Annotated in this window: 109 protein-coding genes and 1 other RNA gene (2 of these 110 cut by a window edge); 56 read left to right on the forward strand and 54 right to left on the reverse strand. The window is 30.0% G+C overall.

Annotated features, from left to right (window positions below; all coding sequences use genetic code 11):
* A protein-coding gene (locus BM549_RS07325) for a PAS domain S-box protein (protein WP_290469672.1) crosses the window boundary here: on the forward strand, nucleotides 1-713 show its end. It extends 1,135 nt beyond the left edge of the window; only the last 713 of its 1,848 coding nucleotides appear in the window; its start codon lies off the left edge, out of view; its stop codon occupies nucleotides 711-713.
* An 11-nt stretch (nucleotides 714-724) separates the two neighbouring features.
* Nucleotides 725-1,144 carry a response regulator gene (locus BM549_RS07330; protein WP_290469673.1) on the forward strand — a complete coding sequence of 140 codons (420 nt, stop codon included), beginning with the start codon at nucleotides 725-727 and terminating at the stop codon, nucleotides 1,142-1,144.
* A gap of 10 nt (nucleotides 1,145-1,154) precedes the next feature.
* On the opposite strand, the gene BM549_RS07335 is transcribed toward BM549_RS07330, so the two are convergent.
* From BM549_RS07335 to BM549_RS07355, 5 genes are all read right to left on the reverse strand, one after another.
* The gene (locus BM549_RS07335; RefSeq protein ID WP_290469674.1) at nucleotides 1,155-2,387 is read right to left on the reverse strand and encodes a GAF domain-containing sensor histidine kinase; all 1,233 of its coding nucleotides are present in this window, start codon (nucleotides 2,385-2,387) and stop codon (nucleotides 1,155-1,157) included.
* Nucleotides 2,388-2,453: 66 nt separating this feature from the next.
* Entirely contained in the window at nucleotides 2,454-3,113 is a 660-nt protein-coding gene (locus BM549_RS07340; protein WP_290469675.1) for an HAD-IA family hydrolase, read from the reverse strand.
* Between the two features lie 14 nt (nucleotides 3,114-3,127).
* A complete protein-coding gene (locus BM549_RS07345) occupies nucleotides 3,128-4,936 on the reverse strand; it encodes a YfiR/HmsC family protein (RefSeq protein WP_290469676.1) in 1,809 nt (602 codons plus the stop codon).
* Nucleotides 4,937-7,654, reverse strand: a complete 2,718-nt coding sequence (locus BM549_RS07350; protein WP_290469677.1) for a TonB-dependent receptor — start codon at nucleotides 7,652-7,654, stop codon at nucleotides 4,937-4,939. It lies immediately after the preceding gene.
* Between the two features lie 27 nt (nucleotides 7,655-7,681).
* Nucleotides 7,682-8,107: a response regulator gene (locus BM549_RS07355; RefSeq protein WP_290469678.1), complete on the reverse strand. Its 426-nt coding sequence runs from the start codon at nucleotides 8,105-8,107 to the stop codon at nucleotides 7,682-7,684.
* Nucleotides 8,108-8,491: 384 nt separating this feature from the next.
* On the opposite strand from BM549_RS07355, the gene BM549_RS07360 reads away from it, so the two are divergent.
* The 9 genes from BM549_RS07360 to BM549_RS07400 all read left to right on the forward strand — a co-directional run bounded on the left by BM549_RS07360 (nucleotide 8,492) and on the right by BM549_RS07400 (nucleotide 19,331).
* On the forward strand, nucleotides 8,492-9,907 hold the full coding sequence (locus tag BM549_RS07360; RefSeq protein WP_290469679.1) for an MBL fold metallo-hydrolase: 1,416 nt from the start codon (nucleotides 8,492-8,494) through the stop codon (nucleotides 9,905-9,907).
* A gap of 9 nt (nucleotides 9,908-9,916) precedes the next feature.
* A complete protein-coding gene (locus BM549_RS07365; RefSeq protein WP_290469680.1) occupies nucleotides 9,917-10,471 on the forward strand; it encodes a YeeE/YedE thiosulfate transporter family protein in 555 nt (184 codons plus the stop codon).
* Nucleotides 10,472-10,521: 50 nt separating this feature from the next.
* Nucleotides 10,522-10,938, forward strand: a complete 417-nt coding sequence (locus BM549_RS07370) for a DUF6691 family protein (protein ID WP_290469681.1) — start codon at nucleotides 10,522-10,524, stop codon at nucleotides 10,936-10,938.
* A gap of 120 nt (nucleotides 10,939-11,058) precedes the next feature.
* A complete protein-coding gene (locus BM549_RS07375) occupies nucleotides 11,059-11,397 on the forward strand; it encodes a DUF4870 domain-containing protein (RefSeq protein WP_013871417.1) in 339 nt (112 codons plus the stop codon).
* Between the two features lie 132 nt (nucleotides 11,398-11,529).
* Nucleotides 11,530-14,433 (forward strand): histidine kinase, encoded by a 2,904-nt coding sequence (locus BM549_RS07380; RefSeq protein ID WP_290469682.1) that lies wholly within the window; start codon nucleotides 11,530-11,532, stop codon nucleotides 14,431-14,433.
* A 3-nt stretch (nucleotides 14,434-14,436) separates the two neighbouring features.
* The gene (locus BM549_RS07385; RefSeq protein WP_290469683.1) at nucleotides 14,437-15,189 is read left to right on the forward strand and encodes a LytTR family DNA-binding domain-containing protein; all 753 of its coding nucleotides are present in this window, start codon (nucleotides 14,437-14,439) and stop codon (nucleotides 15,187-15,189) included.
* A gap of 113 nt (nucleotides 15,190-15,302) precedes the next feature.
* Nucleotides 15,303-16,520 carry a hypothetical protein gene (locus BM549_RS07390; RefSeq protein ID WP_290469684.1) on the forward strand — a complete coding sequence of 406 codons (1,218 nt, stop codon included), beginning with the start codon at nucleotides 15,303-15,305 and terminating at the stop codon, nucleotides 16,518-16,520.
* Between the two features lie 187 nt (nucleotides 16,521-16,707).
* Nucleotides 16,708-18,765, forward strand: a complete 2,058-nt coding sequence (locus BM549_RS07395; protein ID WP_290469685.1) for a T9SS type A sorting domain-containing protein — start codon at nucleotides 16,708-16,710, stop codon at nucleotides 18,763-18,765.
* Nucleotides 18,766-18,773: 8 nt separating this feature from the next.
* Nucleotides 18,774-19,331: a hypothetical protein gene (locus tag BM549_RS07400; RefSeq protein WP_290469686.1), complete on the forward strand. Its 558-nt coding sequence runs from the start codon at nucleotides 18,774-18,776 to the stop codon at nucleotides 19,329-19,331.
* A gap of 55 nt (nucleotides 19,332-19,386) precedes the next feature.
* On the opposite strand, the gene BM549_RS07405 is transcribed toward BM549_RS07400, so the two are convergent.
* From BM549_RS07405 to BM549_RS07430, 6 genes are all read right to left on the reverse strand, one after another.
* Nucleotides 19,387-19,773: a hypothetical protein gene (locus tag BM549_RS07405; RefSeq protein WP_290469687.1), complete on the reverse strand. Its 387-nt coding sequence runs from the start codon at nucleotides 19,771-19,773 to the stop codon at nucleotides 19,387-19,389.
* A 151-nt stretch (nucleotides 19,774-19,924) separates the two neighbouring features.
* Entirely contained in the window at nucleotides 19,925-21,043 is a 1,119-nt protein-coding gene (dnaN, locus tag BM549_RS07410) for a DNA polymerase III subunit beta (protein ID WP_290469688.1), read from the reverse strand.
* Between the two features lie 124 nt (nucleotides 21,044-21,167).
* Nucleotides 21,168-23,567 carry a gliding motility-associated ABC transporter substrate-binding protein GldG gene (gldG, locus tag BM549_RS07415; protein ID WP_290469689.1) on the reverse strand — a complete coding sequence of 800 codons (2,400 nt, stop codon included), beginning with the start codon at nucleotides 23,565-23,567 and terminating at the stop codon, nucleotides 21,168-21,170.
* Nucleotides 23,568-23,599: 32 nt separating this feature from the next.
* On the reverse strand, nucleotides 23,600-24,394 hold the full coding sequence (locus tag BM549_RS07420) for an SDR family oxidoreductase (protein WP_290469690.1): 795 nt from the start codon (nucleotides 24,392-24,394) through the stop codon (nucleotides 23,600-23,602).
* A 4-nt stretch (nucleotides 24,395-24,398) separates the two neighbouring features.
* Nucleotides 24,399-24,695, reverse strand: a complete 297-nt coding sequence (locus BM549_RS07425) for a putative quinol monooxygenase (protein ID WP_290469691.1) — start codon at nucleotides 24,693-24,695, stop codon at nucleotides 24,399-24,401.
* A gap of 23 nt (nucleotides 24,696-24,718) precedes the next feature.
* Entirely contained in the window at nucleotides 24,719-25,567 is an 849-nt protein-coding gene (locus tag BM549_RS07430) for an SAM-dependent chlorinase/fluorinase (protein WP_290469692.1), read from the reverse strand.
* Nucleotides 25,568-25,689: 122 nt separating this feature from the next.
* Here BM549_RS07430 and BM549_RS07435 point away from each other — a divergent pair, with 122 nt between their 5' ends.
* Complete coding sequence (locus BM549_RS07435; protein WP_290469693.1) at nucleotides 25,690-26,646, forward strand: PhoH family protein; 957 nt, start codon at nucleotides 25,690-25,692, stop codon at nucleotides 26,644-26,646.
* Nucleotides 26,647-26,723: 77 nt separating this feature from the next.
* Nucleotides 26,724-27,677, forward strand: a complete 954-nt coding sequence (locus BM549_RS07440; RefSeq protein ID WP_290469694.1) for a phosphoribosylaminoimidazolesuccinocarboxamide synthase — start codon at nucleotides 26,724-26,726, stop codon at nucleotides 27,675-27,677.
* A gap of 71 nt (nucleotides 27,678-27,748) precedes the next feature.
* On the opposite strand, the gene BM549_RS07445 is transcribed toward BM549_RS07440, so the two are convergent.
* The 6 genes from BM549_RS07445 to BM549_RS07470 all read right to left on the reverse strand — a co-directional run bounded on the left by BM549_RS07445 (nucleotide 27,749) and on the right by BM549_RS07470 (nucleotide 32,172).
* Nucleotides 27,749-28,294: a DUF4269 domain-containing protein gene (locus tag BM549_RS07445; protein WP_290469695.1), complete on the reverse strand. Its 546-nt coding sequence runs from the start codon at nucleotides 28,292-28,294 to the stop codon at nucleotides 27,749-27,751.
* A gap of 66 nt (nucleotides 28,295-28,360) precedes the next feature.
* Nucleotides 28,361-29,068 carry a haloacid dehalogenase type II gene (locus tag BM549_RS07450; protein ID WP_290469696.1) on the reverse strand — a complete coding sequence of 236 codons (708 nt, stop codon included), beginning with the start codon at nucleotides 29,066-29,068 and terminating at the stop codon, nucleotides 28,361-28,363.
* Nucleotides 29,069-29,097: 29 nt separating this feature from the next.
* Nucleotides 29,098-30,177 (reverse strand): L-dopachrome tautomerase-related protein, encoded by a 1,080-nt coding sequence (locus tag BM549_RS07455; protein ID WP_290469697.1) that lies wholly within the window; start codon nucleotides 30,175-30,177, stop codon nucleotides 29,098-29,100.
* Nucleotides 30,178-30,251: 74 nt separating this feature from the next.
* A complete protein-coding gene (locus tag BM549_RS07460; protein ID WP_290469698.1) occupies nucleotides 30,252-30,896 on the reverse strand; it encodes a DsbA family oxidoreductase in 645 nt (214 codons plus the stop codon).
* A gap of 86 nt (nucleotides 30,897-30,982) precedes the next feature.
* Nucleotides 30,983-31,534 (reverse strand): carboxymuconolactone decarboxylase family protein, encoded by a 552-nt coding sequence (locus BM549_RS07465; RefSeq protein ID WP_290469699.1) that lies wholly within the window; start codon nucleotides 31,532-31,534, stop codon nucleotides 30,983-30,985.
* A 74-nt stretch (nucleotides 31,535-31,608) separates the two neighbouring features.
* On the reverse strand, nucleotides 31,609-32,172 hold the full coding sequence (locus tag BM549_RS07470; protein ID WP_290469700.1) for a TetR/AcrR family transcriptional regulator: 564 nt from the start codon (nucleotides 32,170-32,172) through the stop codon (nucleotides 31,609-31,611).
* Nucleotides 32,173-32,345: 173 nt separating this feature from the next.
* Between BM549_RS07470 and BM549_RS07475 the strand changes: the two genes are divergently transcribed.
* Entirely contained in the window at nucleotides 32,346-33,731 is a 1,386-nt protein-coding gene (locus BM549_RS07475) for a sodium:alanine symporter family protein (RefSeq protein WP_290469701.1), read from the forward strand.
* Here BM549_RS07475 and BM549_RS07480 read toward each other — a convergent pair.
* On the reverse strand, nucleotides 33,721-34,635 hold the full coding sequence (locus BM549_RS07480; protein ID WP_290469702.1) for an AraC family transcriptional regulator: 915 nt from the start codon (nucleotides 34,633-34,635) through the stop codon (nucleotides 33,721-33,723). The genes BM549_RS07475 and BM549_RS07480 overlap by 11 nt on opposite strands.
* 172 nt (nucleotides 34,636-34,807) lie before the next feature.
* Here BM549_RS07480 and BM549_RS07485 point away from each other — a divergent pair, with 172 nt between their 5' ends.
* From BM549_RS07485 to BM549_RS07520, 8 genes are all read left to right on the forward strand, one after another.
* Complete coding sequence (locus tag BM549_RS07485) at nucleotides 34,808-36,307, forward strand: aldehyde dehydrogenase family protein (RefSeq protein WP_290469703.1); 1,500 nt, start codon at nucleotides 34,808-34,810, stop codon at nucleotides 36,305-36,307.
* A 71-nt stretch (nucleotides 36,308-36,378) separates the two neighbouring features.
* Nucleotides 36,379-36,735, forward strand: a complete 357-nt coding sequence (locus tag BM549_RS07490) for a DUF779 domain-containing protein (RefSeq protein WP_290469704.1) — start codon at nucleotides 36,379-36,381, stop codon at nucleotides 36,733-36,735.
* 36 nt (nucleotides 36,736-36,771) lie between these two features.
* Nucleotides 36,772-38,679, forward strand: coding sequence for an acetate--CoA ligase (acs, locus tag BM549_RS07495; RefSeq protein WP_290469705.1), 1,908 nt, complete (start codon nucleotides 36,772-36,774; stop codon nucleotides 38,677-38,679).
* Nucleotides 38,680-38,736: 57 nt separating this feature from the next.
* A complete protein-coding gene (locus BM549_RS07500; RefSeq protein WP_290469706.1) occupies nucleotides 38,737-40,446 on the forward strand; it encodes a serine hydrolase in 1,710 nt (569 codons plus the stop codon).
* Nucleotides 40,447-40,535: 89 nt separating this feature from the next.
* The gene (locus tag BM549_RS07505) at nucleotides 40,536-41,120 is read left to right on the forward strand and encodes a Crp/Fnr family transcriptional regulator (protein WP_290469707.1); all 585 of its coding nucleotides are present in this window, start codon (nucleotides 40,536-40,538) and stop codon (nucleotides 41,118-41,120) included.
* A gap of 96 nt (nucleotides 41,121-41,216) precedes the next feature.
* Entirely contained in the window at nucleotides 41,217-41,777 is a 561-nt protein-coding gene (locus BM549_RS07510) for a YceI family protein (RefSeq protein ID WP_290469708.1), read from the forward strand.
* 108 nt (nucleotides 41,778-41,885) lie between these two features.
* Entirely contained in the window at nucleotides 41,886-42,458 is a 573-nt protein-coding gene (locus BM549_RS07515; RefSeq protein WP_290469709.1) for a Crp/Fnr family transcriptional regulator, read from the forward strand.
* A 60-nt stretch (nucleotides 42,459-42,518) separates the two neighbouring features.
* Nucleotides 42,519-43,253 carry an acyl-CoA desaturase gene (locus BM549_RS07520; RefSeq protein WP_290469710.1) on the forward strand — a complete coding sequence of 245 codons (735 nt, stop codon included), beginning with the start codon at nucleotides 42,519-42,521 and terminating at the stop codon, nucleotides 43,251-43,253.
* On the opposite strand, the gene BM549_RS07525 is transcribed toward BM549_RS07520, so the two are convergent.
* Nucleotides 43,246-44,553 (reverse strand): patatin-like phospholipase family protein, encoded by a 1,308-nt coding sequence (locus BM549_RS07525; protein ID WP_290469711.1) that lies wholly within the window; start codon nucleotides 44,551-44,553, stop codon nucleotides 43,246-43,248. The genes BM549_RS07520 and BM549_RS07525 overlap by 8 nt on opposite strands.
* 202 nt (nucleotides 44,554-44,755) lie before the next feature.
* Here BM549_RS07525 and BM549_RS07530 point away from each other — a divergent pair, with 202 nt between their 5' ends.
* Together BM549_RS07530 and BM549_RS07535 are read left to right on the forward strand one after the other, a co-directional pair.
* Nucleotides 44,756-44,941 (forward strand): CsbD family protein, encoded by a 186-nt coding sequence (locus BM549_RS07530; RefSeq protein ID WP_290469712.1) that lies wholly within the window; start codon nucleotides 44,756-44,758, stop codon nucleotides 44,939-44,941.
* A 102-nt stretch (nucleotides 44,942-45,043) separates the two neighbouring features.
* Nucleotides 45,044-46,111 (forward strand): proline iminopeptidase-family hydrolase, encoded by a 1,068-nt coding sequence (locus BM549_RS07535; RefSeq protein ID WP_290469713.1) that lies wholly within the window; start codon nucleotides 45,044-45,046, stop codon nucleotides 46,109-46,111.
* A 19-nt stretch (nucleotides 46,112-46,130) separates the two neighbouring features.
* Here BM549_RS07535 and BM549_RS07540 read toward each other — a convergent pair whose 3' ends face one another.
* Nucleotides 46,131-47,342: a multidrug effflux MFS transporter gene (locus tag BM549_RS07540; RefSeq protein WP_290469714.1), complete on the reverse strand. Its 1,212-nt coding sequence runs from the start codon at nucleotides 47,340-47,342 to the stop codon at nucleotides 46,131-46,133.
* Nucleotides 47,343-47,462: 120 nt separating this feature from the next.
* Here BM549_RS07540 and BM549_RS07545 point away from each other — a divergent pair, with 120 nt between their 5' ends.
* The 4 genes from BM549_RS07545 to BM549_RS07560 all read left to right on the forward strand — a co-directional run bounded on the left by BM549_RS07545 (nucleotide 47,463) and on the right by BM549_RS07560 (nucleotide 53,319).
* Complete coding sequence (locus BM549_RS07545; protein ID WP_290469715.1) at nucleotides 47,463-49,232, forward strand: ABC transporter ATP-binding protein; 1,770 nt, start codon at nucleotides 47,463-47,465, stop codon at nucleotides 49,230-49,232.
* Nucleotides 49,233-49,367: 135 nt separating this feature from the next.
* Nucleotides 49,368-50,819 (forward strand): alkaline phosphatase PhoX, encoded by a 1,452-nt coding sequence (locus BM549_RS07550; protein ID WP_290469716.1) that lies wholly within the window; start codon nucleotides 49,368-49,370, stop codon nucleotides 50,817-50,819.
* A gap of 1 nt (nucleotide 50,820) precedes the next feature.
* Nucleotides 50,821-52,602 carry a cytochrome c peroxidase gene (locus BM549_RS07555; RefSeq protein WP_290469717.1) on the forward strand — a complete coding sequence of 594 codons (1,782 nt, stop codon included), beginning with the start codon at nucleotides 50,821-50,823 and terminating at the stop codon, nucleotides 52,600-52,602.
* A 93-nt stretch (nucleotides 52,603-52,695) separates the two neighbouring features.
* A complete protein-coding gene (locus tag BM549_RS07560) occupies nucleotides 52,696-53,319 on the forward strand; it encodes a MarC family protein (protein WP_290469718.1) in 624 nt (207 codons plus the stop codon).
* Nucleotides 53,320-53,324: 5 nt separating this feature from the next.
* Here BM549_RS07560 and BM549_RS07565 read toward each other — a convergent pair whose 3' ends face one another.
* The 5 genes from BM549_RS07565 to BM549_RS07585 all read right to left on the reverse strand — a co-directional run bounded on the left by BM549_RS07565 (nucleotide 53,325) and on the right by BM549_RS07585 (nucleotide 57,563).
* Nucleotides 53,325-53,954 carry a hypothetical protein gene (locus BM549_RS07565; RefSeq protein WP_290469719.1) on the reverse strand — a complete coding sequence of 210 codons (630 nt, stop codon included), beginning with the start codon at nucleotides 53,952-53,954 and terminating at the stop codon, nucleotides 53,325-53,327.
* A 33-nt stretch (nucleotides 53,955-53,987) separates the two neighbouring features.
* Nucleotides 53,988-54,671 (reverse strand): PrsW family glutamic-type intramembrane protease, encoded by a 684-nt coding sequence (locus BM549_RS07570; protein ID WP_290469720.1) that lies wholly within the window; start codon nucleotides 54,669-54,671, stop codon nucleotides 53,988-53,990.
* Nucleotides 54,672-54,689: 18 nt separating this feature from the next.
* Nucleotides 54,690-55,238 (reverse strand): NUDIX domain-containing protein, encoded by a 549-nt coding sequence (locus BM549_RS07575; RefSeq protein ID WP_290469721.1) that lies wholly within the window; start codon nucleotides 55,236-55,238, stop codon nucleotides 54,690-54,692.
* Nucleotides 55,239-56,399: an aminotransferase class V-fold PLP-dependent enzyme gene (locus BM549_RS07580; protein ID WP_290469722.1), complete on the reverse strand. Its 1,161-nt coding sequence runs from the start codon at nucleotides 56,397-56,399 to the stop codon at nucleotides 55,239-55,241.
* 75 nt (nucleotides 56,400-56,474) lie between these two features.
* Nucleotides 56,475-57,563 (reverse strand): M42 family metallopeptidase, encoded by a 1,089-nt coding sequence (locus tag BM549_RS07585; RefSeq protein ID WP_290469723.1) that lies wholly within the window; start codon nucleotides 57,561-57,563, stop codon nucleotides 56,475-56,477.
* A gap of 124 nt (nucleotides 57,564-57,687) precedes the next feature.
* Between BM549_RS07585 and BM549_RS07590 the strand changes: the two genes are divergently transcribed.
* Complete coding sequence (locus BM549_RS07590; protein WP_290469724.1) at nucleotides 57,688-58,356, forward strand: DUF4294 domain-containing protein; 669 nt, start codon at nucleotides 57,688-57,690, stop codon at nucleotides 58,354-58,356.
* Between the two features lie 5 nt (nucleotides 58,357-58,361).
* Nucleotides 58,362-58,988 carry a hemolysin III family protein gene (locus tag BM549_RS07595; RefSeq protein WP_290469725.1) on the forward strand — a complete coding sequence of 209 codons (627 nt, stop codon included), beginning with the start codon at nucleotides 58,362-58,364 and terminating at the stop codon, nucleotides 58,986-58,988.
* A gap of 17 nt (nucleotides 58,989-59,005) precedes the next feature.
* On the opposite strand, the gene BM549_RS07600 is transcribed toward BM549_RS07595, so the two are convergent.
* The 3 genes from BM549_RS07600 to BM549_RS07610 are packed head-to-tail and all read right to left on the reverse strand — an operon-like array spanning nucleotide 59,006 to nucleotide 60,850.
* The gene (locus tag BM549_RS07600) at nucleotides 59,006-59,434 is read right to left on the reverse strand and encodes a DUF4268 domain-containing protein (RefSeq protein WP_013871372.1); all 429 of its coding nucleotides are present in this window, start codon (nucleotides 59,432-59,434) and stop codon (nucleotides 59,006-59,008) included.
* A 10-nt stretch (nucleotides 59,435-59,444) separates the two neighbouring features.
* Nucleotides 59,445-60,119 (reverse strand): ZIP family metal transporter, encoded by a 675-nt coding sequence (locus tag BM549_RS07605; protein ID WP_290469726.1) that lies wholly within the window; start codon nucleotides 60,117-60,119, stop codon nucleotides 59,445-59,447.
* Nucleotides 60,119-60,850 carry a class I SAM-dependent methyltransferase gene (locus BM549_RS07610; RefSeq protein WP_290469783.1) on the reverse strand — a complete coding sequence of 244 codons (732 nt, stop codon included), beginning with the start codon at nucleotides 60,848-60,850 and terminating at the stop codon, nucleotides 60,119-60,121. Before BM549_RS07610 ends, BM549_RS07605 begins: the two co-directional genes overlap by 1 nt.
* Nucleotides 60,851-60,983: 133 nt before the next feature.
* Between BM549_RS07610 and BM549_RS07615 the strand changes: the two genes are divergently transcribed.
* From BM549_RS07615 to BM549_RS07625, 3 genes are read left to right on the forward strand one after another with little or no spacing between them, the layout of a single operon-like run.
* Nucleotides 60,984-62,156, forward strand: coding sequence for a THUMP domain-containing protein (locus tag BM549_RS07615; protein WP_290469727.1), 1,173 nt, complete (start codon nucleotides 60,984-60,986; stop codon nucleotides 62,154-62,156).
* Nucleotides 62,107-63,768 (forward strand): sulfatase-like hydrolase/transferase, encoded by a 1,662-nt coding sequence (locus tag BM549_RS07620; RefSeq protein WP_290469728.1) that lies wholly within the window; start codon nucleotides 62,107-62,109, stop codon nucleotides 63,766-63,768. The genes BM549_RS07615 and BM549_RS07620 overlap by 50 nt, the downstream gene beginning before the upstream one ends.
* Entirely contained in the window at nucleotides 63,755-64,510 is a 756-nt protein-coding gene (locus BM549_RS07625) for a hypothetical protein (RefSeq protein WP_290469729.1), read from the forward strand. Before BM549_RS07620 ends, BM549_RS07625 begins: the two co-directional genes overlap by 14 nt.
* A 111-nt stretch (nucleotides 64,511-64,621) precedes the next feature.
* Here the strand turns inward: BM549_RS07625 and BM549_RS07630 are convergent, their stop codons facing one another.
* Genes BM549_RS07630 through rlmD form a run of 3 tightly spaced genes read right to left on the reverse strand, consistent with a single transcriptional unit; the run spans nucleotide 64,622 to nucleotide 67,258 of the window.
* Nucleotides 64,622-65,359: a DUF6048 family protein gene (locus tag BM549_RS07630; RefSeq protein WP_290469730.1), complete on the reverse strand. Its 738-nt coding sequence runs from the start codon at nucleotides 65,357-65,359 to the stop codon at nucleotides 64,622-64,624.
* The gene (locus tag BM549_RS07635) at nucleotides 65,325-65,843 is read right to left on the reverse strand and encodes a DUF6452 family protein (protein ID WP_290469731.1); all 519 of its coding nucleotides are present in this window, start codon (nucleotides 65,841-65,843) and stop codon (nucleotides 65,325-65,327) included. Before BM549_RS07635 ends, BM549_RS07630 begins: the two co-directional genes overlap by 35 nt.
* A gap of 2 nt (nucleotides 65,844-65,845) precedes the next feature.
* Nucleotides 65,846-67,258, reverse strand: coding sequence for a 23S rRNA (uracil(1939)-C(5))-methyltransferase RlmD (rlmD, locus tag BM549_RS07640; RefSeq protein ID WP_290469732.1), 1,413 nt, complete (start codon nucleotides 67,256-67,258; stop codon nucleotides 65,846-65,848).
* A 172-nt stretch (nucleotides 67,259-67,430) separates the two neighbouring features.
* On the opposite strand from rlmD, the gene rocD reads away from it, so the two are divergent.
* A complete protein-coding gene (rocD, locus tag BM549_RS07645; protein WP_290469733.1) occupies nucleotides 67,431-68,711 on the forward strand; it encodes an ornithine--oxo-acid transaminase in 1,281 nt (426 codons plus the stop codon).
* Between the two features lie 75 nt (nucleotides 68,712-68,786).
* On the opposite strand, the gene BM549_RS07650 is transcribed toward rocD, so the two are convergent.
* From BM549_RS07650 to BM549_RS07660, 3 genes are all read right to left on the reverse strand, one after another.
* The gene (locus tag BM549_RS07650) at nucleotides 68,787-69,116 is read right to left on the reverse strand and encodes a CCC motif membrane protein (RefSeq protein ID WP_290469734.1); all 330 of its coding nucleotides are present in this window, start codon (nucleotides 69,114-69,116) and stop codon (nucleotides 68,787-68,789) included.
* 12 nt (nucleotides 69,117-69,128) lie between these two features.
* Nucleotides 69,129-69,413 (reverse strand): DUF2752 domain-containing protein, encoded by a 285-nt coding sequence (locus BM549_RS07655; protein WP_290469735.1) that lies wholly within the window; start codon nucleotides 69,411-69,413, stop codon nucleotides 69,129-69,131.
* A 92-nt stretch (nucleotides 69,414-69,505) separates the two neighbouring features.
* Nucleotides 69,506-71,299, reverse strand: a complete 1,794-nt coding sequence (locus BM549_RS07660) for a T9SS type A sorting domain-containing protein (protein WP_290469736.1) — start codon at nucleotides 71,297-71,299, stop codon at nucleotides 69,506-69,508.
* Nucleotides 71,300-71,480: 181 nt separating this feature from the next.
* Here BM549_RS07660 and BM549_RS07665 point away from each other — a divergent pair, with 181 nt between their 5' ends.
* Both BM549_RS07665 and BM549_RS07670 read left to right on the forward strand, forming a co-directional pair.
* The gene (locus BM549_RS07665) at nucleotides 71,481-71,690 is read left to right on the forward strand and encodes a hypothetical protein (RefSeq protein ID WP_290469737.1); all 210 of its coding nucleotides are present in this window, start codon (nucleotides 71,481-71,483) and stop codon (nucleotides 71,688-71,690) included.
* Nucleotides 71,687-72,250, forward strand: a complete 564-nt coding sequence (locus BM549_RS07670) for a Smr/MutS family protein (protein ID WP_290469738.1) — start codon at nucleotides 71,687-71,689, stop codon at nucleotides 72,248-72,250. Before BM549_RS07665 ends, BM549_RS07670 begins: the two co-directional genes overlap by 4 nt.
* On the opposite strand, the gene BM549_RS07675 is transcribed toward BM549_RS07670, so the two are convergent.
* The gene (locus BM549_RS07675) at nucleotides 72,247-73,209 is read right to left on the reverse strand and encodes a hypothetical protein (protein WP_290469739.1); all 963 of its coding nucleotides are present in this window, start codon (nucleotides 73,207-73,209) and stop codon (nucleotides 72,247-72,249) included. The two genes, BM549_RS07670 and BM549_RS07675, sit on opposite strands and share 4 nt — an antisense overlap.
* A gap of 132 nt (nucleotides 73,210-73,341) precedes the next feature.
* Here BM549_RS07675 and BM549_RS07680 point away from each other — a divergent pair, with 132 nt between their 5' ends.
* Together BM549_RS07680 and BM549_RS07685 are read left to right on the forward strand one after the other, a co-directional pair.
* Entirely contained in the window at nucleotides 73,342-74,484 is a 1,143-nt protein-coding gene (locus BM549_RS07680; protein WP_290469740.1) for a cysteine desulfurase family protein, read from the forward strand.
* Nucleotides 74,484-75,266, forward strand: coding sequence for an alpha/beta hydrolase (locus BM549_RS07685; protein ID WP_290469741.1), 783 nt, complete (start codon nucleotides 74,484-74,486; stop codon nucleotides 75,264-75,266). Before BM549_RS07680 ends, BM549_RS07685 begins: the two co-directional genes overlap by 1 nt.
* On the opposite strand, the gene BM549_RS07690 is transcribed toward BM549_RS07685, so the two are convergent.
* Nucleotides 75,263-75,433 carry a Lacal_2735 family protein gene (locus BM549_RS07690; protein ID WP_290469742.1) on the reverse strand — a complete coding sequence of 57 codons (171 nt, stop codon included), beginning with the start codon at nucleotides 75,431-75,433 and terminating at the stop codon, nucleotides 75,263-75,265. The genes BM549_RS07685 and BM549_RS07690 overlap by 4 nt on opposite strands.
* A 219-nt stretch (nucleotides 75,434-75,652) precedes the next feature.
* On the opposite strand from BM549_RS07690, the gene BM549_RS07695 reads away from it, so the two are divergent.
* Entirely contained in the window at nucleotides 75,653-78,031 is a 2,379-nt protein-coding gene (locus BM549_RS07695) for a TonB-dependent receptor (RefSeq protein WP_290469743.1), read from the forward strand.
* Nucleotides 78,032-78,105: 74 nt separating this feature from the next.
* Here the strand turns inward: BM549_RS07695 and BM549_RS07700 are convergent, their stop codons facing one another.
* Nucleotides 78,106-78,741, reverse strand: a complete 636-nt coding sequence (locus tag BM549_RS07700; RefSeq protein WP_290469744.1) for a transglutaminase family protein — start codon at nucleotides 78,739-78,741, stop codon at nucleotides 78,106-78,108.
* Nucleotides 78,742-78,848: 107 nt separating this feature from the next.
* Nucleotides 78,849-79,361: a VOC family protein gene (locus tag BM549_RS07705; RefSeq protein WP_013871350.1), complete on the reverse strand. Its 513-nt coding sequence runs from the start codon at nucleotides 79,359-79,361 to the stop codon at nucleotides 78,849-78,851.
* 120 nt (nucleotides 79,362-79,481) lie between these two features.
* On the opposite strand from BM549_RS07705, the gene BM549_RS07710 reads away from it, so the two are divergent.
* Nucleotides 79,482-79,793 carry a helix-turn-helix domain-containing protein gene (locus BM549_RS07710; RefSeq protein ID WP_290469745.1) on the forward strand — a complete coding sequence of 104 codons (312 nt, stop codon included), beginning with the start codon at nucleotides 79,482-79,484 and terminating at the stop codon, nucleotides 79,791-79,793.
* 67 nt (nucleotides 79,794-79,860) lie between these two features.
* Here BM549_RS07710 and BM549_RS07715 read toward each other — a convergent pair whose 3' ends face one another.
* The 7 genes from BM549_RS07715 to BM549_RS07745 all read right to left on the reverse strand — a co-directional run bounded on the left by BM549_RS07715 (nucleotide 79,861) and on the right by BM549_RS07745 (nucleotide 87,362).
* Nucleotides 79,861-81,708, reverse strand: a complete 1,848-nt coding sequence (locus tag BM549_RS07715; RefSeq protein ID WP_290469746.1) for a PLP-dependent transferase — start codon at nucleotides 81,706-81,708, stop codon at nucleotides 79,861-79,863.
* 102 nt (nucleotides 81,709-81,810) lie between these two features.
* Entirely contained in the window at nucleotides 81,811-82,857 is a 1,047-nt protein-coding gene (gene arsB / locus BM549_RS07720) for an ACR3 family arsenite efflux transporter (protein WP_290469747.1), read from the reverse strand.
* A gap of 116 nt (nucleotides 82,858-82,973) precedes the next feature.
* Entirely contained in the window at nucleotides 82,974-83,528 is a 555-nt protein-coding gene (locus BM549_RS07725) for a porin family protein (protein ID WP_290469748.1), read from the reverse strand.
* A 449-nt stretch (nucleotides 83,529-83,977) separates the two neighbouring features.
* Entirely contained in the window at nucleotides 83,978-84,481 is a 504-nt protein-coding gene (locus tag BM549_RS07730; RefSeq protein ID WP_290469749.1) for a hypothetical protein, read from the reverse strand.
* Between the two features lie 175 nt (nucleotides 84,482-84,656).
* Nucleotides 84,657-85,070, reverse strand: coding sequence for a hypothetical protein (locus BM549_RS07735; protein ID WP_290469750.1), 414 nt, complete (start codon nucleotides 85,068-85,070; stop codon nucleotides 84,657-84,659).
* A gap of 168 nt (nucleotides 85,071-85,238) precedes the next feature.
* Entirely contained in the window at nucleotides 85,239-85,706 is a 468-nt protein-coding gene (locus BM549_RS07740; protein WP_290469751.1) for a hypothetical protein, read from the reverse strand.
* 231 nt (nucleotides 85,707-85,937) lie between these two features.
* Complete coding sequence (locus BM549_RS07745) at nucleotides 85,938-87,362, reverse strand: DUF6602 domain-containing protein (RefSeq protein ID WP_290469752.1); 1,425 nt, start codon at nucleotides 87,360-87,362, stop codon at nucleotides 85,938-85,940.
* A 145-nt stretch (nucleotides 87,363-87,507) separates the two neighbouring features.
* Here BM549_RS07745 and BM549_RS07750 point away from each other — a divergent pair, with 145 nt between their 5' ends.
* Nucleotides 87,508-88,347, forward strand: coding sequence for a tyrosine-type recombinase/integrase (locus BM549_RS07750; RefSeq protein ID WP_290469753.1), 840 nt, complete (start codon nucleotides 87,508-87,510; stop codon nucleotides 88,345-88,347).
* Here the strand turns inward: BM549_RS07750 and BM549_RS07755 are convergent.
* Nucleotides 88,344-90,767 carry a carboxypeptidase-like regulatory domain-containing protein gene (locus tag BM549_RS07755; RefSeq protein ID WP_290469754.1) on the reverse strand — a complete coding sequence of 808 codons (2,424 nt, stop codon included), beginning with the start codon at nucleotides 90,765-90,767 and terminating at the stop codon, nucleotides 88,344-88,346. The genes BM549_RS07750 and BM549_RS07755 overlap by 4 nt on opposite strands.
* Before the next feature lie 47 nt (nucleotides 90,768-90,814).
* Entirely contained in the window at nucleotides 90,815-92,500 is a 1,686-nt protein-coding gene (locus BM549_RS07760) for a M23 family metallopeptidase (RefSeq protein ID WP_290469755.1), read from the reverse strand.
* Nucleotides 92,501-92,734: 234 nt separating this feature from the next.
* On the opposite strand from BM549_RS07760, the gene BM549_RS07765 reads away from it, so the two are divergent.
* The 4 genes from BM549_RS07765 (at nucleotide 92,735) to rny (ending at nucleotide 95,175) form a co-directional block, all read left to right on the forward strand.
* Complete coding sequence (locus BM549_RS07765; RefSeq protein ID WP_290469756.1) at nucleotides 92,735-93,025, forward strand: hypothetical protein; 291 nt, start codon at nucleotides 92,735-92,737, stop codon at nucleotides 93,023-93,025.
* 15 nt (nucleotides 93,026-93,040) lie between these two features.
* The gene (locus tag BM549_RS07770; RefSeq protein WP_290469757.1) at nucleotides 93,041-93,334 is read left to right on the forward strand and encodes a cell division protein ZapA; all 294 of its coding nucleotides are present in this window, start codon (nucleotides 93,041-93,043) and stop codon (nucleotides 93,332-93,334) included.
* A 57-nt stretch (nucleotides 93,335-93,391) separates the two neighbouring features.
* Nucleotides 93,392-93,533, forward strand: a non-coding RNA gene (gene ssrS / locus BM549_RS07775) — 6S RNA.
* A 70-nt stretch (nucleotides 93,534-93,603) separates the two neighbouring features.
* On the forward strand, nucleotides 93,604-95,175 hold the full coding sequence (gene rny, locus BM549_RS07780) for a ribonuclease Y (RefSeq protein WP_290469758.1): 1,572 nt from the start codon (nucleotides 93,604-93,606) through the stop codon (nucleotides 95,173-95,175).
* 36 nt (nucleotides 95,176-95,211) lie between these two features.
* On the opposite strand, the gene BM549_RS07785 is transcribed toward rny, so the two are convergent.
* On the reverse strand, nucleotides 95,212-96,330 hold the full coding sequence (locus BM549_RS07785) for a PAS domain-containing sensor histidine kinase (protein WP_290469759.1): 1,119 nt from the start codon (nucleotides 96,328-96,330) through the stop codon (nucleotides 95,212-95,214).
* Nucleotides 96,331-96,468: 138 nt separating this feature from the next.
* A complete protein-coding gene (xerD, locus tag BM549_RS07790) occupies nucleotides 96,469-97,365 on the reverse strand; it encodes a site-specific tyrosine recombinase XerD (protein ID WP_290469760.1) in 897 nt (298 codons plus the stop codon).
* Nucleotides 97,366-97,548: 183 nt separating this feature from the next.
* Between xerD and BM549_RS07795 the strand changes: the two genes are divergently transcribed.
* The 3 genes from BM549_RS07795 to BM549_RS07805 all read left to right on the forward strand — a co-directional run bounded on the left by BM549_RS07795 (nucleotide 97,549) and on the right by BM549_RS07805 (nucleotide 99,529).
* Nucleotides 97,549-98,199, forward strand: coding sequence for a porin family protein (locus BM549_RS07795; RefSeq protein ID WP_290469761.1), 651 nt, complete (start codon nucleotides 97,549-97,551; stop codon nucleotides 98,197-98,199).
* Nucleotides 98,200-98,277: 78 nt separating this feature from the next.
* On the forward strand, nucleotides 98,278-98,694 hold the full coding sequence (gene aroQ, locus BM549_RS07800; RefSeq protein WP_013871309.1) for a type II 3-dehydroquinate dehydratase: 417 nt from the start codon (nucleotides 98,278-98,280) through the stop codon (nucleotides 98,692-98,694).
* A gap of 196 nt (nucleotides 98,695-98,890) precedes the next feature.
* Complete coding sequence (locus BM549_RS07805) at nucleotides 98,891-99,529, forward strand: porin family protein (RefSeq protein WP_290469762.1); 639 nt, start codon at nucleotides 98,891-98,893, stop codon at nucleotides 99,527-99,529.
* A 79-nt stretch (nucleotides 99,530-99,608) separates the two neighbouring features.
* Here the strand turns inward: BM549_RS07805 and lpdA are convergent, their stop codons facing one another.
* Entirely contained in the window at nucleotides 99,609-100,985 is a 1,377-nt protein-coding gene (lpdA, locus tag BM549_RS07810) for a dihydrolipoyl dehydrogenase (protein ID WP_290469763.1), read from the reverse strand.
* A gap of 118 nt (nucleotides 100,986-101,103) precedes the next feature.
* Between lpdA and BM549_RS07815 the strand changes: the two genes are divergently transcribed.
* Nucleotides 101,104-102,387, forward strand: coding sequence for an NAD(P)/FAD-dependent oxidoreductase (locus BM549_RS07815; RefSeq protein WP_290469764.1), 1,284 nt, complete (start codon nucleotides 101,104-101,106; stop codon nucleotides 102,385-102,387).
* Between the two features lie 3 nt (nucleotides 102,388-102,390).
* Here the strand turns inward: BM549_RS07815 and BM549_RS07820 are convergent, their stop codons facing one another.
* From BM549_RS07820 to msrB (BM549_RS07830), 3 genes are read right to left on the reverse strand one after another with little or no spacing between them, the layout of a single operon-like run.
* Nucleotides 102,391-102,921, reverse strand: a complete 531-nt coding sequence (locus BM549_RS07820; protein ID WP_013871305.1) for a DUF1572 family protein — start codon at nucleotides 102,919-102,921, stop codon at nucleotides 102,391-102,393.
* Nucleotides 102,914-103,309, reverse strand: coding sequence for a peptide-methionine (R)-S-oxide reductase MsrB (msrB, locus tag BM549_RS07825; RefSeq protein WP_290469765.1), 396 nt, complete (start codon nucleotides 103,307-103,309; stop codon nucleotides 102,914-102,916). Before msrB (BM549_RS07825) ends, BM549_RS07820 begins: the two co-directional genes overlap by 8 nt.
* The gene (gene msrB / locus BM549_RS07830) at nucleotides 103,309-103,788 is read right to left on the reverse strand and encodes a peptide-methionine (R)-S-oxide reductase MsrB (RefSeq protein ID WP_290469766.1); all 480 of its coding nucleotides are present in this window, start codon (nucleotides 103,786-103,788) and stop codon (nucleotides 103,309-103,311) included. The genes msrB (BM549_RS07825) and msrB (BM549_RS07830) overlap by 1 nt, the downstream gene beginning before the upstream one ends.
* Before the next feature lie 165 nt (nucleotides 103,789-103,953).
* Between msrB (BM549_RS07830) and BM549_RS07835 the strand changes: the two genes are divergently transcribed.
* The 7 genes from BM549_RS07835 (at nucleotide 103,954) to BM549_RS07865 (ending at nucleotide 114,552) form a co-directional block, all read left to right on the forward strand.
* Nucleotides 103,954-105,357: a glycogen synthase gene (locus BM549_RS07835; protein ID WP_290469767.1), complete on the forward strand. Its 1,404-nt coding sequence runs from the start codon at nucleotides 103,954-103,956 to the stop codon at nucleotides 105,355-105,357.
* Between the two features lie 6 nt (nucleotides 105,358-105,363).
* Entirely contained in the window at nucleotides 105,364-106,629 is a 1,266-nt protein-coding gene (locus tag BM549_RS07840; RefSeq protein WP_013871301.1) for a glucose-1-phosphate adenylyltransferase, read from the forward strand.
* Between the two features lie 4 nt (nucleotides 106,630-106,633).
* Nucleotides 106,634-108,541 carry a 1,4-alpha-glucan branching protein GlgB gene (gene glgB, locus BM549_RS07845; protein ID WP_290469768.1) on the forward strand — a complete coding sequence of 636 codons (1,908 nt, stop codon included), beginning with the start codon at nucleotides 106,634-106,636 and terminating at the stop codon, nucleotides 108,539-108,541.
* A gap of 119 nt (nucleotides 108,542-108,660) precedes the next feature.
* Complete coding sequence (locus tag BM549_RS07850) at nucleotides 108,661-111,066, forward strand: glycoside hydrolase family 31 protein (RefSeq protein ID WP_290469769.1); 2,406 nt, start codon at nucleotides 108,661-108,663, stop codon at nucleotides 111,064-111,066.
* A gap of 102 nt (nucleotides 111,067-111,168) precedes the next feature.
* On the forward strand, nucleotides 111,169-111,999 hold the full coding sequence (locus tag BM549_RS07855) for a M48 family metallopeptidase (RefSeq protein ID WP_290469770.1): 831 nt from the start codon (nucleotides 111,169-111,171) through the stop codon (nucleotides 111,997-111,999).
* A gap of 63 nt (nucleotides 112,000-112,062) precedes the next feature.
* Complete coding sequence (locus BM549_RS07860; RefSeq protein ID WP_290469771.1) at nucleotides 112,063-113,364, forward strand: MFS transporter; 1,302 nt, start codon at nucleotides 112,063-112,065, stop codon at nucleotides 113,362-113,364.
* A 36-nt stretch (nucleotides 113,365-113,400) separates the two neighbouring features.
* A complete protein-coding gene (locus tag BM549_RS07865) occupies nucleotides 113,401-114,552 on the forward strand; it encodes a hypothetical protein (RefSeq protein WP_290469772.1) in 1,152 nt (383 codons plus the stop codon).
* Between the two features lie 73 nt (nucleotides 114,553-114,625).
* Here the strand turns inward: BM549_RS07865 and BM549_RS07870 are convergent, their stop codons facing one another.
* Nucleotides 114,626-115,343, reverse strand: partial view of a head GIN domain-containing protein gene (locus BM549_RS07870; protein WP_290469773.1) — the 3' portion only. Its footprint extends 14 nt past the window's final position; only the last 718 of its 732 coding nucleotides appear in the window; its start codon lies off the right edge, out of view; its stop codon occupies nucleotides 114,626-114,628.

A 115,343-nucleotide genomic window follows, 5' to 3' on the forward strand; every position in this document is an offset into this window, starting at 1 on the left:
CCTTAGAAAATAAACTTCAAGAAAAAACAGAAGATTTAGAATCTTTTTTATACCGTTCTGCACATGATTTGAGAGCTCCTTTTGCCTCGGCACAAGGATTATTAAACTTATTAAAAGAAGAAAAAGATATAAATAAAGCTCAAGAAATTGTAAAAATGTTAGATACTACTATTAATAATGGTAAACTTCTTTCTAATAAACTACTTGAAGCCTCTGTAATTTCTGCAAAAAAACACGAATACAGAAGAATAGATTTTTCTAAAATAATTAGAAACGTTTTAATAAAATTAAGAAACGCATCAAACATTGAAAATATAGATTTTAGTATTGATGTAGATGTGCCTAAAAACTATAAAACAAAACCAGAATTAATAATTTCACTATTTAGAAGTTTAATTCAAAATGCTATACAATTTTCCAGACCTATAGAAAATGGGTATGTACCTAAAATTGAAGTAGTAGTAAAAAAAGTAAAAAAACATATTGTTATCGAAATTAATGATAATGGTATTGGAATTGAAAAGAAAAATATTTCAAAAATTTTTAATCTTTATTATAAGTCAAATAATGATAATTGTTCAGGAAGTGGTTTAGGCCTTTACATTGTTAAAAGTATAGTTGAAGGTTTAGAAGGAGATATAAAAGTAAAAAGTAGTGTTGCCGAGAATAGTGGTACTAGCTTTAAAATAAAATTACCATATTCAAACAAATAATTTTTTTAGTTATGACTTTAAATTTCATGCTTATAGATGATAATAAAATAGATTTATTTATTAATCAAAAAATAATAGAAAAGGAGGCAGCACAATCTAGTATTAAAAGTTTTTCTAGTGGAAGTTCTGCATTAAATTATTTAAAAGAATTTGAGCAAAGTAATAGTATTACAAACTTAAACAAGCCAGATGTTATATTGTTAGATATAAATATGCCAGAAATGGATGGGTTTCAGTTTTTGTTAAAGTACAATATGCTTAAAATTAAAAACAAAAGCTCGATCAAAATCTATATGGTTTCATCATCTGTAAATTTTAATGATGTAGAACGTGTAGAAAATAATAAAAACTGTGCTGGTTTTATAAGTAAACCACTTACAAAAGAAACTATTAAAAATGTTTTAGAGCAGTTTCAGGTTTATGAAAAATAATTGAATATTATTACTTTTCTATAGAAAAACTAAATACACTACCTTGGTTTAATGTTGAGGTTACATTAATTTTTCCGTTTTGGCTTTTTATTAATTTTTTTACAGAAGCTAAACCAATACCTGTGCCTAATTCGCCTTTTTTATCTTTGTTTCCAAGTGTAGTAAATAAATCGAAAATAGTTTCTAGTTTATCTTCTGGGATACCGCGACCATTATCTTTTACTTCAAAATAATAATAGTTATAATCTTCTTTTAAGCTTATAGAAATTTCAATATTATCTTTATCATTATACTTAACAGCATTAGTAATTAAATTTACGAATATTTGTTGTAACGCAGATTTATTAACTTTTATAAGCTTTATGTGATGTGTAAATGAAAAGTTTATATTGTTATTTGGTATAGCAATGCGTTTAGTATCTAAAATAAAATGTTCAAAATCAATAATTTCTTTGTCAAGTTTTATTAATTCATCGTTTTTATAATATTTTAAAATGCCATCTATATAATTTCTTAATGAGGTTGATGAGTTTTTTAGGTATGATAAATAGGTTAAAGATTCTTCGTTTAACTTATCTTTATTTTCTTCTTCTAATAACTCGGTTAACGATACAATATTTGCAAGTGGTGATTTTAAATCATGAGAAACAATACTAGCAAACTTATTAAGTTCCTTATTTCTCCTTTCTAAATTAGTTTTAATTTCTTCTAACTTTTTATTGTGCAAACGTTGTTCTAACAAGTTTACAACTTGTTTAGACAGTGTAATAAGTGCTTTTTTTTGCGCTTCGTTTAATGTTCTTGGTTTATGATCGTAAACACATAAGGTACCAAGTTTATAGCCATCTGGATTAATTAACGGCACTCCAGCATAAAAAATTGCTTGATATTTTTCTATTAATGGATTGTTACAAAAACGCTCATCTTTTCTAGCGTCTTCAACAATCATAATATCGTCTTCGCAGTGTATTGCATGCCCGCAGTACGAAATATCTCGTGAGGTTTCTTTATAAGGAAAGCCACAATTAGATTTTATAAAATTTCTGTTTTTATCTAAAAAAGTAATTAAAGATATGGGTGCTTTTGTAATGTAGCATGTAAGCTCAGTTATACTATCGTAACTATCTTCGGCTAGTGTATCAACTATAGAGTAGCTATCTACAGCTTTTTGCCTATCAACTTCATTGTTTGGTAATCTCGCTTCAATCATATAATGTAGGTCATTAATGTAAAATTTTAACATTAATAGTCGTTTAAATACTCATTTACTGGACTAAATACGTAAAATTTTTTCGCAAGGTTTTATTTTTCATTCAAATTTTATCCCAATTTTTTCATAAAATATATCTGAAAAGGTATTTATTTTTTGATCTGCAAGTGAATAGTCTTGGTTTTTGGAGTTTTTACTATCATAGCCAACGCAATAAATTCCAGCTGCTTTAGCTGCTTTAATACCGTTTGTAGAGTCTTCTATTACTAAGCACTCGTGTTTATCACTTTCTGCCAATTTAGCTGCTTTTTCAAAGATTTCTGGATGCGGTTTTGATGCTTTTAAATCTGCGCCACTAATTTTTGCTTTAAAATATTGATTTAAATTAAACCGATTAAATACATTATTTATAGTAAACATGGAAGCTGATGAGGCTAAAACTAATGTTAAACCATTAGTGTGGTAGTTTTTAATTAACTCTAAAACTCCATCTAATAATTGTAAACTAGGGTCGTTGTGAAATAAACTTGTAAAGCTTTCTCTTTTATTTTGTACAAGCTCTTCTGGTTGTGCTTTTAAATTAAAATGTGTGCATAATTTTTTACATACATTTATTGTGGATTGTCCTGTTAGTGAATTATAATGCTCTGTTGTAACGTTGATGTTGTAATTTTCAAACATCATGTAATAGGCTTTTTTATGAAGTGGCTCTGTATCTACAATTACGCCATCCATATCAAATAAAACTGCTTTTAACATTTATTTTAATTTTTCTAAACTGGTATAGTAAAATAAAAATTAGTCCCAAAGCCTTCTTTAGATTCTAACCAAATTTTACCTCCATGAGATTCTACAATTTTTTTACAATGTGCTAATCCAATACCTGTGCCTTCATATTTTTCGCGAGAATGTAAGCGTTGAAATATTGAAAAAACACGTTCTTTATGTTTTTCTGGTATACCAATGCCATTATCTGCTACACAAAATGCCCAATATTGTTTATCTTCAATAGTTACTTTATTGGCATTTATATTAATAATAGGAGCAACGTTTGGTTTGGTAAATTTAATACCATTATTAATAAGATTTTGAAATAATAATCGTATTTCTATTGGTACAGCATTTATAACAGGAAGCGTATCTATTACTATTGTTGCATTTGTACGTTTAAATACATTTTGTAAATCACTTTTTAAAATATTTATAATACTGTTACAATCTACTTTACTGTATGTTTTGCTTTTTCCTAGTTTAGAGTATGCTAAAATTGCATCTATTAATTTTGTCATTCTATCACTAGTTTGTTTTACAAATTGTAAACTTAACTGCCCATCTTTATCAAATTGAGTACCATAATCTTCTACCAGAATATCTATTAAGCTTGAAATTGTAATTAAAGGTTCTTTTAAATCATGACTTGCAATGTATGCAAACTGTTCTAACTCATCGTTTTTGGCTTCTAGTAATAATGATTGTTTAATAATGGCTTGATTTTTTTCTTCTAGAGCTATAGCACTTTTTTGTTTTATTTTATATGTTCTAAATAATAAAAAGGCACCAAGTGCAGCTAGTAATAATAGACCAATTAATAAGTAATTTATTTTTTTTTGGTTATAAATTTTAGTGTTTTTATTTTCTATTATTTCTCTGTTTTTTTCTATTTCTAAGGCTTGATTTTTTAAATCTTTTTTTTGAGCATTTAATTTTTGCTCACTAATTTTAATTTCTTTTTCTTGTTGTTTTAAAACTTCAATTTGCGATAATATAGTCTCTTCTAATTCTTTTTCAAGATTTAGTTTATCTTTTAATTCTTGTTGTTGTAAATTATTTTGTTGTGATAATTTATCTAATAACTTTTTTCTTTTATTTGATTCTAGAGCTGCTAAGTTTAATGAGTCTCGCTGTGCGTTTATTGTTTTTTTGTTACTTTCTAAAGATTTTTTTGAAGCTATAATTACATCTTCTTTTGCAGCTTCATTTTTTTTGCTTTCTTCTAAAGATTTTTCTGTTGTCTTGTAGAGCTTCTTCCATTTTTCAGAAGAACTTATGCTGTATTTTTTTAATGATGGCTTTGCTAATAAATTTTCTTTATTAATGTTGTTGGTATTAATTTCATATTCAAAAGTATTGCCAACATTTACCATATTAATCATTGTAGATTTATATTTAAAATCTTCACTTATTAATAATATATTTTTATTTTTAATTTTGTTTAAAATATAATTGGCATCAAAATTACTTTTGTTGTTTACGTATAATAAATCTATTCCTTTAATATCTTTAACAGATTTAAAATTAACAACTTTAACGATTTTATTTTTAATTTTTCTTTTTAATGATAACGACTTTAAATCTATTAAAGCTCTATCTGTGCCTAATACACCAATATTAAATTCAGATTTAGCACTTTGATTAGGCCATGTTACTTGCTCTGCAAAATTGAATATAAAAATTGCTCTTTGTACACGTTTTACTTGTTCGCTATTAGAACTTTGAGTATTTCCTAAAAAAGGAATAAAAAGTAAGAATACACTAAGGCATAAAAAGTATAATGGATTGTGTTTTTTATTTAAGCCTATCATTTATAATTTTATAAGAGCGCGTAAAAAATAATTTGCTCCATTTACTCCAAATTGTTGTACACGTCTACTATAAACAAAATTACCGTTACCTATGTTTGCAGAGTGTGTGTGTTTATCTGGATATATGTTAAAGATATTATTACCGCCTAAAGTTAATTTTACATTTTTGTTTATCTGGTAAGATAAATGTAGGTCTGTAATTAGTTTAGATGAAAAGGTTTGATCTCTACTTTCTACTTGACCAGTTATATTATTTACAACCCAGTTATTTTGGTCTCCATCATTTGGGTGTATAAATTCTACTTCTCCAAAATATGTGTTGTTAAGTTGAATTTTAAATTTATTGATTTTGTATGCTAACAAGGAGCTTAATTTAAAATTTGGTTGTGCTTTTTCAACTCTAGCAATCTCTTCTCTATTAAATAAAATATCTTCTTGTCCGTTTAAAGATTCTGGAACATTAATAGGTCCAACAACTTTAGTTCGTGTAAAATTAGCTTGAAAAGAAGCATCTAATGTACCGTTAGAAATTGGTGTTCTATAATTTAACGCAGTATCAAAACCGTTTGTTTCAGAATCTATTGCATTGGTAAAAAATTGTGCAGCACCAACATTAAATGGTTGTAAAATAGTTTCGTATCCTTCTGCAAAGCGTCCAGATAGTACAATACGGTTTTTTATTTTTATATGGTAAAAATCAAAAGTATAGGTGAAGTTTTTATTTATTTTTCCGCTAACACCAGCATTAAAGTGTTTAGATAATTCTGGTTTTAATTTTTCAATTTTAAAAGCTTCAAGCGCAACTGCACTTTCGTTATTAAATGTACCAACTTGAACAATTTCACCATTTATAAATTGTGAACTTATATTTTGAAAATATACTTGGTGTAATGATGGTGCTCTAAATCCAGTAGAATATCCTGCTCTAAAACTCATATTATCATTTAATGCATATCTAGATGATAGTTTATAAATTAACTGATCTCCAAAATCGTTATAAGACTCGTATCTGGCAGCTGTTTTAATTAATAATTTTTTGGTTACACTTGTTTCAATATCTACATAAGCAGATGAATTGGTTCTAAATCTACTTAATTCGTTTTCTGGTTGTATTCCTGGAAAAACTTGTGCTGCAGGAATTCTAGGTTGCTCATTACCATCTCCGTCTATATATGTGCTTTCTCCATTTATATATGATGCTTCTTCACCGGCAATTATTTCGTAATTCTCTACTCTAAGTTCTGCACCTAAAGCAATATTTAAGCCTTTTAACCAATCGTAACTTCTAGAAATATCTAAATTAGAAGTACTTTGCTTATATTTAAAACCTCCAGAATAAAATGTTTTTGGTGATGCAATACCTAGTGAAGCATTGTTAGAATTGTTTACTGTATAATCTAAGCTATTTTTACCAATAGAATGGCTAAAATCTAAATTCCATAAATTTTTCACACCTTTAAATCCCATTACAACTGCATCATCCTGGATGTCTGTTAAAATTTCTGGTGAAAAACCATTTGGAAATAACTCTAAAACCACACGGTCTTCATCTTTTGGTAATCTAAAAAAGCCTTTAGCTTTTCCTTCTCTATAATTTCTTCCTCCATGAAAATAAAAACTAGCATTATTAGAAATTGGTAATTCACTATTAATAAAAACCGAAAGGTTTTCGGTTTCTGCACTTCCTATTTCCATTATACGTTTGCCATCGTATCCAGTGGTGTTAAAAAAGTTATTTTCGTTTATTAATTGTTGGTCTTCTTCGGGATCATTAGAATACACAGCGCCAGTGTAATTTCCTGCTCTATTTACAGCGCCTCTATTTCTATATTCTCCACTAACATTTATAAAACCTTCGTTACCAACTTTAAAACCAAAGTTGGTACCCATATATACTGTTTTTCCGTCACCTTCGGTATTAATACCAAATCGACCGTCTATATTAATAATTTCAGTTTGTTGTTTTAGTATTATATTTATTACACCAGCAATGGCATCAGACCCGTATTGAGATGTTGCTCCATCTCTTAAAATTTCAATTCTTTCAATAGCTGCAACAGGTATAGCATTAAAATCTGTACCAACAGTTCCTCGGCCAACAGTTCCGTTTACATTTAATAAAGCACTATTGTGGCGTCTTTTTCCATTAATTAATACTAATAATTGATCTGGGCCTAAACCTCTAAGCGTAGCAGGATCTATATGGTCTGTTCCATCTGCTATAGTTTGATTTGTACTGTGAAAAGATGGTACTAAATAGTGTAATAAATGACTTAATTCTATTTGAGTAGAATTAGTGATTTCTTGAGGAGATATAATATCTACTGCAGCAGTATTTTTTAAGGTTGATTGAGGCTTAACTCTTGAACCTAAAGATATTGGTTCATCTAAAGAAAAACCTGTTTTTAAAATAAAATTTTGCACTAAAGTATCTCCAACTTTAAGATTTATAGCATTAGCCTGAGGCTCATACATAATAAACTCTGCAGATAAAACATAATCACCTTCTTCTAAATTAAACGAATAATCTCCATCTAAATTAGTTGTTGTTTTAATATTTGTGCCTTCTATAGATACATTTGCACCAGGTAACGGACCATACTCATCTGATACATTACCAATAATACTTGCTCTATCTTGAGCTAGAATTGTAAAGGGTAGTAATAAAAGTAAAAGTGCTAAATATAAGTTTTCTATTAATTTTTTATAGGGAGTCAATTGCTATTATCTATTTATTAAATGTCTTTATTCATATTCAATTTTAAAATCAAATTTTGTATTAATTAAATTTAAGAGTATGTCTTGAGATAAAGGTTTGTTTATAAATCCATTTACTCTTTCTATTTTTAGAGAGCGATTGTAATCATCTGGACTATTAGAGGTTGTAAGTATTACAACTTTAATAGATTTTGTAAATTTACAATCTAACTTTATAAATTCGTCTAAAAATTCCCACCCATTCATAGCAGGCATATTTAAATCTAAAAATATAATGTCTGGTTTTTTGTAAATCCCTTTTTTTACATCTTCTAAAAAATCTAAAGCCATTTTGCCACTTGTAACAGTGGTAATCTCTTTAAAATAATCAATTTTACTAACAACTCTTTTATTAAAGAAATTAGTCACTTTATCATCATCAACTAATAACACATTTTTTGTGATAATTTCCATTAGGAGTATAAGAGTTATTATAGTGTATAAATATATTAACAGGCACTAACTTTCTTAATACTAGTTAGTTAAACATTAATTATATCGACAAAATGCATTTTAAAGCGTTTAAAAGCAAAAAATTAAACGTTTTAACGTTTTGTTAATATTTTAAAATTTGTCTAATATAATTTTATTATCAATAGCATTACCCAATAAAGGGTGAAAAAATTAGCAAATATGTGTTTTTTTAATAAAAGGCTTAGTTTATTTTTAAATTCTGTATAATTATGTTTAAAGTGTTTTTATATTAAAATTCTTAAAGCTTCAGGTTTGTATAATGGGTCACTTTCTATTAATAATAAATGACTTAGTTTTGTAGAATACTATTAAAAATTTATATCTATGAAAATTGAACAAATATATACAGGTTGTTTAGCACAAGGAGCATATTATATAGAAAGTGAAGGAGAAGTTGCTATTATAGATCCTTTACGTGAGATTAAAGATTATATAGCAACCGCAAATAAAAATAATGCTAAAATTAAATATATTTTTGAAACACATTTTCATGCAGATTTCGTTTCAGGTCACTTAACATTATCTAAAGCAACAGGAGCACCAATAGTTTATGGTCCAACAGCAAACCCTTCTTTTGATGCTATTATTGCTCAAGATGAACAGGTTTTTAAAATAGGAAATATTACAATTACTGCTTTACATACACCTGGTCATACATTAGAAAGTACAACGTATTTATTAAAAGATGAAAACGGAAAAGACCACGCTATTTTTAGTGGTGATACTTTGTTTTTAGGAGATGTTGGTCGTCCAGATTTAGCACAAAAAGCTGCAGATATGACAATGGAAGATCTTGCAGGAATGTCTTTTGAAAGTCTTCGTAATAAAATTATGCCATTAGCAGACGATGTAACGGTTTATCCAGGTCATGGCGCTGGTTCTGCATGCGGAAAAAATATGATGAAAGAAACCGTAGATACTTTAGGAAACCAAAAGAAAATGAATTATGCTTTGCGTCAAGACATGACTAAAGAAGAGTTTATAAGCGAAGTAACCGATGGTTTAGCACCACCACCAAAATATTTTCCTTTAAACGTAAAACTTAATAAAGAAGGTTATCAAGATATAGATACCATTATAGAAAAAGGAAGCAAAGCATTAACACCAAACGAATTTGAAACTACAGCAAACGAAACCGAAGCTTTAATTCTAGATGTAAGACATCAATCAGATTATGTTAAAGGTCATATACCACGTTCTATATTTATTGGTTTAAAAGGAGGTTTTGCTCCTTGGGTTGGAGCGTTAATAGCAGATATTAATCAACCAATACTTTTAGTTGTAGACGAAGGCAGTGAAGAAGAAGCCATAACAAGGTTATCTCGTGTAGGTTTCGATAATACTTTAGGGTATTTAAAAGGTGGTTTTCAAGCTTGGGAAACTTCAGGAAAAGAAACCGATAGTTTAATCTCTATTTCTGCAGATGAGTTTAAATCTAGATTAGAAAAAAATAATATTCCTGTATTTGATGTTAGAAAAGAAGGTGAATTTATTGCAGGTCATATAGAAAATGCAAATTTCACACCATTAGATAATTTAAATGCTCACTTAGTAGAGTTTCCAGATAATGAACCTTTTTATGTGCATTGTGCTGGTGGTTACCGTTCAGTTATTGCCGCTTCAATACTAAAAAGTAGAGGTATACATAACTTGGTAGATGTTGCTGGAGGTATGGGAGCAATTAAAAAAGCAGGGATTCCAGTTTCAGATTTTGTTTGTCCAACAACATTAAAAAAATAAAATTTTAAAATGAATTTAATTTACAATACTTGGCCATGGTATGTCGCAGGTCCATTAATAGCACTAACTATGTTTTTACTTTTAAAAACAGGAAAGAAATTTGGTATGTCTTCTAATTTAAGAACCATGTGTTCTATTGGTGGTGCAGGTAAGTTAGTTGACTTTTTTAAATTCGATTGGAAAAAACAAACTTGGAATTTGTATGTAGTTTTAGGAGTTATTGTTGGTGGCTTTATAGCATTACAGTTTTTATCTCCTACTGCACCTCAAATTAATAATGATGTTGTTTTACAATTACAAGAATTAGGAATTAGCAGTACAAATACTGCGTTTTTACCTACCGAAATTTTTAGCACAGAGCATTTGTTAACAGTCAAAGGTTTCTCTATTTTGTTAGTTGGAGGTTTTTTAGTTGGCTTTGGTGCACGTTACGCTGGTGGTTGTACATCTGGTCATGCCATTTCGGGATTAAGTAATTTACAATTACCATCGCTAATAGCTGTTATAGGCTTTTTTATTGGAGGCTTAGTAATGGTTCACTTATTATTTCCATTAATTTTTTAAAGTGTATTGTTTTAAAAATTAATAGTTGATTAAAATTAAAAATATAATAGATGAAAAGTTTTTTATCGTTTTTTAGTATAGGTTTATTCTTAGGAATATTATTTATAAAATCGGAAGTTGCTTCTTGGTTTCGTATTTATGAAATGTTTCAATTTAAAAGCTTTCATATGTATGGTATTATTGGTACAGCTATAGTTTTAGGTATTATTCTAACTAAGTATATAAAAATAACTCAAGCGAAAGATTTTAATGGAGACGAAATACTTATTTCACCCAAAGAAAAAGGAATTACTAGATATCTTACCGGTGGAATTATATTTGGGTTAGGTTGGGCATTAGCAGGAGCTTGTCCTGGACCAATGTTTGTGCTTTTAGGAAGTTTATTACCTAGTATATTGGTACTTATTTTAGGAGCGCTTTTAGGAACATTTGTATATGGTATGTTAAGAAGTAAACTACCACATTAGTACTATTGTTTTCTTGTTTTTTATTAAATTATTTGTAAAACCTGTAACTTTTTTCAAGTTTACACGTCATATATACACCAATCAATCATACTGAAGCTTTTCAGTATTAAATCAAAAAACATGCAAAACGATAGACAATTAGTTGTTATAACCCATTTAAGCCAATTACTTACAGTAATTACTGGCTTTGGAGGTTTAATAGTTCCTCTAATTATTTGGGCAACAAAAAAAGACGAAAATTACGAGATAGACAGTCATGGCAAGAAAATTATTAATTTTCAATTAAGCTTAATTGTAAACTGTATTATCTGTATACCTTTAATTTTATTATTTGGATTAGGCATACTTGGCTTTATAATATTAGGACTTTTTTCTATAATATTCCCAATAATAAATGCAATAAAAGCTAGTAATGGAGAAAATCCATCTTATCCCTTATCTTATAATTTTGTTAGTTGAAAAAGTGATTATTAGATAAAGAAAAACGCAACCTCTATAGGTTGCGTTTTTTGTTTAGAAAAAAAAGACAGACCTACAGAAAAAAATAAAACAGAATATGTGATTAAATATTAATTTTGTTTATCAGTCACTATGTCTCGTTTTATTATTTACATATTATTTTTAATAAACATTTGTTTGGTACAAGCGCAAAATCCTGTTTTTGTGCCTATGTCTAATGTTTCTAAACTTCCAGATGTTGAATTTTATGATGTAATAGAAGACCAGAAACATTACATTTGGTTAGCAGCAAATAAAGGTTTATACCGTTACAACGGAAAAAACTACAAACACTTTAGTCATCCTAAACAAAGAGGAAATTCTCTTTTTCAGTTAAAATTTGATGCTAAAAACCGACTTTGGTGCAACAATATTTACGGGCAATTATTTTATGTTGAAAACAGTAGCTTAAAGCTATTTTATGATGCTAGTAAATTGGTAAATGGACAATTAGCAAATTTTGAAATACTAGAAAACAGCATACGTTTATTTACCGTTATTGGCATTTTTGATATTGATAAAAGCACCAAAAAAGTTACCGAAGTGTTTAAAGGCATGTGTATTACTAATGCTAAAGATGGTAACAATAACTACACATTTGTAATCAATTTTGAAGGCGATTTAGAGCGTCATCGATTATACAAATTTGATAGTAATACAGATACAAAAATACTTGAAATCACAAGTAGTAATCGTATACAATCACCAAGAATTTTTGCCTTTAAAAACATTGTTTTTTTTACATATAAGAGTTCTAGTGGAAATCTTATTTATAGAATAGATAAAACCAAAAACACATCAAAAAAAGTAATAACACCTGCTAGATTAAAAAACGAAATTTTTTATAATGTTTTAAATATTGAAAATGAGTATTGGTTTTTAACCAGTTCTGGTGTGTTTGTTTATCGTTTTGAAAATGAAATTTTCACGTTTAAAGAACAACTTTTTAAAACAGAATCTATTACCGATGTTCAAGTAGATTTTAATAATAATTATTGGTTTACAACCTTAGATAATGGTGTATTTGTATCACCAAACTTAAATATTCGTCGTGTTGAATTATCAAATTTAGACTCTAAAATCACAGCGTCTGTTGCGTTACAAAGCAATCAATTTGTTTTAGGAACCAATGATGGTAAATTACTGTTTTACAATCACAATCAGCTAACAAAAACACTGCAATTACCAGGGAAAAAAATCATCGGAAAACTTTTTTTTGATGCGCAAAGCGAAAAACTTATAGTAAGTATTAATGCTTCAGAATCGTTTGTAGTTAATCTAAAAAATGATGAAATTTTAGATGTAAGTAACCAGTTTTCAGTTGCTAAAACATTTTCTAAAATAGATGGTAACACCTTGTTTTATGGTAATTATCGTCAAGGAATTGTATATAAAAATCCGTTTAATTACCCTAAACAACAAATCTTAAAGGAAAGTCGTGTAAAAGCTTCGGTAGTTTCTAATAATCATTTATTTGTATCGTACATCGACGGACTTTACAAATACAATACCCAAACATTTAATGCAGAAGAAATTACCTTCAATTCTAAAAGTTTACTGGTTAATACCCTAACTAAAACTAACGGAACAGTTTGGGTTGCAACCCAACACAACGGATTATTAAAATACGAAAACAATACGCTAAAACCTTCAGGAATAAAGCTTCCTGAAAATCTTCAAATTAATGCCATTAATGCTGATGGTTTAGTGTTATGGATTTCAACTGATGCTGGGTTATTTCAATATCATACAAAAACACATCAGCTTAAATCGTTAAGTGCTCAAGATGGCTTAAATACAGCTGTTAATGATTTTTTAATTCTTCAAAATCAAATTATTGTAAACTTGCCTAAAGCATTTTATACGTTGCCAAAATCGGGTACCTTGTTCAAAGATTTAAAAACTGCCAAGGTTAGGGTAGAAGCTATAAAAATTAACGATCGTGATACTGTAGTTAAAAACAACTATAAATTACCTCATAATTATAATAAAATAGGACTAGCTTTTAATTCTAACGGATTTCAATCTAACCAGCATGTTAATTACCAATATCGTGTAAAAGAAATTGATACAAGCTGGCAAAATGTACCTGTAAACACTCATTTTGTAAACTTTAATAGTTTGTCTAGTGGCACATATACTTTTGAGTTAAAAGCCCAAAATTTAAGTGCTAAACAAGCTGTTTTTGCTACACCAATAACCTTTGTAATTGCTAAACCATTTTGGGAAACCTATTGGTTTTATGGTTTAGTTATAGCAACAATAATAGGTTTAGTTTGGTTATATTTTAGATGGCGATTACAACAAAAAGAAGTACAACGCATTGCCGAAGTTGATAAAATTTTAATAGATAAAAAAATAACCAATTTAAGGTTAGAAAATTTACGTTCGCAAATGAATCCGCATTTTATTTTTAATGCTTTAAATTCCATTCAAGATTATATCATTTCTAATGAAAAGGAATTGGCAAGCTCTTATTTAGTGAAGTTTAGCCGCTTAATTCGCATGTACTTAGACTATAGTCAGCAAAACGAAATTACTTTAGAAGAAGAATTAAATGCGTTAAAACTGTATTTAGAATTAGAAAAAGTGCGTTATGAAGACGAATTGGAATATAAGATTACTATCGATAATCAGTTAAAAACAAAACAGATAAAAGTACCATCGTTATTCATTCAACCGTATGTTGAAAATGCTTTAAAACACGGATTACTACACAAATTAAACGACCGAAAATTACATATTGAAGCGAAAATTATTCAGCAAAACAAACTAGAAATTACGGTTGAAGACAACGGCATTGGTCGAGAACAATCAGAAAAATTAAAACGACCAAACCAACAGCACAAACCGTTTGCTACTAAAGCTAACGAAGAACGTGTGCATCTTTATAAAAACAAATTAAAACGTGATATAGCCATAACAACCAACGATTTGTATGACGAAAACGACGTAGCTACAGGTACAAAAGTGGTCATCACCATGCCAATACATTAAGATATGAAAGCGATAATTATAGACGACGAAAAACGCGCCAGACATTTACTATCCAACTTGCTAACCGAACATTGTGCAAGTATTACTAGCATTGAAGAATCGCAAGATTTAGCATCAGGTGTAGATTTAATTAAAACCAGTAAACCAAACGTTGTATTTTTAGATATTGAAATGCCAAATCAGTCTGGATTAGATATTTTAGAATACTTTCCAAACCAAATCGATTTTAAAATCATTTTCGTTACAGCGTACAACCAATATGCGATTGAAGCTTTCAAACTGTCGGCTGTAGATTATTTGTTAAAACCAGTGGACACAACCGAGTTAAAAGAAGCAGTAGCAAAAGCTGAAGAAGCCATAAGAGCCAACAATTTAAACGACCAACTAAACAAGTTACGCGATTCGTTAAAGCAGCTTTCAATGGACAAAATTGCTTTAGAAATACCTAAAGGTATCCTATTCGCGTCGCACAACGATATTGTGTATTTTGAAGCTGATGGCATGTATACCAACGTACAACTTATGGATGGCAAACAAAAAACCATTTGCAAACCGTTAAAGCATTTTGTTGAGCAATTACAATGCAACGCGATGTTTTTCAAGTGTCATCGTTCGTATTTAATCAACTTAAAATATGTTGATGAATTGGTTAAAGATGATGGCGATTATTTATTAATGAACAATCAAAAACGCATCCCAATTTCAAAATCTAAACGCGATCAGTTTTTAGAAGTAATTAAGGAAACGTTTATGTGATTTATTTGAAATTTCTGAAATTCCTTCAGAAAAAAAATCATCATTTTCAGAAAAAACCAAATTAAGAATAGTGCTTAAGTGCTTTATTTTGAAGTCTATTAAACACAAGTCTTATGAAAAAAATAGTTCTATTATTCGTTTTGGCATTATGCTATAACGTCTCTCATGCTCAATTTGGTAAAATGCTTAAAAAGAAAGCCAAAGCAGCAATAGAGAAGAAGTTAGATAAAAAAGAAAATAGCAATTCATCTTCAAAATCTGAAAACGCTTCAAGTATGGTTGGCAGTTCTTCAACTGAAAATTCATCTAAGACAGAATACACCGATCAAGAATTTAAAGCAGAATTAGCCAAAAAATATCCAAACGACCAGACAAAGCAAGATTTATACTATCAAAAGTATCTTGAAAAAAAGCAACAAGAAGCCAAAGCTAATAAACCAAAACAAGCTAATGCAGTAAGTGATGAGTTTTTATACATGTCGTATCCATTTGCAATGACAAAAGGCATGAGCGCAGTTGGTGTAGATCGTGTAAAGTTAAGACGCCAAATGACAGACATGGGTGATAATGTAGATTTATTACCTGCACAAGATCCAGATTATGCATGGTTACGCTTTTTAACAACACCAGAACTGGTAGCTATGTCACCAGAAGGATATATTGGTTACGAGTTGGTTTCAGGAATGTTTACAACCAAAGTTGGCGCAGACCGATCGCAAACTTTAGAGCTTGGTACAGGTATGCCAATTTTAGTAAGAGGAATGTTAATTGCAGACGATGTGTTCGTCATTTATGCAGCATCGCACCAAGGTGGACACGCATTTAATGTACCATCATATATGCACGAAAACGATATTACTATTTTAAACGTTATTGGTAAAGGCGATCAACAATTTCATGTAGAGTGGTTAGAAAAAGCAAAACCAATTGTAAAAGAGTTTGAAGCCACGTTAAAAGCAAATTATGATGCAGCTGCAAAATCAACCATGGATGCTATAAAAATGCCAAAAGCAGGTAGTATGAATAGTAATACATCATTAGTGAGTTTTGCTAAAGAAAATGTATCTAAAACCATTGCAAAAGATGGTGCAAAACTTCTAAAGTTAAACATAGAATCTAACGATTGGAGTATTGTAAAAAACAAATATACAGGTCGTATTTTATACCGTTGGATTAAAGGTGCATTCACAGAAAAAAATAAAAATAACGACTGCTATTTACAAGGTTTTTTAATCAAGCAACAGTACAATGGTAGCGGTTATGGTAGCTCACAATTTGGTGGTGTTATTCACGGACAAATGCCATACGGACAAAAAATGAATTGCGAATAATTAAAAACGCGCTATTAACCTAAAATTTTTAAAGTCTGCTTATTTAAGCAGGCTTTTTTTATAATATTTAGTGTAAAAATAATCTTTATAAATCATTCAGAAAGAAATTAGAGCTATTCAGAAAAAAGCAAATTGAAAACCTTCAAAAGTGTAGTTATTTTGTTGTTGAATATTAATCTCAATTACAATGAAAAAAACTTTACTCTTATTTTCTTTTTTAATAGCGACTGCATGGTGTAGCATACATGCACAAATAAACATTCCCGATGCTAATTTTAAAGCGTATCTTGTTGGAGATCCAGCTATTAATACAAATGGTGATAGCGAAATTTCTGTTGCAGAAGCGCAAGCCTTTACAGGAACAATATCGGCTACAAGTTTAGGAATTACAGATTTAACAGGAATTGAAGCTTTTGTAAATATAACTACATTAGAAGTATATTCAAATATCCTAACATCGTTAGATGTTAGTAACAATACTAATTTAACCCGATTGCATTGTGCAAACAACCAAATAACAACCATAGATGTTAGTGGTATTCCAACATTAAATCAGATTCATTGTCAAAATAATCAGTTAGTAGAATTAAATTTAGCTAATGGGAATAATGCTAATTTTTCGTACATGAAATCATACGGAAATCCTAATTTAACATGTATTCAGCATGATGCAAGTTTTACGCCACCTTATACTAATGCAGGCCAATATGCTAATGGATGGACAAGAGATGCAAACTCTAGCTATTCTTCTAACTGTAATTATGGACCTGTTTATGTAGATGCCAACGCTTCTGGAGCAAATAACGGAAGTTCTTGGGCTGATGCTTACACAACGATTGATGCTGCATTAGTTGGTGCTACGCCAAATAGTAAAATATGGGTAGCTAAAGGTGTTTATAAGCCAACAACTAAAAACACGCCATTAGAAATAAATGATACAAGTGTTGCTATTTATGGTGGTTTTGATGGTACTGAAACTCAACTGTCAGATAGGGATTTATCTTTAATAAATACAGCTAATGCAACTGTTATTACAGGTGATATGAACGGTGATGATATTGATGGTGATTTTACATCTAATAAATCTGATAATGCCGATAGATTAATATTAGTAGATGCTACTAATATTATTATTGACGGTTTTATTTTAGAAAATATTTACGATACCTCAAGTAATGCTAACAATCAAGATAATGGAGTTATTTATTCAAGATATAGTGGTGCTTCAACTTGGATTGAAAACCTGAGTATAAAAAACTGTAGTTTTAAAAATAACTATAGTAATGACTTTTTAATTAAAGGTTTTGGTTTAAAAGATAACTTCAAACTTTACAACGTTAGTTTTACAAATAATATAAGTACAGGACAAAGTATTATTTTATTACTTACAGATCGTTTTAACAATATTTTTGCAGACTTTTCTAACGTACTATTTGCTGACAACCAAACCAAGTTTTCTGTTATCAATGCATATAGAATTCCTGATGGTTCATTTACAAACTTCAGTGACTTAGATTTAATAATAACTAATTCATCTTTTATTAATAATAATGTAGTAAACGTCAATAATACATCTTTTGGACAGGCTATTATCATGGGATCTGATAATACTAGAGGACACTTAGAGATAAATAACTCTATCTTTTTTGGCAATACGTTAAACGGAGCTTATGCAGATAGAGATATTTCTTATGGTACACAAGGTAATCATTATGAATTAGTAATTAATAATTCTATAACTCAAATAACAAACAATGGAGGCGCATCTGGAGCTTTTGCAGCACCATTATTTACTAATGTTCAAGATTTAGATCCAAATACAGTATCACTTAATTTAAGTGCAGATTATAAACCAACAACAAGTTCCTCTTACGTTTTAGATAATGGAGAAAACACATTTTATAATACTGCTTTATTTGGTGATTTTGATTTATCGGGTAACAATAGAATTTTCAACTCTACAATAGATTTAGGTGCTCATGAATACGTTTCTACATTAAGTGTTGCTGCTGTTTCTTTAAGTAAAAATTCAATAAAATTATATCCTAATCCAGCAATAGACGTTGTAAATATTAAGACTAATCAAACTATTGAAAACGTTTCAGTATTTAATGTAAATGGTCAAAAAGTACTTGAAATAGCTAATCAATCTCAAATTAATATTTCTAATTTACCAACAGGAATGTACTTTTTAAATATAAACACTAACCAATCAAACCAAACAATAAAAATCTTAAAACAGTAATTTTTAAAATGAAAAAATTAAACAAAGTTGTAATCTTATTGTGTCTTGCTTTAGCTGTATTAAATTGTTCTTCAGACGATGATAATAATTCAATTGTAGACAATGCAGTAACAAATAAAATAACTGTAGGCGATTCAGATTTTGAAATGAATACAGCTATTGTTGAACCTACATTAAATAATTCGGTGTTTTTGAGTTTAACAAATAAAACACAAGCACAAATTGAAGCATCTTATAGCGGTACTACACTTAACAATGTAGATTACTTTACGGCTAGAATAAACCATTCAGATTTGACATCTAATGTCACTTATGATTTAACTGAAATATCAAATTTAGAATTTATTGTAGATGGTGACGTTATAAATTCTGAATACGAAAATGGTTTTAGTCAATTTTATAAAAGTGGTAGTGATGAGAATTTAGAGGTTACCCAAGGTAGTATTATGGTAACTAATTATTCTGTAGATAATTTAACTTTAAGCTTTACCTTTTTAAGACATGATGGTACCCAAATTTCTGGAAGTTATAATGGTACGTTTTTGCCTTTAGACGATCTAGAATAAAAATTATAAAAAAAGTGCAACCATTTGGTTGCCCTTTTTTTATAATAATTTGTAATTATTGTTTTATAAAATGATGGTTTGATATGTTAGCTAGAATAACAGTACCATTATCTATAAACTCAACAGAACTTGTAATTTCTGTATCATCACTTAAAGTAATGTATAGCATATTGTTATTAACATGCCACGTTAATTCATTAGCACTAGAAATTATACCTTCATCTGTAATACGTAAATCTGTAATAAGACCACTACCATTATCGTTAGATAATGTTATTTTATATTCAACATTAGGATCAATAAGGTGATCTGCTCTTAGCCATTCTCCAACCAACGCAGTTTCTGTTGCAGATTTAGCTTCTGTTAAATCATCATCACTATTACATGACCATTGTGTCAAGCAAATAAGAACAATTAGTGTTAGTTTAGCTATAAATTTCATATCTGTTTCTAAAATAATTTTATTAAAATGTAAAATTATCTATTTAATAAATGGTAATTATATTATAAATGTACAGTTTTATTTTTTTTTGATTAAAAAAAAAGCAATTCACGGATGAATTGCTTTTTTTATAGTTAAAAAGGTGTTTTTTTTAACTGTTTAACATTACTGGCATTACTAACATAGTAACATGTTCTCCTTCATCAAGACCATCAATTGGTGTTAAAATTCCTGCTCTATTAGGCATGCTCATTTCTAATTGTACATCTGTAGCATTTAAGTTGTTAAGCATCTCTGTTAAAAAACGAGAGTTAAAACCTATTTGCATATCGTCTCCTTGATAATCACAAGTTAAACGTTCTTCAGCTTTGTTAGAGTAATCTATATCTTCTGCAGAAATATTTAATTCTGCACCAGCAATTTTTAAGCGTATTTGGTGTGTAGTTTTATTAGAAAAAATACTAACACGTTTTACAGAGTTTAAAAATTGTGTTCTGTCTATACTTAATTTATTAGGGTTTTCTTTTGGTATTACCGCTTCATAATTAGGGTATTTACCATCAATTAAACGACAAATTAAAATTGTGTTTTCAAAAGTAAATTTAGCATTAGAGTCATTATACTCTATAGTTACATCTTGGTCACTAGAAGATAAAATACCTTTTAATAACGTTAATGGTTTTTTAGGCATAATAAATTCTGCAACTTGAGAAGCAGAAACATCTTCACGAGTGTATTTTACTAGTTTGTGTGCATCTGTAGCTACAAAAGTTAAGTTATCTGTAGAGAATTGAAAAAACACACCACTCATTACTGGTCTTAAATCATCGTTACCAGCAGCAAAAATTGTTTTACTAATTGCTGTTGCTAATATATCTCCAGAAATTGTTGTAGCACTTGGATCTTCAAGAGATACAGCTTTTGGAAACTCAGCACCATCTGCATAAGCTAAAGCATATTTACCATGGTTTGAGCTAATTTCTACCGTATTGTTTTCTTCTACTGTAAAAGTTAATGGCTGCTCTGGAAATGTTTTTAAAGTATCTAATAATAATCTAGCAGGAATTGCTACACTACCTTTACTATCACTTTCTATATCTAATGTTGAAGACATAGTGGTTTCTAAATCACTTGCCGAAACTGTAAGCGCATTGTTATCAATATCGAAAAGAAAATTATCTAAAATAGGTAAGGTGTTTGAGTTGTTTATTACACCTCCTAAAACTTGTAGTTGCTTAAGTAAATAAGTACTTGATACTATAAACTTCATATATGAAATGGTCGTTAAATTCTATAAAATTGATTATTACAAATATATTGCTTAACTGTTTAAAACTGAAACAAACTTATTAACAAGTTTTTTCTTAAGAAACGGCATATTTCATCATTATTTTTTAATGTTTTTTAGCGTATTTACGTTTTCTTATAAAATTAAATATTATACCAAACAGTGCTAATATCAATAATGGCAATAGAATGTTAACCAGTTGCCATTTGGTTTTTTGTTTTGCAATTTTTGCATAATCTAAAAAGGCAACTTCAACTTCTTTACTTCGAATGTTTATAAGTCCATCGTCATCTAAAAGATAATTAACAGCATTGAGTAAAAATTCTTTGTTTCCGTAGGTTTCTTTTGTCCATTTATCGAAACCTAAAGTTGTTGGTCTTCCTTTGTCTAAATCGTTTTTAATAACGTCTCCATCTGCAATAACAATCATTTTTGTATTGCTACTTTTTGTTTTGTCGTTTTCAAGTGTAATTGGTTTAACACGATTGTTGTAAACCGAAGTAAATTCACCTTCTAATAACACAGCAAGGTTTTGCCTGTCTTTAGTAAATAACTCTTGAGCAGGTTCTTTAAGTGCAAAACCTAAACTAATTTCTTTAGGCGTACCTTCTAAACGGCTTGGTTTGTCACTTTTTAAAAGAATAGTCTTTTTAATAGCGTTTTTAAGCGTATCTATTTGGTTTGCAAAATCAAACTTTACAAAGTTTATATTATTTACAATTGGGTGATTAACGTCACTAAGTGCTAATGGAGAATATGGCCAACGAAAATGCTGTAATTTTAAGCTTTCATCTTGTCCTGTTTCTAGCGTAATACGACCAATGTTTTGACTTTTTACACTAGTAAGTAAAGGGTTTACCCTAACACCATATTTAAAAAAGAAATCGGTTAAATTTAAATCTCTTGGTACCGCTATATTTTTTCCTTCAGGATTAAATAAACTGTCTTTTTCCATGATAATTTTATCTACTAACCAAAGGCTTTTACCGCCATTCATGGTATATTGGTCTAGTACATATTTTTCGGCTTCTGTAAACGCTTCAGTTGGTTTAGCAGCTATAATTAAATCGTAACTATTTAAAGATTTTGATGTTTTTTGTGCATTAGTATCAACACTATCTAAAGTAAATGGTGCGATGTAATAATACTGCCCTAATGTTTTTAAAAAATCGGCAATTTTAAGATCTGGCAATTCATTATTTCCTTTTAAAATGGCAATTTTTCTACGTTTTGGGTTTACCAATTTGCTTAAACCATCTGCAAAGGCGTATTCTAAATGTTGTACAGAGTTAGTAACTAATTCTTGCTGGTTGGCATTTACTTTATATTTTACTAACGGGATGTCTATGGTTTGATTATCGTAACTAGCTAATGCCCAAGGAATAATAACACGTTGTGATTGCTGCCCGTTTTCTTGTACGCTAAGTTGCATTGGTTTTAAACCACGTTCACTTAATTGTGCTATATTTTGGTCACGAGTAGCTTCATCTTCAATTGGATTTATAAAACTAAATTTTATATTACTGTTATAAGCCGAAAATTCTTCAAGTAACTGTCTTGTTTCAGTTTGAAGTCTTCTAAATTCCGAAGGAAAATCGTCACCTTCTAAAAACACATCAATAACAATTGGTCTGTTTACATCTTTTATAACATTTAATGATGCTTCGTTTAAAGTATAACGTTTATCAGATGTTAAATCGAATCTGCCATAAAATCTTGAACTAATAAATATGTTTATTAGCAGAAGTGCTAGTGGTAATAATAAAAGGTTGAATTTGTTAATGGTTTTTGCACCTTCTAGATTAATTCGTTTTACCGTTAAAAACACAAAAAAGATTGTAATACTTAAAAAATATAATATATCTCGCGTATCTAAAACACCGCGACTCATGCTTTTAAAGTGCGAGGCCATGCCTAATTGTTCAATAAATGTACTGTTTAAAAACTCTGAAAGGCCTTCAAAACCAACATAAAATAAAAAGCATAGAAATACAGCAATAATAAATGCTACAATTTGATTGTCGCTTAATGTTGAAGAAAAAACACCAATGGCGGTATATGCAGCAACTAAAAAAAGTAATCCAAAATACGAGCCTAATGTACTACCAACATCTAGATTGCCAACAGGTTTCCCTAATTGGTTAACGGTATAAACATAGAGTAGAGTAGGAATAAGCGCTAAAATAATTAGTAAAAATGCGCCAAAGTATTTACCTAGTACAATTTGTAAATGTGAAATAGGTTTGGTTAACAAAAGCTCTAAAGTTCCTTGTTTTTTCTCATCGCTAAAACTTCGCATAGTAACCGCCGGAATAAGAAAAATTAAAATCCATGGTGCTAATAAAAAGAATGATGATAAATCTGCAAAACCGTAATCTAACACATTAAATTCGCCTTTAAACAGCCATAAAAACAAGCCGTTTAGTAATAGAAAAATGGCTATTACCAAATAACCAATTGGAGAAGCGAAAAATGAGTTTATTTCTTTTTTTAAAAGTGCGAACATTATTTACTTTATGTTATAATTTGGGTAACCTTTTAGATTACGCTTAATTTTCTAATCATTAGAGAGAGCAATTTAGGAAAAAATCGTTTGGTGTAAACACCAAGTTTTTCCTTAAAACCAGCAATATAAACTTCTTGTTTTTTATTATAAATAGCTTTAGCCATTACTTTTGCAAATTGCTCTGGTTTTATACCATTTTTAGTGGCTTTATCCATGGTATTTTGAGCAGTACCATTTCCTGTTAATGCATTTATAGAAACATTAGTTTTAACAAATCCTGGACAAATTAGTGTAACCTTAATATTATCATTAAACACTTCTGCTCTTAAACTATCAAAAAAGCCATGTAACGCATGTTTACTTGCTGCATAACTAGAGCGAAAAGGAGTACCAATTTTACCAACAATACTTGTAGTTACTACAAACTGTCCTGCTTGTCTTACAATAAAATGTGGTAATAAAGCTTTAGTAAGTGCAACTGTGCCTAAATAGTTAATATTTAAAATGCGTTTATCAACTTCAAAAGCTGTGTTTTTAGCTAGTGATCTTTGGCTTATTCCTCCATTGTTAACCAAAATATCTATATGACCAAAACTAGTAATTGCAGCTTCTGTTTTTTGCTTAAAAGTTACTGTGTTTTCTAAGTCTAGCGGTATTATTTTAACTAAGTCTGGATTTTTGCATTGCGCTTTAACAAGTTTTAAATCGTTTTCGTTTCTTGAAGATAAAATAAGTTTGGCATTATATTGAGATAAGACCATAGCAAGGTGTTTTCCAATACCAGAAGATGCTCCTGTAATCCAAATAATTTTATCTTTAAAAGTCATTCAATTACTTTAAACTGGTTAATTTATCTACACTCCAGGCTTCGGGTTTAGCATTAAACATTGGTTTTGTTTGCGCCCAAACGCCTTTAAATAATTTAGAGTGGCGATAGTTGTTTAAATCGGTTTCTGTATTCCAATAAGAATACGTAAAAAAAATATTTGTATTGTGTTTGTCTCTATAAAGTTCTAAAAACTGGCAACCTTCAAAATTGCGAATTTTCTGTTTTACAGTTTCAAAATTACTTAGAAATTGTTCTATATGTTCTTCAGCAAAACTCATTTTTACAATTCTTACAAACATTATATAATTTTTATTTTTAAAGTTTAAAAGGCTCTATTCTCTTTAAAGAAATTTATTGTTACAGTATCTCTAAGTTTTAATCCCATTAAAGAACTTGCTCCACCAACATTACCAGTGTTACCTTTGTAGATAGCAATTTCTAAATAATTTGAGGAGTTGAAAACTACTAAACCACGACCTTCATCGTTTCTTAATTCTTCAGGTGTATTAAAATTTACAATATCACTGTATTTTGTATGTATTTTTTTAAACTTATGGTTTCTTGCAGAGATTTCGTAGGTTCTACTTTTACAAAGTGTATCAAAAAACGATTTTTTAATATTGGTAACTACATTACCGTAATTATCAATATAAATAATACTACCAATTATTTGCGTTTTTTCTTCATTAACGTAAGGTTCTAAGTTTTTTATAGGTTTTATTTTATCTATACTTTTACCTATAACGCCTAATGTGCCACCACGAGCAATATGGCAAGCCACTTTTACAAAAACATCTAATACAGGGAAACTGGTTTCTATTTTATCGTGAATATTAATTTCTACAATTTGCTTAGGTGAAATTTCGGCGCAAATCATACTCATAATACCATTGTTTGCACAAACAAAATAATGTCCATTTAATTCTATGGCAATATGTTTGTTCTCTTGGTTGATTTCAGAGTCTATTCCAATAATATGTATGGTTCCTTCGGGAAAACTACTATATGCATTTTGAATTACATAAGCAGCCTCAGGTATATTAAAAGGAGAAATAGAATGAGAGATATCAACAATCCTTACATCGGGCATTTCAGTATAAATAGCGCCTTTTATCGCACCAGCAAAGTGATCTTTCTCACCAAAGTCTGTAGTTAATGTGATAATTGCCATTTAGTAATTGTTGATATTTATTTTGATTAAAGTGAATAAAAGTTGTGTAACTTCCTTAAGTTTATAAAACAAAACAAAACTAAGAAATTAGAATAGAAATTCTTAATTAAATCTATGCGCTTTTGAACGAAATAATTATTCAACTTGAAGAAATCAATCCAAAAGAATTTTTTGGAGCTGGAAACGAAAACATTAAGCTTTTAAAAAAGCACTTTCCAAAATTAAAAATTGTTGCCAGAGGTAACGAAATTAAAGCTTACGGTGAAGAAGATCTTTTAGAAGAGTTTGATAGAAGGCTCACCATGTTATTTAAACATTTTGCTAAATATAATAAGCTTGATGAAAATGCTATAGAACGTGTATTAACTAGCCAAAGTAGTGATGATTATACTACAAGTGCTAAAAGTGGTGAAACTATTGTACATGGCGTTAATGGTAAATTAATAAAAGCACAAACAGCAAACCAACGTAAATTAGTAGAGTTAATGCGTAAAAATGATATGGTTTTTGCCATTGGTCCTGCGGGAACTGGAAAAACCTATACAGGTGTTGCTTTAGCTGTACAAGCTTTAAAAAACAAAGAAGTAAAACGTATTATATTAACACGTCCGGCAGTAGAAGCAGGAGAGAATTTAGGTTTTTTACCAGGAGATTTAAAAGAAAAATTAGATCCTTATATGCAGCCTTTATACGATGCGTTACGCGATATGATTGCTCCCGAAAAACTTGCACAATATATAGAAAATGGTACTATACAAATTGCACCTTTAGCTTTTATGCGTGGTAGAACATTAGATAATGCATTTGTAATTTTAGACGAAGGTCAAAATACCACACACGCACAAATGAAAATGTTTTTAACACGTATGGGAAAAAACGCAAAGTTTTTACTAACAGGAGATCCAGGACAAATAGATTTACCACGCCGTACAATTTCTGGGTTAAAAGAAGCACTATTAGTACTAAAAGATATTGATGGTATTGGTATGGTTTTTCTGGATGATAAAGATGTTATTAGACATAAACTGGTTAAAAAAGTTATTGCAGCCTATAAAAAAATTGAAAATATTGATGCTTAAACTATAAGCGATATTAGTAAGTAATTTATAATTTTGTCAATTATACAAACAACACAACTAAAACCAACTATAAAAAAGTGGCGAAAAGCAATACAATTACAGATACAAATTACAATTTTCCAGGACAAAAAAACGTGTATAAAGGAAAAGTAAGAGCAGTTTATAATATAAATGATGAAGAATTAGTAATGATTGCAACCGATAGGCTTAGTGCTTTTGATGTTGTGATGCCTAAAGGAATTCCTTACAAAGGACAAATTCTTAATCAAATTGCTACAAGCATGATGAAAGCCACAGAAGATTTGGTGCCAAATTGGTTAACAGCAACACCAGATCCAAATGTAGCAGTAGGTCATTTATGTGAGCCTTTTAAAGTAGAAATGGTTATTCGTGGTTACCTTTCTGGTCATGCAGCACGTGAATATAAAGCAGGAAAACGTATGCTTTGCGGTGTACCCATGCCAGATGGTATGAAGGAAAATGATAAATTTCCAGAGCCTATTATTACTCCTGCAACTAAAGCAGAAATGGGAGATCATGACGAAGATATATCGAGAGAAGATATACTTAAAAAAGGCATAGTCTCTAAAGAAGATTATGTTATTTTAGAAGATTATACGCGTAAATTATTTCAACGAGGAACTGAAATAGCAGCTTCTAGAGGTTTAATTTTAGTAGATACCAAGTACGAATTTGGAAAAACTAAAGAAGGAAAAATTGTTTTAATAGACGAAATACATACACCAGATTCTTCACGTTATTTTTATACTGAAGGTTATCAAGAACGTCAAGATAATAACGAAACCCAAAAACAATTGTCTAAAGAGTTTGTAAGACAATGGTTAATTTCAAATAATTTTCAAGGTTTAGAAGGACAAACTGTACCAGAAATGAGTGATGAATATATTGAAACAGTTTCTGAACGTTATATAGAATTATACGAAAACATTATGGGAGAACCTTTTATAAAAGCCGATGTGTCTAACATACAAGAGCGTATTGAAACTAATGTTTTAGCGTATTTAAAATAGAAACTTATAATTACACACACAAAAAAGGGCTTGCATTTGCAAGCTCTTTTTTTTTACAAATTTAGGATTTATTAATTAAAAGAAATGTTACTATTTTCTAAAGCTAATAATGCTTTGTAGGGATCACCTTTTAAATCTAATAATTTAGCAAACGCAGGTTCCGTTTTGAAGCCTTTTAATTTTAATGTAATAATATCTTTTTTAAACTGAAGTCCTTTTTCTTTTAAAATTTTATTTTCAAGAAGCATGTGTCTATATGCATTTTGATTTTTAGTAGGAATGTCTTGGCCAAAAATTTCATATAGAAAATTTTCCGTTTTAAAAGTCGCAATGGTAGATGGTATAGTGTTTTGAATGGTTTGGTAAATATTAAAATCTTTATACCCTGAAAACTTCTGTTTTAAAAATGTTGAAAAATCATCGTGATTTTTGCATTCGCAAATTATATCTAAATCACTTTCTGGTATATCAATACCAATAGGAATTGTACCTGTTAATATTGGATTAAAAGGAGCTAACAACTCTAGTACCTTATTACTTTTTAAGTCTAGATACGCTTCTTTTTGTTTCTTATTTCCATTTTTTAAATATTTAATAGTGGTAAAATTTTCAATCAAAATTGTAATTTTCAGTTGGTTAAAAAACAAGTTTAAAATTAATTCTTTTTAATTAGAAATAAATACTTACTCATAAGTTATTAAAACCTCTACCACCTTTTGTAAATCACTTTCATTAATTTCAGTTTTTGGCGCTAAAGGAAACGTTTGTTGTCCAGGTCTGCTTATAAAAGCAGCACGCCAGCCAGCCCAAAGCGCACCAGCAACATCCCAACCATGTGCAGCAATAAGCATACAATCTTCTGGTTTTACGCTCATTTTATTAGCAGCCCAATTATAAACATCTGTAAAAGGTTTAAATTTTCCAACCGACTCTATACTTAATAAATTGTCAAAATATTGGGTTAAACCTGCATTTTCAATTTTAGTTTTTAAACTTTCATTGTTAGAATTGGTTAAAGCCACAAGTGTAAAACCTTCGTTTTTTAAATTATTTAAAGCATTTTTTACTTCAGGATGTGGTGGCAAATTTTGTAAACCTTTAAGCACAATATTTCTTGCTTTTTCTTCAGAAATAAAAACATTATTGTTTGCAGCAACCATTTGTAAAGCTGCAGCACCAATGTGTCCAAAAGGTTTATATTGTTTACTTGCAGAAACTACTAATGAATATTGTAAAAGTGTAGTAAACCATAAAGACAACAAATGGTCTTGATTATTTAAAACGGCTTTAACTTCCTTTTTTAATGGCTTTAAATCTAAAAGTGTTTCGTTTACATCAAAGAATACTACTTTAGGTTTTATAAAATTTATAGTTTTAATAGTAGTACTCATGCGTTTAAAATTTTACTTAAAATTTATAATTATTTTTTTGCTAAAGCAATTTTGTTAACGGTAAACTCCATATTAGAAATATCTTCACCAGCTTCATTAATTCTAGCATTGGTAAAGTATAAATAGCCATTATAAATGCTAAATGTATCTGGCCATTTTATAACATCACCTTCAACTAAAGTATGTATGCTACCATCTGGTTTACGGTACATAATTTTACTGTTTTCTAAATCACCAAAATATAGGTTGCCGTTTTCATCCATTATCATACCGTCTGGTGCAGCTGTTTTAGTTTCAAATGTTACTGCATTTTCAATGGCTTCAGTGTTATTTTGAGTTAAAGCTTCAGTAGATATACTGTGTAAATTATAACCTGTAAGTGCGTGATAATATAATTTATCATTTTTAGTGTCTAAAGCAATTCCATCGGAGTGTATTTGCTTTTCAAATTTGTTAGTTCCAAAGGTTAAAAACTCAGCATCAGCTTCAGTTGAAGGATGATTATCTAAAACACGTGTAAATTTTTCAGATTTTAAATCTAAAATTACTAATCCAGAATTTCCAGAATCTGTAAAGTATATTTTGTTATTCTTTTTATCTAAACGTAAATCATTTATATATGAATTTGGATGATATGCACCTTCATTTAAAATATATGTGTGCTCTAAATTTTTAGTATTTATATTAAATACAAAAACTCTTGGAGCATCTAAAACCTCTTGAAACAATGCGCTTCTAGTATCTAAAATGTAAATTAAATCATTATATACAACTACAGATTGTACACCAACAAATTTATCAGTTTCTACTTGGTCTCCAATTTCCCACGAGTTCCATGCTTTGTTGGGAAAAGGTAAAACAGTGTCGTTTTTTACTTCTACTACAGCATTATTTACACCTTTTCGCCATCTTGGAAAATTCACAAAAATGCGTCCGTCGTTACTAACAGAAATACCGGTAACTTGTTGACCTTTAAACGCCGTTATTTGGGTAACTTTTGGTGTTTTGGTTTGCTCTGTAACAGGAATAGATTCTGTATTATTTTCTTGTTTTTCTTTACATGAAATAAATAAAATAGAAAGAAATAAAATATAGTGTAACGGTTTCATTTTTAAGTATTAAGATTGAAATTATATAGTTTTAAATATACCAATTTAGTATAAATGGGTTATGCTATTTATGCTTAATTTGTTGTTAATTCTGAAAGTACTTGTTTAAAAGTATCTACAGGTTGTGCACCAGTTACGGCACTTTTACGATTAAAAACTATGGTTGGTACAGAGTTAACTCCCATGTTTTTCCAGAAGTCTTGCTTGTTTCTAACCTCTATTCGTGCGTTATCACTATCTAACTTTGCTAAAGCTTCTTCTGCATTTAAACCAACTTCTAAAAGAGCTTCTTTTAAAACCTCTCTTTTAGATACATCTTTTCTATCACTAAAAAAAGCCTTAGTTAAGGTCATTTTTAACTCGGTTTGTTTGCCAAAATCTTTTGCATATTCTAATAAAATATGTGCATCAAAAGTATTTGCCATTCGCATATCGTCATAATAATCAAATTTAAAACCTAGTGCTTCACCAGCTTCTGTCATGTGTTTTTGCGATGCTCTTTGTTGTTCTAGAGTAGAGCCATATTTCTCGGTTATATGCTCTATAACATTTTGACCTTCTGCCGGCATGTTTGGGTTTAACTCAAAAGGTTGCCACTCTATTTCTATTTTATCTTCAATACCTAATTCTTGTATTGCTTTTTCTAAACGTTTGTAACCAATGGTACACCAAGGACACACAACATCTGATACGATATCTATTTTTAATTTATCTGCCATTATCTTAATTTTATGTATTACTTAAAATAGTAAACCTTCTGTAAAATTTAGAAGGTTTACTATTATTAAATGAATTTAAGGGATTATTATTTTTTTGACCAAGCAAATTTTTCGAAAGCCTCATCTACAGGTGTATTTGCTATATGGTTAGTATAGTTACTAATTGTTTTTTGAGACAAACCTAAAATGATATCTAAAATATGCTTTTCCTCATATCCAGCGGCATAAAATGCATCTAAATCTGCTTGAGATACATTACCACGATTTCTTACAATAGATAATGTCATTGTACGTAATGCTTCTAATTTTTCATTATCTAATGGTGTTTCGTTACGTAAAGACTCAGTTATATTTTCATCTACTTTCATCATGTTTGCAATTCCTGTATGTGCAGGAACACAGTAATGGCATGCGTGCTCAACATTTATTGCTTGCCAAACTACAGTTAATTCTTCTTCGTTAAATGAAGATTGTGTAAATAATTCGTGTAAAGTTTGATAAGCTTCAAATATTTGAGGCGACGCTGCTAATACACCGTGTAAACCAGGAACCATACCGTAAGCTTTTTTAGATTTTTCTAGTAATGGTTTACTAGCTTCTGGTGCAGTTTCGATGTTGTGAATTTTTAATGTTGTCATAATTTTTCTTTTTTATTTGTTGATATGTTAATATTATCTAAACGTTCGTTTAGTTATTGTTTAAAAAAAATGATTTATAAATTTTTAAAAATCATTTCAATGTAATCTTCAATTTCTTTTTTTGTATTTACTCTAGATGCAGCAGCTAAACCATGTTTTGCTAATAATAAATAATTAGCCTGTTTTAATATTGTAGCTTCATCTTTATTAGAATCAATTTTTAATTTTTCAATTATAATTTCTTTTAAATTATTCATGAAATCATTCATTTGATTCTTAATTATCTCGTCTTCATTATTAGAAAACTCATTATAGGTATTAGTTACAAAACATCCATTTTTATTGCCGCTTTTTAAGTTTGAATTAATAGAATCATAAAAAAAATCTTTAATATCCTCAACGCCTTTGGTTCCTTTTTTTAGTTTATTTAAAGTAATATTAACTCTAGATTTATAAAGTTTTAAACTTTCTAAAAACAAACCATGTTTGTTACCAAAACTAGAATATATAGAAAACTTATTAATGCCCATTTCTTTTTCAAGCATTAACATAGAAGTTGTTTCGTACCCTTTTTTCCAAAAAAGATTCATTGCTTTTTCTACAACTTCAGCTTCGTTATATTGTTTTTTTCTAGCCATTTATTATTTCCGCGAAAGCGATAATATTTAATTACTCAACAAAACTAACCAATTGTTTAGAAACAAAAAAGGGATTAACAAATATTTGGGTTTTTAGACTGTAAATGCATTAAAATAATACTAAGTAATGTATAGATTATAGCTATATTTAAGGTTTTAAAATATAATTGTAGATGTACAAGATTATTAATGATTTTATTGCAGATTTTGCTTCATTTGTTTGGGGTTTACCATTATTGGTTTTACTAATTGGTGGTGGATTGTATTTACTTATTTTATCTAAGTTTTTACCATTTAGATATTTAGGTCACGCTATACAAGTGCTTCGTGGTAAATATGATAATAAAGAAGATGAAGGAGAAATCACCCATTTTCAAGCATTAACCACTGCTTTATCGTCTACTATTGGTATGGGCAATATTGCTGGAGTAGCTGTTGCTATTTCAATTGGTGGTCCAGGTGCTGTTTTCTGGATGTGGGTTAGTGCCATTGTTGGTATGTCTACAAAGTTTTTTACCTCAAGTTTAGCTATAATGTACAGAGGTAAAGATAGCGCAGGAAAAACTCAAGGCGGACCAATGTATTTTATTATGGAAGGTTTAGGTAAGCATTGGAAACCTTTAGCCATTTTATTTAGTTTTTGTGGTTTAATAGGTGCTTTACCTGTTTTTAACGTTAATCAATTAACACAGGCCATTAATGATATTGTTTTAAAACCTAATGGATTTACCGTAGATTTTAGTTCTAATCTAATTATTGGTTTAGTATTAGTAACCATTACATCTATTGTTATTTTAGGTGGTTTAAACCGAATAAGTAAAGTAGCATCTAAGTTAGTACCAAGTATGGTTTTATTATATTTTGTACTTATTCTAATTGTTTTATTTGTTAATGCTGAAGTTGTACCACATTATTTTAAACTTATTTTTACTGATGCTTTTGCTGCAGAAAATTATAAAGGTGATGCCTTTTTAGGTGGTTTATTGGGTGGACTAATTGTTTTAGGAATTCGTCGTGGTGCATTCTCTAACGAAGCAGGTATTGGTACTGCGCCTTTAGCACATGGTGCAGCAAAAACTAACGAACCTATTCGCGAAGGTTTAGTAGCCATGTTAGGTCCTGCAATAGACACTTTAATTGTGTGTACACTTACAGCTTTAGCAATTTTAGTAACAGGTGTTTGGCAAACTACCGAAGCTAATGGTGTTAGTTTAACAGCTAATGCATTTGGTGCTGCAATGCCAACGTTTGGTAAATATTTATTATTGTTATGTATTGTGGTCTTTAGTGTGTCTTCATTATTTTCTTATGCTTATTATGGCGGTAAATGTTTGTCTTTTTTAATAGGAGATAAGTACAAACATTATTACAACTACTTCTACATATTAAGTATTATTTTAGGAGCAACAACATCGTTGGCTTTAATGATAAATCTTATTGATGGTGTTTTTGCTTTAATGGCAATACCAACAATGACAGCGACATTAATATTAGCACCAAGGGTTATAAAAGAAGCAAAAGCGTATTTTAAAAGAATGAAAAATAACGCTATTGAATAGAATTTTTAAATTGCTGTGGTGTCATTAATTCCATTTTTTTAAACTGCCTATTAAAGTAACTTGTGTTATTAAAACCAGATTTAAAAGCAATTTCAGACATTCTAAAATCTTTAGATTCCTTAATTAGTTTTTTTGAAAACTTTATCTTTTCAGAGTTTATATAGTCTATAGGTGAAATACCTAACGTATTTTTAAATTGCTTATGAAAATGAGAAGTACTCATGTATGCTTTCTTAGCTAAAATATCCACACTAATATCTTTATTTGTTAAATTCTCTTTAATATACTTAATAACGGTTCCAATTCTGGTGTCATTAAACACTTGATGAGGATCGTTTATTATTAATGATTTTGCCTTTGTTTGCAGTAATCTTACAATTAATTCTTGTATCATTAAATCTAATAATACGTCTTTAGATTTATTGTTGTTAGTAAAAGTGTAGGTTAATCTTTCAATTAAATGGTTTACATCTGTATTATTAATTAAATGTGAAGCTGTTTCATCTAAATTCCAAGTATTATTTTCATTTTCAATAGCAACTTGCTGATTAAATTTTTCAACAACTTCATTAATTTTAAAGGCATCAATGCCTAAAGCCAAACATTGTGTTGGCTTTTCTTTCGTTGCTAATGGAAAATCTATAACCATTTCTTTTTTCGTTGGCATTACTACAGATTCACCAGGAAAAAAATCGAAAGCTTCAAAACCATCAATATGCATTACTTTTTTACCTGTAAGCATACTTGCTATAATAGGAAAATTAAAAGTTAAAGATACTTTTTCTGCAAAAGCATGAGTTTCGTAAATATTTAGTTCTGCATAATCAGCATTATAGGTTGTTCTGTTTTCCACTAAAGTGGTCAGTTTTCTATTTCTTTTATGTCTTTTAAGCAAAGGCTCCATACTCAATATTACAAAAAATTATAGAACAATTCTATTAATAATAGATATGTTCAAAACAATGATAAGATTGTTCAATAAAATTAGAATTTGATAAAATAACTTTATCAAAAATAAATATAATACATTTTTTGAGTGTTTAAAATATATAATTAATAAATAAATAATAAAAAGTATGAGTTATTCAAAACCAAAGTTTAAAGAGAAATATGGCAATTTTATTAATGGAAAATTTGTAGATCCAATAGGTGGTCAATATTTTGAAAATACCTCTCCAATAGATAATAGTTTAATAGCAAAATACCCAAGGTCACAAAAAGAAGATGTTGAGCTAGCATTAGATGCAGCAAATAAAGCCAAAGAAGCTTGGGGAAATACATCTGCTACAGAACGTTCTAATTTGCTAAATAAAGTAGCAGATATTATTGAAGAAAACCTTGAAGAATTTGCATTAGTAGAAACCTGCGATAATGGAAAACCTATTCGTGAAACCCTAAATGCAGATATTCCATTAGCTATAGACCATTGGCGTTATTTTGCTGCTTGTATACGTTCTGAAGAAGGTAGCGCAACAGAGCTAGACCAGCATACATTGTCTATGAATATTAAAGAACCATTAGGTGTTGTTGGACAAATAATTCCGTGGAACTTTCCACTTTTAATGTTATCGTGGAAACTGCCTCCAGCTTTAGTAACAGGAAATTGTGTTGTGTTAAAGCCAGCTGAGCAAACACCATCATCTGCAACCTTATTAATGGAAAAAATAGCCAATGTATTTCCTCCAGGTGTAATAAATATTGTACACGGTTTTGGGCCAGAAGCAGGTAAACCATTGGCCTCAAGTCCTAAAGTAGATAAAGTTGCATTTACAGGCGAAACAACTACAGGACAACTAATAATGCAATACGCCTCTAAAAACTTAAATCCTGTTACAATGGAGTTAGGTGGTAAATCGCCTAATGTGTTCTTTAATTCTGTAATGGATCATGATGATGAATATTTGGATAAAGCTATTGAAGGCGCAGTTTTATTTGCTTTTAATCAAGGCGAAGTATGTACATGTCCTTCCCGAATTTTAGTACAAGAAGATATTTATGATGCTTTTATGGAGCGAGTAATTAAACGTACAAATGCAATTATACAAGACAATCCATACGATGTAAATACAATGGTAGGAGCTCAAGCATCTAATGATCAATACGAAAAAATACAGTCTTATTTTAAAATAGGTAAAGATGAAGGCGCAAAAGTTTTAACGGGTGGCGCTGCTAAAAAACTAGAAGGTGATTTAGCTAATGGCTTTTATATTCAACCAACCATTTTAGAAGGACATAATAAAATGAGAGTTTTTCAAGAAGAAATTTTTGGACCAGTTGCTTGCGTAACAAAATTTAAAGATGAAGCTGAAGCAATAGAGATTGCTAACGATACGCTTTACGGTTTGGGAGCAGGCGTTTGGACGCGTGATGCACATCAATTATACCAAATACCAAGAGCGATTAAAGCTGGTAGAGTTTGGGTAAATTGTTACCATGCATACCCAGCGCATGCACCATTTGGAGGTTATAAAAAATCTGGATTTGGTAGAGAAAACCATGTGATGATGCTTAATTATTACCGTCAAACTAAAAACATGCTAATCTCTTACGATAAAAATAAATTAGGTTTCTTTTAATAGCGACGAACTTAAAAGCATTAAAGGCTGAGTTTTTTAATAATTCAGCCTTTTTTTAATAACTTTAAAATATGAAAAGAGTAGAAATTACAGAAGAAGCTTCCAAAGTATTAGAACAATTAAAACAGAAACACGACACATTAATATTTCATCAAAGCGGTGGGTGTTGTGATGGTTCAGCACCTATGATTCTTGAAAAAGAAGATATGTATTTAGATGAAAGTGATATACTTTTAGGAACCTTAAATGATGTTAATTTTTATATGAGTCAAGATCAATTTGAATATTGGAAACATACACATTTAACAGTAGATGTAACTGAAGGTCGAGGCGCAAGTTTTTCGTTAGAAATCCCTTTGGGACTTCGTTTTTTAATTAAATCTAGGCTATTAACACCAGAAGAAGAAGCATTTTTTAATGCCAGTTAGAAAACTTAAATTGCTAAAGCTAATAATTAATAAAATATGAGTAATTACCACATAAAACACTTAGAAGAATACTACCAGGTATATCGAAAATCAGTTAGAGAACCAGAAAACTTTTGGGAAGAAATCGCCGAAGAGCATTTTCTATGGCGAAAAAAATGGGATAATGTTTTAAGTTGGGACTTTACTAAACCAGAGGTAAAATGGTTTGAAGGAGCAAAGTTAAATATTACCGAAAACTGTATAGACAGACACCTTGCAACAAGAGGAGATAAAACAGCCATAATATTTGAACCTAATAACCCTAAAGAAGCAGCGGTACACATATCTTATAAAGCGCTTTACCATCGTGTAAATAAATTTGCAAATGTTTTAAAAAGTCAAGGTGTACAAAAAGGCGATCGTGTGTGTATTTATTTACCAATGATACCAGAATTAGCAGTTTCAGTTTTGGCTTGTGCAAGAATAGGAGCAATACACTCTGTGGTTTTTGCAGGATTTTCAGCTTCAGCATTAGCAACGCGAATAAATAATAGTGATTGTAAGCTTGTTATTACAAGTGATGGTTCTTATCGTGGTGCAAAAACTATAGATTTAAAAGGGATTGTGGACGATGCTTTAAATGAATGTGAAAATGTTTCTACAGTATTAGTTGCAAAACGTATCGACTCTAACGTAAAAATGAAAGCTGGTCGTGACCAATGGTTACAACCACTTTTAGACGAAGCTTCAAACCAATTAAAAGCTGAAGTAATGGATGCAGAAGATCCATTATTTATTTTATATACATCAGGCTCTACAGGAACACCAAAAGGTATGGTACATACTACTGCTGGTTATATGGTATATGCTGCTTATACATTTAAAAATGTATTTCAATATCGTGAAAAAGATGTGTATTGGTGTACGGCAGATATAGGATGGATTACTGGACACAGTTATATTATTTATGGACCATTATGTAATGGCGCTACTACTATAATGTTTGAAGGTGTACCAAGTTATCCAGATTTTGGTCGTTTTTGGGAGATTATAGAAAAGCATAAAGTGAATCAGTTTTATACAGCACCAACGGCTATTCGTGCATTAGCAAAAGAAGGTGTAGAACATTTAGAAAAATACGATTTATCTTCAATAAAAGTATTAGGTACAGTTGGAGAACCTATTAATGAAGAAGCTTGGCATTGGTATGATGATAATGTAGGTAAACGTAAATCTCCAATTGTAGACACGTGGTGGCAAACCGAAACTGGAGGCATTATGATTACGCCAATAGCTTATGCAACACCAACAAAACCAACTTATGCAACATTACCATTTATTGGTATTCAACCAGCATTAATGGATGAGCACGGTAAAGAAATAAAAGGTAATCAAGTTGATGGTCGTTTATGTATAAAATATCCGTGGCCAAGTATGGCTAGAACCATTTGGGGAAACCACCAGCGTTATAAGGATACTTATTTTTCGGCTTTTGAAAACAAATACTTTACAGGCGATGGTGCATTACGTGACGAAGTTGGATATTATAGAATTACTGGTAGAGTAGACGATGTAATAATTGTATCTGGTCACAATTTAGGTACTGCACCAATTGAAGATGCCATAAATGAGCATCCAGCTGTTGCCGAAAGTGCAATAGTAGGTTTTCCACATGATATTAAAGGAAGTGCATTGTACGGTTATGTAACTTTAAAAGAAACTGGAGAAAGTAGAGATCAAAATAATTTACGTAAAGAAATTAACCAGTTAATTACAGATCAAATTGGACCTATTGCTAAATTAGATAAAATTCAGTTTACTAATGGATTACCAAAAACCCGAAGCGGAAAAATTATGCGTCGTATTTTGCGTAAAATAGCTAGTAATGAATCAAATAATTTAGGAGATATTAGTACCTTATTAAATCCAGAATGTGTTCAAGAAATTATAGATAATGTGTTGTAGTGTAACATTTTAAATAAATCTGCGTCTAAATTGTATTGTTAGTTTAAATATAAAGTCATGAGGAAAATAGTATTATTTGTTAGTCTTTTTATATTAAGTTTTGTTGGTTTTTCTCAGCAAGACAATATACCAAAAGAGGTAAAAGAAAATATTCAATCTAGGATTGATAATCAAATTAATGCTAGTATTGTTGTTGGCTTTATTAATGGTGATAATGTAACATATTATAGTTTTGGAAAAACAGCAATAGAAAATGGAAAAGAAGTAGATGAAAATACAGTTTTCGAAATTGGTTCTATTTCTAAAACCTTCACCACAACACTTTTAGCTTTAAAAGTGAATAGTGGAGAAATGAATTTAAACGATCCTGTTTCAAAATATTTACCTAAAACAGTAAACATTCCAACACGAAACGGACAAGAGATTACTTTAAAGCATTTGGCAACACATACATCTGCATTGCCAAGAATGCCAGATAATTTTTCACCTTCAAATCCTTTAAACCCATTTGCAGATTATACTAAAGAGCAGTTATATACTTTTTTATCTAAGCACACTTTAACTAGAGATATTGGTTCACTTTACGAATATTCCAATCTAGGAATGGGTTTACTTGGGCATGTTTTAGAGTTGCAAAGCGGAAAATCTTACGAGAAATTAGTGATAGAACATATAGCAAATCCTTTACAAATGAATGACACCAGATTAGCATTTACACCAGCAATGAAAAACAGATTAGCTAAAGGTCATTCTGGACTAACTGAAACATCAAACTGGGATATTATTACTCTTGGTGGAGCAGGAGGAATTCGTTCTACAGCTAGCGATATGGTTAAATATTTACAAGCAAATTTAAATAGTGATATTATAGATTCAAAATTACATAATGCAATGGCTTTGGCTCATCAATCTTCATTTAAAAGTGAGGAGCAAAAAACCGAAATGGCATTAGCATGGCATATCGAGAATGGCAAATTTTTAATGCATAATGGTGCTACTGGTGGTTATTGTGCAATGTCTGCAATAGACAAAGGCAGTAAAAAAGGTGTTGTAGTTTTAACCAATACAAACGAAAATGTAGATGCTATTGCAATTAAATTAATGGTGCCATCATACCAATTAAAACCTATAAAACCATCAATAGCTAAACTTATAATTAAAGAAATAGAAACTAACGGTATTGAAAAAGCTTTAGCTTTATATAGGTCTACAAAATCATCAAATCCAAACGCATATAATTTTGATGAAAACCAACTAAATACATTAGGCTATCAACTTATAGAACAAAATAAAAATGATATTGCTTTAGAAATTTTTAAATTAAATGTGGCAGAATTTCCTGAAGCTTCAAATCCTTACGACTCGTTAGCAGAGTTATATTTAAAAATGGGAGAACAAGATTTGGCAATTCAAAATTATAAAAAATCTTTAGAGCTAAATCCTGCAAATACTAATGCAAAAGATGTTTTAAAAAGCTTAAATGTTACTATAGAAGACGTAACCGTAAGTAAAGAGATGTTGCAAAATTATACAGGTAAATACCAATTGGCACCAACCTTTTTTATAACAGTAACCACAAATAATGGACGTCTTTTTTTACAAGCAACAGGTCAGCCTAAATTTGAAATTTTCCCATCAGACTATAATAAATTTTATTTAAAAGTTGTTGAAGCACGTGTAGAGTTTAATATTAATAATAAAGGAAAAGTAGATAGTATGACGCTATATCAAAACGGGCAAATTATGCCAGGAAAAAGAGTTGAATAACTTATTACACTTATTTAAACGCAAAAATATATTAAAGCCATTTCTTAAAATGGCTTTTTTTATATTTGTTAAGTAACTAAATTTTAAAAATGAATGTAGAGCCACTTTTGGTTTATATTAGTGAATATGTAACCTTAACAGAAGATGAAAAAACTTTTTTAAAGAGTCATTTAACTTCAAGGAAATATTTAAAAGGACAGTATATTTTACAGCAAGGAGATGTAAGTAAAACCGAATGTTTTATAATTTCTGGTTGTACAAAAATGTTTTTTGTTGATGATGATGGACAGGAGCATATTATTAATTTTTCAATAAAAAACTGGTGGACATCAGATCTTGGTAGTTTTATTTCTCAAACACCTTCAAACTTTAATGTGCAATGTCTTGAAGATACAGAAATCATTCAATTTCATTTTAATACAATTGAAATGTTATTTGAAAAAATTCCAAAGTTAGAACGGGTTTTTCGAAAAATAATTGAAAAAGCACTTGTAGCTTCACAAAATAGAATTGTTAGAAATTTTAGTATGTCTGCTAAAGAAAGATACTTAGTTTTTAAGCAAAGTTATCCAGAAATAGAACAACGTATTCCACAATATATGGTAGCATCTTATTTGGGTATAACTAAAGAGTTTTTAAGTAAAATTAAAAGTCAAATTTCTTTAGAACATTAAATGTTAATCTAGTTTAACTTTATTTAATAAACCAGTTTATTTTTTGTGTTTTGTTGTTGTTAGATCTTTGCTGTATTAATATTAATACTAAAAAAAATGAAGAAAATTTTAACAGCAATACTAACATTTGCAGCATTTACAACAACAATTATGGCACAAAACAAAACAATTAATACAGCAGAGAGTAAGGTTGTATGGAAAGGTTACAAAATAGCAGGATCTCATGAAGGTACAATTAATTTACAATCGGGTAGTCTAGATTTTAAAGATGAGGTTTTAACTGGAGGAACATTTGTTATGGATATGGCCACTATTAGTACTACAGATTTAAAAGGAGATTATAAAAATCAATTAGATGGGCACTTAAAGTCTGACGATTTTTTTGGTGTAAATAATTATAAAACAGCAAAACTTGTTTTTAATAATGTTAAGGTAACAGGAAAGAACTCTTATAGTGTTACAGGAGATTTAACTATTAAAGATAAAACAAATCCCGTAACAGTAATAATATCTGTTTATGGAAGTAAAGCAACAGCAACGTTAAAAGTAGACAGAACAAAATTTGACGTAAAGTATGGCTCTGCAAGCTTTTTCGATGGTTTAAAAGATAAAGCTATATACGACGAATTTGATTTAGTAGCAGATTTACAATTTTAATTTATATTAATTAATTTTTAAAAGCGTCCTTGAAAAGGGACGTTTTTTTATATAAAAAATGGAAAGGATAGTGTAAAAAATAACGTTATTTGTATGGAATAATTTACAATGGAAAACATTAGAGAGTATATAGAAAAAACGGTAGCAATTTCAGATGAAGATTGGCAACTATTTTCATCAAAGTTAAAGAATAGAGTCTTTAAGAAAAAAAGTACTATTCTAGATGTTGGCGAGACAGAAAACTATATATCTTTTATAGAAAGTGGTATTGCAAGATTTTTAATTCCTAAAGAAGATAAAGATAAAGACATCACTTTTGGTTTCTGTTTTAAAAATGAATTTGTAAGTGCTTACGATTCTTTTTTAACGCAAAAACCTTCATTATATAAGTTACAAGCATTGTCTGATATTTCTATGTGGAGTATTTCGTATAACGATTTGCAAGAGGTTTACGAGAAAAGTTTTGCAGGAAATGTTATTGGTCGCCTATCTTCAGAGCGTTTATTTCTTATAAAATCTAAACGAGAACAATCCCTTTTAAATCACACAGCAGAAGAACGTTACCTTAAATTATTTACAGAACGACCTAACTTAATTAAAGAAATACCTTTAAAGTATGTAGCCTCGTATATTGGCGTTACAGCGCAAGCTTTAAGTAGAATTAGAAAACGTATTTCTTAACTTAGGTTCATTTTAATTAGCCTTAAGTATATAGAACTTTGCAAAATTAAAGCAAAGACTATGACTATTTTAATATTTATAATAATACTGTGGTACACAGGTTTATTTTTTCAAACATTTTTTTTACACCGTTACGCAGCACATCAAACCTTTACTATGTCTAAAATTACAGAGCGTGTTTGCTTTGTATTAACATGGGTTTTTCAAGGAAGTAACTATTTAAGTGCATATGGTTATGGTGTAATGCATAGAATGCATCATGCTTATGCCGATACAGAAAACGATCCACATTCGCCAAAATACGATCCTAATTTATTTTCTATGATGTGGCGAACAAAAAATATTTATCAAGACATAAATAAAAAACGAATTGCGGTTGCAGATAAGTTTACCAAAAACGTACCACAATGGAAACGTTTTGACCAATTTGCAAGCTCACGAGCATCACGCTTAACATGGGCTGCGTTATATATTACTTTTTTTGCACTATTTGCTACGGCATGGTGGCAATGGTTATTATTGCCAGTAGCATTTTTTATGGCGCCAATTCATGGTGTTATAATTAATTGGTTTGCACATATTTATGGTTACACAAATTTTAAAGTAAAAGATACTTCTAAAAACCTATTACCGTTCGATTTTTTAATGATGGGAGAAAGTTACCATAACAATCACCACACACATAGTGGTCGTGCTAATTTTGGAGTAAAGTGGCACGAAATAGATTTTACATACTGTATAATGGTAGTTTTAGATAAGCTTAAAATTATTAAGCTTAAAAAAGCTGCTATTTAAATAAACTAACACAATACAATTTTACTTGTATTTCGGTTAAAACAGATGCATGTTTTACAAGAGCATCAATTTGGTTGTCTTTTAAAGGTGTTAAGTTGGTGCTTACTTTTCTTGCTACCTCTAGTGCTTCGGTAGTATTAATATCTTTTATAATTGAGTTATAATCTATACTCAATTTTAATTTTTGTTTAATTAGTTTCCAGTTTTTACTAGTAATATCATCTTCAGTAATATTGTGGTGGTTTAAAACGTGAGGCATAATAGTGCCTTCTTTAACGCCATCAATAAATTTTTTTATAGAATCTTCAATATTCCAACCAAGCGATTGATAAGCAATTTCGCGCTTGCCAGTTTTGTGGTTTTCATATAAATATTGAACCATTTGCAGGTTTTTAATTCTATTCATAAAAACATCACTCGTTCTTATAAGTAAAGTAAGTGTGTTTTTATAAGTGTTTTTAAAAGGCATTATGTTACCAGCATCGCTAATAATTACAGTATTACAACCATAAGCACTTTTTGTTTGAGTAAGTTTATGTGCGCCTTGATTATCGTAAACGCCACCATCTACTAATCGAGGTTTTACACGATTAAAATCTTCGGGATTACTAAAAAACTGCTTGTCTATTTTTACAGGTGTAAAAACAAATGGTACAGCGGTAGAAGCCGCGACAGCACGAGCTATTGGAAAATTTTTTGCGTTAAAATGAATAGGTTCTGTTTTATCCTCATCATCTGGATAATTATAAACCGAATCGCCCATATAGGCATTAGAAAAAGTAAATAAACGACCAGTTTCTAAATTTGTAGCATTTATACCAAACCGTATATTTGAAGATAAAGCAGACAAGGTTTTTCCTTTAAAAAAAATACGATTGTACATGCGCTCGTTTAATTTACTAATAGGTAACAACTGAAACTGAAATAAAAGCATCATAACTACTACAAAAATTAATAAGCTTAATGCATACCAGTTATGGTTTGTGTAAAGCAAATAGAATACAGCAACCATACTTGCAAAAAAAGCAAAAAGCGTAAGTAAAATACGCCATGATGTTAATACACCTTTTATAACACTTTGTTTTACTCCATTTCTAATTACACGTTCAAAAGTCTCAAAATCGTGCTCGTATAATCCATAAGTAGCACCAGTAATAGAGCCTCCAGAATTAGTAGAAATAACATCAATCTTATCTAAAAGGTTTAATTCTTTTAACTTTTTAAAAGTTCCTAAATGATATATAGTAGCCCGATAACCACCACCAGAAAGACTTAATCCTATTTTTTGTTTGTTTTTCATATATGTTTATGCATGTGTAAATGCATATTGAAATTGAGTAAATTATGAGTAAGCAATGTAACTGTGTATAAAAATACTATTCTATTTGTAAATTAATCTTTAAGAAAGAATGAAATTTGAAATGAGCCAATTTTTACATTAAATGCATTAACCAGTAATTTATTAAATACTTAATTTTAAAGTAAATAAAAAACAAAATATTATGAACGAAGAACAATTTAAAGGAAAGTGGAAACAGATAAAAGGTGATTTTAAACAAAAATATGGTAAAGTCACAGACGATGAATACAAAGAAGCCGAAGGAAATTTAGATAAATTGGCTGGTAAAATTCAAGAGAAATACGGCAAAACCAAGGAAGAAATAAAAGAAGAAATCAACAACTGGTAAGTTAGTTTGATTACATAGCAGCCGCGCTTTTAAATTTATATTTAAAAGCGTTTTTTTTTGAAAAAAACTTTTTCTTAACTTACTATCCTAATATTCTATAAAATGAAAACGAAAGCCATTTATTTGAGTTTATTATTAGTTATTTTATTTAGCTGTAAAACTGAAAATAAGACTCTAAAAACTGAAGTACAAACTAATGATGCTGCACTTTACTTAGAGCCAAAAGAAAGCGATCAATATTTAGGAGGAATAAAAATGATTCCTATTAACACACCAAAAGGAACTTTTAATGTATGGACTAAACGTGTAGGTAACAACCCAACAATGAAAGTTTTACTTTTACATGGAGGACCAGGAATGACACATGAAATTTACGAATGTTTTGATGGCTACTTTCCACAAGAAAATATAGAGTATTATTATTACGACCAATTAGGCTCTTACTATAGTGACCAACCTAAAGACTTGTCACTTTGGGATTTAGACCGTTTTGTAGAAGAAGTAGAACAAGTTCGCATTGCATTAGGTCTAAATAAAGATAATTTTTATCTCTATGGTCAAAGTTGGGGAGGCATTTTAGGAATGCAATATGCTTTAAAATATCAAATAAACTTAAAGGGATTAATAATTTCTAATATGGTTGCATCAATTCCAGAATATCAAAAATATAGTGATGAAGTTTTAGCACCAAAAATGGATCCTGAAGTTTTAAAAGAAATTTTAAAATATGAAAATGCCGAAGATTATACTAACCCAAGATATATGGACCTTATAGTTAATAATTACTATACAGAACACGTAATTAGAATGCCCGTAGATAAATGGCCAGAACCTATAAATAGAGCTTTTAAACATTTAAATCCTGAAGTTTATGTCACCATGCAAGGTCCAAGTGAATTTGGAATAAAAGGAAATGCAACACTAAAAAATTGGGATATAAAAAACAGATTGAAAGAAATTACTGTACCAACATTAACTATAGGTGCAACTCATGATACAATGGACCCAAAACATATGGAGTGGATTAGTACAGAAGTTAAAAATGGTGATTTTTTACTATGTCCAAACGGTAGTCATTTGTCTCAATTCGACGATCAAAAAGTATTTTTTAAAGGATTAATAAACTTTATTAAAAGTGTAGATAATGGTAGCTTTAAAAACACAATTTAGTACGTATAAGTTTTTAGTTTTAAACAGTTTTTGCAACACCATTTATACGCCTAACATAAGCAAATACAAGTACAGTTAATAAACCAAAAACCATAAAGCCAAGAAACAAAGGTAATACCGAAGTTTTTACATAACTACCAATAAAATTAGCAATTGGTACAGCCATAACTGTAGAAACAAAACCATTTATTGCAGCACCAATTCCTGCAATATGTCCTAAAGGTTCCATGGCTAGAGAACGTAAGTTTCCAAATAATAAACCTACAGCAAAAAATTGTACTAATAAAAAGCCTAGCAATACTGCAACAGGCGGATTTATACCTTGCCCAAATAAAATCACATATAGTACAGAAATTACAAAAAAGGCAAATGCAGCCACAGATGCAAGTTTAAAAGATCCAAACCTAACAACCAGTCTACTGTTTAAAAATGTAGATAAACCAACAGAAATAGCTGTGCTTGCAAAAAAGTAAGGGAATAATTCACCTAAGCCATATTGTTCTTGAAAAATTTGTTGAGAGGTACTTAAATAAACCATAAAAGAACCAGTAATAAATCCAGATGCTAAAGTAAAAGCAATTGCAGGCTTAAATTTTAAAAATTCTTTTGTGCCTGTAATAAATATTCTTGGAGAAAATTTAATAGTATTATGTTTAGCTAAGGTTTCTGGTTGGCGTTTCCAAAACCAAAAAATAATTAAAACACCAATTATTAAATTAACATTAAAAATAGCTTTCCAATTAGAGAAATTTAATAAAAACTGACCAAAAGTAGGAGCAATTACAGGAACCAAAATAAAAAACATAACAACTATAGATAGTACTTTTGCCATATAATCGCCACTGTAAGTATCTCTAATCATTGCAATAGATATAGTTCGTGGTGATGATAAGCCAACACCTTGCAGTATGCGTCCTAAAATCATCATTTCAAAACTCTCTGTAGTTACACAAATAAAACTAGCAATAGCAAAAATTACAAAACCAATGTAAACCATTGGTTTTCTCCCAAAACTGTCAGACAATGGACCAAAAACTAATTGACCGCAACCAATACCAAGAAAAATCATGGTAATTAAAAGTTGGTTGTTTTCAGGATTTGTAACTCCTAGACTATTACCAATCTCTGGTAAAGCAGGAAGTAAGGCATCAATAGTTAGAGCAACTAAAGACATTAATGCAGCCATTAATGCTATAAATTCGGTTTTTATTGGCGCTTGTTTTTGCATCATGCAAAAGTAAGGTAATTGTAAGGAGCTTTTCAAACTAAAAAATGAATTAACAAAACATTAATTTTTCAATGTAAAACGTATAATGTTTACAAGCGTATCTTTGCAAGATAAATTGTAGATATGCGATCATATAAAACTTCAGAAAATAAAAATAAAACCAAACCAAAAGTTACAATGGCTCAAGCTTTTAAAACTATAATTTGGCCAAGACGTAAGTTGGTGTTTATTGGTTTAATTTTAATAGTAATAAAAAGTTTATCTGGTTTAATATTACCATGGCAAAGTAAAGTACTGCTTGATGAGGTTGTACCAAGTGGCGATACTAGTAAACTATGGATTTTAATAGCAATTGTAATAGGAGCAATAACAGTACAGGCGGTAACTTCGTTTTTATTAACAAAAATATTAAGTGTTCAAGCACAATACCTAATTAGTGAGTTACGCGCTCAAGTACAAAAAAAGGTATTATCGTTACCCATTAGTTTTTTCGATAATACTAAATCTGGTGCGTTAGTATCTAGAATTATGACAGATGTTGAAGGCGTTAGAAATTTAATAGGTACAGGTTTAGTACAATTAGTTGGTGGTACATTTACCGCTGTTATATCATTAATAATATTAATAAAACTAAATCCATGGATGACGCTTTTTGTGTTTATTCCATTATCAATTTTTGGAGTTATTGCTTTAAAAGCATTTAAATATATAAGACCAATTTTTAGATCAAGAGGAAAAATTAACGCCGAAGTAACAGGACGTTTAACCGAAACCCTAGCAGGTGTTCGTGTTATAAAAGCCTTTAATGCCGAAGAACAAGAAAATTCTGCTTTTGAAAAAGGTGTTGAGCGACTATATAAAAACGTAAAAAAGAGTTTAACAGCAACGGCTTTAATGACGAGTTCTTCAACCTTTTTAATAGGTGTTGCTACTACAGGTATTATGGGCATTGGTGGTTATTATATGATTCAAAATGAAATGACCACAGGTGATTTTCTATTTTTTACTCTAGTTTTAGGCTTCATGATTGCACCAATAATACAAATGAGTAACATAGGAAGTCAATTAACCGAAGCTTTAGCAGGTTTAGATAGAACTGAAGAGCTAATGAATATGGCAGCCGAAGAAGACGATAAAAACCGAACCATAGAATTACAAGAATTTAAAGGCGAAATAGAATTTAGTAACGTCTCGTTTGAATATGAAGATAATAAACCTGTATTGCATAATATAGATTTTAAAGCACCATCAGGATCTGTAATTGCATTAGTAGGAAGTTCTGGTTCAGGAAAATCTACAATAGCAGGATTATCGGCTACATTTTTAAATCCTAAATCTGGAAAAATTACTATAGACGGTAGGGATTTATCTAAAGTAAAATTAAATAGTTTTAGGCAACATTTAGGTGTAGTATTACAAGACGAATTTTTGTTTGAAGGTACTATTAAAGAAAACATTATGTTTCCTAGGCCAAACGCTACAGAAGCTCAATTACAAGCAGCAGTAAAAGCGGCTTATGTAAATGAGTTTACAGACCGTTTTGAAAATGGTTTAGAAACTTTAATAGGAGAAAGAGGCGTAAAGCTTTCTGGAGGACAAAGACAGCGTATAGCCATTGCTAGAGCTATTTTAGCAGATCCTAAAATTATTATTTTAGACGAGGCAACCTCAAATTTAGATACAGAAAGTGAAGCTTTAATTCAAAAAAGTTTAGCACAGTTAACAAAAAACAGAACTACAATTGTTATTGCACATAGATTAAGTACAATTCGCAAAGCAGATCAAATTTTAGTTATTGAAAACGGAAAAATCGCAGAGCGTGGAAATCATGATGAGTTAATAGCATCACAAGGACGTTATTTTGATTTGTATACCTATCAAGCAAAGATTTAGAAACATTATTTTTACTTTAGTTTTACATTTAACATTCACATAAACTTACCTTAATAATTACATATTTTTTAATAAACATTGTGTTAATGTTTAATTGGTTGCTTTACGAAATCAATTTAACAAACCAAAAACACAATGAAAAATTACTTAAAAGTAACCGCAATTGGATTAAGTTTTTTAGCCTTAGCAGCATGTAAAAATGATGATGACAATGCAGCTATAGTAGAGAACTCGAATCCTGTAGAATTAAAAGCACATTCTACAACACCTACTTTATTAAAAGTAAGCCCAGAATTTAGTAACATTAATGTATATCCATTAATGACATCTGAAGATCAATTAGAACAAACACCAAATTTCGTTTACGGTTCTATGGCAGATGGTGCTGGATTAATAAAAAATGATAATGGTACATTTACTTTAATTAATAATATAGAAGCAGATTTTTCTATTGCTAGAATTGAATTAGATGAAACTTTCAAGCCAGTTGCAGGAGAATATATATTAAACGCTACAGCAACAGCTGCAACAGCACAATGTTCAGGTTCTTTAGTAACACAAGAAGAGCACGGTTTTGGACCACTATATTTATCTGGTGGTGAATGGGGTGGAGCAAGTAAAGGTGTTTTTGCAACAGATCCTTTTAGAAGTTCTGGAAACGCATCTTATGCTCAATTATTACCAGCATTAGGACAATGGTCTACAGAAAATGCTGTAGTTATTGGTAAAGATGCTTACCAAGACAAAACTGTTGTTTTTATTGGCGATGACCATTCAGATAACGAAACACCATCAGGACAATTAGGAATGTATGTTGGTAATCGTGGTGATTTATATGGCGGTCAATTATATGCTTTACGTGTAACAGATACAGCAATAGATTTTGAAGTAGATATGCAAGAAGGACAAACGTATAATATAGATTTTGTGCCTTTAGAAGAAACTGAAATTACAATGTTAGATACCGAAGCTAAAACAAAAGGCGCAATGGGCTTTTCTCGTTTAGAAGATATCGATTGGAGAAGAGGTTCTGCAGCAAATAACAGAGAGATTTATTTTTGTGTTACAGGAAGAAAAAAACCAGGATTAGTTGGAAAAGGAACAACCTATGGTCGTATTTATAAAGTTACATTAAATGAAAATGATCCATCTGGAGCTGGAACAATTACTTGTGTATTAGATGGTGATTTAGAAAGTGGTAAAGCAAAAGCTTTCCACAGTCCAGATAACATTTTAGTTACAGAAAATTATGCTTACATTCAAGAAGACCCAAATGGTTATTTTGATAATGCAGATAAAATGCATTACGCACGTTTATACCAATATAATTTAAACGATGGTACATTTAAAACCGTTTTAGAAGCAGATCAAGATTTAGCAGAAACTCAAGGCTATGGTACAACTAGTAGTACTTGGGAATTAACAGGTATGATTGATATCTCTGAAACTGTAGGAATAGATGACACGTTTTTATTAATAACACAAAACCATGGTTGGCAAGGTAACTTTACAGATCCTGCAGCAAATCCATCACCAACAACAGGAGAAGGAAGTATGATTTTTACTATAAACGGTTTAGAAAGATAAAATGTTTTCAATTTATTTAAATTTAAACATAACACGCACTTTAAGTGCGTGTTTGTTTTTAGTTTTACTTTTAGGCTGTAAACAAAAACAAGAAACTTACGAAAGCGATCCTGTTTTAATATTACAATCTAATTACAAGTCTGGTTTACAAACATGTATTAAGCACTTAGAGGCTTTAGAAGTTGCTAAAAATAAAACTCAGGGAATAAAAGCCTATAAATTAGCGCGTTCTGCATTTAAAAGCTTAGAACCTATTTTAGCATTCGTAGATAAGGCTAACTACAAGTTTTTAAATGCACCAAATATTCTAAAAATAGAAGAAGAAGACGCTACAGATATTAAAATAAATAATCCAAAAGGATTTCAAGTGTTAGAAGAAATGCTTTTTGATGATGACGTAGATTTAGAAACAATTAAAACCACTGCAAAAGCAACTAAAAATCGCTTAAATTTAGTACTTAAAAACACAAGTTTAAAGCTTAAAAACCACCATGTAATTTGGTTAATTAGAGATGAAATTGCCCGTGTAGCTTTAACAGGTATTACAGGTTTTGATTCACCTGTTCTTGAAAACTCTTTATTTGAAGCACAAATAGCCTATAAAACAATACAAGATATTCTTAATGTATTTAAAAGTAATTTTAAAAACCAAAACCTAGTAAAAAATTGGAATACAGAAATTGCTGAAACTATAGCGATTTTAAATGCAGATTTTAATACGTTTGATAGGTACAATTTTATTAAAAACCATACAAACAAACAGCTTCGCTTATTAGTAGAAACACAAAACGATTGGAGTGTTAACTTTCCTTTTGAACTGGCTTTTATAAATAATATGACATCTTTGTTTTCTAATGAAACATTTAATTTAAATTATTTTTCAGACAGTAATAAACAAGATCATAAAGTAGTAGAAAAGGCCGCGTTAGGACAACTGCTTTTTAATGATAAAAATTTATCTACTTCCCAAGAGATAAGTTGTGCAACATGCCATGTAAAAGAAAAAGCATTTACAGATGGTTTTAAAACTTTTAAAAAACAAACCAGAAACACACCAACTGTTGCTTATGCGGCACTTCAAAAGAGTTTTTTTTACGATGGTCGTGCGGGAAGTTTAGAAGGTCAAATTGTAAGTGTAATTGATAATAAAGACGAGTTTCATTCAGATTTAAAAACGATTACTAATGCCGTTTTAAAAAATCCTAAATATGTGTCGGCTTTTAATGAGTATTATGGTAAAATTTCCGATAGAGAAATAAGACATGCGATAGCAACTTACATTCGTAGTTTAAATACATTCAATTCTAAATTCGATAGAAATATAAATAACCTAGAACAATCATTAACCAAAAGCGAGATTAACGGATTTAATATTTTTAACGGTAAAGGTAAATGTGCAACCTGCCATTTTGCACCAGTTTTTAATGGTACAGTTCCTCCAAATTTTACCGAGAGTGAAATGGAATTAATTGGTGTGCCAAATTCAACTAAAATGAAACCAAAAGTTAGTCCAGATTTAGGACGTTACAATGTTTTTAATACTAAAGAGCGTAAATTCTTTTTTAAAACACCAACAATTAGAAATATTGAAAAAACTGCACCATACATGCATAATGGCGTTTATAATACTTTAGATGAGGTTGTTGTTTTTTATAATAATGGTGGAGGAAGTGGCTTAGGTTTAGATTTAGAATATCAAACTTTACCTAGCGATAGTTTAAACTTATCTAACTCTGAAATTAAAGACGTTGTAAACTTTATGAAAACGTTAAATGATGAATAGAAAATGTAAATTTTATTGATGTTTTACTAAGTATTTATTCAATTTAAATTAACCTTTTTTAATGATAAAAATAATCTCTTTGTCGAAAAAACAATGGAGTTATATTTAATTGCTTTTGGCGCTTTATTTTCAATAATGAACCCGTTAGGAACCGTACCTGTATTTGTAGGCTTAACGCTTGAACATACTAAAAAAGAACGTGCAGTTACGGCTTTCTGGACTGCTGTAGATGTGCTTGTTATTCTATTACTATCCTTTTTTGCTGGTAAGTATATTTTATCTTTTTTTGGCATAAGTTTAAACGCATTAAAAATTGCTGGAGGTTTAATTATTGCATCATCTGGATTTGCTTTACTTACTGGTAAATTTCGTGAACATAAAGGTATGAAACGCCAAAAAGTACAAGAAGATATACATAGTCGTGAAGCAATAAGCTTAACACCTTTAGCAATACCTATGCTTGCTGGTCCTGGAACTATTTCTTTACTAATTACGTATAATCAAGAGTTTCAATTAACACAAGATATTTGTATAATAGTTGGTGCTTTATTTACTGCAGCGCTAACTATTTATTTGGTATTAAAAAGTGCACATTTTATAGTGAAGTTTTTAGGTGCTTCTGGTATAAATGCCTTATCAAGAATTATAGGTTTTATTGTAATTGCTATTGGTGTAGAATATATTATAGCCTCTGTAGTTTCTGTACTTGGGTTGTAAAAGGTTTAAAAATACGTAATATCTCTTGTTATTATTTTTTTACTATTTGTGTTAGTAAAGCTTTTTTGTAAAGTTATGCAATTACCATTTGCATCCATTTTTAAGCATTGTAATTGTACAGTATTTATAGTATCCTTAGCTTTATTTAAAACAATAATAGTTTCTAAAAGGTTGGTTTTAGCATTGTAATTGTATAATCTGGTATTAAAGTCTGTAAAATTGTCTTCGGTTTTATTTAAAGTTCCATCTGGGTTGTAATAAGCTATATATTCGTTTACTTTATATTGCTTTTGGGTATAACAACTTATACGTTCTCTTTGTTTAGGTTTCCATCTGGTTTTACAGTAATAAGCTTCTTTATTTGGGAATGAGCGTTTGTTAAAAAAAAGTTTCTTTTCTATGGTTTCAATACGTGTATTTTCTGCATTGTAAACTTCAGCATAATTTATGCGTCCGTTATTAGTTAATTGCATTTTGGTAGTTTCAACCAATTTTTTGTTACCATTAGTTTCAAGGTAAGTTGTTTTTGTTATGCTTTTTATAGCGCCTGTAAGTTGCTTTTTGTTTACATATTTTTTTGTAGCACAAGACTGTACCAAAGCGAGTAGAAGTATATATTTTAAAACAGTTTTCAAAATTATAGAATTGCTTGTTTTAAAGATACAAATTTATTTGTTTTCAATATTAAAGTATGAAATATCCTGATGCTTTTTAATTGCTTTTCTAGACAATAAAATAGCTACTATTAAAGAGACTATTGCACCAATCCAAATACCTGGTACAAAATCTATAAATAAGAAAAAGTCGTAAGCACCATGAAATAAAATTGCTAAGCCTAAACCAGCCATATTAAGTATAAATCTATTATTAGAAAACTTTGCTTTACCCATAAAATATCCCATAAGAATACCAAAGGTTGCATGAGCAGGAATGGCAGTAAAAGCTCTTAAAACTGCTGTAGAAATACCACTTTCCATTACGTACATAATATTTTCTGTTGCAGCAAAACCCATTGATACCATTACGGCGTAAACAATACCATCAAAAGGTTCGTTAAACTCTTTATTGCGTTGTGCAAAAAAGAATACAATAAGATATTTACTTAATTCTTCTGTAAAACCAACAACAAAAAAAGCTTGTACAAACTGTTGCCCAATGCTTAAACTATTAGTTAGCGGTAAGACAATATCAAAAACACCATATAAAATTAAAGCTAGTATAACACTAACAATAGCTCCTAAAATAAAAGATAGTATTAAAAGTTTTTTTGGCTCTTTTTCATATTTATCTTTAAAATAAATATAGAATATTACTGCGGCAACAGGAGCAAGTGCATAAAGAATTAAATCCATAAAACGAATGTAGATAAATTATAGCACTTTTTTTATGCTGTTTAAAACAATCTCATAATACGCTTTATTTGATGCTACAAAATGACCATTTGTTTGCGAGTGGTTTAATAGGTTTTGAAAAGTTTCAGTTGAAACTAATTTTAAAGCTTCAACCTCTTCTTTTTGAGGTGTAAGTTTATTTATATCTACTTTTAATTGGGCTATATAAGTATGATGAAATTCATTATCTATAATACCATTATCATATTTTTTAAAGCATTTAAAAGTGCCAATTTTTGTTAAATCATCTTCGCAAATAGATAATCCAATTTCTTCTTCTATTTCTCTAGTAGCTCCTTTTTTTAAAGTTTCTCCTGCATCTATATGTCCTGCAACACTAACATCCCAAAGTAATGGACAAATAGCTTTTGTTGCAGCACGTTGTTGTAATAAAATTTGTCCTGTAGTTGTATAAAACCAAATGTGAACGGTGTTATGGTATAAACCTTTACTATGTATAACGCTTTTTAGAGCAGTTTTTCCTGTTGTTTCTCCTGTATTGGAAACAATGTCTATAAGTTCGTCCATTTAATTGTTATTAATAACAGATTTTATGCAATTAACTAATTTTTTAAAATGTCTTTCTGTATTAAAATAATGGCAAGACAAACGTATGTATTTTCCTCTAAAGGAAACATAAATTTTTTGTTTAGTTAATTTTGTTTTTAAAAGGTCTATGTCTATTGTTTTTGGTAATTCTACACCAAATAAGTGATGCGATCTATAGTGATCATCATCAATAAAACAACCAAGATCTTTTAAAGTGTTTACAGCTTCTTTAGTAATTAGTTTACAATAATTTTGTATGTCTAGTGGCGACCAATTTAATACTTGTTCTAGCGCTTTAATTTGCATGTTTACGTAAATAAAACTTGCATGTTCTCCAGCGCAATATCTATTTGCTAATGGTTTATATTGGTTTTGATATTGTGTTAATTGCGATAAGTTTTCGCTATTTAATCTATTAGACCAATTTTCTTCTATAGGTTCTCCATTATCAAAATAAGCACCAAAATAAGCGTAAGCACAACCATAAGGTCCAAATAACCATTTGTATCCTGCACAAATAACGGCATCTGGATTTATTTCTTTTACCGAAAAAGGCAAAGCACCAATAGATTGGCTACCATCTATAATAAGTAGGCTATTATTCGCTTTTGCTTTTTTACTAATTGCTTTTAAATTAAAAAGTGAACCGTTAGACCAATGTATATTTCCCATAGCAATTACAGCAGTATTACTAGAAATACTATTTAGTATTAAGGTGTTCCAGTCTCTTGCACGGTTTTGTTGTGCTTGAGGCATTGTAACTGTTTTAATTGTTGCATTATTTTGGTCTGCAAGTTTTTGCCAAGCATAATAGTTACTAGGAAATTGCTCACCAATAATTAATATTTCGTCTTCAGGATTTAATGTAATGTTTTTAGTAACAGTTGCTATACCATAAGAAACCGAAGGAATTGTTGCTATACGGTTATAATTATCAACATCAATAACTTTAGCAAACAGTTGTTTTAATTTGGTAACAGGCTCAAAATAATTTGACGTTGGTATAGTAAACGGTCTTGATTTTTGTAAAACAGATTCTAATCCTGCAATTTCACTAGTTTTTAAAGATGGTGATAAGCTTGCTGTATTTAAGTAGCTAACATCTTCTGGAATATCAAATAAATGTTGTTGGTGCATCATGAGATTAAAAGTATAAAAAAAGCCTCTAAAAAAGAGGCTTAAAAATAATTTGTTTTATTAAACGTAACCGTGTTTTTATTTAAAATAAGAAAATGTTTCACCATCTTCAATTTTTAAAAGTGTTTCGTAAATTAATTTAATTACATTTTCTACATCATCTTTATGTACAGTTTCTACTGTAGTATGCATATAGCGTAGCGGTAAAGAGATTAAAGCAGAAGCAACACCACCATTACTGTAAGCAAAAGCATCTGTATCTGTTCCTGTTGCACGAGAACATGCTGCACGCTGAAATGGTATTTTTTTCTCCTCGGCAGTATCTGTAATTAAATCTCTTAATTTTTGTTGTACGGCAGGAGCATAAGCCACTACAGGACCTTTACCATTTTCTACATGGCCTTGTACTTTTTGGTTAATCATTGGAGTAGTAGTATCATGTGTAACATCTGTAACAATAGCTACGTTAGGCTTAATACGATCTGTAATCATTTGTGCGCCACGTAATCCTATTTCTTCTTGTACAGAGTTTGTTATGTATAATCCAAAAGGTAATTCCTTTTTATTTTCTTTTAGTAAACGTGCTACTTCGGCAATCATAAAACCACCCATTCTATTATCTAAAGCACGACATACAAAGTTGTTTTTATTTAAAATGTGAAACTCATCTGGATATGTTATTACACATCCTACATGTACACCAAGTTTTTCTACTTCTTCTTTAGTAGTACAACCACAATCTATAAAAATATTGTCTTGTTTTGGCGCTTCTTCTTTAGACTTGTTTCTGGTGTGTATAGCTGGCCAGCCAAAAACACCTTTTACAATACCATTTTTTGTGTGGATATTTACAATTTTACTAGGTGCAATTTGGTGATCACTACCACCGTTTCTAATAACAGAAATTAATCCATTATCACTTATGTAATTAACATACCACGAAATCTCATCGGCGTGACCTTCAATAACAACTTTATACTTAGCATCTGGATTTATAACACCAACGGCAGTACCGTAAGTATCTGTAATAAATGTATCTACATAAGGTTTTAGGTAATCCATCCATATTTTTTGTCCTTCCCACTCGTAACCTGTTGGAGCTGCGTTATTTAAATATTTTTCTAAAAAGTCCATAGACTTTTTGTTTAGTATGCTTTGTTTTGCCATCTGTTTTTAATTTTGCACTAAAATAACAATATTCGAGTATAATTAATAGTTAGCATAAAGTTAATTAGTAATTTTATGCTACTAATAAATTAAATTTTGGAATGATTTTAGCATTTAAGTAATTATGAAAAAGCGATTTTATTTTATTTTATTTTTTCCGTTGGTTTTTTGGGCACAACAAGATGAAGTGGTTCAAGATTCTACAATGATAGAATATATGATAATTGACGGTGATTCTATTCCGCGTGAAGCGATAGATTTACAAGAAGTCATGATTTTACATAAGCTGAAATTTTCTAGTAAAGAAGATAGACGAACGTATTTAATTTTAAGGCGAAAAACTAAAAAAGTCTATCCGTATGCCAAGTTAGCAGCCGAACGTTTAGAGAGTTTGACTGAAAGATTAGAGTCTTTAGAAAATAAAAGGCAAAAACGACGTTACTCGAGGAAAATTCAAAAATATATTGAAGGAGAATTTTCTGATGAACTTAAAAAGCTTACAAAAACCGAAGGACAAATACTTATTAAATTAGTACACAGGCAAACTGGCGAAACTACTTTTGATTTGGTAAAAAACCTAAGAAATGGTTGGCGTGCCTTTTGGTTTAATAACACCGCTAAACTTTTTAATATAGATTTAAAGCGTGAATATGACCCAGAAAATGTTAAAGAAGATTATTTAATTGAAGATATTTTACAACGCAATTTTCAAAATGGCTCATTAAAACGACAGAAATCTGTAATTGATTACGATTTTTATGCGCTTACTAATAAATGGATTAATAAAAAGTAGAGCAGATGCGTATACAAACACCATTTGAAGAAAAATGGAATACCATTACTCATGCCTTTGGTGCTGTGTTTGGTATTGTTGGTTTAATACTTTTAATATTAAAAGATACGAATAAAACCGAATGGAGTTTTTTTAGCGTTACCACTTACGGTATTACTTTTATCGTTTTATTTTTAGCTTCTGCTTTGTACCATTACGTGAGTCATGAAAAGTACAAACACTATTTTAGAATTGCCGATCATATAAATATTTATTTTTTAATTGCAGGTACCTATTCGCCAATAACACTTATTACTTTAGAGCAAAGTTTAGGCTGGACTTTATTTACAATAGTTTGGTCTATTGCAGCTTTTGGTATCGTTTTAAAATTGTTTTTTACTGGTAGGTTTGAAATTTTATCTTTGGCTTTATACTTAATTATGGGCTGGCTTATAGTGTTTGATTATAGTGCTTTACAAGCAGCAATGCCACAAGAAGGCGTTTGGCTTTTAATGGCTGGCGGTTTATTTTATACGCTTGGTGTGGTTTTTTATGCTATTGAAAAAATACCTTATAACCATGTTATTTGGCACATTTTTGTTTTGGCTGGTGCTGTTAGCCACTTTTTTATGGTGTACTTTTTTGTGGTTTAGTGTAAGTGATTTTTTTACTAAGCTTTTATAAAATCTTCATATTCAAAATAAAATGCTTCAAAAGCGGCCATTTTTTCATTAAAAAAGGTCATGACTTGTTGCCAGTGATTTTTGTTGTGTATATTCACTTTCTCGTCTAATTGCACATAAATTCTAGAAATTTCTTTACCATTTTCTAAAAAATATTCTTCTTCAAAAATAGCATCTGGTAAAAAATCGTCTAATAATATACTTTTTAGCTGTCCAAGTTTTTCCCAGTAATTAATACGGTTTTCTAAATCATCTTCAAGATCTAAAGCAACTAATGCTTTTTTATTATCAAAATGAAATTTAAAACTAAAGCCTTTTATTTTGGTATCGTATTTAATCCATTTTCTAGGAAACGATTTTCCAAAACTAGTCCAGAATAACTGCTTTATTTTTTTAGATTCTTCTCTGCTAAACACTTGATAGTTTTTATATAAAATATGCTAATATTATAGCTGCTACAATAGTTAATAACTTAGTTATATTAAATTTATGACCTTCGTTACTTTCAAATAAAATAGTAGTAGATATGTGTAAGAAAATACCAATTACTACTGCCGAAATTTCTTGAAAATATGTTTCTAATATAGGAATATTTGTAGATAAAAACACGCCTAAAGGCGTCATTAAAGCAAATAAAAGTAAAAATAGAAACGTTTTACTTTTACTCATTTTTGAAGCTACAAAAAATGTTGCTAGAATAATCGCTACTGGTAATTTATGTATAATTATGCCGTAAATTAAGCTATGGTGTCCATGAATTGGGATACCTTCTAAAACACTATGAATACTTAAACTTATAAATAATAACCACGGGAATGTAACGGTGTTTTTATCTAAATGTACGTGTCCATGTTCTGCTCCTTTAGAGAAAAACTCTAAAATTATTTGCAGTAAAATACCAACCATAATAAACAAACCAATATTGCTATTGTTAGTTTTATATACTTCTGGTAAAAAATTAAATACTGTTATAGACAGTAAAAAAGCACCACTAAAAGCTAGTAATAGTTTAAGGTTTCTATTTTGCTTAGGTTTAAATAATAAAACTATGGCAAAACCAATTACTACAGATATAATTGGAAGAATTATATTTAAAATCATTATTTAAAAATCAAGATTAAACGCTCACTCTGTTTTCTCATGTATTTACTTAATTTATAGTCTCCAAAAACATCTAGTAAATACACACCAGCTTTTTCAAACAGTGCTTCAAAATCTTCTAAAGTAAATGCTCGTACACGTTCTTGAAATTCATAATCCTTACCATCTACAGTAAAAGAAATGTCTTTAATTATAAAACCATCTTCTACACGACGTTTTTGGTAAAAATCTATACCATCAACAGTTTTTACATTTTCTGGTACTAAATTTTCAATAACATACTCACTGTTCATAAAATCTATAACTCCAAAACCAGTTTCGTTTAAATCTGCTTTTATGGCTTCAATTGTCTTTAGGTTATCTTCTAGATTATCAAAATAACCAAAGCTTGTAAATAAATTAAAAACGGCATCAAAAGTATCACTATAAGGTTTACACATGTCGTGCACCTCAAAATTTAGTGTTTCGTTTTCAAATTGTTTTGCATGTGCAATACTATTTGCAGATAAATCTACACCGGTAACGTTATAGCCTAAAGTATTTAAATAAACCGAATGGCGACCTTTACCACAAGCTAAATCTAAAATTTTTCCGTGTTCAGGAATGTTTAAATAGTTGGTAAGATTACACATAAACGTTTCAGCTTCAGCATAATCTCTGTCTTTATATAAAATGTGATAAAATGGTGTATCAAACCATGATGCAAACCAAGTAGTCTCTTCTTTTGTCATATTCATTTCCTATTAAAAAAGGAATGTAATTTTAGTTTATTAGATTTATATCACTTTCTTTAATAGTAATTACTAGTAGTAAATGATTTTAGCGCAAAAATAGATTATTTTTGTAACCTATTTGTCGAAAAGTATGGAAGATAATTTCAAAATGGTAGCCAAAACCTTATTTGGATTTGAAGATTTATTAGCACGAGAGCTTACTCAATTGGGAGCAATGCAGGTTAAAACTGGTGTGCGTAATGTTAGTTTTGTTGGCGATAAAGGTTTTATGTACAAAGCAAATCTTGCAATACGTACTGCAATTAAAATTTTAAAGCCTATAAGAACTTTTAAAGTAAGTAGTGAAAAAGATTTGTATTCTCAAGTCTATAAAATGAATTGGTCTAAATACTTAAAATCTTCTGGTTCTTTAGCAATAGATGCTACTGTACACTCTAAAGTGTTTACACATTCGCAATACACTGCATTAAAAGTAAAAGATGCGATTGTAGATAAGTTTAGAGATGAAACTGGTGAGCGCCCAAATGTAGATTTACGTTTTCCAGATTTAAAAATTAATGTTCATATAGACCGTTCTATATGTACTATTTCTTTAGATACTTCTGGAGAATCTTTACACAAGCGTGGTTATAAAACGGCTACAAATATAGCTCCTATAAACGAAGTGCTTGCAGCAGGAATGATTATGCTTTCTGGTTGGGATGGACAATCTGATTTTATGGATCCCATGTGTGGTAGTGGTACTGTTTTAGCAGAAGCTGCTATGATTGCTTGTAATATTCCACCAAATTTAATGCGTAAAGAGTTTGCTTTTGAGCGTTGGAATGATTGGGATGTTGAGTTATTTGAAAAAATTGAAGAATCGCTTCTTAAAAAAACCAGAGATTTTCATTATAAAATTTTAGGTTACGATAAATCGCCAAGTGCTGTAGCAAAAGCAAAGGATAATGTTAAAAATGCACATTTAGATGAGTTTATTACTATAAAGCACGAAGACTTCTTTAAAACTCAAAAAGCAGGAGACAATAAACTACATATGGTTTTTAATCCGCCATACGGTGAGCGTTTAGATATAGAAATGGAAAGTTTTTATAAAAACATTGGCGATACTTTAAAACAAGGATATCCAAATACAAATGCTTGGTTTATTACCTCTAATTTAGATGCCATAAAACATGTTGGTTTACGTCCGTCACGAAAAATAAAATTAATGAATGCGAAATTAGAATCTCGTTTAGTAAAATACGAGATGTATGCAGGAAGTAAAAAAGCAAAGTATAAGAATAATAACACTCTTGATTAAACACTTATTTAAACAAATACAATCTATATTAAGCTTAGTATGTTTACTAAGTTTACCATTGCTTGTCATTATTGTTTTGGGCTGGTTTGTAATGCCTTTTACTTACGTTTATTTAAAAGAAGTTATTGCATTTGGTTTTTTAACAGCGATATTTAGTAGTATTTTCCTTTTTTTTAAATCTGAAAAATTACGTAAATGGTATTTGCTATTTTCAGTTATTTTATTAAGCGTTTTAGCAGTAATAAAATTAAGTTTTTATATTAATTATGGTGTTAAAATTAGTTCTTCAATTTTGTTTGTAATTTTTGAAACAAATAGGAGTGAAGCATCAGATTTTCTTTCTAATTATTTTAATGTAAAAATTATAGGTTTAATTCTGTTTTTTATAGCATTAGTAGGCTTTTCTGTTGTATTTTTAAAACAAAAAAAACTAAAAAATTTACAGTTTTCATTTCCTATTAAGGCTTTAGGGTTAGTAAGTATTTTAATAGCATTATTTTTTATTTTTACACGTTTTAATAATGAAAACTTACTGTATACAACTATTACTTCTTATGAAGATTATACAATAGCAAAAGCAAATTTAAAGGCGGCTTTAGCTAAAGAAAACACAAAAACAATTACTGTAACTAACACTTTAAATATACCACAAACGTATGTTGTAGTTATTGGCGAGTCTACCTCAAGCTGGCACATGCAGTTGTATGGTTATGATAGAGAAACAAACCCAAAATTAAAAGCCATAGAGAAAGAATTAGTAGTGTTTGATAGTGTTATTACGCCTAATGTACATACTATAGTTGCTTTAGAAAAAATATTAACCTTAGCAGATTATAATGCTCCAAAACTAAAAGACAATGCATCAATTGTGCAATTAGCAAACAATGCAGGATTTGAAACGTTTTGGATATCAAATCAAAAACCAGTGGGTTTGCATGAAAGTATTCCTACACTTATAGGTAATGCTGCAAAAAATAAAAATTTTGTAACAACCGAGCATAGTGCTTATAATATTTATGACGAAGCATTGCTGCCTTACTTAAAAAAAGCGTTAGATGATAAAGCAAAAAAGAAGATGATTTTTTTACATTTAATAGGAAATCATAGTGCTTACAAAAGGCGTTATCCAGAGCAATTTAATAAGTTTAAGAATAATAAAAAGAATACAAAAGCCAATAATATTGACGCTTTAGAAAGTATTAATTTTTATGATAATGCTACTTTATACAACGATTATATTATAAGAGAAGTTATTGAAGCGGTAAGAGCCAAAAATACCAATAGTTTTGTTTTATACTTATCAGATCATGGAGATGAAGTTTTTGATACTATAAGTTTAGTTGGACATAACGAGTTTCATGCCACAAGACCAATGTACGAGGTGCCATTTATAGTATGGTTTTCTAAGGCATATAAAAGCTCAAACAAAGATCTTTTTACTATTAAGGGTTTAAAAAACAGGCCTTATATGTTAGATGATTTTTTTCATAGTTTTTCAGATTTAAGTCGTATTAATTTTGAAGGCTTTAATCCTGAAAAAAGTATTTTTAATAAAAGGTTTAAAAAGAAAGAAAGATTGATTAAAAAAGGAATTAATTATGACAAAAGGTAAAAAAAGAAACCTTTTTATTTTTGCAATACTTTTAATAATACTTGCAGCACTTTTATATAGCTATCAATATACTGTAAAGCGATTAGAGTTTTTAGGTTATTACAATAAAGTCTATGCACATAGAGTGAATAGTATAGAAAAATTAAACCAAGCTTTAAAACATTTTAAAGGTGTTGAGTTAGATTTAGTATACAATGTAAACACCGATAAGTTTGATGTAAACCATCCGCCAGCAGAATCAATAAATTTATCTTTTGAAAGTTATTTATCTGCTATAAAAACAGATACTTTACCTTTTTTATGGTTAGATATTAAAAATTTAGAGTCTAAAAACAGTTATAAAATACTATCAAAACTAGAATTTTTAGTAAATAAATTTAATTATCCAAAAGATAAATTATTAGTAGAATCGTTAGTTCCTGTGGCGTTACGGCCTTTTAATGGTTCTGGTTTTAAAACAAGTTACTACTTGAAACCAAAACTATATTTACATGATAGTTTAAATTTAAAAACAGAAATAAAAAATATAAGAACGGTTTTAAAAAATCAACCGTATTTAGCAATTTCTGCTAGTTATGAGAATTATGATTTAATAAATAAATATTTCCCTAAAGAAACTAAATATATGTGGGCAATAACACCTGCATATCATTTTAAACAATTAAAAATACGTGAGGTATTAAAAGATAGTACAGTTGCCATACTATTAAGTAATTTTAAAGCAAAAAAAGGAAATCGCTAATAGTTTTTAAAGTATATTTTAATGATGATTTTTAAGTTATGAGGTTTAAATTATAACTTTATAAACTGGCCTTTTACCCACAACATGCTTTGGTGGAAAAAAGTTTTTTAATTACTTAGCTTTTTTAAATATAGGAATTAGATAAGAAATAGTATAACCATATCCAACTCCAATTCTGCCACTATCAAACGTTTTATTAAATCCAGGAATAAAAAGATTTTCAAAATTATTAGGTTGATCTTGAGTAATGTTACCTTTTAATTGAAAATTAAGTCCTAAAAACAAATTGTTTAATACTTCGGTTTTAATACCAAATTGTAGTTCAATCCATACTGCAGAAAGGCCTTTAACTTCAAGTGCTTCGGTAGAAGTAAACTGCGGTGTAAAAAATTGATCTTGTGCATAAACAGTAAAACTATTTCTAGTTTGAGAAAAGGTACTTGTTCCTAATCTAAATCCGCTATAAATCATATTTTCCATACCTAACCAGTTGGAATATAGGTTGTAATCTGCTCCGGCTTTAAGGTAGCTACCTTTGGCAGTAACACTTAAAAAATCGTTAGTAGTCGTTTTTTCTTCGTTACCAAGTTCTGCAGCTAAGTACCAATTTTTAGTAATTCTATAATCTCCGCTAACTTCAAAACCTTTATAATCATCATCTATCGCGGTGCGTACAAGTTTACTTATATCTGCCCCAAAACGAATACCATATTTTTGTTTAATTTTTATAGAATCAGTTATAGTTGTTGTTTCTTCTTCTATTTCATTTTGTGCATAGATAGTGCTGTAACACAAAAACAAACAAAAAAGAAGACTAGTGTAAAAGGTTAAAGTGTGTTGTTGATTCATCTTCAATAGATTGATTTACGTTAACAGGTTCTATTAGGTTTATCCAATTATCAGTGTCATTCTCCACTGCAATGGTTACATTTTTAAAAATAGTTTTATAACCACAGGCTCTAGAAACATATATTTCTTCGGTTTCATAAGTTATTATAACACTATCAGGATTTCCATTAATAACAGTTCCATCTGTATCTTCTTCATAATCTTTATAAAAAACAAAACTAGTTTCGTTTTCAGAAGTTTTTAATGGTAAAATTATATTAGAAACTGTTGTGTCTCCTTGGTAATCTTCAATAACCATTTCTGGATTATCTGTTACTTCAACTCGAAAATTAGCAGCACTTTTTACAATATCTTCATTCTGTAAATCTAAAAAGTCTATAATTAACCTTGGTGTTGTTGGTGTACTTTCTGGACAAATATCATCACGTTCGCAACTAAAAGCAATACATGATAATACTAGGAGTATAGTAATATATTTATTCATAATTAACGTTTCTCTAAAAGTACAATATTTTCTACATGAAATGTTTGCGGAAACATATCTACAGCTTGTACTTTTGTTACTTTATACATGGCATCCATAAGTTGTAAATCTCTTGCTTGAGTTGCACTATTACAACTTACATATACCACTTTTTGTGGTGCAATATTTAATATTTGCTGTACAACATCCTTGTGCATACCATCTCTTGGAGGATCTGTAATAATAACATCTGGTTGACCATGAGTATTTATAAACTCTTGATTAAATACATTTTTCATGTCACCCACAAAAAAAGAAACGTTATCTATACCATTTAATTGTGCATTTTCTTTAGCAGCAGTTATAGCGTCTGGTACAGCTTCTACACCTACAACTTTTTTGGCTTGTTTTGCTACAAATTGCGCAATGGTTCCTGTTCCTGTATATAAATCGTAAACTAGTTCGTCTCCTTTTAAACCTGCAAAAGTTCTTGTTAATTTATATAACTCGTAGGCTTGTTTTGAGTTGGTTTGATAAAAAGATTTGGCATTAATTTTAAATTTTAAGCCTTCCATTTCTTCAAATATATGGTCGTTTCCTTTGTAGCAAATAACCTCTTGATCGTAAATAGTGTCGTTAGCTTTACCATTAATTACATATTGTAATGAGGTAACTTGTGGAAATTCTTCAGCAATAAAATCTAATAGTAATTCTCTTTTTGCCTTATCTTCTTTAAAAAACTGAACCAATACCATAATATCTCCTGTTGTAGAGGTTCTAATCATTAAGGTTCTAAGTAATCCAGTTTGATTTCTGGTATTAAAAAACTCTAAATTATTTTTAACAGCAAACGCTTTAATACTATTTCTTATAGCGTTTGAAGGATCTGCTTGTAAGTGACATGTATTAAGGTCTAAAATTTTATCCCACATTCCCGGAATATGGAAACCTAAAGCGTTTCTATCTCCTAAATCTTTATCGCTTTGTATTTCTTCTAGCGTTAACCAACGTGAGTCGCTAAAAGAAAATTCCATTTTATTACGGTAGTAATATTGCTCGGCAGCGCCTAAAATAGGTGTAACTTCAGGCAGTTCTATATGCCCAATCCTTACTAGATTATTTGTAACTTCTTTTTGTTTATAAAACAATTGATGCTCGTAGGCCATACTTTGCCATTTACAACCACCACAAACACCAAAATGCTCGCAAAGCGGTTGCGTACGTTTATCGCTTAATGTATGAAAAACGGTAGCTTTACCTTCGTAGTAAGCTTTACGTTTTTTAAAAGTTTGCACATCTACAACATCTCCAGGTACAGCATTAGGCAAAAAAATCACTTTTCCGTCTGGTGCTTTTGCAACAGTTTTTCCTTTTGCTGCAGCATCTATAACTTCAACATTAGTGAAAACCTTCTTTCTATTTTTACTTCTTCCCATAGCTGCAAAAGTAGTTTGTTTTTTTGCATGATAAAAATTTTAATTAGCACTTTATATTTAGTAATTTGCAAGCCTTAGGGATGATTTCTTTCCCACGCTGAATTTTCGACACTTCGAAAGGAAAAAGGTAGATAAGGAATGGCTTTTTTATTCACTAATAAACATTATTAAAATGGCTGTTTTAGAACATTTAACATCGCAACAAGCGATAGATTTAGAAAACAAATACGGAGCACACAACTATCATCCGTTACCAGTAGTATTAAGTAAAGGCGAAGGCGTTCATGTTTGGGACGTAGAAGGAAAAAAGTATTACGATTTCCTATCGGCTTATTCTGCTGTAAACCAAGGACATTGTCACCCAAAAATTGTTGGAGCAATGACGAGTCAAGCACAAACACTTACATTAACATCTCGAGCTTTTTATAACGATATGTTAGGAAAGTTTGAAAAGTATGCAAGCGAAACTTTTAATTACGATAAGTTATTACCAATGAATACTGGTGCAGAAGCTGTAGAAACAGCTTTAAAACTTTGTAGAAAATGGGCTTATGAAGTAAAAGGAATAGATGAAAATGAAGCAGAGATTATTGTTTGCGAAAACAATTTTCATGGTAGAACAACAACAATTATTTCTTTTTCTAATGATCCTGTAGCACGTAAAAACTTTGGTCCTTATACAAAAGGATTTATTAAAATTGAATACGATAATTTGCAAGCTTTAGAAGAAGCTTTAAAAAACAACAAAAATGTTGCAGGATTTTTAGTAGAACCTATTCAAGGTGAAGCTGGAGTTTATGTACCTAGCGAAGGATATTTAGCAGCAGCAAAAGCTTTATGTGAAAAACATAATGTACTATTTATTGCAGACGAAGTACAAACAGGTATTGCAAGAACAGGCCGTTTATTAGCTACTTGCGGAAATTGCTCTTGTGATAATAAACATTGCTCTGGTACACCAGAAGTAAAAGCAGATATTTTAATTTTAGGTAAAGCCTTATCTGGTGGAGCATATCCTGTATCTGCAGTTTTAGCTAACGATGCTATAATGAATGTTATAAAACCTGGTAATCATGGTAGTACTTTTGGTGGAAATCCTGTAGCAGCAGCAATTGGTATTGCGGCTTTAGAGGTTATTAAAGATGAAAAATTGGCCAATAATGCTCAAGAATTAGGAGAGGTTTTTAGAACTGAACTTTCAAAATATATAGAAAACTCTACTATTGTTAATGGGGTTAGAGGTAAAGGTTTATTAAACGCTATATTAATTAACGATACTGAAGACAGTGATACGGCATGGAACATTTGTATAGCTTTAAGAGATAATGGTTTATTGGCTAAACCTACTCATGGAAACATTATACGTTTTGCGCCACCTTTAGTAATGACTAAAGAGCAATTGCTAGACTGTGTATCTATAATAACTAAAACATTAAAACAATTTGAAAAGTAAAATTGTTTAATTTATTTTATAAAAAAAGCCTTTCAAGAAATTGAAAGGCTTTTTTAATTTTAATAATTTATAAACTTACTCAGCAGTTTGAGTTTGGTATTGCTCCATCATTTGTCTAGATTGCTCCATCATCTCATCCCAACCAACAGTTGAAATTTGGTAAATAGTCCAGGCTAAGTATAAAACATTAATAATCATGATTACTAAGGCAACAGTTTTTGCCGTTTGCATTGCTTTTGTATCTCCTTCATAAGCATCTGGATTTAACTGCGCTGCTTTAATTTGGTTAGCAGCAATAAAATATGCTGGTGCAGATAATAATACTCCTGAGCCACCTATACAGCAGCAAAATAAGCCAATAATTGATAATACATAAACTAAAGTTGGGTTCAGTTTTTTCTTCATAAGTTGGTTGGTTTAAATTAATTGTTTGACTATAAAACTAATAATTATTATTAATACTGAAGCTATTGCTAAGCCATTAATAATTTTATTGATGTTTTTAAATTTATAAAAAAAAGAAGTAACTATTAATAAACCTAAAGGTATTAGGGTGAAAATAGCAGGATACATTTTAAATGCTTCAATTATTTCGCCATGAAATAAAAAACTCAAACTACGTTGTAAACCACAGCCCATACAATCAAAACCAAAAAGTTTTTTGTTTAAACAAGGCAACATGTATTCTTGTAAGTTTTGCATAAAAATGTTTAAAACAAATGTATATAAAAAAGTAGGCAAAAAAAAAGTTGATACTTATTGTATCAACTTTTCTTTTAAATTACATAGTACAATTAATTATTTACAATAATTTTTTTGGTTTGTACTGTGTTATCTTTAAATGTTACATTAACTATGTAAACACCAGTACTTAAAGATTTAGTAGAAAACTCATATTGAGGTTTTGTATTTAAGTCTGTCTTATTTAAAATTTGTTTGCCAGAAACATCTGTAATTGTTACAGTGTTTATTTGTTTTGCATTTGGATTATAAATTTCTAGTTGAGAGCGCTTGTTATTTTGAAAAATATTAAAATTAGAATCTTCAAAGGCTTCAGTAGTTAAAGTATTAGTGTTATTAAATACAATTTCAAAGCGATTATCGTAAATACCTGCTTCTAAATTTGTTTCAAAGTTTAATACTGTTAAATCGTAATAAACATCTGTTTCTTTATCATGTAAGTATATAGGTTGATTATCTAAATTTTGAATATCGTACACTTTAACAGCAACAGGCATATTTTGTTCTATTTTTAATACTAAAGGTATTTTTAAATCTATATCAAAGTTATGTGCTTGAGTAACATAAGGTACATCTTGTAATATAAAGTAAGCATCTGTAGGAGCTGTTTCATTATTGGCAGATTCTAATCCAAAATCAAAACCATTTGTAGCTGTTGGATGAAAATTATGTAATAAAGGTCTTGTAAACGCATTGTTAAAATTTACATTTAACCTAAAACGTTTATAAGGGTTTGGTAAAATTTGACCATGATCATTATAATTGTAAATATCCTGCTCTTCGTTAGTAAATTTTTGAGTTTGAGATGCTGTTTTATAAAACTCACTATTAGGATCGGTTTGTTTGTAATAAGCTCTATGCTCATTTTTAAATTGCAAATTCCCGTCTGCCGTAGCTTCTACCATGAATCCTTGACCTACTGCAATGTACCTATATATTCTTTTGCCCGAAGTTGATGCAGAACCAATACCACTTGGAAATCCATTTGCATCTGGTGAAGAGAAAATTGGTGCATTCCATGATTGCATTAAACCATCAGCAGAAATTGTGTACATACCATAACCACCAATATAGTCTGCTGTTTGATGAGAGCTAACACTTAAATCATGTTCCCAAAATAAAAGTGTTCCATCAAAAAGAGCATTATTATTTGGGTCGTGAATAAAAGCAGCAGTATCTAAAGCACTTGGGTATGGGTTTCCTGCAAGTGTACTTTGGCCATTTAAAACAGCTACATTAATAGTACCTGTGTTAGGTTTCCCTCTAAAGTCATATAATTGTCCTGTAGATCCAGTAATACCTTTCATTGTAAAACCATAACCACTAGCTAAGTTGCCAGATTCACCAATGTGATCCCAATCTGAATATTGTGTACCAGGATTATAACTGTATAACCAATAGCTAGATATTGTTAATGGAGTACTTGTACCATCAAGACTTCCTGTAAAAGAAACAGGTATACTTGTAATTTCATTTAATAGTGGATCTACGTTTCCAATCCACTCATAAAAATTAGTATTTGGCCTAAAATCACTATTTCCAGCAAAATCTGTATCTACATTACCAACTGGTGATGCCCAAAAATTATAAGCGTAATTGTGTACTGTTCCCGATTGAAATATACTTAATTTACCTAATCCAGAATTTCCAGTCACTCCAGTACCTTGTACAAGTTGTGCATCGTTTCGTAAATATAGAGATGAAGCAGATTCTTTTAAATTAACATCGTCTTCAACAAATAAAACTTGATCATTAGCGTAAAGAAAAGCGTTATTTCTAACTGTTAATTGGGCAAAACTAGTTGTAACTAGTAATGAAAATAGAAAAAATGATAGGATTTTTTTCATAATTAAGTGGTTTATAAAAGTAAATTCGGGTGTACAAATATACTGATTTTAAGAGAGTTGCAAAACAATTAATTTTAATTTTATGAACTGTAAACGTTTTTTTTGTTCTTTATTAAAATACCATAGGCAATAATTTAGAGATAATATAATATTCAAGTTATGTTTTATTAGTTTTGTAATAATGAATAAGAGTAATATTATTAGTTATTTATCTATACTAATTGGAGGTGTTGTAGCTATCTACGCAAATGCCAATAGCCAACAAAATGTGTACTTACTTATACTAGGTATTTTTATGCTTATGTTTGGTGGCTTTAGGTTAAATTCTAAGCTTAGTAGTAAAGTAAAAAATAAAAAGGAAAAAAATTATTTTACAGGAGAAGAGGAGTGAGTTTTAAAGTAGGAGATAAGGTTTTTGTTTTAGATGAAGCACTTTCAGGACAGGTAATAAAAGTTCTAAAAGATAGTGTTGTAATTGAAGATACCAATGGGTTTGAACTAACTTTTGGCTTTACCGAAGTTGTAAAACAAGAAGATTCTACATTAAAAAATGAAGCTTTTTCTAAAAAAAGCGCACATCAAGTTGCTTTAGAAAAAGCATCTAAAAAAAGAAAACAAACACCTAAAGTTAAGCCTAAAGAACGTTTTCAGCCTACAATGGAAGTCGATTTGCATATTCACCAATTAGTAAAATCTGAACGTGGTATGACTAGCCACGAAAAAAAGTTACTTCAATTAGACACAGCAAAACATAAATTAGAGTTTGCTATGAAAAAGAAAATACAAAAAGTAGTATTTATACATGGTGTAGGTGAAGGTACTTTAAAAATTGAATTACAATACTTATTTGGCAGATATAATAATGTTAAATACTACGATGCCGACTATAGAAAATATGGGCAAGGAGCTACAGAGGTTTATATATATCAAAATGTAAAACCAGAGTATTAAAACTCTGGAGTTACTTGTCGAGAGGTTATATTAACGTTTGCATCATCTGTTAAGGTACCAAATTCTAATACATCTTGATTAATTGTTGGTAATGCCAAATCAAATATTGTTAAAGATAATGTGAATGTTTGGTTTATATTATGCTCACTGTATTCTGTAGTATCAACACTATTTACAATTAATGGATTTCGGTAATCTGGTAATGCGCCACCATCTGTAAAGTCATCTGTAGGATCTAGATTTTCATTTTCAGTATCTTCATTAATTGTTAAAATACCATCATTGTCATCATCATTATCTAAATAATCAGGAATTAAGTTATCTGGATCTTCACTTTCTTCATCTGTATTTCTAGCAGTTAAAGTTTCAGTGTCAGCATCATAAACAATACCTTCATCTATTGTTTTAACGTTATCACCATCATCATCATCATCAAGATAGTTTGGTAAACCATCGCCATCTGTATCATCATCATCAAGAATTCCGTTGTTATTTATATCTTCCAATTCAGCAGGAATACCATCGTTATCATCTTCAATTAAACCTACGGTAAAAACTGCAGTTCCACCAGTAGCAATAGCATCGTTAGTTATACTAACACTTGATTGTGGTATTGCAGTACAAAAAACATTACTAGGGTCTGCATTATAAGTTCTATAATTAAAAGCGTTAGAACTATTTATAGCAATACTAACATTTTCATCGTTTACTAAATTAACAAGCAAATCATTATCAGGATCAATAGTAGTTGCAAATAATTCTGCTAAAGTTCTGTCACCAATAAAAGAAAGCGATTCAAAAGGATCTGTTTTAGTTTTATATACAGTAAAATTATCGTTAGAGTTTAAATCGCAAGCATTAAAAGTATCATCAAATTCTAAAGATTCAGTAATAATATCACCATCGTTACAAGAGTAAAAAAGAAAAGATATGGCTAAAAGAGATAAAATGTTTTTCATATAAATTATAGAATTTCAAACAAAAATAATGGAAATGTATAAATGATAACGCAGCTTTATACAATTAATTTTATTTGGGTTATTTTTGAAGTTTGAAAGCGACTATAAAAAATAGTCTAGAATTTTTAATAAATGAATAAACCGGTATATTTTGATAATGCTGCAACAACACAAATTCGTGATGAAGTTGTAAAACAGATAACCAAAATAATGCAAGAAAATTATGGGAATGCTTCGTCTTCTCATAGTTTTGGGCGTGCATCTAAGGCTTTAGTAGAGAATGCAAGAAAATCTATAGCAAAGCATTTAAATGTATCTGCTGGTGAAATAGTATTTACTGCAGGAGGAACTGAAGCAGATAATTTAGTATTAAGAAGTGCTGTTAAAGATTTAGGTGTAACCGAAATTATTACAAGTAAAATAGAACACCATGCGGTGTTACATACTGTAGAAGCATTACAAAAAGAATTTAATTTAAAAGTTAAGTACGTTAACTTAAATGCATCGGGTGATATAGATTATTCTCATTTAGAGACACTTTTACAATCTACCAATAAGCAACTTGTAAGCTTAATGCATATTAATAATGAAATTGGTAATATTTTAGATATTAAAAGAGTAGGTGAGTTATGTTTAGCAAATAATGCTCTATTTCATAGTGATACAGTACAATCTGTTGGGCATTATAAATTAGATTTAAAAAATATATCTATTGATTTCATGGCAGTGAGTGCACATAAGTTTCATGGTCCAAAAGGTGTTGGTTTTGCTTATATAAAAAAGAATTCTGGATTAAAACCTTTAATAATTGGTGGCGAACAAGAACGCGGATTAAGAGCAGGAACAGAATCTATACACAATATAGTTGGTATGGCAGAAGCTTTAAATTGTGCGTATAAAAATTTAGAAGCAGAAAGTAATTATATAAAACACTTAAAACACTATTTTATTAATAGTATTAAATCTCATTTGCCTAATGCTAGTTTTAATGGAAATTCTGGAAACCTTGAAAAAAGCACCTACACAATAATTAATGTTTGTTTACCTTTCTCTGTAGCCTTAACATCTACAATATTATTTCAATTAGACTTAAAAGGTATTGCGTGCTCTAGAGGTAGCGCATGCCAAAGCGGAAGCATTAAACCATCACACGTTTTAGCACAAATTTTAAATGCTGAAGATCAAAAAAAACCATCTTTGCGCTTTTCATTAAGTAAGTTTAACACAAAAGATGAAATAGACTATGTTGTTAATGTTTTAAAAGAATTTGCATAATGCTTAATTATACTACATACAAGCATAAATCAGCTAAACAATGGGTAACTTTTGTTCATGGAGCAGGAGGAAGTTCTTCAATTTGGTACAAACAAATTCGCAGTTTTAGCTCACAATTTAATATACTAGTTTTAGATTTACGTGGTCATGGAGCTAGCAAGCCAGGTTTAAAAGATACTTTTAATAAAAAATATACATTTAACTCTATAACTAATGATATTGTTGAAGTTATTGATTTTTTAGAAATTAAAAAATCTCATTTTGTTGGCATATCTTTAGGTACAATTTTAATTAGAAACCTAGCTGAAAAATATCCAGAGAGAGTACTAAGTATGATTATGGGAGGCGCAATAATGAAATTAAACTTTAGGTCTCAAGTACTTATAAAATTAGGTGTTATATTTAAATCTGTAGTGCCGTATATGTTATTATATAAGTTTTTTGCATTTGTTATAATGCCTAAAAAAAACCATAAAAACTCAAGACTACTTTTTGTAAATGAAGCTAAAAAATTATATCAAAAAGAGTTTGTACGTTGGTTTAAATTAACATCAGAAATTAATCCATTATTAAAATTCTTTAGGACAAAAGATATTAAAATACCTACATTATATGTAATGGGTGAAGAAGATCATTTATTTTTACCATCTATAAAACAAGTAACAGCAAGACATGCATTATCTAAGTTGTTTATAATAGAAAAATGTGGTCATGTGGTTAATGTAGATCAACCAGAGGTGTTTAATAATCAATCAATAAGTTTTATAAAAAATATTATTTAATTAGATTTTAAACTTTCAATTTGTTGTAATACTATATCAGCTTCTGCTTGTTTTTTATCACTTTCTCTTCTGCTTGTAAATGAGAGTTTGTAAGACTCTTCTAATAAACGTCTATACTCGTCTTGTAACTTATCAATTTTACTTTTCTTTTTAAATAATTTGAACATAACTTTTTTATGCAAATGTAGCGTGTAACTCAAGTTTAAATTTTTAATAATTTGTTAATTATAACTTATTTAACTTTAAAAGCTATTTTTTTCATTCTCTACTTTATTAATAATCAATTTGATACATTTTTCTATTTAGATTTAGTCTAAATAAAGTTTGTAGATTTAGTTCTGGCTACTATATTTGCATCTTATTTAAAACAAATCTAAATAACAATCATGTTAAGAAATATAACTTTTATAGTATTATTAGCTATTCAATTTTCGTTTTCACAATCTAAAATAAGTGGAACGGTAACAAACAATTTAAATGATATTATACCTTTTGCTTCGGTTATGTTAGAAGGCACTAATAAAGGTGTATCTGCAAACGAAAACGGGTATTTTGAATTTACTAATTTACCAGAAGGTTCTTATAATATTAAAGTATCTTCTGTGGGATATAAATCACAAACAAACACAATTAAATTAAACAATAACGAGAGTGTAACTGTCACATTTAAGCTTCAAAGTGATGCCGATTTAGAAGAGGTTGAAGTATTTGGAAATCGTTTTAAACATCCAGATAAAATTGAAGCCTTAACACGTTTACCGTTGGCGCCTTACGAGCAAATTCAAAGTATCTCTATAATTTCAGATAAATTAATAGAGCAACAAGGTAATTTAACAATATCAGACGCTACAAAAAATGTTCCTGGTGTTTATACATTTGCTACTTATGGTAATAGAAGAGAAAGCCTATCATCTCGTGGGTTTAGAGGAATTCCTATTTTAAAAAATGGTGTTCGTGTGCATTCAGATTTTAGAGGTCAAGGTATATTAACAGACATGCAAGGTGTAGACAATATACAAGTACTTAAAGGTGCTGCTTCTATAACACAAGGTGTTGCAACAGATTTAGGTAGTCCAGGTGGTGTTATTAACTTAGTTACAAAAACACCTAAGTATATTTTTGGTGGTAATGTGTCTATACGTGGTGGTAGTTACGGGCAAGCTAGAACAACTTTTGATGTTTATGGGCCTTTAACTAAAACAAATAATACAGCCTTTAGAATTAACGGTGCTTTAGAGCGAGCAGATAGTTATAGAAGCGGAATTGATTCTGACCGTTTTTATATTAATCCTTCATTCGAGTGGAAAGCAGATGAGAAAACTACATTTACTTTTGAATTAGATTATTTTGAAGATAGCCGTACTACAGATCTTGGTACCGTAAATCTTGGAGAAAATGATGAAAATTTAATTTACGATTTGCCTTATGATCAGTTTTTAGGGTTTAAAGATGATAAGTCTTTAACAACAAACACAACCTATGCTATAAGAGTAGATAGAGAATTAACAAATAAACTAAGTCTTAAAGGTGCTTTATATAAATCAGATTTAGAGTTAGATGGTAAAAGTGCTAGTTTAGGTGGTGTTGTAAACAATGATTTAGGAGAACCAATATATAATCAAAGAAAAAGAGGTTACTCTGTAACTACTAGAGAAGATAATAATAGTGTTATACAATTCGATTTAGTTGGAGATGATATTAAAACAGGAAAAATTTCTCACACATTTCAAGTAGGTTTCGATTACCGTACTAATAACTATAATACAACGTCACAACGTGCTGCAACTGTAGATACTATTAATGTATTTACTAACAACACAAATAGCTTACCAGACGATGTGAATTTTGCAGCAAAAACAAGATTAGCAGCAAAAACTAAAGCATTAGGTTTTGTGGCACAAGATGTAATTACATTTAATAAATATTTAAAAACGTTTATTGGCTTACGTTATAGCAAAACAAGAACTATTACAGAAGATGAAACTACCGAGAGTGATGCGTTTAATCCATTAGGAGGAATAATTATATCTCCTTTTAAAAATATTAATGTTTTCGCATCATATACAAATAGTTCGTACCCAAGAACAGGAACACGTTTAGATGTTAATGGAGATGAATTAGGAAACGAACGTTTTGATCAATTTGAAACAGGTATAAAAACCAATTGGTTAAATAGTAGATTACGTTTTAATTTCACTTATTTTAAAATAAACAACAAAGATATTAATTTACCAGTATACGATGAAAACTGGGAACAAACAGGCTATTACCAAAAAGGAGGTAACGATGAGCGTAAAGGTATAGAAGTAGAGCTTAGTGGCCGTATTTTAGAGAACCTTGAAGTTATTACAGGATATTCTTATATAGATGCCCAATATAAAGAGCATACAGCTTATGTCTATGGATCTGCACCATTAAACACACCAAAACATACTTTTAATGCTTATGCTAATTATAGCTTTAAACAGCAACTAGAAGGTTTATCAATTGGAGCAGGTGTTTACTATACTGGCGAAAGACCAATTAACGACTGGAGTGCTGGAGCAGTAACTCATGAAGGTATTGTACCAAATCAAGAACCATTTAATGTAGACTCATACACACAAGTTAACGCACAAGCCGCATATAGGTTTAATAAACACTTTAACTTTAGAGTACTTGTTAATAATGTATTTAATAATATAGGTTATAATGCTTACAGAACAAGCTATATTAACCAAACAGACCCAAGAAACTTTGCGGGAGTATTAACCTACAGATTTTAATAATCCCATTTTATATTAGTCTAAATTTAAAAAAAGTACAACCTGTTTAGGTTGTACTTTTTTATTTATAGTAATTATATTTTAAACTCTGTAGTATTATCTTTAGTATCAAAAATATGCGGATAATGTGTTTTTAAATTTTGCTTCATAAAATCTAAAGGCACATCTTCAAAAAAACCATAATCTTGAGTGTATTCCATAAACAAATTACCATCGCTATTATATGCTTGTAAATAAGAGCTGGTTTTACCATCAAATTCTAATGGAGCGACTTTAAATTTCTCACATAAACTAGCATTAAATGCGGGAGACATTTTTAACCAAGTATTATCTAAATATACATCTACCATACCGTGAGGTGTAAGCTCGTTAGAACCAAATTTTTCAATTAATCTATCTACAGCGATATGGTTTTTTACTTTACCAAGATGCAATCGTGCAGGAATATTTAAACCACGCAAACAAGAAATTAAAAGTATAGACTTATCTACACAATTACCAGTTTGTTTTTTTGCAATGACACTAGAACGATAATTGTTTTCTTGTAAACTAATATGGTAAGGGTCGTATTTATAACCATCACGAACTTTGGTGTAAATACCAATAGCTTTTTGGTTAGGTGTTAAATTTTCATTTTTAAATTCTGAAATTAAATTTTGAATGATTTTAGATTCAAAATCAAGAAAATATGAAGATTCTAAATACGTCATAAAGGGCTTTTAAAATTAAAAAAACAAGATAATAAATATGAAGCAACCTTATTATTAATTCATTTTAATTAACATAAATGTTACTTCATAATTATTGTGCTTTTAGGCTATTTTTGATAAGCTCCAGAGGAGTATGTTAACTCATAACTGTGTGTGTAAATTTCAAATACAATACCAAAAGGATCTTCTACATAACACATTTTAAATGGTTTATCTTCTGGATAGTATTCACGAATAGGCATGCGTTGTTTACCACCATAAGAAACTATTTTTTCAATTAAATCTTCAATGTTTGGATCTTGAATACAAAAATGAAATAGGCCAGTATTAAAAGGGTTGAATTCTGGAGCTTCTTTTTTGCCTTGCGGAAAAGAAAATAATTCTACACCAATGCCATCTGAAGTTGCTAAGTGTGCAATTTCAAACGTTGTCCAGTCATCACCAAAAACATCAATACACATTTGGCCAATTGCTGTTTCGCTTTCTTTTTTTATTGTTGAAGGTTCCATGATTATATACCAACCCATAACTTCAGAATAAAACTTGACAGCTTCGTTTATATCTGGTACTGTTAAACCAATATGTGAAAATGATTTTGGATAATTTTTATTTGTTTTCATAACATTTTATTTAGAAGACAAAAATAATCTATATTTGCCTAGTAGGCAATAACTTACTAAAAAGTAGTATAGTTACTTAAAGGAGTAAAATACTGATTATTAATATAATATATTTTAATTTTGAATAAAGAAAACGCTTGCCCTTTAAATTACACAATGAATTTAATAGGTACTAAATGGAAACCGTTAATTTTATTTCATTTGTTAGATGGTGCTTTACGTTCTGGTGTTTTACAAAAGCACATACCAGGAATTTCTAATAAAATGTTTACGCAAACGGTAAGGGAATTAGAAAAAGATAAATTAATTTCTAGAAAAGTCTATCCTGTTGTTCCTCCAAAAGTAGAATACATGTTAACCAAAAGAGGACAATCTCTTGAGGATATTTTAAAAAGCTTAGATGCATGGGGAATTGAAGATGCTAAACAGTAATTACAATAAAAAAGCGTTTTAAAATACTACTATTCTAAAACGCTTTATTATATTTATTTAAACTGTATTATAACGTTTCTACAAATTTTAAAAATACAGCTTTATGCTGCTCTAAATCTAAATTTGCAGATAGTGATGCTCTTACAATATAATCTTTATCACCTTCTTTTGTAGTACCTTGTGTTGAGGTTGCAGGAATGGTCCAGTAACATCCTTTTAATTGTCCGTAGCTCACACAAAATTTACTTTCGTTAGGAATTTCGGTAATCATTAAATTAATTAATCTAAGGTTTAATTCGCGTTTATATGCTTCTTTTTCGTCTTCAGTATTTCCTTTTGTTGGAAGATCTAACGAAAAAACCGATGGTGTAAAACCTTGTGAGGCTAATTCTCTTGAAACAAAATTTATTTTAGCTTCTGGTAACGCTTCATTAATAAACGTTACAAACTCACGTGTGTTTGTATAAGCATCTGCAATACGTTGATTCATAGATGGCAATTGTAATGCTAATATGTTATACTGTAATGCTGTTGCTTCGTTATCGCAAATTGTTAAGTGTGTTTCTATGTTATTAATTAAGTCTTTAGCTTTTTCATTAGCAACACAATATCCGGCAGTACATTTTCCTCCGCTAGGAAATTTAGAGCCACTTACATAAGAAATGGTTCGTACTGTAGATAAAATATCATTTTCGCCTAAAAACTGAACATTTGGACAAAATGTTTGGTCTAAAATAAAAACAGGATCAATGGCAACTGTACCGTTTGGTGTTTTACGAGGTTTGCTTAGCGCTTCTTTTAATTTAATAAGATCTGGCACTTCAACTCTTGGATTTGTAGGTATTTCTGCAATAATATATGGTACTGCATCTTGGCTAGCAATGGTGTTTAAAACACTATCTATACTAGTGACCATATCGTTATCTCCATCAACCGGTAAATCTACAATATCTACATTATCTAAACATGCAGCAACTCGTCTAGCTTGGTCGTTGGTACCACCATAACAGTTTGGCGGTACTACAATTTTTATTGCTTTTCCTTTATGGTTTATTTGAGCATCATGTATTAATCCCATCATGATTGCGTATTGCATAGATAAACCACTTGATGCTACAATAGCTTTTGAGCTTGAGTTTGTAATTTTTTTAATTGATGCTAAAACTGAAGCTTTATCTTCTACAATAGTATTTGTCTTAAATTTAAAAGGCTTCATAGCAGCCAATGCTTGTAAGGCAACTAAGGCATTAGCAGGCGTCATTGCAATAGTTTCTCTTCGTCTTACGTGTTGAATATGAGAAATATAATTATTGTTTTTTTCTCCATTTATTATAATAACACTTCCTAAATCACTATGTAAATTAACTAAAAAATCTATGTTAGTATTTTTAGAAGCTATAGTATTAATAGTGTTTTGTGAGCTTATATAAATTGTAGAACCATTAAAAGTTTCAATAGCTTCTGGAGTGTCAACTTGTTTTAAATCAAAATTATAACCGTAAACTTGTTTTATAATTTCAGGATTAAAGTTACTTGGTAATGCTCCTGTATAATTTATTTGAGTGTTTTTATTTTCTAATAAATTTTGTCTTAAAACAGCTAAAACTGGTGTGGTTTTAGACCCAAAACTAATTACATTTTGTGCGTCTATAGTATTAAGCTTTGCAATAGCCCATTCTAAAACACAAGATAGTGGGTGACCTAATCTAATATAGTCGTAAGCCGTTGGTAAATTTTCTAAAGCAGCTGGCGTCGCATTATCATTTTCAAATAAATTTTCAAACTGCTCTAAAAACTGAACTTTTGCTAATTCTTCATTATAAATATCTAAACGGTGAGTTGTTATATTTAACCAGCCAATTGGCATATTATCAATAACATTTTTTATATAGTTTATTACTTTAGTCTCTTGCATAATTAATTTTTCGAAATAAGAACGCAATTTACGTTAATTTGAGAGATTTTAAATGCAAATACACTAGGTTTAGCTATCTATTAACTAAGATTTAAGATTGTTTTATACCTTAGCTTTAGTAAAGTATTTTTTTCTAAACCAAAAAGAAACTTTTACTAATAAAATTAAAGCAGGCACTTCTACTAATGGTCCAATAACACCTGTAAAAGCTTGGCCAGAATTTAAACCAAATACAGCAATAGCTACAGCGATTGCTAACTCAAAATTATTACCTGCAGCAGTAAATGCTACAGCTGTAGTTTTATCGTAATCTGCACCAGTAGCTTTTGTAAAAAAGAAACCAATTATAAACATTAATGTAAAGTATATAAGTAATGGTATGGCAATAATTACAACATCCATTGGTATTTCTACAATTAATTCTCCTTTTAAAGAAAACATTATTACAATTGTAAATAGTAATGCGATTAAAGTTATTGGAGAAATAGTAGGAATAAACTTTTTTGTATACCACGTTTCTCCTTTTATTTTTACTAAAATTAAACGACTTAAAATACCCATTGCAAACGGTATACCTAGATAAATAGCTACGCTTTCTGCAATTGTACCAATAGAAATATCTACAATAGCACCTTCAAAACCAAAATAGGGTGGAAGTACTGTAATAAATAACCAAGCGTAAAAACTATAAGCAAATACTTGAAAAATACTATTTAATGCTACTAAACCTGCACCATATTCGCTACTGCCTTCGGCTAAATCATTCCAAACTAGAACCATAGCAATACATCTTGCTAAACCTATTAATATAAGACCAACCATATATTCTGGATAATCACTTAAAAATATAATGGCTAGTATAAACATTAAAACAGGACCAATTATCCAATTTAAAATTAAAGAGATTGAAAGTATTTTGGTGTTTTTAAATACTTTTGGTAGCAATGCATAATTAACTTTTGCAAGTGGTGGATACATCATTAAAATTAAACCAATAGCAATAGGTATATTGGTTGTGCCACTATTAAATGAGTTTATAAAGTTTGGAAAATTAGGAGCAAAATAACCTATTGAAACACCAATTGCCATAGCAACAAAAATCCACAGTGTTAGATTTTTATCTAGAAAACTTAATTTTTTCTTACTCATTGTAAACTAATTTAAAATTATTGTTTAATTATTACATTGCAATATTACGATTAATATGGTTTTAAAACAAATTTATACCAAATAGCTTTTAAGTATTTTAGCTACTATAAATTTGTTTAAAATTTATAGCCTAAAGCAATTTGAAAAACGCTGTTTTTTACGTCTGGATTTTCAGATATGGTTGTAATGCCATAATTGTAACGTGTCTGTACAAACATATGTGTAGTCACATCGTATTCAAACCCAAAATTTAAACCAAAATCAAAACTAGAGGCATCGGTTTCTGCATCTGGAGTAGTGTTGTCGCTAAATTCTATTTTATCATTAACTAAAAACGAAAATTGTGGTCCTGCTTCAACGCTAAATTTATCAAACAAATAATATTTTGCTAAAACAGGAATAGCCAAATAATCTATTTTAACTTTTAATGTATTTTCTACTTCACTACCTTGTTTTGTGTACAATAGTTCTGGTTGAATTGAAAGTTTTTCATTTAGTGTAAATTCCGCAAAGCCACCAATATGAAAATTAAATAAGTTGTTTCTATCGACATCTCCACCAGTTATATTAGAAATATTTAGACCTCCTTTTATTCCAAAATTTGGATCTTGTGCTTGCATAATGTTTATAATGCTAGAGAAAGTAATAATTAAAACGATTAGTTTTTTCATTTTTAAATTGTTTTAAATTTTAAATAAAGACAGTTAACATATAACTAAATTAATAAAAACTTTAACTCTGTTATAGATTGAGATTTGTAAATAACAGTGAAAGCGCTCCAATTAATACCGATATTATGGTTATTATAATAACAAAGGTCCATCTTTTCTTGTCTGTCATATTTTTTGTTTTTAATATTTGACAAATGTTTCGCTTATAATTTTATTTAGTATTTAAGCAACTAATTTAGCAAATATAAATAGGAAATACGATAGAATTTTAATGATTAGCGACTTTAAAAAATAATAAAAAGATAATAGTTGGTAATGTCTTTTAATATTGCTTAAACAAGACTTTGCTATTACAAAAAGTGGGTTGTCTTATGATGAAAAATTTGTTTCAAAATTAGCTTAAAATTGCTTTTTTTTTAACTCAGTTCTTTGTTGTAAACAGGTTTTTCTTATTTTATTATTCCACTAAAACTTTTCGATTCGCTGTATACATTAATTCCGAAAAGATTCCATTTTAAAATTCCGTTCACCGTATATTCCGCTTGCTTGTTTGGATTCAGATTACCGGTTTGAATTGAATTAAATTCCCAAACATAACTGCCAGCAAATCCAGTTAAAACGCTATGACTTGCAGTTGGCATAAATGAATCTCCATCAGCTGTGTATTTTATTAGTAAAACAATGTCCATTGTTAGATTATCTTCAAGTGTTATTGTTTTCGACATGGAATTATAATTCCCGTTAGTCTTTTCATTTATTACAATCATATTGTTTTTCTCTTCTTTATTAGAGGCAGAAATAATTTGAATAATTCCAATAAACATAATTGTAATAGAAACTATTTTAAATTGTGGTCGAAATATTCGTTTTCCAATTGCAATAAAACCAAATATTAAATACAAGAAATAGAAAAAAACAATTCCATTAAGTACTGTCCAAATTAAATATATCATAAGTTTTTGTGTTTCAAACCTTGTTTATAACGGTCTTGTATATGAAAAGTAGCGGATTTTAAACACTAATTTTTTAGATTATAACTGACCTTTAAATTATTCATTTTCTTTTGTTTAAGCGATTAAATCGCTATTTTTCATATATGTTGTTGCCAGTAGTTTTTATTCGAATTTATTAATCAAATGGAACCAAATCAGGTTCTAAAAATTTCGTTTTGGCTTTATCAGAATTGTAAATGTCAAATCCATAATGATAAGACATTAAATCCTTAAAATTATTTTTCAGTCGTGGGAATTCCGCTATAAAATTCTTAAAATTATCAGATTTTGATTTGCGCATAAAATGATAAACTGCTTTTATTGCTGCCAAAGTTAAAGTCACATTGTATTTGTCTTTCGCTCCCACAAATTCCACAAAGTTTTTCAATCCGATTTGAATATTTTTTTCAGCTTGTTTGATTCCGTATTTTTTGATGTTAATCCACGCCAATCTCAAGTGAGCTTCGTGAGTAAAGTGAGATGGGTTTAATTTGCAATTAATAAACTCTTTTTCAAAGACAGAATCAGAAAGTTCAAAATGTTTTTCCATAAAATATATTTTTCAGGTTTGATTTTGTTCAAATTACTGCCAACGTGTTTGTGTAAGATTAGTTGCGTGTTTAAGTATTAAAGTTAGCAAATAAATCATAACTAGAAAATCCGCAAGGATTTTAAGAAGTAGACGAGAACAAGCAATTACTTATAGCCATTGTTGTGGTTAGTTTTTTATTCGTTCAAATTCATAATTGCTAATTCCTCCATAATCTCCTGCCATAAAAATAAACCAAGCTCCATTTTTATATCCACGAGTTAAGTTCAGATTTCCGTTTTTATTATTTCCCAAAATTGTTTTCCTTTCACGATGAAAAAATAGAGCAGGAATGGGAACTAAAATCATTTTTTTCTTAATTGAGAAATAATTATCTACAATTTCCCCATCAAATAACATGCTTTTTGTAATCGAATCATTTTCGATTAAACTTGCTTTTAATTCCGTATTACTTATCAGTTCAACTTTTACAAATGAGTTTTTAGTGGCTGCTGTTGTGTCTCCTTTAAAAGTTTTATTATCAGCAAGAATATTCCAAAGCCCAGTTTTACCATTATCTCCAATTTTGTTGCGGTAAACTCCATTTATATTTTCAGCCGAAAACTCAGTTGATTTATTTTCACTTTCGGCAATCAATTTCTTTGTTGAAAAGCAACTCGTCAGAGTCAGTGAAATAATTAGCAATATTAATTTTAATGTTTTCAGAATGTTCTTTTTTTTTAATTAACCACAACGTGTTTGTGTATGATTTCGTTGCGTGTTTGAGCAACTAATTTAGCAAATACAGACCGAATAGAAAATCCGCGAGGATTTTCGTAAGTAGGCGAGTACTAGCCATTAATTTTATACGTTGTTGTACGTAGTTTTTTAATAATCGAAATTATATTCTTTAATTAATTCTTCCCGTGATTTGGCTCCTGCAATCCATTTTCTAATGCTAATTACGTGCTTTTTCGCATTTTTTATATTAATGTCTACAATTTCATCATATTGCGTATCTAAATCTAAATGTTTTATTGAATTTAGTTCACTTGGAAATGTATAGAAAGGCATCCAGTCTTCTTCAGTCAAAACTTTAATTGGATTAATTTTTGACATTGAATTTAATTCATTAAAGTATTTTCCATTTATTTTTTTTGCGGTTACATCAACATCAAGGAATGAAAATAGTTTATGAAAGAAAAAAGATTCACCTATAAATAATTCTTTTAAATCTTCTATTTCATATAATGTAGGACAAGAGTTTTTTTCATTTCCTAAATTATTATAATCAATAAATTGTGTGCTGAATTTTGGTATGCAAATAACATCTAAATGTTCATAAATGGCTTCAATTGGATTATTCCCATAAAAGGTGGAAATATGTTTTGATATGAGTTTTTTTGACAAGGTACTTTTAAATGCAAAAATACCTTTAAAGAAAGGTGTTGAGCTCATACCTTTTTCTGTAATCATTTCAATACCTTCAAGTGATTCTTTTAGTGTTTTAGCATTGAGTGTAGATTTTATTTCAATAACAGCAATAACTGATTCTTTTTTCACAACTACTAAATCATCATCTCTGAAAGTTGGTATATAGTTATGTTGGTCATAAATAATTATATCAATTTGCTTACTGATTCCTTCTATGAAACCAGTAGCTATGTGGAATTTTTTAGGAATATATTTTGATAAAACAGAAGTAAACAATTTTTCTCTGTAATTACCTACTGTTTGACCGTGACCAATTACATAATCAATACGATTACTTTGGCTTCTAATTTCATCTGAAATTGATGATAAATATCGTTTTTTGTTTTCGAATTCTTCAAGTTCTTTAGATAGTGTAATATACTCTCCTGATTTTAATTTTTCAAATTTGAATTTATCAGACCCAACTATATTTATTTTGATAAAAGCTTCTGCAATATCTTTTGTAACGTTTAATTTTTTTTGAATGACTTTAATACAGTCTTTAATTTTTAATCGGCGTTTGTCTGATTCATAAATATGATTTATAACTAAATGCCAATTATTTAATTTTTTTTGGATTTCTAAATGTTCTTTTTTTTGGTAAGTCTTATATGTGTTGAATAATAGAAATGGCTTAACTTCTATCTCGAAATCTTCAATCTTATATTTTTTAAGTCCATTTTCATTTGTTGAATTTTCATTTGAAATCCATAAAATTTCGACGTCATCTTTGTAAATTTTTATTACTTGACCAAATGCTGTTTCTATGTAATCGTCATTTAGATTAACGAATAAATGTCTATTGTTAAATGCGTAATTTAAAAACTTTTTGACTTCCATTTTTGAAATTTCAATTTTTATATATGATTTGCTCTAAATTACGTACAACTATTATATATACCAAACATAATCATTTTGTACCGGTTAGCAAACTAATTTGTAGGAATATACCAACTTTTGTTAAAGTTTGTATATATTTGATTTTATGGCAGATATCGCAACTTTTTTAGACTTTCAGAAGCTTTTAAAAATTAAAAGATATAGTGAAAATAGTATAAACACTTATTTGGGTTTAATAAAATCGTTTCATAAATATGTTGGTTTTCAAATAGATTTAGAAAGCCTTGAAAACAAACAATTACTTGCTATTATTATACAAGTTGTTCAAGATAAAAACCTCGCTTATACTACTCACAAACAATTATGTGCAGCATTAAAACTTTTTTATAAAGAAATGTACGGTAGAGATATAGATTTTTCACCGGTTTATCCCACAAGGCGTCCAAGTCCCTTACCAAATATTATTTCTACTAAAGAGGTTAAGACTATTTTAGAAAGTCATAATAATATTAAACATAAAACTATGCTTACAGCCATTTATGCGTTGGGTTTAAGAAGCGGCGAATTAATTAATATTAAAATTGAAGATATAAATAGTGATAGAAATCAAATTTTTATTCGCTCTGGTAAAGGTAGAAAGGATCGCGTTTTACCATTGCCTAATTCTCTAAGATTTTTATTTAGAGAGTATTACTTACAATATAGACCTAAAAACTATTTGTTTTGTGGTAGAAATGGTGATAAATATGCTCCAGAAAGCTTACGCAAAGTGTTTAAAATGGCCGTATTTAAAGCTGGAATAAATAAACATATTACATTACATAGTTTGCGCCATGCGTATGCCACACATTTAATGGATAGAGGTACAGATGTTAGAATTATAAAAGAGTTACTTGGTCACAGTTCTATTAAAACCACACTTATTTATACACATGTGACACAAAAAACTTTAGAAAACATACCAAGTCCAATAGATTTTCTTTAAAATCTAGATGTTAATCGAACATTAAATACTCTGGGTGTTAAATAATTTGGTATTGCATATTGACGTTTACTATAAACATCACGCACCCATGTATTGGTAATTGAATTTTGGTTATTAAATACATTAAAAATTTCGAAACCTAAACTTAACGATTTAAAAGGTTTTTTCCAGCCGCTACTAAATTGTTTATTTTCATCTACTAAAACAAACTGAAAACCAATATCTGCACGTCTATAATCTGGTAATCTGTTTTGGTAATCGTAAGGATCTGCATAACTTGGAGAACCACCTGGCAATCCTGTATTATAAACAAGGTTTAAATACATTTTAAAGTTTGGTAAATTTGGTACATAATCTTGAAATAAAGCAGCAAATTTTAAACGTTGATCTGTTGGTCTAGCAATATAACCGCGGTCGTTAATATTTTCTTCGGTTTTTAAATATCCAAAACTAAACCAGCTCTCGGTTCCTGGAACAAACGCTCCGTTTAAACGCATATCTAAACCATAGGCATAAGCTTTAGCATTATTATTCGCTGCATAGCGTATTCTTACATTTTCAACAGTATATGGGTTGACGTCTGATAGTTTTTTGTAATACGCCTCAGTAGTTAATTTAAATGGGCGATCCCACATTTTAAAACTATAATCATTTCCTAATACTAAGTGTATAGATTTTTGTGCTTTTACGTTTAATTGTACGTCGCCATTTGCGTCTCGTAATTCTCTGTAAAATGGAGGCTGAAAGTATAAACCACCACTTACTCTAAAAAGCATATCTTTTTCCCAATTTGGTTTTATTGCAAATTGTGCTCTTGGGCTTATTACTGTTTGAAAATCACCACTAACTCCATTGTTTTTTACTTGCCAGTTATGGGCACGAACTCCTGCATTATACCAAACATCTGCATCGCCAATTGTACTGCGTTTACTCCATTGTAAATAGGCTTGTATCCTATTAATTTGTGTGTTGTTTCGCGACTGTACATTTGTAAATGCAGTTAATGGAAACTCGTCTGGTGCATATGGCTCATCATTAAATCCTGCGCCTGGAGGATTTATAGAGAATCCTGCCGAATCTATAACTTCCCATTCTATTAAACGGTCGCGAATATCTTCATTTGTATATTTAACAGACCATTTTATCTCGTTGTCTTCTACTGTTGCAGTTCCTTTATGCTCTATTGTTGTTATTAAAGCATCTAAATCATTTCTACCATGACTTAATTGACTGCCTATACCTTCAGAAAATTCTACTTCACCTAAATCTTCATCTCCTATATTACTGTTTACTTCTCCTAAACGGTATTGTGCTAAAATATCAAAATGTTCTTCTTCTGTAGTGTGATATGTAGAAGCTACTAAATTTAAATTAATATTATCATTTAAATTATAACGTGCTTGTAATGCTCCAAAAAGTGTTTGGTAACTGTCACGCTCTTGGCCTTGATAAACCACTAATAAAGCTAATGGGTTTTCTAATGTTCCAAAATTTGTTTGTCTTGTTTGTGGCTCGTAACGGTATTTATTTAACGAGGCATTACCTAAAAAACTTAACTCTAACTTATCTGTAAACTTATAGGTTAAATAAGTTTGTGCATCTATAAAAGTAGGGTCGTAGTTAGTTTCTGTTTCTTTTGCATCTACTAGTAAACTGTTATCTCTATAACGTACACCTGTAATGGATGTGAATTTTGAGTCTTTACTTGCTGTTTCTAAAGTAAGGCTTCCGCCTAATAAGCTTAAATCTAAAGCGACACCAAAATCTACGGGTTTTTTATATGTAATATCTAAAACTGAAGATAGTTTGTCTCCATATTTGGCTTGAAATCCACCTGCCGAAAAATCTACATTTTGTACCATGTCGCTGTTTACAAAACTTAAACCTTCTTGTTGTCCAGACCTAACTAAAAATGGTCTGTAAATTTCAATACCATTGACATATACAAGGTTTTCATCAAAATTACCACCACGTACATTATACTGTGTGCTTAACTCATTATTACCACTTACTCCAGGTAAGGTTTTTAAAATATTTTCTACACCAGCTTGTGCACCAGGAATTTTTCTAATAACAGCTGGAGCTATTGTTGTAACGCCTTCTACATCTTTACGTTTTTTTCCGCTAATAACTACTGTAGAAATTTGCTCAACATCAGTTTTCATTACTGGATTAAACTCAAAAACTTCTCCGTTTTTTAAATTTACTTTAATGGATACTTTTTTATGGGATACGTGAGAGTAGTTTATAGAAACCTCTGTATTGTTTTCTATTTTTAGTTCGTAAAAACCATCACGATTTGTGGTAGTTCCACTTGCATTAGCTTTAATATTTACACCTTCTATAGGTGTATTGTTTTCGTTTAAAATAACGCCGGTAACTGTTGCAGATTGTGCCAGAGCAAAAAAGGGCAGAAGCAAGGCTGTAAAATAAAATAGAATGGTTTTTTTAGTCAAGGTAGCAAGTATTATTTTCTATAAAAAATCGTTTCAAATGTAGTGCTATTTCCAACATTATCTGTAACAATTACTTTTAAATTGTTTTTGGTTTCGGTACTTACAGCATCATTAAAATCGTAAGTTAATGTTTTTCTTTTGTAATCATATTCCATTAAAATCCATTTACCATTAATGGTAGCACGGTAATTAGAGATACCAGTATTTTTATCTTCAATTTTTAATTTTAAAAAGCGGTATTTGCTTAGCCAAGATCCGTTTTTAAATTTTAAAGGTTTTATGGTTGGTGCAATGGTATCTCTTGCTAAAACGTAGGTGCCTAGGTCTTTAGTACGTGTGCTTAAAATATTTCCTTTTCTTTTTGTTGACGAATAGCTTGGCCAGTTATTCCAACCAACTAATTCTGCAATATAAAGCTGGTCTGTGTTTTCTTCTTTATAGTTGGAAATATCATAGCTTATTGTAAAATTCTTTTTTACAGGAATTATAGGTTTATGGAGTGTTAGTGTATCATTATTAACACTAAAATCTATAAAAAAATCATCATAGAAGGTATCTTTATAAAATTTAACTTTAACGTTACCTTCTTCTAATTCGGCTTCAAGGTCGTGTTGAATGTAATGCTGTAAAACCTTTTCTTCCTCAACATCTTTTGGTGGTATGTTTAAACCTTGAATATCTATTTCTACAGTTGTTTCATTACCTTTAAAATCGTTTATTTTCACCTTATATACCGATGCAGTTTCGTCAAAAATTGAAATAAAACCATCGTCAATAATATTATTATATAAGCTTAATGGGTTGTTGGGCTCTAAAAATAACTTTTGAAGCTTTTGCTTGTTAGTTTTATAATGTTCGTAATCTATTAAACGGTTTAAATGTTTAGTTTCAGCAAAAGAAAAACGCCTAAAATCTATTTCAAAATTTTCTATACCATTATGAAATGTTTTTATATTATAAACACCATTTTTATTAGCTGCTAAATCTTGCCTATCTATGGTTTGTATAGCAAAACCAATTCTTCCAAAAGCTTTTAAGTTTTCAATTTTATAATCACCGTTAGCTTTAGGTATTAAACGTAATTTTTGCTTTTTATTAGACCCATTTATGTGTGATTTTTCACCAATAGGATAAGCATAAACATTAGAGACTATTGGTTTTTTTGTGTCTTTAACATCATAACCAAAAAGCATTGGGTTTATAGGGCGTTCGGCATTATCGCGTATTTCAAAATGCAAATGTGGCCCAGAAGAACTTCCTGTGTTTCCGCTATAAGCAATAATATCTCCTTTTTTAATTTTAAGCTGGTTTGGAGTTGGAAAAAGTTCTATTTCAAAAGATTCTTTTTCATATTGTTTCGCTTTAATGAATTTTTCAATTTCTGGTCCAAATTTTTGTAAGTGCGCATAAACACTAGTGTAACCATTTGGATGTGTTACGTATAATGCTTTTCCATATCCAAAATGAGCTATTTTAATTCTACTTACATAACCATCTGCAATGCCATAAACTTTTAAACCTTCTACGCGTTTTGTTTTAATATCTAACCCAGAGTGAAAATGATTAGAACGTAACTCTGCAAAAGTTCCTGCTAATACAATTGGAATATCTAAAGGAGATCTAAAATAATCTTGAGGGTAACCGTTTTGAGATAAAACGGGCATACTTATTAAAAATAAGAAAAGTAGTATGCGCATAAATGTAATTTTGAATGTTTAAAATTTAGAAGTGTATTTGCTAAAATATACATTTGGCAACAATTATACCAAATGAATTTTAAATGATTAGTTAGTAAAAGCCATTATGTTGATTATGAGTGTGCAATATTTAAAAGATTATACAAGACGTTTAAAATTAAAAATTTATGCTAAAACAATTGTAAAATAGGTTCGGTTCTGTTAACTTTGTAAGATAAGTATTGATATTTGTAAATGAGTAATATTGAAGCTATTGTAGATAATCTTGAGAATAAAGTTAACAAAGTTTTACGCAAACAACGCCTTTTAGAAGCGGCTAACAATAAATTATCGCAAGAATTAGAACAATCTCAATCTACTATTCAAAACCAAGAAGAAGAAATTTTAACTTGGAAAGAAAAGTACGAAACACTTAAAATGGCCAATACAATACTTGGCAGTGACGATGATAAACGAGAAACAAAACTCAAAATAAACGCATTAATAAGAGAAATAGATCATTGTATTGGTCAACTATCTGAATAATGTTATATAGCATATATGGCAGAAACGCTTAAAATAAAGCTTTCAATAGCTAATAGAGTATATCCTTTAACAATTCCGCCAAGTCAGGAAGAAGGATTAAGAAAAGCGGCTAAAAATATAGATGCTATGATAAAACAGTTTGAGCAAAGTTATTCTGTTAGAGATAAACAAGATGTTTTAGCGATGTGCGCATTACAGTTTGCCTCTCAAGTAGAACAAAAAAGCTTAGACAAAGAACATGTAAATGAACATGTAGAAGAAAAGCTAAAAGCTTTAAATCTTGTGTTACAAGAGCATTTAAGTTCTTAATAAACGTTCATATAAATAAAATTAGGTTACTGCCTACATTAATTATTTTTTTGATAAACTCAACGTTAATTCTTTAAAAAGGGTGAGTTTAAGTTGTAAAAGCGTGCTGCTAATGGTGTATTTCTGAATTCAGTTTCAGTTACCATTCGGGCAGATACTTGATCAGCTTGTTAACCCTAAACTTGTTTTTAAGGAGTTTATACAAAACCAAAATTAGTGTAGGCTTTTTTTTTGTAACCAAAACAAATAACAATCAAAACTAACTAAAAATGGATAATATAATTTTAATTGTTGCAGGTGTTGCTATAGGCGCTATAATAGGTTTCGTTATAGCAAAGGTGATGGAGAAAAATAACGCCTCAAAATTGATAAAAAATGCAAAAAAAACAGCCTCTGCAATTTTAAGAGAGGCTAATAATGAAGGAGAAAGTATAAAAAAAGACAAAATACTTCAAGCTAAAGAAAAATTTATTGAGCTAAAAGCTGAGCATGAAAAAGTAATACTTTCTCGCGATAAAAAAATATCTGATGCAGAAAAACGTACTAGAGATAAAGAGTCTCAAGTATCTAATGAGTTATCTAAAAACAAAAAGCTTAATGCATCTTTAGAATCTAAAGACAAAGACTTCAACCATAAATTAGATATTTTAGAGAAAAAACAAAAAGAACTTGACAGGCTACATAAAAGTCAAGTAGAACAGTTAGAAGTAATTTCTAGTTTATCTGCAGAAGAAGCAAAATCTCAATTAATAGAATCACTTAAAAGCGAAGCAAAAAGCGACGCAATGGCTTATGTTCAAGATAAGTTAGAAGAAGCTAAGTTAACAGCACAACAAGACGCAAAGAAAATAATAATAAATACAATACAACGCATTGGTACAGAAGAAGCTGTAGATAATTGTGTTTCTGTATTTAATATTGAAAGTGACGATGTTAAAGGTAGAATTATTGGTCGTGAAGGACGTAACATTAGAGCAATTGAAGCTGCAACTGGTGTAGAAATTATTGTAGACGATACTCCAGAAGCCATTATTTTATCATGTTTTGATTCTGTAAGACGTGAAATCGCACGTTTATCGCTTCATAAATTAGTAACAGATGGTAGAATACATCCTGCTAGAATTGAAGAGGTTGTAAAGAAAACACAAAAACAAATAGAACAAGAGATTATAGAAGTAGGAAAACGTACTGTTATAGACTTAGGTATTCATGGCTTACATCCAGAGCTTATAAAAATGGTTGGTAGAATGAAATATCGCTCATCTTACGGTCAAAACTTACTACAACACTCACGTGAAGTTGCTAAACTTTGTGGTATAATGGCTGCAGAGTTAGGTTTAAACTCTAAACTCGCAAAGCGTGCCGGATTATTACACGATATTGGTAAAGTGCCAGATGCTGAGTCTGATATGGAAACGCCTCACGCAATTTTAGGAATGCAATGGGCAGAAAAATATGGTGAAAAAGCAGAAGTGTGTAATGCCATTGGTGCTCACCACGATGAAATAGAAATGACTTCACTTTTATCTCCAGTAATACAAGTTTGTGATGCCATTTCTGGAGCAAGACCAGGAGCAAGACGTCAAGTTTTAGATTCTTATATACAACGATTAAAAGATTTAGAAGATGTTGCTTTTGGATTTAATGGTGTTAAAAAAGCATATGCAATTCAAGCAGGTAGAGAATTACGAGTAATTGTAGAAAGCGAAAAGGTAAACGATCAAAATGCAGCCGATTTATCGTTTAATATATCGCAAAAAATTCAAACAGATATGACCTATCCTGGACAAGTAAAAGTAACAGTTATTAGAGAAACAAGAGCTGTTAATATTGCTAAATAGAAAAGCAAAAAGTATAAAAAAAAGCCAATTATTAATTTAATTGGCTTTTTTTAATGTCATTAAAATTTTAAAAGTAGTACCAACACCAACGTCACTTTCTACTTCAATTTTTCCACCAAAAGATTCAACTTGATTTTTTACTAAATATAAACCAACACCTTCGGCATTAGCATTATTATGAAAAGTTTTGTAGAGCCCAAAAATATCTTTCCCAAAACGTTTTAAATCTATACCACGACCATTATCTTTAAAGCATAGTGTTAATTTGTTATCTTCAACTTTAGATGAAATTATAATTATTGGCTTTCTATCTGGATGTTTATATTTAATAGCATTTGTAAGTAAATTTAAAATGATGCTTTCTAGATATGCAGAATGGTAATTAATATGTATTTCACTATCAACTTTATTAATTATTAATGCTTCACTTTTAACAATTACAATATCTAAAAGTTTTAACGTTTCTTCAATAAAAGTATGAATATTTAAAAGCTCTGAAGTCTTATCAACGTTAGATTGAACAGATACAATTTGATTTAAGTTTTGAATCGTTCTATCTAATGATTTAGAAATATTTTTTAAATGACCAATAATTTCTTCCTTTTCACTATCGTCTTCTGCATCATCATAAAATTCTAATAGACTTTCAAAATTTCCAGAATATTGCTTAAGGTTATGTGTAACTATATGTGCAAAATTTTTAAGCTTATTGTTTTGTTTTGTTGCTATAGTTAAAGCATTGTCTACCTTAGTTTTATTATTAACTTGCTGTGTAATATCTATATGTGTGCCAACAAAATGTATGTAACCGTCTTTAATAGGGTTATTAATAATTTGACCTTGATCTAATATCCATTTATATTTTCCATTCTTGCATTTAACGCGATGTCTATTAATGTAAATATTAGTAACGCCTTTAATACGGTCGTTAAAATCTTTGAAATATTGTTCTTTATCCTCTTCGTGAACTAAATCGTTCCAATCGTCAATATTATTACCAAAAGAAGCATCATCTTCATAACCAATAATTGCTTTAGAAGATTTCGAAAAATAGACACGGTTTAGTTTTTCATTATAACTCCAAACGCCAATTTTTGAAATTTCTAATGCAGCTTGTAATTGCTCTAAACTAGATTCTGGTGAGGTTATTTCCATTATTAACAATCTTATATATTATAAAATACATAAGATTTTGATAGTTTTTGAGGGAGATTAATAAAAAAAAGCTTCTTTTTTTTCAAATATAAAATATTTATAGTTAAGAACATCAATTGTAAAATAAAATATTAAGTGTTATTGTCTTGGATGAAACGTTTGCATAACCTCTTTTAAGTGGCTTTTATCCACGTGCATATAAATTTCTGTTGTGGTAATGCTTTCGTGACCAAGCATAAGTTGTATGGCTCTTAAATCTGCTCCATTTTCTAATAAGTGCGTGGCAAATGAATGACGAAATGTATGAGGTGAGATTGTTTTACCTAAATTAATTTTAGTAGCTAAATCTTTAACTATAGTAAAAATCATAGCTCTTGTAAGCTGCTTTCCTCGTCGGTTTAAAAAAAGAGTGTCTTTAAATTCACTAGCAATAACCATGTGATTTCTAACTTCGTTTCTATAAATATTTATATATTTTTGGGTAGCAGGAACAATAGGTACAAACCTTTGTTTATCTCCTTTACCAGTTACTTTAATAAAACCTTCGTCGAAAAATAAATCTGAAATTTTTAAATGCGTCAATTCGCTTACACGTAAACCACAACCATATAACACTTCAAGAATGCAACGGTTTCTCTCGCCTTGTGGTTTACTTAAATCTACAGCATTAATAAGGCTATTAATTTCTACTTCGCTTAAAGTATCTGGAAGTTTTCTCCCAATTTTTGGTGCGTCAATAGTATCTAAAGGATTATCGGTTCTATAATCTTCAAAAACTAAAAAATTAAAAAAACCTTTTAAACCAGATATTAATCGTGATTGAGAACGTGCATTTACGGTTTTAGATACACTATATATAAACTCTTGTAATGTTTGTTTATCTATAGCTATTGGCGAAACAGATATATTGTTTTCTTCAAGATATCGTATTAATTTTTTTATATCAAAGCTATAATTATCAATAGAGTTAATAGATAATCCTCTTTCAATTTTTAAGTATAATGTATAATCCTGTAAAGCTTGTTTCCATACCATAAGATGCTAAATATATAAAATTTGTTAACTTAAAAATAATATTGTTTGTAAGTCGTTGAGTTTAATATAATAGCATAAAAACCCACCTTAACAAATGTTAACGTCTTGTTAAAAACTAATAAATGTTAGTTAAATTTTAAGTAGTTTCGCCCATATTAATCAAAACTAAAAAACTTATTTATTATGAAAAAACTATTTACAATTGCAGCATTTGCTGTATTAGGAATTACAAGTGTAAACGCACAAGAAGTAAATTTTGGAGCTAAAGCCGGAGTTAACTTTGCTACAATAACTGGAGATGATACTGACGGTATTGATTCTAAAACTGGCTTTCATGTTGGTGCGGTTGCAGAAATCATGATTTCAGAAAAATTCTCAATACAACCAGAATTAGTATATTCTTCTCAGGGAGCTAAAGATTCTGAAACTGAAACCGAAACATTCAACGGAGAAACAGTATTTTTTAAAAGTGAAGCTAAAAGAAAATCTGATTATATTAATTTACCTATAATGGCTAAATTTTATGTAGCTGATGGATTTAGTCTTGAAGCTGGACCACAAGTAGGATTTTTAGTTAATTCTGAAGCTGAACTTGAATATACTGAATCTTATGAAGGTGAAACTTATTCTGAAAAAGAAACTGTAGATTTAAAAGATTTCACAAGTAGTATTGACTTTGGTGTAAACTTTGGATTAGGTTATAAATTAGATAATGGTTTAAACTTTGGAGCTAGATATAATTTAGGACTTTCTAATATTAACGATGGAGAAGGTTCTGATAATTTTAAAAATCAAAACTCAGTTATACAAGTTTCTGTTGGATTTTTCTTCTAATTGAAAAAACAATAATATTTTAAAGCCGAAGCCTATGCTTCGGCTTTTTTTATACCATAACTTTTGTACTTTTACATTATGAAAAAACTTATTATTATAAATGGACCTAACCTAAACTTATTAGGAAAAAGAGAACCTAATGTATACGGTAATTTATCGTTTACAGAGTTTTTTGATACAGTTAAGGCTAAATATCCAGAAACTGTTTTAGAGCATTTTCAATCTAACATAGAAGGCGAGATAATAGATAAACTTCAAGAATGTGGTTTTACTTACGATGGTATTATTTTAAACGCTGCGGCTTACACGCATACATCTGTAGGAATTGGCGATGCGGTTAAAGCTATTGAAACTCCTGTAATAGAAGTGCATATTTCTAATACTTTTGGTAGAGAAGAGTTTAGGCACCAATCTTATATATCAGCAAATGCTAAAGGTGTTATTTTAGGTTTTGGATTACAGAGTTACGAATTAGCCATACAAAGCTTTTTATAGTTTTAAGGTACTTACTGGTATTTTAAACAGACTACCACAATAAATTTTCTTAAAAAAAAATTAATGTTTTTGGGCTAACTTACGTGTTTTATTAAAATGAGTTAAAAAACAGAATATAGCTGTTAAACCCTGTTAATAGGACATCTTTTTTTGTTTACAGTTCGTAATTTCGATGTAATAACCAAAAAAAGTAAACATGAAAAAATTAATTTTAAGTACAGTAGTATTCGTATCTGGATTAGCATTTTTAAATGCACAATCAGATTCAAAACAAATTCAATTAGGTGTTAAAGGTGGAGTGAATTCATCTACTATTAGTGGAGACGATTTTGGAGATCCAGATTCTAGAACAAGTTTTAATGCAGGTTTAGTGGCTGAAATTCCAATTTCTGAGCGTTTATCTTTTCAACCAGAGGTATTTTATTCTGGCCAAGGTTTTGATGTACAAGAAATAGATCAAGACAATGCTTTTGATACAGATGATAATATTGAATACCAATTAGATTATATTCAAGTACCATTATTATTAAAGGCTTATGTGGTTAAAGGTTTAAGTGTTGAAGCAGGACCACAATTTGGATTTAAAATTCATGAAGAGTTCGATTCTCAGCCAACAAGTGATGGTGGAGATATTGAAATTGACTCAGACGATTCTTACGTGAAAGATTTTGATACTAGTGTTGCCGTTGGTGCTTCTTACAAATTTGATAATGGCTTTTTCTTAAGTGGCCGTTATAATATTGGAGTAACAGATATTTTTGATGATGGTACACCATTTGAAGGTGTAGATGCTAAAAATAATGTATGGCAATTTGGAGTAGGTTTTATGTTTTAAAACTTGTAAATATTAAACAAAAAAAGTTCCAGAATATTCTGGAACTTTTTTTTGTTTTAAACTTAATGTTTAATTTTTTTTATAAATGTATTACCTCATCGTAAGCATCTGCTACAGCTTCCATTACCGCTTCACTCATAGTTGGGTGTGGATGTATAGCTTTTAATACTTCGTGACCTGTAGTTTCTAATTTACGGCCCAAAACAGCTTCGGCAATCATATCTGTAACACCAGCACCAATCATGTGGCATCCTAACCATTCACCATATTTAGCATCAAAAATTACTTTTACAAAACCTTCTTTATTTCCTCCAGCACTTGCTTTACCAGAAGCAGAGAAAGGGAATTTACCAACTTTAATATCGTAACCTTTTTCTTTAGCTTGTTTCTCTGTTAAACCAACACTAGCAATCTCTGGAGTACAGTAAGTACAACCTGGTACATTACCGTAATCTATAGCTTCAACATGCATTCCTGCAATTTTTTCAACACATAAAATAGCTTCAGCCGATGCTACGTGTGCTAATGCTTGGCCTGGAGTAATATCTCCAATGGCATAGTAACCAGGAATATTTGTTTGGTAATAGTTATTTACTAATACTTTATCTCTATCTACTGCAATACCAACATCTTCAAGGCCAATATTTTCTATATTAGATTTAATTCCGACAGCCGATAATACAATATCAGCTTCTAATACTTCTTCACCTTTTTTAGTTTTTACAGTAGCTTTAACGCCATCACCAGAAGTGTCTACACTAGTAACTTCTGCAGATGTCATTACTTTAATACCGTTTTTCTTGAAAGAACGCTCTAATTGCTTAGAAACATCATCATCTTCAACAGGTACAATTCTATCTAAATATTCTACAATTGTTACTTCTGTACCCATAGAGTTATAGAAGTATGCAAATTCAACACCAATGGCACCAGAACCTACAACAATAATCTTTTTTGGTTGTTTTGGTAAAGACATTGCTTGTCTATAACCAATTACTTTTTCACCATCTTGTGGTAAACTTGGTAATTCTCTAGAACGTGCACCAGTTGCAATAATAATATGGTCTGCACTATATTCTTTACCATCTACATCAACTTTCTTTCCTGTTTTTAACTTTCCAAAACCATCAATAACATCGATTTTGTTTTTTTTCATTAAAAACTTTACACCATTACTCATACCTTCAGCAACACCACGACTACGCTTTACAACAGCATTAAAATCTTTATCGTATTCTTTTACTGAAAGGCCATAATCTTCAGCATGCTTTAAATATTCAAAAACCTGCGCAGATTTTAGTAGCGCTTTTGTAGGTATACATCCCCAATTTAAACATATTCCACCAAGACTTTCTTTTTCAATAATTGCTGTTTTAAACCCTAATTGAGAAGCTCTAATGGCAGCTACGTAGCCTCCAGGACCACTACCAAGTACAATAATATCGTATTTACTCATTGTGTATTTTTTTGTCGTTTTAAGAAGTTACGAAGTTACAAAACCAAAATTTAATAAAGAATCTAGAATCTTAAAAAAAATATATCTTTTACTACCTTTGTAGAGCAAGTTAAATAATATGAACATACCTAAGTCTAGTTTTCCACGAGTTATAATTATTGGTGGAGGTTTTGCTGGCATTGCTTTAGCAAAAAAATTATCTAAACAAGAAGTACAAGTTGTACTTTTAGATAAACACAATTACCATACGTTTCAACCTTTATTATATCAAGTGTCTACAGGTGGTTTAGAGCCAGACTCTATTGCTTACCCAATACGTAAAGTGTTACAGGATTTCCCTAATTTCTTTTTTAGACTCGCAAATGTTTTAGAGATAGATACCAAAAACAATACTGTTATCACCAATATAGGTGACTTAAAGTTTGATTATTTGGTAGTAGCTTCTGGATCTAAAACCAATTATTTTGGTAATACATCCATTAAAGAAAATAGTATGGAGATGAAAACCGTACCGCAAGCTTTAAACTTAAGAAGTTTAATTCTTGAAAATTTTGAGGATGCATTATTAACATCAGATTTAAACGAGAGAAATGCTTTAATGAATTTTGTAATTGTTGGAGCAGGACCAACAGGAGTAGAACTTGCTGGTGCTTTAGCCGAAATTAAAAAAGGAATATTGCCTAAAGATTACCCAGATTTAGATACGCGTCTAGCGCAAATTAATTTAATTCAGTCTGGAGATAAAATTTTAAAAACCATGAGTGCCAAAGCTTCTAAAAAGGCAGAAGATTTTTTAGAGAATTTAGGAGTTCATGTTTGGAAAAATATTAGAGTTACAGGATACGATGGAAAAACAGTTACTACAAATAGCGATTTAACTTTTGATGCTGCTACGGTAGTTTGGGCGGCTGGTGTAAAAGGCGCAACTATTAAAGGCTTAGATGCAGAACAGTTTGTAACTAGAGGAAATAGAATTATTGTAAATGAATTTAATCAAGTAAAAGGGTGTGATAACGTTTTTGCAATTGGCGATGTAGCACAAATGGAAACAGAAACTGTACCATTTGGTCACCCAATGATGGCACAACCGGCGATACAACAAGGTAAATTATTAGGAGAAAATTTATTAAAGTTGTTAGAAAGTAAACCTATGACACCTTTTGTGTATAATGATAAAGGTTCTATGGCAACAATAGGCAGAAACAAGGCTGTTGTAGATTTGCCAAAATTTAAATTTCAAGGTGTTTTTGCTTGGTTTGTATGGATGTTTGTACACCTGTTTTTTTTAATAGGTTTTAGAAACCGAATGGTTGTTTTTATAAATTGGGTTTATAATTATATTAGGTTTGATAGAGAAGCACGCTTAATAATTAGGCCGTTTAAAAAGGAATTAAAATCTTAAGTTTTATTGTTTTGGTTTGCTGAATTTTTCTGCATTAAATTGGTCTGATTGTCCTTTGGGTATAGATAAACTCTGCCATGATTCATTTTTAATTTGCTTTCCAATATGTGCTATTTGCCCAATATGGTAACTATAATGCCCTAATTGTCTAAAAATAGCTTCGGCTACCAAATGACTTTCATTTCTAATATAAACTGTTTTATTTAAATCGTCGTTGTTTAAAGGCGTAATTGCATTAAAAAGGCAAGTCCATCCTTTATTCCAATCGGCTAATAATTGTTCTTTTGTAGTATAAGTAGCTTGAAATTCCTGCTCACGTTGTCTCCAGGTTTTTTCGCCATCTTCGGTTAAAAAATTAGTCCAACGGCTTAACATATTACCAACCATGTGTTTTACTATTATTGAAACACTGTTAGAATTGTCGTGAGATTGCCAGTTTATTTCATTAAAAGACAACTGCTGGAGAGTTTTATCTCCAGCAGTTTTATAATAGTTAAACTGTTTTATTATACTGGTTATATAGTTGTTATTCATTTTTAAAATCTACACTAGCGCTATTTACACAAAATCTTGTTCCGGTTTCTGTAGGACCATCGTTAAAAACATGACCTAAATGTCCGCCACAATTTGAGCATACAATCTCGGTTCTAATCATGCCATGGCTTTTATCTAGAATATTTGTAATACTACCAGGAATAGCTTCATCAAAACTTGGCCAACCACAATTTGATTCAAATTTACTATCGCTTTCAAATAGCTGTTGGTTACAAGCTGCACAATGGTAAGCTCCAGACTCAAAATGCAAATTGTATTTTCCTGTATGTGGCATTTCGGTGCCTTTTTTTCTTAAAATACGATATTGCTCATCTGTTAGCTCTTTACGCCATTGCTCTTCAGTTTTATTTACTTTAAATTCTTTCATTATTTTTCTGGTATAAAATTTAATGCCACGCCATTAATACAATGTCTTTTTCCGGTAGTGTCTCTAGGACCGTCGTTAAATACATGTCCTAAGTGACCACCACATGTTGCACAATGCTCTTCGGTTCTAGCATGACCTAGTTTGTAATCTACAGAAAAATCTACATTTCCTTTAATTTCTCTATCAAAACTTGGCCAACCGGTACCAGAATCAAATTTATGTTCACTTTTAAATAATGGTGTTTCACAAGCAGCACAAACATAAGTTCCTGCTCTGTATTCTTTATTTAATTTACTAGAAAAAGGTCTTTCGGTTCCAGCTTCTCTTAGTACTTTAAATTCACTTTCTGTTAATTCATTCTTCCATTCCTGTTCAGTTTTAGAAACTTCGTAAACTTTATTTTCTTTGGTTTTGTCTTGGGCAGTGCCATTACAATTAAATAGGATAACAGAAATGGCAAGTAATAACAATTTTTTCATAATAACTTTAAATTAGTTTAAATTATTAGTCGTTAAATAAATAAAATCTTAATGTAGAATGCGTTAATCATTTCATAATTTTTTAAAAACTTATTATATTTTACTTTTTTCTGTACTAATTATTTAAATTAGTAGTCCAACTACAATTTTATATAAAAAACCAGAATGAACATATTTCACATTAGCGCAGAGTGTTACCCAATTGCAAAAATAGGTGGTCTGGCCGATGTTGTTGGAGCACTACCAAAATATCAAGCTAATAAAAATGTAAGTGCAAGTGTTTTAATGCCATTTTATAACAATACTTTTACACAAGCACATACATTTACTTCAATTTATAATGGCACGATTACTTTAGGTTATGAAGAATTTGATTTTAGAGTATTAAAGGTAAATGAAGATGTTTTAGAGTTTCCTGTTTGCTTTGTGGATGTTCCAGAATTACTTTACAAAAGCTTTGTTTATTCTTATGATGATGCTAAGCGTTTTTTAGCTTTTCAAATAGCATGCTTAGATTGGATGCTAACTTTGGATAATAGACCAACAATTATACATTGTCATGATCACCATACTGGACTAATTCCATTTATGGCTCAAGAATGTTATAAATATGAAGAATTAAATACTATTCCTGTAATTACAACCATACATAACGCACAATACCAAGGTTGGTTTAATTATGATAAATTTCACCTCATTCCAAAATTTAATAACGAAAATTCTGGTCTTTTAGATTGGGACGGACAAATAAATCCTCTTGCTGCTGCTATTAAATGCGCATGGCGAGTGACCACTGTATCTCCAACTTATATGGAGGAATTAAAACAGAATGCAAATGGATTAGAAACCTTACTTAATAACGAAAGGAATAAATGTATTGGTATTTTAAACGGAATTGATACTAAGGTGTGGAATCCTGAAACTGATAGTTTTATAGTTGAAAATTTTAGTAAAACTACTGTGCAGTCTGGAAGAGCGGCAAATAAAAAATGGATTTGTGATACTTATAACTTAGATATTAATAAACCATTATTTGCTTTTATTGGTAGGCTAGTAGGTGAAAAAGGAGCAGATTTATTACCTGAAGCTCTAAAAATAGCTCTAGAATCTAAACAATGTAATGTTTTGGTTTTAGGTTCTGGAGAAAAACAAAGAGAAGAAGCGTTAGAGGCTATAAAAGTAAATAACAAAGGGTTTTATAATACTTATATAGGTTATGATGAAAAACTTTCACATATAATTTATGCTGGAACAGATTTTTTATTAATGCCATCTCGTGTAGAACCTTGTGGTTTAAACCAAATGTATGCACTTAGATATGGCGCAATACCAATTGTAAGAAGTATTGGAGGTTTAAAAGATACTGTAATAGATATATCTAATAATGGTTTTGGTATATGCTTTAATACACTTACTGTTAAAAATATAGTAGATAGTATTTTTAGAGGTATTGCACTTTACGAAAACCAAAATAAATTTAAAGACATTAGAAAATCCATAATGACTATTGATCATTCATGGGATAAATCGGCAAAAGACTATTTAAACCTATACCAATCCATAAACTAAAAAACTATGATTAATGACAAAGTACTCTCAATTATTCTAGGTGGTGGCCAAGGCTCAAGATTGTATCCATTAACCGAAGCGCGCTCTAAACCAGCCGTGCCAATTGCAGGTAAATACCGTTTGGTAGACATACCAATATCTAATTGTATAAATTCAGATATTAAGCGCATGTTTGTATTAACACAATTTAATTCGGCGTCATTAAATAGGCATATTAAAAATACGTTTCATTTTAGTTTTTTTAGTTCGGCATTTGTAGATGTATTAGCAGCAGAACAAACACCAGAAAATAAAGGTTGGTTTCAAGGAACAGCAGATGCTGTTAGGCAAAGTATGCATCATTTTTTAAGGCATGATTTTGAGTATGCTTTAATACTCTCTGGAGATCAATTATATCAAATGGATTTTAATGATATGATAAATGCTCATATAGAGGCTAATGCCAAAATATCTATAGCAACAATACCTGTAAATGAAAAAGATGCAACCTCTTTTGGAATTTTAAAAACCGATGAAAATAATATTATAACCTCATTTATAGAAAAACCAGATGCTTCATTGCTTCCAGATTGGACGTCGCAAACTAGTGAAGACATGCAAAAACAAGGTAAAAACCATTTAGCATCAATGGGAATTTATATTTTTAACAGAGATTTGTTAGTTGATTTAATGAATGATGAATCAACCATAGATTTTGGTAAAGAAATCATTCCACAATCCATTAAAGAACATAAAACATTAAGCTACCAATTTGAAGGATATTGGACAGATATAGGAAACATAGACTCCTTTTTTGAAGCTAATCTTGGACTAACAGATGAGATTCCAAAATTTAACCTTTACGATGTAGCACAAAGAGTGTATACAAGAGCGAGAATTTTACCAACATCTAAAATATCTGGAACAGCTTTAGATAGAGCAGTAATAGCAGAAGGTTGTATTATTCATGCAGCAAAAATAGAAAAATCTGTAATTGGTATTCGATCTCGAATTGGAAAAGAATCTACGGTTATTAATACCTACATGATGGGTAATGATAAATATGAAACCTTAAATGAAATTGAAGCATCTAAAATAGAAACACTAATAGGTATTGGAGAACGCTGCTTTATAAAAAACTGCATTATAGATAAAAATGTAAAAATAGGTGATGATGTTAGAATTAACGGCGGTAGCCATTTAGAAGATATGGAAACCGATAAAGTGTTTATAAAAGAAGGAATAGTAGTTGTTAAAAAAGGAGCAATAATTCCAAAAGGATTCGTAATATAAACCTATGGATAACGTATTAAACCATAGTCTTTTTACAGAGTTTGATGTTAATTTATTTAAAAGCGGAAAGCATTATAATTTATATAATAAGTTTGGCTCGCATATAATAACAAAAAATGGAGTAGAAGGCACCTACTTTTCTGTATGGGCTCCAAGTGCAAAGCAAGTTTCTGTAATAGGAGATTTTAATTTCTGGCAGGAAGGTGAACACAAATTAAATGTACGCTGGGACGAAAGTGGAATTTGGGAAGGTTTTATACCTAATATTGGAAAAGGCACTACCTATAAATATAAAATTGAAAGTCATAACCAAGGTATTAAAACCGAAAAAGCAGATCCTTATGCACGTCGCTATGAGCACAATCCTAAAACAGCATCAATTGTTTGGGAAGATAATTATAGCTGGAAAGACAAACAATGGCTATCTAACAGAAAACAAGTAAATGCTCTTAATGCGCCATTCTCTGTATACGAAGTACACTTAGGTTCATGGAAAAAACAAATTGAAGAAAATAGGTTTTTATCATACTTAGAATTAGCAGAGCAATTAGTTACTTACGTAAAAGAAATGAACTTTACACATGTAGAGTTTATGCCAATTATGGAGTTTCCGTACGATCCTAGTTGGGGATATCAAATTACAGGATATTTTGCACCAACTTCGCGTTTTGGTTATCCTGAAGAGTTTAAAGTATTAATAGATAAACTGCATCAAAATAATATAGGTGTAATTCTAGATTGGGTACCATCACACTTTCCAGAAGATGCACACGGCTTAGGTTTTTTTGATGGTACATGTTTATACGAGCATCCAGACAAGCGTAAAGGCTATCATCAAGACTGGAAAAGTTTAATATTTAATTATGGCAGAAACGAAGTAAAGTCGTTTTTAATAAGTAATGCTATTTTTTGGTTAGAGCAATTTCATGTTGATGGTTTACGTGTAGATGCAGTAGCATCAATGTTGTTTTTAGATTATTCTAGAAAAGATGGCGAATGGGAACCTAATAAATTTGGAGGTCGAGAAAACTTAGAAGCTATTGCCTTTTTACAAGAAATGAACGAAGCAGTTTATAAATCTTTTCCAGATGTACAAACTATAGCCGAAGAATCTACATCGTTTCCAGGAGTTTCAAAACCTGTTTTCTTAGGAGGATTAGGTTTTGGTATGAAATGGATGATGGGATGGATGCACGATACCTTACAATATTTTGAAAAAGAGCCTATATATAGAAAACACCATCAAAACGATTTAACGTTTTCAATGACTTATGCATTTTCTGAAAACTTTATGCTACCACTTTCACATGATGAGGTTGTATATGGAAAACGCTCAATTTTAAGGCGTCAACCTGGAGACGAGTGGCAAAGTTTTGCAAACTTAAGACTATTATATAGTTATATGTTTACACATCCAGGAACTAAATTATTGTTTCAAGGTGCAGAATTTGGTCAAAGTGAAGAATGGGATTTTCAAAATAGTTTAGATTGGCATTTAACACAATACAAACCACATAAAGGTGTACAACAGCTTATTAAAAATTTAAACACTTTTTATAAAACAGAACCAGCATTATATCAAAAACAATTTAGTAATGATGGGTTTGAGTGGATAGATTATAACGATGCAGAAAACTCGGTATTGGTATATATAAGAAAAGGAGAAGCAGAAAAAGAAAACTTAATTATTGTTTGTAACATGACGCCAATACCTCGAGAAAACTACCGTATTGGTCTACCAAAAAAAGGAAAACTAAAAGAAGTTTTTAATAGTGATAACTTAGAGTATTTTGGCTCAGGAAATTTTAAAAATAAAACACTTACTTCTCAAGCCATAACATCACATTTTAAAAAACATTCGGTAGCAATAATTATACCTCCATTAGCCATGATTGCTTTAAAATATTCTTAATATAATCTATTAATTTTGAGAATATTACAATTACATCGTTTTCGTTAATAAATCAGTGTAACAATTATATATTTTAATAAGTTTTCCGTTTTTTTGTTATACCAAAAACCTCTATTTATATGATTGTAAATACCGAACTTGAACAAAAAGGAAATCTATTTCCTTCTAAAATAATAGCATTTAATAAAGATGTAGATACCTTATATTTTTCAACCGAAAATAGTGTAGTACTTCAGCTTACTATTTTTAGAGATAGTGTACTTCGTTTTAGGTATACAACCACAGGAACTTTTGAGAACGATTTTTCTTATGCTATTACAAAATATGCCAGTAAAGGGTACAATCATTTAGAAATTACAGAAAATGACGCTTACTATATTATAAGAACATCAAAACTTATTTGTAATGTAGCTAAGGCAAATTTAAGAATTTCAATCTATGATATTATTGATGGCACTTTACTAAATGAAGATGAAATAGGTTTTCATTGGGAAGAAAGCTATGAGTATGGCGGTAATATTGTAAAAATGAGTAAAACCATTAATGAGCGTGAAAGCTATTTTGGTTTGGGTGATAAACCAGAACATTTAAATTTAAAAGGAAAACGTTTTGAAAACTGGGTGACAGACTCCTATGCGTTTGGTAAAGAAACAGATCCTATTTACAAGGCCATTCCTTTTTTTACAGGATTACACCATAATAAAGCATACGGTATCTTTTTCGATAATAGTTTTAGGTCATTTTTCGATTTTGGGCAAGAACGAAGAAACGTAACAAGTTTTTGGGCACAAGGTGGAGAAATGAATTATTACTTTATTTATGGTCCAAAAATGAAAGATGTTGTAGAGAATTATACAGACCTAACAGGAAAGCCTCACCAACTGCCACCATTATGGGCTTTGGGCTTTCACCAATGTAAATGGAGCTATTATCCAGAAGCAAATGTAAAAGAAGTCACTAAAAAATTTAGAGATTTACAAATACCATGCGATGCTATATATTTAGATATAGATTATATGGATGGTTTTAGATGTTTTACATGGAATAAAGAATACTTTCCAGACCCTAAACGTATGGTTAAAGAACTGGCAGACGATGGTTTTAAAACCGTAGTAATTATAGATCCTGGTATTAAAATAGATAAAGATTACGATGTTTTTGCAGAAGCTTTAGAGAAAGACTACTTCTGTCGTCGTGCAGATGGACCATACATGAAAGGAAAAGTTTGGCCAGGTGATTGTTATTTTCCAGACTTCACTAAACCAGAAGTTAGAGAATGGTGGGCAGGATTATTTAAAGAACTTATTGAGGAAATTGGTGTTAAAGGCGTATGGAATGATATGAACGAACCAGCGGTTATGGAAGTGCCAAATAAAACATTTCCAAACGATGTAAGGCATGATTATGATGGTAACCCATGTAGCCATAGAAAAGCTCATAATGTTTATGGAATGCAAATGGCTAGAGCCACATATCAAGGTTTAAAAAAGTTTAACTACCCTAAACGACCATTTGTAATTACAAGAGCAGCATATTCAGGAACACAACGCTACACATCAACCTGGACAGGAGATAATGTTGCAACATGGGAACACTTATGGATTGCAAACGTACAAGCGCAACGTATGGCAATGTCTGGCTTTAGTTTTGCCGGAAGTGATATTGGTGGATTTGCAGAGCAGCCACAAGGCGAGTTATTTACACGTTGGATACAATTAGGTGTATTTCATCCGTTTTGCCGTGTACATTCTTCTGGAGATCATGGTGATCAAGAACCTTGGGCTTTCGATGATGACGTAACAGATGTGGTTAGAAAGTTTATAAACCTACGTTATCAATTATTACCATATTTATATACTGCTTTTTGGAATTTAGTAGAACATGGAACACCAATTCTACAATCACTAGTACTTTTCGATCAAGAAGATAGCCAAACACATTATAGAACAGACGAGTTTATATATGGAGATAAAATATTAGTATGTCCAATTCAAGAGCCAAATGCCAAAGGAAGACGTATGTATATTCCAAGAGGAAAATGGTATAACTTATGGACAGATGAGGTAGTAGAAGGAGGCAAAGAAAAATGGGTTGATGCCGAAATAGATAGTATGCCAATTTTTATTAAAGAAGGTGCGGTAATACCAAAATACCCAATACAACAATATACAGGTGAAAAGAAAATAGAAGAGTTAACATTAGATGTGTATTATAAAGAAGGAAAAGAAAACTCTGAATTATATGATGATGCACATGATGGATACGATTATACAAAAGGGCGTTATAGTTATAGAACCTTTAATTTAACAGGTAAAACTGAAGAATTAATAATACAGCAACATAAACAAGGTAAATTTATAACAGAGTATTCAACATTTAAAATAAACATACATGGTTTACCATTTGAAATAGGAGAAATACAAATAGATAATGTAACTGTTCCAATACATCAATTAATTATAAACGGAACCAGTGCTATGAGTATAGATAAAAACTTTACAGAAATACATATTATCGGTAAATAATAGCCTTTTATAGAATAAATTTATTGTATTTCGTTTTTAAAAATTAAGTTTTTAGTTAACTTTTACTAACTTGTAACAAACAATTATAAAATTAAAATTAAAATGAAATTTAAATCAAGTATAACTTTATTATTAACTGTAGGAATTTTTTTCTCATGTGCTACTAATCCGTTTACTGGAAAGAGTACATTAGCTTTAGTTGGTAATTCTCAGTTATTTCCAACTGCTTTTGCACAATACAACCAGTTTTTAAGTGAAAATAATGTCGTTACAGGAACAAAAGAATCTGAAATGATTTCAAGAGTTGGACAACGTATAGCAGTAGCTGCAGAACGTTGGTTAAATGCCAATGGTCAACAAGGGTATTTAAACGATTATAAATGGGAGTATAATTTAGTTCAAGATAATACGGTAAATGCCTGGTGTATGCCAGGAGGAAAAATTGTATTCTATACAGGAATACTACCAGTAGCAGAAAATGAAGCTGCAATAGCTGCAATAATGGGACATGAAGTAGCTCATGCTTTAGCAAACCATGGTCAACAACGTATGAGTGCTGGAATTTTACAGCAAGTTGGAGGTGTAGCAGGTAATGTATTAATTAAAGATCAACAAACCTTAAATATATTTAATCAAGCTTATGGTATTGGTTCTCAAGTAGGAGTCATGTTACCATTTAGTAGAAGTCATGAAACAGAAGCAGATAGAATAGGTTTAATATTAACAGCATTAGCAGGTTATAATCCAGATGAAGCCGCAAATCTATGGAGAAGAATGGGAGAAGCTAGTGGCGGTCAAGCACCACCAGAATTTTTAAGTACACATCCAGCAACAACAACTAGAATAGCTAATTTAGAGGCTTTAGCACCAACAGCAAAAGAGGAAGCTAGAAAATTTGGAGTACAATCTTTTAGACCTATTACTAAGTTTTAACAATAAGTCATTTATTATTATTATTTTCGAAGCCACTTACCAAAATAAGTGGCTTTTTTTATTATGGAAACATTACAAAAAGGAAGTAAAAAACTTCTTAACGCATGGGCGTTTTACGATTGGGCAAACTCAGTATATACTCTTACAATTGCATCTTCAATTTTTCCATTGTTTTATGGAACGTTATTTACTTCAGAAAATGAAACTATTTCAGCATTTGGTTTTATTATGAAGCCAACTGTTTTAATTTCTATAATTACAGCATTTACATTTTTGGTAGTTGCATTCACATCTCCAATTTTATCTGGTATAGCAGATTATGTAGGAAACAAAAAGAATTTCATGAAGTTCTTTTGCTACATTGGTAGTTTAGGTTGTATAGGTTTATTTTGGTTTTCTAAAGAGCGAATACACTTAAGTCTTTTGTTTTATTTTATGGGACTTATTGGTTATTGGGGAAGTCTAGTATTTTATAATTCTTATTTGCCAGATATAGCATTCGATGAGCAACAAGATAGTATTAGTGCAAAAGGATTCTCTTTAGGTTATATAGGTAGTGTAATTTTACTAGTTATAAACCTAGGTATGGTAATGAGTCAAGACACTGGAGCAGAGAAAGTAGAGATGATGAGGTATGCTTTTGTAACCGTAGGTTTATGGTGGTTAATATTCAGTCAGTATACATTTTATATATTACCAAAAGGTGTTTCTAACGGTCATAAAGTAACCAAAGCAGTTATATTTAACGGTTTTAAAGAGTTAAAAATGGTTTGGGCTCAACTAAAACAAAACTTAAGATTAAAACGTTACCTGTATGCATTCTTTGTATTTAGTATGGCTGTTCAAACCATTATGCTAATGGCAGTATACTTTGGAGAAAAGGAAATCTCTTGGATAGATAACGATCAAAAAACACAAGGCTTAATTGTAAGCATATTAGTTATACAAATTGTAGCAATAATTGGTGCTATACTTACTTCGAAAGCTTCGGCTAAATTTGGAAATATAAAAACACTAATAATAGTAAATGCTATATGGATGTTACTATGTTTTTATGCTTACTTTATGGTAACACCAGTTCAATTTTATGTAGCAGCAGGATTTGTTGGTTTAGTTATGGGTGGTGTACAATCTTTAGCACGATCAACTTATTCAAAGTTTTTACCTGAAAACACAGAAGACACAACATCGTATTTTAGCTTTTTTGATGTAGCCGAAAAAATAGGCATTGTTATAGGTATGACTATTTTTGCGGTTGTAGATCAAATAAGTACAATGCGCTACGCAATATTATTTTTATTCGTATTTTTCCTTTTCGGAATAATATTATTATTTAGAGTACCCAAACAATCAACAGCAAATTAAAGTTAAATTTATTATGTTTGCTTAAATTACTTAATTATGAAAAATTTAAAAACATTTCTTTTACTATTATTAATTTCATTAGTCTTTACAGCTTGTGACAACGAACCACTTGAAGGTTTTGAAGAAAATGGAAACAATCCTTTTGGAAACAGTTTAGTTGGTACTTGGGCATTAGTTGAATTTAATACTACAGTTTCATCTTCTTCAACTGTTGGAGGTATTCCTTTTGAGTCTAGTACTGTAATAGAAGGTAATAACCCAGATTATAACTTAACATTTACATCTGATGCTTTTTTTACAAGCGGAAATTATGGTTATACCGCAACGACTACGATAAATGGAGTGTCAAATACACAAGAAATATTTTTAGAAAACGTAAATGGTGTTGGCACGTATACTGCAACAGATACTGAAATTACAATAGATGGTTCTTTCTTTTCTTTAGAATTTGACGGAATGGATTTATCTGAATTTGGAGAAGAACAAGTTATAGCTTACGTAATTTCTAACAACGGACAAACATTAACTTTCGACCAAAATACAACAGAAACAACGGCTTTTGGTGGTGAAACAGTTGTATTAACAGCAACAGGAACTTCGGTTTGGACTAAAGTAGAAACTATAGACACTTCTTGTGAAGACGCTTCAAGTTTTGTTGATGATGCAGAAAGTGCATATAATAACAATCCAGATAGTATAAACTTATGTAATTCATATAGATCTGCTTTAGAAGAACTAATAGACTCTTGTGGAGATCCTAGTGGAGAAATACAAGCTGTAATAGATAGTTTAAATAACTGTGAAGAAGACGATACACAGCCAGTACCAGAAGTAGAAATTAGCCTAACTGCAGGAACGTTACCAATAGAGTTTGACTTAGTTGAAGTTGTAACGGTTGGTAATACATTACAAATAACAGGTGAAACCTCTGCTGCTAACAATTATTCAATTTATTTTGAAGTTGAAGAAGGCGCAACAGGAGTAGACATAATTAATGAGACTTTTGTTTTAACTTTATCAACTACAGACCCAGATTATTTTCCTTCTACGCAAGGTTTTGATGATTTTACCTCGACAATCACAGAGAATGGAACAGGTACTCTTGTAGGTTCGTTTGGAGGTGTTGTAACAAACTCTAGTGGTGGTGATTTAAGCTTAAGTCAAGGCACAATAAGTATTTCATACTAAAAACAAAATACAGTAATAAAAAAAAGCCGCTTTTCTAAATTTAGAAAAGCGGCTTTTTTAGTTTTGCTAACTGCTAATTACCAATACTTCCAGAACCAGTTACTTTAGTGTCTTCTTTTCTTGGGTTACCTTTATATTCAATATCTCCAGAGCCTGTAACGCGCCCTTTTAAGTTGCCATTACAAATAATCTCTATATCTCCAGATCCTGTTACTTTTGCTTCAACATCATTAGCTTCTAAATTAAAACCATGAAAATCTCCAGATCCTGTAACGCTAGCTTTTAAATTATCTGTACTACCTATTAAAGTTAGGTCTCCAGAACCAGTAATACCAGCTTCAATGTTTTTTGCATCTACTTCTAAAATAATATCACCAGAACCCGAAACTTTACTTTCAAAATTATTAGTAATTATTTTATCCATATTTTTAACATCTCCAGATCCAGATAATGTAACTTCGTCTATATCATTAAAAGGGATAGTAATTTTAATTGTTTTATTACGACTTGGACTTAAATTAATGTTGTTTTCAGTTTTAATTTTAAGTGTATTCCCATTTACTTCTGTTATAATATAATCTAATAGGTTTTCTTCGCCTTCTATAGTAATATTACCTTCTTTCCCTTTTACTAATATAAAATCCATCCATCCGGCACATTTTATAATGTCGTAATCTGGAGTAGACCTTTTAATTGTTGTTACATTACCGTTTCCCTTGATTTTTTTACCGTTCCATTGTGCGTTTACACATGAGAAACTAAATAATGTTATCGCTAATACTGTAGCTAAT

The organism is Lacinutrix sp. MedPE-SW (assembly GCF_001874145.1).
Lineage (GTDB): Bacteria > Bacteroidota > Bacteroidia > Flavobacteriales > Flavobacteriaceae > Lacinutrix.

Excerpts from the sequence above, each read along its gene's own strand:
- BM549_RS07330 (WP_290469673.1), top strand. The coding sequence starts at position 725 with ATGACTTTAAATTTCATGCTTATAGATGATAATAAAATAGATTTATTT.
- BM549_RS07335 (WP_290469674.1), bottom strand. The coding sequence starts at position 2,387 with ATGTTAAAATTTTACATTAATGACCTACATTATATGATTGAAGCGAGA.
- BM549_RS07340 (WP_290469675.1), bottom strand. The coding sequence starts at position 3,113 with ATGTTAAAAGCAGTTTTATTTGATATGGATGGCGTAATTGTAGATACA.
- BM549_RS07345 (WP_290469676.1), bottom strand. The coding sequence starts at position 4,936 with ATGATAGGCTTAAATAAAAAACACAATCCATTATACTTTTTATGCCTT.
- BM549_RS07355 (WP_290469678.1), bottom strand. The coding sequence starts at position 8,107 with ATGGAAATTATCACAAAAAATGTGTTATTAGTTGATGATGATAAAGTG.
- BM549_RS07360 (WP_290469679.1), top strand. The coding sequence starts at position 8,492 with ATGAAAATTGAACAAATATATACAGGTTGTTTAGCACAAGGAGCATAT.
- BM549_RS07365 (WP_290469680.1), top strand. The coding sequence starts at position 9,917 with ATGAATTTAATTTACAATACTTGGCCATGGTATGTCGCAGGTCCATTA.
- BM549_RS07370 (WP_290469681.1), top strand. The coding sequence starts at position 10,522 with ATGAAAAGTTTTTTATCGTTTTTTAGTATAGGTTTATTCTTAGGAATA.
- BM549_RS07375 (WP_013871417.1), top strand. The coding sequence starts at position 11,059 with ATGCAAAACGATAGACAATTAGTTGTTATAACCCATTTAAGCCAATTA.
- BM549_RS07380 (WP_290469682.1), top strand. The coding sequence starts at position 11,530 with ATGTCTCGTTTTATTATTTACATATTATTTTTAATAAACATTTGTTTG.
- BM549_RS07385 (WP_290469683.1), top strand. The coding sequence starts at position 14,437 with ATGAAAGCGATAATTATAGACGACGAAAAACGCGCCAGACATTTACTA.
- BM549_RS07390 (WP_290469684.1), top strand. The coding sequence starts at position 15,303 with ATGAAAAAAATAGTTCTATTATTCGTTTTGGCATTATGCTATAACGTC.
- BM549_RS07395 (WP_290469685.1), top strand. The coding sequence starts at position 16,708 with ATGAAAAAAACTTTACTCTTATTTTCTTTTTTAATAGCGACTGCATGG.
- BM549_RS07400 (WP_290469686.1), top strand. The coding sequence starts at position 18,774 with ATGAAAAAATTAAACAAAGTTGTAATCTTATTGTGTCTTGCTTTAGCT.
- BM549_RS07405 (WP_290469687.1), bottom strand. The coding sequence starts at position 19,773 with ATGAAATTTATAGCTAAACTAACACTAATTGTTCTTATTTGCTTGACA.
- dnaN (WP_290469688.1), bottom strand. The coding sequence starts at position 21,043 with ATGAAGTTTATAGTATCAAGTACTTATTTACTTAAGCAACTACAAGTT.
- gldG (WP_290469689.1), bottom strand. The coding sequence starts at position 23,567 with ATGTTCGCACTTTTAAAAAAAGAAATAAACTCATTTTTCGCTTCTCCA.
- BM549_RS07420 (WP_290469690.1), bottom strand. The coding sequence starts at position 24,394 with ATGACTTTTAAAGATAAAATTATTTGGATTACAGGAGCATCTTCTGGT.
- BM549_RS07425 (WP_290469691.1), bottom strand. The coding sequence starts at position 24,695 with ATGTTTGTAAGAATTGTAAAAATGAGTTTTGCTGAAGAACATATAGAA.
- BM549_RS07430 (WP_290469692.1), bottom strand. The coding sequence starts at position 25,567 with ATGGCAATTATCACATTAACTACAGACTTTGGTGAGAAAGATCACTTT.
- BM549_RS07450 (WP_290469696.1), bottom strand. The coding sequence starts at position 29,068 with ATGAGTACTACTATTAAAACTATAAATTTTATAAAACCTAAAGTAGTA.
- BM549_RS07455 (WP_290469697.1), bottom strand. The coding sequence starts at position 30,177 with ATGAAACCGTTACACTATATTTTATTTCTTTCTATTTTATTTATTTCA.
- BM549_RS07460 (WP_290469698.1), bottom strand. The coding sequence starts at position 30,896 with ATGGCAGATAAATTAAAAATAGATATCGTATCAGATGTTGTGTGTCCT.
- BM549_RS07465 (WP_290469699.1), bottom strand. The coding sequence starts at position 31,534 with ATGACAACATTAAAAATTCACAACATCGAAACTGCACCAGAAGCTAGT.
- BM549_RS07470 (WP_290469700.1), bottom strand. The coding sequence starts at position 32,172 with ATGGCTAGAAAAAAACAATATAACGAAGCTGAAGTTGTAGAAAAAGCA.
- BM549_RS07475 (WP_290469701.1), top strand. The coding sequence starts at position 32,346 with ATGTACAAGATTATTAATGATTTTATTGCAGATTTTGCTTCATTTGTT.
- BM549_RS07480 (WP_290469702.1), bottom strand. The coding sequence starts at position 34,635 with ATGGAGCCTTTGCTTAAAAGACATAAAAGAAATAGAAAACTGACCACT.
- BM549_RS07485 (WP_290469703.1), top strand. The coding sequence starts at position 34,808 with ATGAGTTATTCAAAACCAAAGTTTAAAGAGAAATATGGCAATTTTATT.
- BM549_RS07490 (WP_290469704.1), top strand. The coding sequence starts at position 36,379 with ATGAAAAGAGTAGAAATTACAGAAGAAGCTTCCAAAGTATTAGAACAA.
- acs (WP_290469705.1), top strand. The coding sequence starts at position 36,772 with ATGAGTAATTACCACATAAAACACTTAGAAGAATACTACCAGGTATAT.
- BM549_RS07500 (WP_290469706.1), top strand. The coding sequence starts at position 38,737 with ATGAGGAAAATAGTATTATTTGTTAGTCTTTTTATATTAAGTTTTGTT.
- BM549_RS07505 (WP_290469707.1), top strand. The coding sequence starts at position 40,536 with ATGAATGTAGAGCCACTTTTGGTTTATATTAGTGAATATGTAACCTTA.
- BM549_RS07510 (WP_290469708.1), top strand. The coding sequence starts at position 41,217 with ATGAAGAAAATTTTAACAGCAATACTAACATTTGCAGCATTTACAACA.
- BM549_RS07515 (WP_290469709.1), top strand. The coding sequence starts at position 41,886 with ATGGAAAACATTAGAGAGTATATAGAAAAAACGGTAGCAATTTCAGAT.
- BM549_RS07520 (WP_290469710.1), top strand. The coding sequence starts at position 42,519 with ATGACTATTTTAATATTTATAATAATACTGTGGTACACAGGTTTATTT.
- BM549_RS07525 (WP_290469711.1), bottom strand. The coding sequence starts at position 44,553 with ATGAAAAACAAACAAAAAATAGGATTAAGTCTTTCTGGTGGTGGTTAT.
- BM549_RS07530 (WP_290469712.1), top strand. The coding sequence starts at position 44,756 with ATGAACGAAGAACAATTTAAAGGAAAGTGGAAACAGATAAAAGGTGAT.
- BM549_RS07535 (WP_290469713.1), top strand. The coding sequence starts at position 45,044 with ATGAAAACGAAAGCCATTTATTTGAGTTTATTATTAGTTATTTTATTT.
- BM549_RS07540 (WP_290469714.1), bottom strand. The coding sequence starts at position 47,342 with ATGATGCAAAAACAAGCGCCAATAAAAACCGAATTTATAGCATTAATG.
- BM549_RS07545 (WP_290469715.1), top strand. The coding sequence starts at position 47,463 with ATGCGATCATATAAAACTTCAGAAAATAAAAATAAAACCAAACCAAAA.
- BM549_RS07550 (WP_290469716.1), top strand. The coding sequence starts at position 49,368 with ATGAAAAATTACTTAAAAGTAACCGCAATTGGATTAAGTTTTTTAGCC.
- BM549_RS07555 (WP_290469717.1), top strand. The coding sequence starts at position 50,821 with ATGTTTTCAATTTATTTAAATTTAAACATAACACGCACTTTAAGTGCG.
- BM549_RS07560 (WP_290469718.1), top strand. The coding sequence starts at position 52,696 with ATGGAGTTATATTTAATTGCTTTTGGCGCTTTATTTTCAATAATGAAC.
- BM549_RS07570 (WP_290469720.1), bottom strand. The coding sequence starts at position 54,671 with ATGGATTTAATTCTTTATGCACTTGCTCCTGTTGCCGCAGTAATATTC.
- BM549_RS07575 (WP_290469721.1), bottom strand. The coding sequence starts at position 55,238 with ATGGACGAACTTATAGACATTGTTTCCAATACAGGAGAAACAACAGGA.
- BM549_RS07580 (WP_290469722.1), bottom strand. The coding sequence starts at position 56,399 with ATGATGCACCAACAACATTTATTTGATATTCCAGAAGATGTTAGCTAC.
- BM549_RS07585 (WP_290469723.1), bottom strand. The coding sequence starts at position 57,563 with ATGGCAAAACAAAGCATACTAAACAAAAAGTCTATGGACTTTTTAGAA.
- BM549_RS07590 (WP_290469724.1), top strand. The coding sequence starts at position 57,688 with ATGAAAAAGCGATTTTATTTTATTTTATTTTTTCCGTTGGTTTTTTGG.
- BM549_RS07595 (WP_290469725.1), top strand. The coding sequence starts at position 58,362 with ATGCGTATACAAACACCATTTGAAGAAAAATGGAATACCATTACTCAT.
- BM549_RS07605 (WP_290469726.1), bottom strand. The coding sequence starts at position 60,119 with ATGATTTTAAATATAATTCTTCCAATTATATCTGTAGTAATTGGTTTT.
- BM549_RS07610 (WP_290469783.1), bottom strand. The coding sequence starts at position 60,850 with ATGACAAAAGAAGAGACTACTTGGTTTGCATCATGGTTTGATACACCA.
- BM549_RS07615 (WP_290469727.1), top strand. The coding sequence starts at position 60,984 with ATGGAAGATAATTTCAAAATGGTAGCCAAAACCTTATTTGGATTTGAA.
- BM549_RS07620 (WP_290469728.1), top strand. The coding sequence starts at position 62,107 with ATGCAGGAAGTAAAAAAGCAAAGTATAAGAATAATAACACTCTTGATT.
- BM549_RS07625 (WP_290469729.1), top strand. The coding sequence starts at position 63,755 with ATGACAAAAGGTAAAAAAAGAAACCTTTTTATTTTTGCAATACTTTTA.
- BM549_RS07630 (WP_290469730.1), bottom strand. The coding sequence starts at position 65,359 with ATGAATCAACAACACACTTTAACCTTTTACACTAGTCTTCTTTTTTGT.
- BM549_RS07635 (WP_290469731.1), bottom strand. The coding sequence starts at position 65,843 with ATGAATAAATATATTACTATACTCCTAGTATTATCATGTATTGCTTTT.
- rlmD (WP_290469732.1), bottom strand. The coding sequence starts at position 67,258 with ATGGGAAGAAGTAAAAATAGAAAGAAGGTTTTCACTAATGTTGAAGTT.
- rocD (WP_290469733.1), top strand. The coding sequence starts at position 67,431 with ATGGCTGTTTTAGAACATTTAACATCGCAACAAGCGATAGATTTAGAA.
- BM549_RS07650 (WP_290469734.1), bottom strand. The coding sequence starts at position 69,116 with ATGAAGAAAAAACTGAACCCAACTTTAGTTTATGTATTATCAATTATT.
- BM549_RS07655 (WP_290469735.1), bottom strand. The coding sequence starts at position 69,413 with ATGCAAAACTTACAAGAATACATGTTGCCTTGTTTAAACAAAAAACTT.
- BM549_RS07660 (WP_290469736.1), bottom strand. The coding sequence starts at position 71,299 with ATGAAAAAAATCCTATCATTTTTTCTATTTTCATTACTAGTTACAACT.
- BM549_RS07665 (WP_290469737.1), top strand. The coding sequence starts at position 71,481 with ATGAATAAGAGTAATATTATTAGTTATTTATCTATACTAATTGGAGGT.
- BM549_RS07675 (WP_290469739.1), bottom strand. The coding sequence starts at position 73,209 with ATGAAAAACATTTTATCTCTTTTAGCCATATCTTTTCTTTTTTACTCT.
- BM549_RS07680 (WP_290469740.1), top strand. The coding sequence starts at position 73,342 with ATGAATAAACCGGTATATTTTGATAATGCTGCAACAACACAAATTCGT.
- BM549_RS07685 (WP_290469741.1), top strand. The coding sequence starts at position 74,484 with ATGCTTAATTATACTACATACAAGCATAAATCAGCTAAACAATGGGTA.
- BM549_RS07690 (WP_290469742.1), bottom strand. The coding sequence starts at position 75,433 with ATGTTCAAATTATTTAAAAAGAAAAGTAAAATTGATAAGTTACAAGAC.
- BM549_RS07695 (WP_290469743.1), top strand. The coding sequence starts at position 75,653 with ATGTTAAGAAATATAACTTTTATAGTATTATTAGCTATTCAATTTTCG.
- BM549_RS07700 (WP_290469744.1), bottom strand. The coding sequence starts at position 78,741 with ATGACGTATTTAGAATCTTCATATTTTCTTGATTTTGAATCTAAAATC.
- BM549_RS07705 (WP_013871350.1), bottom strand. The coding sequence starts at position 79,361 with ATGAAAACAAATAAAAATTATCCAAAATCATTTTCACATATTGGTTTA.
- BM549_RS07715 (WP_290469746.1), bottom strand. The coding sequence starts at position 81,708 with ATGCAAGAGACTAAAGTAATAAACTATATAAAAAATGTTATTGATAAT.
- arsB (WP_290469747.1), bottom strand. The coding sequence starts at position 82,857 with ATGAGTAAGAAAAAATTAAGTTTTCTAGATAAAAATCTAACACTGTGG.
- BM549_RS07725 (WP_290469748.1), bottom strand. The coding sequence starts at position 83,528 with ATGAAAAAACTAATCGTTTTAATTATTACTTTCTCTAGCATTATAAAC.
- BM549_RS07730 (WP_290469749.1), bottom strand. The coding sequence starts at position 84,481 with ATGATATATTTAATTTGGACAGTACTTAATGGAATTGTTTTTTTCTAT.
- BM549_RS07735 (WP_290469750.1), bottom strand. The coding sequence starts at position 85,070 with ATGGAAAAACATTTTGAACTTTCTGATTCTGTCTTTGAAAAAGAGTTT.
- BM549_RS07745 (WP_290469752.1), bottom strand. The coding sequence starts at position 87,362 with ATGGAAGTCAAAAAGTTTTTAAATTACGCATTTAACAATAGACATTTA.
- BM549_RS07750 (WP_290469753.1), top strand. The coding sequence starts at position 87,508 with ATGGCAGATATCGCAACTTTTTTAGACTTTCAGAAGCTTTTAAAAATT.
- BM549_RS07760 (WP_290469755.1), bottom strand. The coding sequence starts at position 92,500 with ATGCGCATACTACTTTTCTTATTTTTAATAAGTATGCCCGTTTTATCT.
- BM549_RS07765 (WP_290469756.1), top strand. The coding sequence starts at position 92,735 with ATGAGTAATATTGAAGCTATTGTAGATAATCTTGAGAATAAAGTTAAC.
- BM549_RS07770 (WP_290469757.1), top strand. The coding sequence starts at position 93,041 with ATGGCAGAAACGCTTAAAATAAAGCTTTCAATAGCTAATAGAGTATAT.
- rny (WP_290469758.1), top strand. The coding sequence starts at position 93,604 with ATGGATAATATAATTTTAATTGTTGCAGGTGTTGCTATAGGCGCTATA.
- BM549_RS07785 (WP_290469759.1), bottom strand. The coding sequence starts at position 96,330 with ATGGAAATAACCTCACCAGAATCTAGTTTAGAGCAATTACAAGCTGCA.
- xerD (WP_290469760.1), bottom strand. The coding sequence starts at position 97,365 with ATGGTATGGAAACAAGCTTTACAGGATTATACATTATACTTAAAAATT.
- BM549_RS07795 (WP_290469761.1), top strand. The coding sequence starts at position 97,549 with ATGAAAAAACTATTTACAATTGCAGCATTTGCTGTATTAGGAATTACA.
- aroQ (WP_013871309.1), top strand. The coding sequence starts at position 98,278 with ATGAAAAAACTTATTATTATAAATGGACCTAACCTAAACTTATTAGGA.
- BM549_RS07805 (WP_290469762.1), top strand. The coding sequence starts at position 98,891 with ATGAAAAAATTAATTTTAAGTACAGTAGTATTCGTATCTGGATTAGCA.
- lpdA (WP_290469763.1), bottom strand. The coding sequence starts at position 100,985 with ATGAGTAAATACGATATTATTGTACTTGGTAGTGGTCCTGGAGGCTAC.
- BM549_RS07815 (WP_290469764.1), top strand. The coding sequence starts at position 101,104 with ATGAACATACCTAAGTCTAGTTTTCCACGAGTTATAATTATTGGTGGA.
- BM549_RS07820 (WP_013871305.1), bottom strand. The coding sequence starts at position 102,921 with ATGAATAACAACTATATAACCAGTATAATAAAACAGTTTAACTATTAT.
- msrB (WP_290469765.1), bottom strand. The coding sequence starts at position 103,309 with ATGAAAGAATTTAAAGTAAATAAAACTGAAGAGCAATGGCGTAAAGAG.
- msrB (WP_290469766.1), bottom strand. The coding sequence starts at position 103,788 with ATGAAAAAATTGTTATTACTTGCCATTTCTGTTATCCTATTTAATTGT.
- BM549_RS07835 (WP_290469767.1), top strand. The coding sequence starts at position 103,954 with ATGAACATATTTCACATTAGCGCAGAGTGTTACCCAATTGCAAAAATA.
- BM549_RS07840 (WP_013871301.1), top strand. The coding sequence starts at position 105,364 with ATGATTAATGACAAAGTACTCTCAATTATTCTAGGTGGTGGCCAAGGC.
- glgB (WP_290469768.1), top strand. The coding sequence starts at position 106,634 with ATGGATAACGTATTAAACCATAGTCTTTTTACAGAGTTTGATGTTAAT.
- BM549_RS07850 (WP_290469769.1), top strand. The coding sequence starts at position 108,661 with ATGATTGTAAATACCGAACTTGAACAAAAAGGAAATCTATTTCCTTCT.
- BM549_RS07855 (WP_290469770.1), top strand. The coding sequence starts at position 111,169 with ATGAAATTTAAATCAAGTATAACTTTATTATTAACTGTAGGAATTTTT.
- BM549_RS07860 (WP_290469771.1), top strand. The coding sequence starts at position 112,063 with ATGGAAACATTACAAAAAGGAAGTAAAAAACTTCTTAACGCATGGGCG.
- BM549_RS07865 (WP_290469772.1), top strand. The coding sequence starts at position 113,401 with ATGAAAAATTTAAAAACATTTCTTTTACTATTATTAATTTCATTAGTC.